Below are 83,642 nucleotides of genomic sequence, written 5' to 3'. Positions count from 1 at the left end.
GCAAGAAGCCAAGCCCTTTTTGCTGTCATGCATAGTGCTGAAATTATTATAACGGGCAAAGTAATTATCAACAAAAGCACTGCCCAACTACCCATATATAAAGCACGCATGCTTACGATTAGTGCTTGAACAATAATCATAGCGTGGATCAACGTATAAACTTTACCCGGTTGCGGGATAAAAGAAATTAGAGCTTTTAGTGAATCTATAAATACGTTATTTTGAGTGTTTTCTTTTGAGTCAGGCATAATTTTACTCCTAAATATTTTTATGAGATTTTTCAATCGTTAATTTGTTGTGTGTTTTTAGCTTGTTTCGTTATTTTTAGAATTAGATAAAAAATAAGCTTCTGCTTCTTTTGATGTTTTTATGTAATATATAAAAAGTGGCAACGGGGCTTGTTTTAGAACTATCTGCAACATTGTTGCGACTTGCGAAAAATACATGGGTAGTTCGTGAATGCCGAATAATAAAGGACTAACGATTAACAAGCCGAGCGGAACTAAAAAAGAGTAAGTAGTTAATATTAAAAGACAAATTAAAGCTCCCCTTTGTTTTTGTTTGAAAATAAAATAAATTATCAGTGTGTACAAACAAAGAAACAAAGAAGGTTCAGCCAAGAGTAAGGCGGGGTGTATAAAATCAAGATTGATATTTTTTATATAGAAAAATATTGTTCGTAGAAGTAATATATTTTGCCAAAGAAAATAGGAGGCTAAAACAATAACCCCAAAGGGGAAGTATCTGTTAAACAATTTTATAGTAAGAGAACGATATTGTCTTTGTCTGATATATTGATGCACAATTATAGATAACAAGCTGTATATATAGAATAATATTATTAAAACATCATTTGTACTAATTGAAAAAAAGTTAACTTTTTTCATTTGCAACAGGAGATTAATCTTTAAAATTATTAGAAAAACGCCCCCCAACAAAGCACCAAAGAGAGCTATTCTCCAAAATCTCGTAACAGCCGTCAAACACAATAATGAACATATTATTATTGCAAGATTAATATACAACCCCAAAAATGTTAAATAGTCCGAATATAAATCTTGTAATTGTTTAAAATCTAGGCTGCTTATATCAAAAATACTTGAGTCTAGGCTTTTAAAATATATGGTAGGCAGTAAAATAATTACCCCTTGTAAGATCAGTGCACTATGTAACCATATATAAATTTTTCCGGGTGGTGGAATAAATAACAATAAAGACTTGATAAACGGAAGCTGTAGTGCTTTTTTGTTTTCAGATTCGGTCATATTTAACTCAGGGTTTTTTATTGTATGAAAATATTATGACGTATTACACTAATTTTACAGTAATTTTAATGCCAAATTGAGAAGCTAAAGCTGATGTGTTCAAGTAAAGTGAGATTCAAAAAATCATAAAGTAAAAGTTTTTAGCTTATTCCACGATTTCTTTAAGCTCTTTTTGCAACTTTTTACTTAACCCATTAAAAATTAATAGATAAGACTCGTCAATCATTTCTTTTAAGAGCTTATCAGGTACGTTACCATCAAGAAATACAGAGTTCCAATGCATTTTATTCATATAATAACCCGCAATAATATCAGGATTTTCTTGGCGTAGGCTTAAGCCGTAATGCGGTTCTGTTTTTAAGGTGATAATTTCTCGCCCTTGATTATCTTTTCCGCATAAGGCAAACATTTTATTGCCCACAAGATATCTGGTTGCATTCCATTCCGCTTTAAAATCTTTGATACAAGCTTGTTTTGCCTGGCAATATTCATCTAACCAAGGATACTTCATAAATCTACTCCATTAAAGACAATTGCAAAACTCTGTTTCGCGTGCTTTTATCATCGTTCTATGCTCTGTATGCACATAGCATAAAACGTCTTAAGTCACAAAACCCACTCATTTTACAGGAAAATTAAATTTTCCTTATTCGTGGTTTTTGGAGTGTCTTTCTCGCGAAAGCCACTTTGAGCCTATTGTGCAATAGTCTCATTGTTTGATGCTCTGTATGAACATAGCATAGTTTTCATACACAAAAACCACCTTGAGGCTGTCGTGCAATAGTCTCAAATAAAATACCCACTGTATAAAAAAATAACAGTGGGTATTTTGTAACAATAACTTTAAAAATTAAACCTTAACGATATTCAATAAAAGGTTCTACAATAAGTTTTCCGTTTGAGAGACTGATTATTTTAACTTTCGAACCAACCGGCAAAGACAAGTTATTGTCTTGAGCGTAGACAGTCCAAATTCCATCAGCTATGCGAGCTTGGGCGACTCCGTCTTCCATTTTGTTTTCCAAAACAATCACTTCGCCCAAAAGATATTGTAGTCTGTTACTAACATCAACATTTAGCCTTTTGTCTTTTACTTTTAATTTTTTTAAAACCAAACGTCCGATAATAACGAACAAAAAGCCAAAGAGAGCAAACATAAATAATTGAGTATTTAGACTAAGCTCAAACAAATAAACCAAAAACCCCGTAATAATTGCGGCGATTCCGATAAATGCCAAAAAAGTTCCCGGAACGAAAAGCTCAAAAATAATTAAGGCAATACCAAGGCTTAACCAGATATGGTGTGATTGAAAAGCTTCGGGCATAATGAAAAATCCTTTATTATATAGCCGTCGTTATTTGTTGTTTTTTACAACGTCAGTAACGGTTTTTGAACTTTTGATCAATTCGCTGATTCCGGCAATAGAACCAAGTACATTGGTTAATTCAACAGGTAGAATTGTGGTTTTATTGCTCGGAGAGGCGGCTAACGTTTTTAGAGCGTCCATGTATTTTAGGGAAACGAAATAGTTTATCGATTGGGTATTCCCGTTATTTATTGCCGCAGACATTAAATTGGTGGCTTCGGCTTCGGCTTCGGCGTTAATCGTTCTTGCTTTAGCATCACCCATGGCGGCGGCTTCAACGGCTTTAGCGTGAAGCTCGGCGGCTTTTAATTCACCTTCGGCTTCTTGAATGCGGGCAAGCTTACTACCCTCAGCACGGCGTATAGCGGCATCTCTATCACCTTCGGCTAAAAGAACAGCCGCTCTTTTTTCACGCTCTGCCTTCATTTGTTGGTGCATGGCTTCTGATAAACCTTGAGGCAACTCAATATCTTTAATTTCAACACGGGTAACTTTAATTCCCCAAGGCTCGGTGGCTTTATCGATAACATCAAGCAATCTGACGTTAATTGAATCACGGCGAGATAAAGATTCGTCTAAGTCCATTCCCCCCATAACCGTTCTGATATTTGTCGTGGCTAAATTTACGATTGCCCATTCTAGGTGGGAAACTTGATAAGCCGCTCTAACCGGGTCGATTACCTGAAAAAACAAAACAGCATCAATCTTAACATTGGCGTTGTCTTTAGTAATAGCGTCTTGTCTTGGAATATCCAAAACTTGTTCCATCATATTAAGCTTACGCCCGATAGAATCGACAATAGGAATAATGATATTTAACCCGGGTTGTAAAACGCTTAAAAAGCGTCCAAAACGCTCAACCGTATAGTTATAACCTTGGGGAACGGAACGCACGCCAAGCATAACTAATAAAACTGCTAAAACTACCAAAATAATTAAGGTATACTGAAGATCCATTTAAACACCTCAAAGTGAATTTTATAAATTTTTATTTCATTATTAAACACAAATACTATTGTTAATATTGTTCAAAAGTCTGTAAAAAGCAAGTAAAAACCATAAATATGATTAATCGAAGACTTTTTAACGAATATTTATACAAATTATTGCTTAAACTTTTAAGGCAAAATTTTCTCTAAAATTATCTTGCCCCAAACTTTTAATTAGCAAAAAAATATTTTTTTACGCCAAAAAACAAAAGAGCTGAAAGGCTGGCAACGCCGACAACCGCCGCCCCCGGAGAAAGGTTAAGCATGTATGATAAGATTAATCCGATAATTGCAAAACAAACCGCAAAAATAGCCGATAAAAACATGCTGAGCCATAAAGAATGTGAAATAGTTAAGGCTAAGCGGCTGGGAATAGTCATTAATGCCATGACTAAAATCAAGCCGGTTAAGCGTATGAGCATAACAACAGTAACCGCAGCTAAGGCAATAAGCAATAAATATAAGCCGTCAACCGGCAAGCCTTTGGTTCTGGCAAAATCTTTATCTAATGAAACAGCCCATAAACCTTGATGGAAAACAAGTATAAGTAAAAAGATTATTAAAATCAAAATAGACATTGTAAACAATTCTGAAGTAGAAACGGTGATTATACTACCAAACAAAAAGCCCATAAAATCGCCGGAAATCGAACCGCTTAAGTCAATTAGGATAATGCCGAGAGCCATTCCCGCCGCCCAAAAAATACCTATAGCCGTATCTGAGCGTGTTTCTGTGAGGCTTCTTGGTTCGTTTTTTTTGCCAAGCGATAAAAAACCCATTAACAAAGCACTTACTAAAGTAAAGATCATTGTTACGGGAAAGACTGCTAAGTTTAAAAAAAACGCCAAGCCAATTCCGCCATAGGCAACGTGGGAAACCGCACCGGTTAAAAAAGAAAGGCGGTTAATTAACACCAAAGGACCAAGAAGCCCACAGGCGATTCCGGCTAAAATTGCCGCCAAACAAGCGTTTTGTAAAAACGAATAAGTGGCTAGATTTTGAAAAAATTCAATAAGCATTTTATGACTTTTATTTAAAATAAAAACTATTTACAAGAGTATTAAAGTATATTTTTGGGGAAAGGCATTTTAAAAATCACGTAAAACCGAGTTTGCCGATCGTCTTGAAGAGAAAATTTAACCTATTTAATTCTATATAAAAAAAGTCCTTTAGACAACAGTAAAAAACTGCCGTATAAAGGACTTTGAAAATGATAAATAAAGATTAACCTTGGCGTATAAAACCGTCAGAGTTCGAATGTTTTTTCAGGCTATAGTGATAGCCAGACATACGAGCACCTTCTTGTTTAACAACTTTAATATCACTGCGTAATTGTTCTACTGTGTTTGTTGCTGCTTCAATTAATAATTCTTGAATTTTACTCATAACAAGGAATTGTTCTTGTAATTTGTCTGCTTGGTTTTTCTTTTTATATTCCCAAGCTCGTTGAATCAATTCGTGGCGTTTTCTAGCCAAGAGTACAATATTCTCAGAATCATCGCCTGATTGAATCAGTTCCAATTCTTCGTAACCAAGCTTAATAGCTTCTTGCATCAACTCAACACTATCAAAACTCATTTCTAACCTCGTGCTTTTTCAATTTCTTTGGACAAATCTTCAAGAATTTGATTCCAACCCACACAAACAGGGTTAAATTCATATTCCAAGAGGTCTGACAATAAAATCCAGTCTTCATTTTCTATCGCTTCAATCAGTTCTTCCAATACGCTCGTAAATTTGTTTGTAAAGGTACTAAAGCTTTCAATATGAGCAGTTTGAAATTGTTCTCTTAAAACAGCAATCATGTTTAAGAAGTTACTGGTAACAGTAAAAAGATCTTGAATCATCAACAAGGCTTCGTCATTTTTCGCAGCTCTGAGGTCTTGGGCGATTTTAATGCTTCCACTTTGTAAAATGCTAATAATTTTAAATAATTCAGTTGTAACATCACCGGCAAAATCAAGTTGAGAAACTGTTTTAAGCTCAATACGTTTAATTTCATTTGTTTCAAAGTCTTCTGCCTGATGAGGGTAGATTTCTGAAAAAGCTTCGTCATTCACAATAACATCAGTTACGATTCTCTTGGACAAGGCTTCGTCTTCCATCACTTTAACAAGTATTTCTTCCAAGTTAGAAAAATTTTCTATACAAATATTGCTTTGACAACCATCAATAACTATCATGAACACAGCCTCCTTAAAGCTAGTATCTGGTAGGAACTTATTTCCATGTTCAAGTCTAGCAAGAATAGTGCCATATTTTTAAAAATAGCTTATTGGTCGTTTATTTGCTCAAGAGATTTTGTTATCCCTATAAAAATATTATAATAATTTTTAGCTAAGTTTAAAACGTACGTTAAGTCGTTTGCGTTTTGTTGGCTTTCTTCCAACCATAAATTTCCAAACGAAGAAAAATAGAGGCTATTTGTTAAAGAGCCTTGAAGACGTTGCCAAGTCGCCAAAAAACGGCTTTTTATAAGAGGTAATGGGTTAGTTAGCAACATTTTTCCCTGTTCATGAAGTAAAAGAAAAAGAGCGGAGTAGTTTTGACTCTCTTTTATAAGTTCTTGTTGTAACTCTTTATTTTCTTTTAAACTTATAAGAAAGTTTTTATCATTTAAAAGGCTAAGTTCTTCTTGTCCTCTTCCGTCAAGAAGTTGACGGTGGAAAAAGCTAAGTAGCAACCATAAAATGTTGCGTTTTTCCTTTTGGTGTTGTGAAAGAGAACTAAGCGTTAAAAAGCCATTGTTATCGGGGGTTGCCTTCCAAACTCTGGCTTCGCGGGAATAGTCGTTGCAAGATAAAGGCTGATTTTCGCCCTTAAGCTTATTTAACGCCAAAGAAACAACAAGTTCCGGTGAAATACTGTTGCGACATTTATATTCATGTTGGCAGCTTGTACCAAATTCACAAGGGTGGCATTCTAAATCAGGTTCCAGAGAATAGGCGTTTTCAATATAAGGGCCTGTGTCCCTCGCTTGGGCGGTTGCTAAAAAAATAGCAATAATTTCAACGCCGAGCCCGGCGGCAAGGTGCATGGTTCCCGTGTCATTAGTAATAAGTAACTTAGAATTTTTTAAGGTTAAAGCAAGCTCTTTAAGGTTGGTTTTTCCACATAAGTTAATAAAAGGAGTATTTTCGGAATATTTTGCGTATTCTTGGCTTAAAAATTCTTCTGCTTTGGTTCCCAAGATAATTGGACAAAGGTGTTCTTCTTCCCAGAGTCTTTTTCCTACTTGTGCAAAACGTTCAACCGCCCAACGTCTAAACTCGGTGCTTGCACCAAGCTGTAAACACACAAAACCTTGAGCTTGAGAGCGTATTTCAGCGGGCAGTTGTTCTGATAAAAAACCTTTATTAAGAGTTAGGTCGCTGTCTAAAGGGTCTTTTAAACGATTGTTGAGTATTGTTTTAGGCGTGTAAGTTTCTTTTTGAAGTGAGTCAATACTGCGAAAAAACACATCTACAATATTAAAAGAGCTTTGTCCTCTCGACTTAGAACTTGCCATTAAATATGATGCCCAAGCTGTATTTTTTCCAAAACCAAACTCATCTATAACAAAACCGTTTGTTTCGCTCTCTATACCTTTTTTTTCCAAATGTAATTTGATAAGATGTAATAAAAGGCGTGCGGATAAAGTTGGAGTTAGGTTAATTAACAATATTTTGTTTTCGGGCTTATTTTCAGGTTTAAGTAAAAGAGATTCGCTTAATTTATTAAGCCACGTTTCAATGGCGGCTAACGCCAACATCCAGCCACTTTCTTTTTCTGTGACATTAATTTTATCAAGACGAGCCAAAAGATGCGAACCATTAAAAGATACGATATTATCTATCGCTTGCATCAGTTCCGTGGTGTTGAGAAAGTTATCTAAACACACCAAAGTTGTTTGATATTTATTGTTTTTTTTTAAAGCGTTAAAGACGGCTTGAGTTTGTAAAAGGTCTCCAAAACGTCCAAAATTAATAATAACGGCATGTTGCATTGAATACTACTTTATCACAGGCGATGGGGTTGTGGCACGATTCAGCGTTATTTTTACACAAGAGCCGTGTCCAAGCGAATCTTTAAGGCTGTTACGTTCTTCTTCACTAAAGGCGTTAGTTGAGACCTCGCTTGTACAGACCAAAGAACCGCCAAAAGCCGTTATCATTTTTTCAATTAAATCTTGGGGTAAAATATCGCCTTGGTCAAAAGGCTCTATACTTTTTATTTGGTCTTCGTTTACCGGTGTAGATATAAAAATATTATCACAACTACACTCTAGCGTAATCGTTACCGTATCATTTAAAAGATTTGATCTGATGTTACAATTTAGTAAGGCTTTGGGGCGTTTTTCAATATCCATGTTTAATAAAACCGAAAGAAATATGCTTTTCCAGATTTGATTAAAGGTATATTCACTTCCCGAAACAATAACCATTTCTTCTAAAATATTAATATTAAATATTAAACCTTGTTTTTTTCTTAGTGTTTCAAGCGGTTGAGCGGCGGCGGAAATAGACTCTTGAATATTTATAGCCATCGGTACAACTACATTGTTTAATAATTTGCTTTCAAGTTCTGAGGCGTGGTTTAAAACCGTATTGAGCTCTGTTTTTAGCTGTTCTGGTTGTGTTTGGTTGTCGTCAACGCTTTGTAAAATATGGGTTAATGAGGCGTTGATTTGTGATAAAGCGTGTTGTCCGGTTAACAGGGCAAAGTTGTAAACATTGCTCAAGTTGTTAAAGCCAAAACATTCTTTTTCCGGACTTATATCGGTTAAAATTGTTAAAATATTGGTTAAGTCGCCTTTTTTGGTATAAATTGGCAAACGCTTTACTGAAAAGTTTATTTTTTTATCTTCATATTCATAGAGAGTTTCTTTAAAGATAGGCGGTGTGCCGTGTAAAATAGCGTCATTTTCAGTGCGTGTAATGACGCCAAGTTTAGAAATAACCACTTCATCAGGGTATTTATTAATAAATTTTTTGCGATCAACACCGAAAAAGTTTACACAGGCTTCATTCATATAAATGACCCTACCTGTTTTATCATATAAGATAATCATGTTTGTCAGGTGTTGGCCCAAAGTATTAATAATTGCTTCGTTTGAGTCGTTGGATTTAACGGCGTTGTCTAACATATAAAAATAGCGACGTGCTTTTTGTAGTGGTGTTAAAAAAGAACGATAAAAATCTAAAGGAGAAACGCAAGTCTTATCTTCCAATTGCCATTCGGCAGAGATTATATTTTGGTGAATCAGGGGCGGTAAGTCTTCCATTGCATCATTAAACATTTGCAAGCTAAAGCGTAATTCTTGACGCAGAGCCTTGGTTACAATAAACCCCGCACCCATCATTATGAATAAGATAACAAAAAAAATGGAATAATGCCAAAGATTAACTTGCAACAAAGTTTGCAAAAAAGTTTTGGGATAAAAAGCAACAACCGCCGTACCTATTCTGTCGTTAGCTATTAAAACAGAGGTGGCAAAGCTTAAAACTTCCTTCTGATTATCTTTCACAAAAGAGACAATGTTGACCATATTAGTATCTGTAAAGCTGTTGTGAACGCTCCAAAGGTCTATCGGAAACTCAGTTTGAAAGGTATGGGCAACAACTTGGGCGTTTTCGTCCAAAATAAAGGCATATGCCAAATCAGGTTCTGATTCAACTAAACTTTCCAACATATCTTCGATATAAAAATAATTGCTTCCCAATAAGTGTTCTGCGGAAGTATTGGCGATAAGACGCACAACGGAGGAACCTTTGGATTTTAATGAGTCATTAACCGCAGTGTTTTGAAATTTTATAAGGTATGAAAAAAGGGCAAGAATACAAGATAGGGTAATGAAAAAAAATATGAAATATAGTTTCTTTCCGATTTGAGGATAAGAAGCTTTTTTTAGCTCGCTTTTAAGTTTCATCGCTCGCCCTCATTATTCTTTTCATCATCCTGCCAGAGTGTTTCATAAAGTTTATTGATGTTTAAGATACCAAGTTTTTCCATTATCCTTTGTGTTGTTGCCAGATCAGAGCGAGTTGCCGGAACAATTTGTTCCGCCCCCATTTTATTTAAAAGTTTTCTGGTGCTTGGTTTATTAATATCTAAAGAGAACATTGCTTTTTTTATACGCTTAAGTTGGTCTTCGCTAAGGTTACGACCTGCGATGAAAACCCAGCTGTCTAAAGGCGGAAAACTTGCAATTACTTTAAAGTTATTTGGGTTTAAATGAGAGCTTGTTGTTTCTAAAGAGCCGTTTGGAATAGTGGCAAAGTCATATTCCCCGCTCAAAAGATTAAGCAAAACGGTTTCTTGGGCTGCTCCTAAACTTGGGGGACAATAAATTTTTTTAAAACCTTTAATGTCAATATTGTTTTCTTTAAAATAATCTAGAGGGAAGATATAACCGTTGCTAGATAAAGGGCTTATTCCGACCCAACGTTTTCCGGCACAATCTTGTATGTTTTGAATTAAAACATTGTCGCGACGCACCACAATATCTGTGCCTTTATCATGTCCCATTGTTCCAATAGCTTTGGCAAAAATTTTAGCACCTTTTTGTTCGGCATAAATCGCCACAACCGAATTAACAAACGAAATATCTATTTCGCCGTTTTCAATCATGCGTAGGTGTTCTTCAAAATTTGCGGGAAAGATTTGTTTTATTCTAAGGTGGGTGCTTTTGCGTAAATAGTCAACGAAAGCATCATATTTTTGATAGGTGATTGTGCGTGAATATTGAGGAAGAACGGCATAGGTGAGAGTTTTTACCGGTTGGGTAACATTAAAGTAGGCGTGTTGTTTAAAGTCTACGTTTAAAGTTTCTTTAAAATGCAACCAAGGCAAAAGAATAAGAAAAAGAACTGTTAACAGTGCGACAATAAAAGCTTTTTTTTGTTTCGGTTGCATAGTTTTAAGCATTGGGGTTATCTTGAAATAAAATTGGGAATAAAATTAGGTGGTACAACTCTTTTAAGTTGTTAACCTATCATATCAAGAAAAAGTATAAAAGCAAATACTGATTTTTGAGACTATTGCACAATAATCTCAAAGTGGCTTAAGACGTTTTATGTTAGTATATACAGAGCATAAAACGATAACAAAAGAACGCAAAATGTATTTTTGCAATGGTATTTTTTTAATATTTGCTTTTAAAGTAAAAAATAAAAATAACAGCCGCCCGCAAAAACAACGAGCGACTGTTAATATATGGTTTATTCAGGTTGAAGCGAGCGACGCATAACGACAGAACCCGTACGAGCCATGTCTTTAATACCAAATTTAGACAATAAAGTTAAAACAGCTTGAAACTTTTCATGGTTTCCGCTTATCTCTAAGGTTAAATCAGTAAGACCTACGTCAACAACTTTACAGTGGAAGATTTCGGCAATGCGTAAAACTTCACTACGTTTATTATCGTCGGCGTGTACACGCAAAAGCATTGTTTCACGTTCTACAAAAGAACAATTTTCATAAGTAACTACTTTAATTACTGTAACAAGTTTACGAAGTTGTTTTACAATTTGTTCATAAACAAAATCGTCGCCGCTAGTTACGATAGATACTTGAGAAACATTTTCTTCAAGTGCCGGAGCAACGTTTAAAGACTCAATATTAAAACCGCGTCCACAAAACAAGCCGGCAACACGCGCCAAAACTCCGGGTTCATTTTCAACTAATACGGAAAGTACATGTCTCATCGTTTTCTCCTATAATAACATTTCATTTAGTGAAGCGTTTGGAGGCACCATAGGATAGACATTTTCTTCCTTGTTAACAATAACATCTACGATAACCGTATTGGGTGATGCAAATGCCTTAGTGAGTGTTGAAACTAACTCCTCAGGCTTATTGACTCTATAGCCTTCTGCTCCGTAAGCTTCGGCAAGTTTAACAAAGTCAGGAGCCGCAGCTTCGAGGTTAACCGAACTGTAACGATTGTCATAAAACAGTTCTTGCCACTGTCTGACCATTCCCAAAAATCCGTTATTAAGAATAACTATTTTAACGGGTAACTTATTGAAAACCGCTGTGGCCAGTTCTTGGCTATTCATTTGAATAGAACCGTCGCCGGCTATATCGATTACAAGCTTATCGGGGAATGCCATTTGAGCACCCAAAGAAGCCGGAAACCCAAAGCCCATAGTTCCAAGACCGCCTGAAGTTACCAAGCTACGAGGTTGTTTAAAGGTAAAGAATTGGGCAGTCCACATTTGGTGTTGTCCAACTTCCGTACAAATAATAGCTTCGCCTTTAGTAAGCTCATAGATAGTCTCAATTACCTTTTGGGGGTTAAGAGTATTTTTGGTTTCATTATAAGTTACGGGGTGGTCTGCTTTCCATGAAAAGATTTGGGCGAGCCAATCTCCATGAGCTGACTTCCAATCTTTTTCGTTGATACGTGGTTCGACGATGCTTCTTAAGCTTAAAAGAGACTCACGACAATCACCAACAACAGGTACGTCAACCTGTACGTTTTTTTGAATTGAAGTCGGGTCAATATCGATATGTACGATAGTTGCCGCCTTGGCAAAGCCCGTGAGTTTGCCCGTTGCCCTATCGTCAAATCTTGCTCCGATAGCAACGATTAAATCAGCTTCCGAGGTTGCCCGGTTTGCTGAATAAGTTCCGTGCATACCGAGCATTCCGAGCCAAAGCGGGTCATCACCGGGATAACCACCAAGCCCCATTAAAGAAGCGGTAACAGGAATATGTAAGTTTTTTGCAAGCCAATCAAGACTTTCGCTTGCCCCTGATTGAATTACTCCGCCGCCAATAAAAAACAAAGGTTTTTTGGCGTTAAGTAATAAATCAACAGCCTTGCGCAGTTGGTTTAAGTTTGGCTTATAAGTCGGGTTATAACTGCGTAAACGAGCAATTTCTTCAGGATAATGAAACTCTGTTTTTGCGGTCATAACGTTTTTGGGAAAGTCGATTAAAACAGGCCCTGGGCGACCTGAGCGAGCGAGAAAAAACGCCTCTTTAATAACTTTCGGCAACTGTTTAATGTCTTTAACCAGATAATTATGTTTTGTACAAGGGCGAGTAATTCCTATAATATCAACTTCCTGAAAGGCATCATTGCCGATCAGGTGAGTTGGAACTTGCCCCGTCAAAATGACCAAAGGAATAGAGTCGGCGTAAGCCGTAGCTATTCCCGTAACGGTATTTGTAGCGCCTGGTCCTGAGGTTACCAGACAAACACCGACTTTACCAGAGGTTCTAGCGTAGCCGTCAGCGGCATGAACAGCGGCTTGTTCATGACGCACCAAAACGTGTTGAAGTTCAGGGTGGTTCAACAGTTCATCATAAAGGTCAATAACAGCTCCACCCGGGTAACCAAAGAAGACGTCTACGCCTTCTTTTTTAAGGCATTCCATGAGTATTTGAGCACCGGTTAATTCCATTAATTTAAACTCCAGTTTGTTTATGTTTATTTAAAAGAGCAACCAAGCGGGTTTTGCCATCCAGCTTTTGTTTTTTCAGACTTTTAAGGTCAAGCTCTTCTTGAGGGCTGAGAAAAGGTTTTGCTTCAAGCACTTGAAGCTTTTTTTCATAGATAACGTGGTCGTCCCACAGGCTTTTGACTTCCGGGTCTATTTTTGAAACTTTTTCGAGTAGTTCACGATCTTTTAAGTCCATAATAGGCTCCTTAGATGGTTGTTTTAAATGTTAAACAGGGTTAATTAGGATATACTTCCAACAATTTTCAAATTTCTTTTTCATTAATCATATGCAAACTTACTAAATTTTCCCAAAGTGGTGCAAGTTTTGCCTCAATGCGAATACGTTTTTGACGTGCGGTTTCACCGCTTTGAATTTCCAGTTGTTGAGCTTTTAGTTTTAATAGCTTGGCTAAATATACAAGTAATGCTTTATTTGCCTTGTTGTCAACTGCCTGAGCCGTTAATCTTATTTTTAAACGCCCTTCGTAACAACCGACTACAGCATTTTTTTTTGCATTTGGCTGAACCCAAACCAAGATATCAAAGCTGTTTTCGTTGTTTTCTTTTAACCATTCGGGTTGTTGTTTGTCTCCTGGCTTATTATTTTTTATTATTTGTTGATTTTTTTCAAGCTTGTTTTCGGTGTCAGTTTTCTTGGTTTGCACAAACTAACTCCTATAAATACTGTGTTTTTATTTTATTTTTAATTCAAAAGGTCCTTGCAATTTTTCTAAGATCAATAAGTCTTCTTGGTGTTCGGGGCTTAGATCTTTAAGTCTTTCATGTTCATGCGAGTTTGCGTTAAAGTTTAAGGTTGTATTGTCTTTTACAATATTATTATCAGGTATAACTTCGTTATTTTGAGGCTGTAGATTGTGTGGGGTCTGATTGTTGACGCTCTGGGTATTTATATTTTCCGTTATATTGTTTTGAGTTGTGTTGTTTTCAATATTGTCATCGCTATCGTCTATTGTTTGAGCTTGTAGATTTTCCGAGCTTTTATCGCTATTTTTATCGTTAATTTGATTTTGTTGAGACGAATAATTTGCCCGCTGATTGAGGGGGGTATAGCGTTGAGCAAGCCCAAGGCGAGCTACGCCGGCGTCAAGGCGAGCTTCGCTTTCTTTTTGCATATCGAGCATTCTTAAATGGCTTTCAATAATCGAACGCAAGCTGATTTCAAATTGTGATTTGAGTTTCTTGGCTTCGCTGATTTCATCAAAAATATGCCCGAGTCTTTGATGTGCTTGTTGCAACAAGTTATCGGCTCTGGCCCGAGCAGCATCAATAATAAGCTGTGCTTCTCTTTGGGCGCTTGTTTTTAGATCTTCGGTCATGCGTTGGGTAGCAATAAGGGTATTACGCAAAGCCGCTTCTTGTTGTTCAAACTCTGCCAACTTTGCTTCAATTTGTACCACTCGAGCAGATAAAACAACTTTTTCATCTGCCAAGCGTCCTAAGGTGTCTGCTACGTCATGCAGGAAATTATCTACTTCCTCAGGGTTATACCCGCGTAAACTGCGAGTAAATTCATGGTTTAAAATATCTATGCGACTGACAGCCATGAAAGTTCCTTATAGCTATAAAAGTAATGAAAAAAAATATTTCTTAAAAAGGTGTATTGTTAAGACGTGCTGCAAATTGATATAAGTTTTGTATTACAGCATAGTCTAAAAATTTAAGTGCTAAAATTACCACAATCGGTGAAAGATCTAACCCATAGCTATAAACAAAAGGCAAAGCACTGCGAATACGGTAATAAACCGGCTCGGTTAAAGAACGCAAAGTTCGCACTATAGGGTTATATGGATCAGGGTTAAGCCAAGAAATTAACGCAGAAATAATTACAATCCATAAATATAAAGTAGTTACCCAATCTAAAACAACGGCAATGCCTTTTACTATATTACCTATTGCGAACATAAAACCTCCGAATTAAGCAAGTATATCATTAAAATTATTTAAAATATTTTGTTCCGGGTTAAAGCGGAAATTAAAAGACAGTTTATATTAAATATTTTCAATCTTCTCTGATTGCCTGAAAATAATCAAGTATTTTTTAAAAATAAATAATAAAGAGTCATAACTACCCTTCAAACCTATTTACAGTTTTATGCTAGTCATGACTCATAACAATTATTCAACTTGCTTACTAAGCTTTTTTAGGATGATTGTTTTTTTATTATATACTTTTTGTTATGAACCAATTAAAGTATTGTCCGTTGGGAAAATACTTTTTTTGCTACAAACACGGCATTAAGTACTTTGGGAAACCCTGTATATGGAATACATTGTAAAAAGATTTCAATAATTTCTTGTGGCGTGATCTGAACATTTAACGCAGCATTTATATGTACTTCGAGCTGAGCTTCACACCCACCAACTGTTAATAAGCTACTTAAAGTTATGAACTCTCTTTCTTTAAGGCTTAATGTTTCTCTGGAATAAATATCACCAAATGCAAATTCAATAATGTATTTACCTAAATCTGGTGCAATGTTTTCTAAAGACGAAATTACTTTTTCCCCGCCTTCACCATCGATCTCTAACAGTTTTTTTAGCCCTCTTGTATAGCGTGTATCTGACATTGTTTCTACCTCCTAAATGTAGTAATGAGAAAGATAACACTTCGAGTTTACTCTAAGTCAAGTGATTTTAGGAGAAAAGATGAAATATTTTATTGGTGAGTTTGCTACCCTTGTAAGCTTAAGTGCACACACGTTGCGTTATTATGAAAAAGAACAACTGTTGATTGTTGAACGTGATACGGGTGGGCGGCGTTATTATACCGAAAAAGATGTTACATGGATTTTATTTATTAAAAAATTAAAAGAAACAGGTATGTCCATTAAAGAAATAAAAAAGGGTCAAGACTAGAACAGCATTAAAAAAAGTGCTATAAAGCCAGTCATGACAATGAAAAACAAGTATATTTTTCGTTCAAAAATTTCAGAGGCAAAATTACGCCAAATAGTAAAACTTTTTTGTATTGATTTAAATGCAACCCAAATATCGCAAGTTGTTGAATTAAATAGAAATACAATAAATCGTTTATTGTTAGGCATAAGAGAACGCATTGCTGAATTTTGTGAGGAACAATCTCCAGTTTCTGGAGAAGTAGAGGTTGATGAAAGCTACTTCGGAGCCCGTCGCATAAAAGGGCAACGAGGTAGAGGAGCTAGAGGGAAAACTATTGTTTTTGGGCTATTTAAGCGTAATGGCAGGGTTTATACAGAGATAGTCCCTGACTGTTCCAGAAGCACATTACAAGGTATTATTCGTGGAAAAATAAGCCTTGATAGCGTCATACACTCTGACGGCTGGAGAGGCTACAATGGCTTAGTTGATCTTGGTTATCTTAAACATTTTCGGGTTCAACATGGTGCTAACGAATTTGCTAATAAAGATAGTCATATCAATGGGATTGAAAGTTTTTGGGGTTATGCAAAAACTCGCCTTGTACGCTTTAGAGGGTTACAAAAACACACCTTTTACTTCCACTTGAAAGAATGTGAATTTAGGTTTAATTATAGACAAGAAGACACCTATAAATTAATTCTTAAATTTCTCAAAAATAAACCGCTGTTCTAGTCATGACCCATAAAAAAATATGCCTTATTAAGATACGAAGGTGATGAGACCATGGCTGAACGCTTGAACATGTTAGAAAAACACCGCCTTTTTGTCTTGAATGAAAAAGAAAAATGGGAAGCGAACCTAATCAATTTAGAAAATAAAATAGAAATATATAAAAATGGGCTAAAAAATGCTTAATTTCTTAAGTTTTGTCCAAGAGTATAAAAACATGATATTCATTGAGAATTGTTTTTTTTTACTTTGATACCAAACATAGGCATATTTTTTAAACAAGTTGGAACAACAATATAAATAGAGAGTATTTTTGTTATAGTTTCTATTTAATCAAATAATATAATAACCCAAAAATCATAAAAACAACAAGAACCCAGAGTAATTTATTTGTATTGCGTTGTTGATTATTAATTGGTTGTTGTGGAAATTGCGTAGGTAGTCCGTTGATACTTATTTGAAATCGATTGGTTTTATTTTTGGAAGTTTCTATTTCATTTGTTGAGTTGATATTGTTATCCGTGAATGGCTTATCTTCTTGTGTTTGAGGCGGAGTAACTTTATAATTAAATAGTCTTAATAGTGGTGCCACAATAAAAAATTCTGCAAAGCTTAATATCAAAACAACGGTTAACGTTACTAGCCATTTTGCCAAAAGCCTCTCTATCTCATGGTCATGTTTTTCAACTCCATCAATAAGCCATTGTAACATATTGAAAGCTAAAACAATAATAACAATTTTTCCTCGCCATGTAGTAGGTTTAAAATTGTTAGCCAGCTTGGGAAATAGATTTTTGATTACCCTAGAACTCATAATAAATACACCCCATGCAAGATCACCTCTAAGCTACAACTAATGGAATATTAAAACGATCAGTTCGACTTTTTTTATTGTGTAAAGTTATCTAAGCCCTAACAAAAAATATCTTTTATCACAAGAATGTTTTATTTTGGGAATGACTTTGGAACTATTGTGCAATAGCCTCATAAAGGTTTTTAGCTTTTGTGGACATTTTTTAGACAAAGGGCTAAGAAACAACAAGAGTATTTTTACTGTATTTTATTTGTTTTTAAGATATAAACCAAGCAACTTTGTAACCCTGTAACCCTGTAACCTTGTAATTTTGAACCAACACAACTTTTTTCGGATTTTTTCATTTTATGCAAACAGAAATTTCGCCTCTTCTTTATCGTCAACTGGGTTTTTGGGCTAAACTTTGGTATACTAAACCAGATCTTTTGGCGATTTTTATCCTTGGAACATTATTTGTTCTACGCCTGAGCTTTATCTTATTTGGCGGTTTGGGACTTTTTTCCGATGAATTTTTATATTGGAATTTATCTCGCCACAACAGCCTTTCTTATTATGACCAAGGTCCTTTGGTCGCTTGGTTAATTGCTTTTTGGCGTAATCTTTTTGGTGAAACCGAATTTTCCGTGCGTTTCGGAGCGGTTTTTATTTCTACTTTAACTCAATTTACGCTATATTTGGGTTTAAGCCGACAATTTAAAAATTATAATCTGGCTCTAAGCGTTCTTTTATTTTCCGGGTTGACCCCGCTATTTATTTTTTCGGGTATGATTGTTTCGCCAAACTCTCTTTTGTTTTTATCTTGGACAATGGCGTTATTTTCTCTTGATTTGGCGATAGAAAAAAAAGATGAGCTTGCCCCTTTGATTGTTTTGGCAACAGCCATGGCGTTTGGAATTTTAAGCCATTATTTTATGCTTGCTTTTTTTGTGGTGGCTTGGATTTATTCTTTGATTTTATATAAACTGCGTTTACTTCCCTTACATTATTTTTCTCGGGTCATGTCAGCCTTAATTTGTGGAACGGCTTTGGGGCTTTTGCCTATAATGATCTGGAACGCCGAAAATAATTGGATTACTTTAAAGCATCTTGAAACTTTAATCGGCGTTTATGAAAACAACTCGAACTTTATTAATTTTATCGACTTTTTTAATTTTTTAGTCGGACAAACACTTATTATTCTTCCTTGGTTTTTTGCACTTGTGTTTTTTGGTTTTTATTTGGCGTATCAACATTTAAAAGCTGCGTATATCAGGGTTTGCGGGCTGGAAGATTTAGGGTTGTCTACAGATTTTTCACAACCTTTTACAAACGACGAAGCCTTGAATTTAAGGCTTAAAGCCTTGTTTGCTTCTGCGTGGTTACCATTATTTTTCAGCTTTTTAATTTGGAGCTTTTTTAATATTGAAATAAATATTTTTAGTGCGGGTCTAAGCTATATTGGTGGATTGGTTTTAGCGGCTTTGGGCTTGATTGAAATTTTAAAACGTTTTCCGCTTAAAGCCTCGCTGAGTTATAAAATATACCTGCAAAACCAAAATAAAAATCCAAATATGCAAAAAACAAATTGCAACAAAAAAACAAAGTTGTTGAAAAATCTTGTTTTCCCTGTGTTTTATTTGAGTTTAACTATTCTTTTTGTCGGACATTTTCCCTCGTTGTTTAAACAGGTTTCGAGTTTATCGTTTTTTTCGGTTTCGCTTAAAACTTTGGGTATAGAGAAAAACTTAAATTTGCCAAATTCCGCTTCATTTAAAGCGTTATCTGCCCACCTCGAAGAGATTCGCAGTCAAATGCCCGACCCTGAAAAGGTATTCTTTTTTTCCGATTCAGCGGAACTGAGTTCGGGTTTAAGTTTTTATCTGTACGATAATCCAAGGGTTTATGTTTTAAAAACGGGCAAGGATAAAGAGCTTCTTACTCAATATGATTTTTGGGAAGATCCCAATAACGTCTTAAATAATTTCAGCACAGCAAAACCAAACTTTCTCAAAAAGAAAAAAGAGTTGAGCGAACAAGAAAAACTTGACGCTGAAAATATGGCTCAATACAGTCCTCGCTATGGTTGGAGTGCTATTTATCTTGGTTTTCAACAAAGTCCAGAGCGTGAAGCTGAAGTTGAAAACATATTGAGCGGAATGTTTAAGAACAGCCAAAAAGAATTTTTTGAGATTGAAACAAAAAATAACAGCAAAACTAAGTTGCTAATAATACAGTTGGACGATTTTAACGGAAAGTGGAACAAGCCAAGCTTTTAAGATAATTATTTTTCTCACTTCATAAAACAGATATAGAAATCAAATAATGCAAACACAAAATAAAGACCCTCATATTTGTGAACTTTGTTCAAATACGGCTCTAAGCTGTTGTCGCAGTTCGGGAAAGCAACTTGAGTTTCGTTTTCCGCTCTCTTTACCTGAGTTTGAACGCATTCAAAAATTTATAGAAAAAAATAAAACGAGAGTTCCCGAACTTGCGGAAGCGTTTTATGATGAAATTATCAATGATAAATCTTTCGTAACAGCCTTGGCTGATTTGTTTCCTAAGCAAAAACAAAGCGTTGCGAAACTTTATGAAACAAACAAAACACGCAAAGTTTTAAAAGTTGTGCCTGCGAATATTACTCAAGATAACAAAACCAAAAAAGTTTTTAAATGTGTGTTTTTAGGAGAAACAGGCTGTCTTTTAGAAAGAGAGGTGCGTCCGTTTCACTGTCTTTTATATCCTTTATGGACTTTTGAAACTCAAACGGAAGTGCTGAATGACCCTGATTGTTTGGTCTTTAAAAAAGCTAAGGCTTTATCAATGAACAAAGATGAGCAAGTGAATTTTGTTTTATCTACTCTTAATATCGATTTAAAGGTTCATTTAGCTTTATTTCAGGCTTTAAAAAAAGATTGGGGTTTATAAAAAATGTCCAAGCCTAAAAAGTGGTACAAAACTTTTTTTAATGCCATTTGTTATATTTTCATCTCTCTTGTCTCAGCAAGCATTTCAATTGCCACTTTCAGTTTTCTTGCCCTGTTTATCTGGTTTCAATCTTATCTCGGGGAGTTTAGGAATTTTACTATAAAAAAGGATTTTACTATAAAAGAGGTGCATTATTATCCTATAAGCTTAGAGCAAGCTCCAAACCATTTAAAAAATGCTTTTTTGGCTTCTAATGCGATATATAATTTTGATCCTTTACTGAAATATGTCGCTAACAAGCTGTTACGCAGAGACCCAAAACCCATTCGCGATAGAATGTTTAAAGAAGCTTTCTTAACCTTGGGGCTTAAACTATTTATGCCTAAAGATGATCTTTTCGCTTTTTATTTAGACTGCATTTATCTTGGTAACAACTCTTTTGGCGTTGAGGCGGGTGCTCGTATATATTTTGCCAAGCATGTAGAAGAACTTACTCTCGCCGAAGCGGCTGCATTAGCCGTTTTATCCGTAGGCCCTGCTGAATTTAACCCTTTTAAAAATCCTGAAATATTAAAACAAAAACAGCCTTATGTATTAAAGCAAATGCTTGTTTTAAGTTGGATTAGCGAAGCGGAATATAATCAAGCCGTCAGCCAACCTCTCGTTTATAAGTCAATGTTGAATCGTAATAAATAAATATAAATCAAAGAGTTAAATATTCATACAAAGCTTTAAAAAAAGATTGGGATTTATAAAACAATGCAAAATAAGATAAACAGCACTATTAAAAAGAGATTTTTCTTTTTTACAGCCTCATGTCTCTCAATCGGGATTTTCTCTTTAGTTGCTTTGTTTATTTTTTTACAGACTTTTACTAATCAGCCTATAAGTGATGATTTTCAAAACTACCCTATTAATCAGAAACAAATACCCGGTTATTTAAAAAATGCCTTTTTGGTGAGTGATGATGCTCATAATCTTGATTATCTTTATGTTTCCTATTTGAATTTACACCGTAATTATCCAAACAAGGTTTTAGATGAACAGCGAGCTTTTTTATATCTTGCCCTTAAACTCTTTATGTCTAAAGATGATATTTTAACTGCTTATTTGAATAATGCTTATTTTGGCGATAATGCTATTGGCGTTGAGGCGGCCGCTCGTATATATTTTGCCAAGCATGTAGAAGAACTTACTCTCGCCGAGGCTACATTTTTAGTCGGCTTGCCGTCTGAATATTTATTCAGTCATAAACCTAAGCGTCTTGTGAAAGTTGATCTGAAGTCTCCTATATATTCTGAACGCATAAAACAAAAACAGCTTGATATACTCAAGCGAATGCTTTTTTTAGATTGGATTAGCGAAGCGGAATATAATCAAGCCGTCAGCCAACCTCTCGTTTATAAGTCGATGTTGAATCGTAATAAAGAGAATTCAATCTAGCAATAAACATTAGAGATATATCAATTAGTTACGTGAAACGCTAAAAAGATTGGGGTTTATAGCCCTTAACTCTGGACATTGTCAAAAAAGTATATATTAATTACAACCTAAACTTTAAAATTAATCGGTATTGTTTTTTATTTTTATATAGCCATATTTTAACCTAATGAGTAATATTATTATATTATGAAAAGAATTTTTTATTATTTGACGATATTTTCCTTGTCTGCCGGTATTTTAGGCTTGGCAGCCGTTTTTATAATTTTTCAAATTTATTCCAAAGACCTCCCTAATTTTAGCAGTATTGCCGACTATCGCCCAAAACTCGTTACTACGGTATACGCCAGAGATAACAGCATTATCGGATACTTTTATGACGAAAAACGCTTTCTCGTTAACCTCGAACAAATTCCTGACCATTTGGAACGTGCGTTTTTAGCGGCCGAAGATGATAACTTTTATTCTCACCACGGCATTGACTTTCTCGCTATCTTAAAAGCTATGGTGAGTAATATTCAAGCCGGAGAAATCGTCAGGGGCGGAAGTACGATTACCCAACAGTTAGTAAAACAGCTCGCTTTAAGTGGAGAAAAAAAATACGAACGAAAAATTAAAGAAGCTATTTTAGCTTATCGTTTGTCATATTTAATGACCAAAGAAGAAGTTTTAAATATTTATTTAAACCATATTTATCTTGGCAACAACTCTTATGGGGTTGAAGCCGCGGCTCGCACATATTTTGCCAAGCATGTTGACCAACTCACTCTCGCCGAATCTGCTATTTTAGCCGGTCTGCCTAAGGCTCCTTCTGATTTTAACCCTTTTAAAAACCCAGAACGCATAAAACAAAGACAAATATATACTTTAGACAGAATGCTTTTGCTTAAGTGGATCACTCAAGCAGAACATGACGCAGCTATTAATGAGCCGCTTGTATATAAATCCATGCCTGAACCATCATGGCAACTTGGGGCTTGGTACTTAGAAGAAGTACGCCGTAGCATGATTGAGTTTTTTAGTGAAGAAAACGTAAAACGCCTTGGGCTAAAAATAGATAGATACGGAAAAGCGGCCGTGCAAGAAGCCGGTTTACATATTTACACCGCTATGGACCCGGTACACCAAAAAGCCGGAGAAATCGCCCTGCGTAAAGGGTTGCACGAAACCTCCAAAAGACACGGTTGGGTTGGACCAATCTTAAACTTAGCCGAAAAAGATTGGGAAGATTACCTCTCTAAAGAAAACTTCAACCCGACTCAACTGGAAAATGCGGGTTGGGTCAAGGCTTTGGTTACTAAAACTGCTCCAAAATTTGCCGAAGTACGCATGGGCAACTATAATGGCATTATCGAAATGGCACAAATGCAGTGGTGTAGAAACCGCAACCCTAAATATAACGACCCGACTAAGATTTTGACTGTTGGTGATGTCGTCTGGGTTTCTGTCGTTGGTGCAAGCGGAACTTCAAACCCCGTATCCGCACCTGCCGGTGGAAAAATTCCTGTTTTTGAAGCCAAAAATGTTGAGCCGACTACTGTTATTAAATTAGCTCTTGAACAATTTCCCGAAGTAGAGGGAGCTTTAAGCTCTATTGAAAGCAAAGAGGGCGATCTTGTCGCTTTGGTCGGTGGTTATTCTTTTTCTTACAATAGCCAATTTAACCGTGCCACACAAGCAATACGCCAGCCCGGTTCTTCTTTTAAACCTGTTGTATACTCTGCGGCTTTAGATAGTGGCTTTACTGCCGGAAGCCTTGTCAATGATGCCCCAATAGTTATTTCAGGTCCAAACCCTTGGCGTCCGGGTAATGCCGACGGAGCTTTTTTAGGGCGTATGTTGATGGCAACTGCTCTTGCTAAATCTCGAAATCTTTGTACCATTCAAATAGCACAAAAAATCGGCATGGATAAAGTCGTCGCCAGAGCGGCCGGTTTGGGGCTTGAAACAACGCCGATTCCGCAAGAATTGGCAATAGCCTTGGGTGCTTATGCGGTTTCCCCTTTAAGATTGACCGAGGCGTATACTGCGTTTGCCAATCAAGGGAAAAAGATTTCACATCGCTTGGTTACCAGAATTGATGACAGTTGGGGACAACCCATGATCGTTGTTCCGTCTGAAAGCACTCAAGTTATAAGCCCACAAAACGCTTATGTGATGTCTTTTATGTTAAGAGAAGTCGTTAATGCCGGAACAGGCGGAAGAGCCAAAGCCCTCGGAAGACCCGTAGGTGGAAAAACCGGAACGACAAATGATGAAAAAGATGCTTGGTTTATGGGCGTTTCGCCTTACCTTACTACGGGCGTTTATGTCGGATATGATAAAATAAAGCCCATGGGACGAGGTGAAGGCGGAAGCCGTGTTGCCCTTCCTATTTTTGTTGATTATCGTAAAAGTATAGATTCGCTTTATCCGCCCGAAGATTTCCCTGTTCCCGAGGGAATAACAACAGCCCGCATTGATGCCGATACCGGTCTTTTAGCCGGGCCCGGAACTCAACGTTCTTATTCTCTTCCGTTTATAAAAGGAACTGAACCAACGATTGCCTCCGGTGTAGAATTGCAAAAAGGGCAAGATGACAACATGGCGGTTGAAGGTCTTTATCAAAATATGGACCTTTTAGAAGATTAAATAAAAGATTGTGCCATTTATAAAATATAGTCTTTAACTTTTTTTTTAAATATGATACTGATTGTTATAGAGACTATTAAACAATAGTCTCAGTATAGTCTCAGTATAGTCTCAGTGTGGCTTTCGTCAGAAAGGGACTTCAAAAAACACGAATAAAAACTCGAGGCGGGCTTTGCCTGCCATGAAGATTGGGAAACTTTTGGCTTCGGGGGTGTCCCCGAGGTAAATTAAATTTTCCTGTGAAATGAGTGTTTTTTGTGATTGAAGACGTTTTCTGCTTGCATACAGGGCATAAAACGATGACAAAAGAACGCAAAACTGAGTTTTGCAATGGTCTTATATAAAACGTTAAGGGGCTAAATCTTATGAGTGATGATAAAAATTATGTCAAAATACGTACTAAATTAAACGGGCGTTTTCGTGTTTTAGAACACGAAGATGAAGCCCCGGTGTTATACAGCGGAACGGATAGCCATTCAAATAATCACGAAGACTTCAAACGTAACTCTTCGTTTACGGAACAAACCAATCAGTTTTTAATTAATCTTGATAATAAATTAAACACCATTTTGGCTGTTTTGAAAAAAGATGATGTGGATAAACGTTTTGCTTCGTCTGCGAATATCGTTGAAATAAGCGGTGGTGGCGTTACTATTGCCACTACTGAAAACTTGCGTGCCGGAACTTCGATTGAAATAATGATTTTTCTTGAAGATTTTCCACCTCGAACAGTCAGCGCAATCGGCAAAGTAAAAGCAAGTAAACAATTGGCACAAGGTTTTATTCATGCCGTAGAGTTTACTAATATTACTGATGTCGATCAAACCCAAATTATGCAGTATATCTTTCAGATAGAACGCAGGACTCTTCGCAGTAAAAACTTATAATTTTTTAGCGTGTTTTTTGTCTTTGCAATAAAAAATCCGCTTAAAGGACAGCATCATGGATCAAGAGCGTTTTGTCAAAGAGCTTACCGACAGCATAATGGCGGAAGTCGGCGAAAATATAAGCGGAATACTTTCGCAGTCTTTGAAACAGCATGTGGACCAAGCCATGCAAAAAATATTTACGGAAAAAGAATTTTATAGACGCGTAAGCGACAATATGCTGAATGGTTTGCAAAAAATCTATAAAGAAATAAACCAAGCCACCAAAAACGAAAAAAAAGTTTTTTTGCCCGATAAACAAAACGCAGGAAAATTGTTTTTGGAAGCCAATAAACAGCTTGATGACATTATGACCACAACCTTGGAAGCGACCGAAAACATAATGGAAAAAACCGAACTTTTGTTTGAACATCAAGAAGAAATAAAACAATTGCTTGTTGAGCTTGAGTCCGCGGAAGGCGTTAAGTCTCAATTGCAAAGAATAAATGAATTGAATGAAGAAAACAGCCAAGTTTATACGGCGATTTTAGAAGCTTTAAGTTTTCAAGATTTAACAGGGCAAAGGTTAAAAAAAGTTATTGATGCTTTGGGAAAAATCTCAACTATTGTGTTTGAGCTTTATATTTCAAGTGGTTTAATGTTAAAAAATGAAGTAAACCACCAAGAAAAAAACTTTGAGGTTTTGTCAAAAGAAAGTAAAAATACTGCCAACGCACTCTTGGAAGGCTCAAACTCAGAACTTAAAGGTCCAAGCAAAGATGGACAATCACAAAATAATGTCGATGATTTATTAGCCAGTCTCGGTCTTTAACCCAAAAGAGTTTATTATGATAATAGTTGTTTCAGGCTGTAACCGTTGTCCTTTTTTAAATGAAGGCGAAACCCCCGAGTGTAATGTTTCGACGCCGCCAAAACGTCCTCTTTTTGCCGAAACTTTGGCTGTTGAACGTCCGTCTTGGTGCCCTTTAAAAAAAGAAAAAATTATTGTACAAGAAAAATAAAAGAATTTTTTATTAAAATTATTCACAGGCAGACAAGCCGACAAACCAAATAGGTTTTAACAATGATACCAATACAACAATCTCGTCTTTTATTAATTCATAATGATATAGATATACGCAATCAAGTTCAAAGAATCTTGCAGGATTTTGACTATACCCTGCGTGATGCCGATAATTTGACCGATGGCTTGATGATTTGTCGAGATTCAAAGCCTGATGCCGTTTTGTTGTATATTAAAAGTGATAGCGACAGTTCTGTCGAGTTGTTAAGTCTTTTGACCGACGAGCTTCCTTATATTCCTTGTATTGTCTTAACTTATAATAATAATGTCGACTTTGTTTTAAAACTGGTTAAAGCCGGTGCAACAGATATTATTCAAATGGAAAATTTTCAGGGTGATGACCTTGTAAATTCTTTATATCAGCAAATAAAACGCTATAGCAGTATCTTAAAAAAGAATAATGAACTTAGCCAATCTTCAACTTTAACCGTTGCGGAAAATCAGGTTCAACTTGATCAAAAACATATAGAAGCTGTTGCAAACGCTGTAAGAGAAATGTTTTTGTCTAATGTTTGCCATGAACTAAGAACTCCTTTAAACGGTATACTCGGCTTGGTTGATTTAATGATAAGCGGGGTAAGACCTGAATCAACCGTAGAATATTGTTTGATAATACGCCATTCGGCTCTTGAATTATTAGGTTCAATCAATAAGCTGATTGATATTGCAAGCCTTGAAAGCAACCGTATGATTTTGCATGTAGGTACTTTTTCTTTAAGAAACAATTTAAGAGACTTTTTGATTGCTTATCTTGACCAAGCACAATGGAAAGGACTCAGCTTAACTTATAGGGTTGATGTTAAGGTGCCTGATCGTCTGGTTGGCGATATTGACAGGTTAAAACAAACTCTTGACCACCTTTTAAATAATGCGATTAAGTTTACTAAAGAGGGTAGAATAGAACTTACTATTTCTGTTGCTTCCGCTCCACATATCGAAGATACTCCGGAAATAAACTCTTATATTAATAGCTTACACAGCCCAAGTTTTAATAGAAAAGATCACGTTCGCTCAAAAGTTGTTTTACTTTTCAAAATTAAAGATACGGGAATCGGAATTCCGCAAGAACAACTCCACGATATATTTATTCCTTTCACTATGGGGGAAAGTTTTTTAACCAAAAGCTATCGTGGTTTGGGTCTTGGTTTGTCTATTGCAAACTCTATCAGTAAATTAATGGGCGGAATGCTCTTTGCCGACAGTACGGAAGGGCAGGGTTCTTGCTTTACTCTTGTTGTTAGTTTTTTTGAAGAAGATAACAACCAACAAGACCTTGAAAACGTGGTGTCTTATACCGGTTCTCAATCGCCCAATCCCCAAAATATGCCTAATCTGCCCAATCTGCCAAATCAGCAGGGACAAAGAAACACTGTTGTGCAAAAATCAATGAATCAAAACGTAAACCAAGGTTTTGAACAATATGCACAACAACCGCCAAACAATATTCAAAAAAGACCAAGTCCGGTTAAAATTGCAACAGAGAAAAATGTGCAAACACCGAATTTTCCTGCTTCTTCCAACCACTTTATTAATCTTAATAATAACTCTTTGACTTATGGAACGCTGCATTCCACTCAAGAAGAAATTCTTAGGTCTTTACCTCAGCGTACTATTTTATTGGTAGAAGACGACCTTGTTAATCGTATGCTAGGCACTGGCTTTTTAGAGTCAAGAGGCTATAAAGTCGTAACCGCCGAAAACGGACAAGAGGCTTTGGATGTTATCGCAAATCAATATATTGATCTGGTTTTGATGGATATTCAAATGCCGATTATGGACGGAATAACAGCCACAAAAATTATTCGCCAAAAAGGCGGGCGTTACGAGCAATTTCCGATTATTGCAATTACGGCAAACGTTTTGAACAACGACCAAGATTATTATAGTAACTGTGGATTTACTTCTTATGTTTCAAAGCCGGTAAACTTTCCTAACCTACTGGACGAATTAAAAAAAATGATTAGTTAAGACTCAGCTTATTTTTGTTACTTCCATTCAATCTTCAAATTATCAGGGAACTCAAATGACCTCAATAAACACAATTACCCCACAAGAGTTAAAAAATAAAGACTTGTATCAAGATGTAATTTTAGATGTGCGTACCTATCGTGAATATTCCGAACGTCGCCTTAAAACTGATCACTATTTTATGCCTTTAGATAGCTTAGACCCTTATGAACTTCTCTTAAAACGTGGTCTGTTAAAAGATACTGAAATTTATTGCCTTTGCGTAAGTGGAGCTCGAGCCAAAAAAGCGGCAACCAAACTTGCGGAAGCAGGGTTTAGAAACCTATATATTGTTGAAGGTGGAATAGGTGCTTGCGAACAAGCCGGTTTTGAAGTCGTTAATAATACCGGAAAAAGTCAGGTGGTTCAAGGCGGCATGTCTTTAGACCGCCAAGTTTATATTACCGTTGGAACTATCGTTACGATTAGCGTATTTTTAGGAAACCTATTTAATTGTCTGTTTAATTATTTCGCTTTTGCTATTGGAGCCGGGCTTATTTTTGCCGGGCTAACCAACCGTTGCGGGCTAGCTTTTTTACTTTCCAAAGCTCCTTGGAATAAGCAAACTGTAGAAACAGTTAGTGCCGGTGGTGCCTGTAGCGGTGGTGGTGCAAGTAGTAAATCGACAAACAATACTCCTCCGCCAAGTAAAAACAATAACCAAAGTTGCCAGTAAACGTTGGTATAAAGGCTTTTTATATTGAAAGACCTTGATTTATAAATTAATGGAAAAATATTCTCAAAATATACGTTTTATAACAAAGGCAATCTGCCTCGGAGTACAAAAATGAAAAATCCAAACGTACGCGCTTTTTTTGATACACCAACAGCGACTTGGACTTATGTTGTCTGGTCTGAATCCGATCCGCAAAAACGTTGTGCCGTTATTGATAGTGTTTTAAATTTTGACATTTATTCTTGCACAACTAAAACGAGTGCGTGTGATTCAATTATAGATTTTATTAAAAAACATAAGTTGACCGTAGAATGGATACTTGAAACTCATATTCATGCCGACCATATTACCGGAGCCGCTTATCTTAAAGAAAAACTAGGCGGAAAAACAGCAATCAGCAAGCATATTCTTCATGTTTTGCAAACTTGGCAACCTTATTTTAATAACGTGGCTGATACTCCTTTAGATGGTTCGCAATTTGACCATCTTTTTGAAGATGACGAACAATTTACGATTGGTGATTTAGAGGCAAAGATTATTCATACTCCGGGCCATACCCCCGCAGATACTACTTATATTGTTGGTGATGCTGTTTTTGTTGGTGATGCAATGTTTTTGCCTGATGTGGGTTCGGGGCGTTGCGATTTTCCGGGTGGAAGTGCCGTTGATTCTTATACTTCGTCTCGTAAACTTTTCAGCTTGCCTGAAGCTTCTCGTATGTATGTTGCTCACGATTATCCGCCCGCTGTCAGAGGTGCGGAATGTATGGCGACTATTCTTAGCCAAAAGGTTTCTAATGTGCGTTTAAAATTGGGAATTAGCCAAGAAGAGTTTGTGGCGAAACGCACTCAAGATGATACGGGAAAGCCCGTTCCGCAATTGCTCTTGCCTTCAATTCAAGTGAACTTGAGAGCCGGAAATTTTGGTAATAGCGATAATGGTGTGCAATATATTAAGTTGCCACTTAATAAACTTTAATTTTCATAAAAAATTAATAAATTAACGCTATTATGATTTCAAGGTTGCCTTGATTTAATAATAGCGTTTTTTTTGTAAAAAATATAAACTATTTTCCTGTCTTTCGTTTTAATCTTTGCATTAAAGAGGAATAAATATGTTCTTATCTTCTTCTCCCTCGTCAATTAAAAACTTAATATACAAAGTATTTTTCATTAGTCTTTTGTTTATTGCCAGCCAAATTAATATCATTGATTTTAGTTTTAAAACTAAAGCTGCCTTTGCAACAAGCTCTAACCCAAATTTTACCCTGAATTGGTCTTTAACTACTATTCCCCAAGATTTTTCTTTGCTTGCTCAAATAAAAGAGCCGATTGATCCAACTTTGCCTTTTGATAGCTCTAACAAAAAAACACATTTGCCGGCTATAATCGTAGAATTAAAATTAAAAGAGGGTTATTATTTTTACGCTAATAACGAACTAAACCAAGGCAAACCGACAAAGACAGGAATCATCGGGTTTAGCTTTCAACCTAAAATAAACAAGGCCGCGGTGTTTAGCTTTTATCCGCCTGCGAATAAAAAAAATGACCTGCTCAACCCCGGAACAAAGGTTTTAAGTTATGATCAAAACAGTAACTTTTTACTACTGATAAACCAAGAGTTTAGTTTTAAAATTAATGGTCAAGAAAGCAAAGCTGAGTTTTCGGGTTTACTTTGTTCCGCTAATAATTGTACACCGGTCAAAGAAATTTTTTCTTTCAACCACATTGATTTTAATGAATTACCGTTGTTAACAAATGCTGAAATCACTAAACTTCACCCTAACTTAGCCAAGCTTACACTAGGCTCAAGCTTAGTTCAAAAAAACAACTGGGTACCCGCATCTCAAACAAGCACCGCTCAAGATGCATCAAATGACCCGGCTCAAGCGAATGAGCTAAAAAAAGAAAAGGCTGAAATTCAAGAGCTTGTAAGTTCCGATGATAACAGTAGCGAAAAAAATACAATTGTTACAACAGAAGAATCACAAGCTATTACGCCAATTTATTTTAATCAGGCTTTAGAAGTACATTCTTTATTAAAAGCCATACTTTTGGGTATGCTCGCCGGTTTTATTTTAAACTTTATGCCCTGTGTTTTGCCCGTTCTTTCGCTTAAACTGAGTGGTTTAATGTTTTATTCCGAATATAAAAACAAAAAAGCTCGCTTAAAAGCCTTTAGAGAACATTGTATCTTTTTTTCCGTAGGAATTTTGACATGGTTTACTATTTTAGGCTTTGTTTTATTTAAAAGTAATCTTGTTTGGGGGCAAATTTTTCAGTTTCCAATCTTAATAATGATTTTAGCTGCTTTAATTTTTGCTTTAAGCCTTTCTTTGTTTAATGTATTTAATTTACCGCTTATTGATTTAAAATCACACGGTAACCACCCAAAATTACAAGCCTTTAGCACCGGGCTTTTAGCAACGGTTTTGGCAACGCCCTGTAGCGGACCTTTACTCGGCGGAGTTTTGGGTTGGGCTTTTCAACAAGGGCCGACGACAATTTTTATTGTTCTTATTAGCGTTGGTTTTGGCATGAGTTTAATTTATTTTATTTTTGCTGCTTTTCCAAATTTAGTATCTAAAATGCCCAAACCCGGAAATTGGATGTTGACTCTTGCCCAAGCGGTTGGTTTTCTTTTGATAGGAACAAGTCTTTGGTTGCTTTCTGCCTTACCCGATAAGCGTTTATTGAGTGCGATTGTTTTATTGCTTTTTATAGCCTTTTTGTGTTGGCTTTGGGGTTTACTGGTTCTTCCACACAAAAAGCGTATCGTTAGAGCTTTTTTTAGAGTGGCTATTATCAGCATGGTTGTCTTTAGCTTTTGGGTTTGGGAATATGTTGACAATATTCCAAAGGCAAATTGGGCTACGTTTAACCAGACGCAATTTGAACAACTCTTAGGTAACGAGGCGATGATGATTACCTTTACCGCTGATTGGTGCCCTAATTGTAAGGCTGTTGAAAAAACTGTTTTGACTAACACACGCTTAAATCGTATTCAAGCGAACTACGATATTAATATCATTAAAGTTGACTTAACCGGGCCTAACCCAGAGGGGCAAGCTTTATTAAAAGAATTGGGCAGTAGTAGTATTCCGCTTTTGGCTATTTTTCCGTCAGGTAAAAACGCACATAGCCCAATTGTAATTCGAGATATGTTTACTGCAAAAGACTTAAACAACGCTTTAGAACAAGCCTTAGGGCAAACACAGCCTTAAGAAAGACTTGAAAAAAAATTTATATTTGATTAAACAACTTAGCTGTTTTTTATATTACAAAAGGAACTAATGATTTTTATGGATTATTTTAATAAAATTGCTCTCGAACTAAAACTCAAAGCCAACCAAGTTAAAGCTGTTTCTGATTTACTTGACGATTCCGCAACTATTCCTTTTATTGCTCGTTATCGCAAAGAAGCCCACGGTTCTTTGGACGAAGTGCAAATTATCGCCATCAGAGACAGGCTAGAACAATTAAAAGAATTAGACTCACGCAAACAAGCAATTTTAAAGTCTTTGAGCGAAAGAGAACTCTTAACGCCTGAACTCTCAACAAAAATAGAAGCTTCAACTGTGTTAAGCGAATTGGAAGATATTTACCTGCCGTTTCGTCCTAAAAAACGCACAAAAGCAATGATTGCCAGAGAAAAAGGTTTAGAACCGCTCGCCTTGGAATTGTTAGCTCAAGAGCAAAAAACTAACCCTGATGAACTCGCCTTAAGCTATATAGATGCTGAAAAAGGCGTAGAGAACATTGTTGACGCTTTAAGCGGAGCCAGAGACATTATCGCTGAGCTTATTAACGAAAACGCAGAAGCCCGAACAAAAATGCGTCTTTTATTTGCTGAAAAAGCTCAAATCAGCTCAAAAGTCGGTAAAGGACAAGAAGAAGCAGGCGAAAAGTTTAAAGATTATTTCGCATGGGAAGAAAACGCCTCAAAAACAGCGGGTCATAGACTTTTAGCTATGCTCAGAGGCGAAAAAGAAGGCTTTTTATCCTTGCATATTTTACCCGAAGCCGAACAAGCCTTAACTCTTTTAACCACATTATTTATAAAAAATAATTCCTTATCAGCCAAACAAGTAGAAATAGCGATAGAAGACAGCTATAAACGCCTTTTAGCTCCGGCTATGGAAACAGAACTCTGTAACAGCCTGAGAGAAAAAGCTGAACTTGAAGCCATTAATGTTTTTGTACAAAATCTAAGAGAATTATTATTAGCCGCACCGCTCGGACAAAAACGAGTCTTAGCGGTTGACCCTGGTTTCAGAACGGGTTGTAAACTCGCTTGCCTTGATGCACAAGGGGCTTTGTTGGAACATGATGTTATTTATATTCTCTCAGAAAATCAGCTCAAAGAAGCCGCTTTAAAAATCAAAAAACTTTGTACAGTTCATAAAATTGAAGCGATTGCCATAGGAAACGGAACCGCCAGTCGTGAAAGCGAAACCTTGGCTCGCAGTTTAAAGCTAGACATACCAATTATCATGGTCAGCGAAAGCGGAGCAAGCGTTTATTCCGCTTCTGAACTCGCCAGAAAAGAATTTCCCGACCTCGACCTAACCGTAAGAGGGGCGATTTCAATCGGGCGACGCTTAATGGATCCGCTCGCCGAATTGGTTAAAATAGACCCAAAAGCGATTGGAGTCGGTCAATATCAACACGATGTTGACCAAACAGCTTTAAAGAAAAGCTTGACCGATCTTGTGGAAAGCTGTGTAAACGCTGTTGGTGTTGAGCTAAATACCGCAAGTTCTGAATTGCTTTCGCACGTTTCAGGGCTTGGGGCTTCTTTAGCGTCAAACATCATAAAATATCGTGAACAAAATGGCGTATTTAAACGTCGCAAAGACTTATTAAAAGTGCCACGCTTAGGACCAAAAGCCTTTGAACAAGCCGCCGGTTTTTTACGCATTCATAATGCCGATAATCCGCTTGACGCTTCGGCTGTTCACCCCGAGTCTTACTCTGTAGTTGAGAATATGGCAAAAGATCTTAGCTGCACCCTCCAAGACTTAATTCACAAAACTGAATTGCGTAAACAAATTAAAGCAGAAGCTTATGTGAATGAACAAGTGGGCTTGCCTACCATTAACGATATTTTAAAAGAGTTGGAAAAACCGGGTAGAGACCCCAGAAAAAGCTTTGAACTCTTCTCGTTTAACGACAACTTAAATTCAATGGAAGATTTGGAAATAGGCATGAAAGTTCCGGGTATTGTTACCAACGTAACTAATTTTGGAGCTTTCGTCGATATTGGCGTGCATCAAGATGGACTTGTGCATATTAGTCAGCTTTCCGATAATTTTGTCAAAGACCCACATAGCGTGGTTAAAGTTCAACAAAAAGTTATGGTTACTGTCGTTGAGTTGGATATTAAACGTAAGCGTATCGCCTTATCCATGAAAAGCGAGCCTTTTGCTGAACCCAGAGAAGCTAAAACATCAGGACAAAGCCAGCAAAAACCTGCACATACAAATAATGCACAGAATAAGAAAAACGCTCAACCACCTAAAAACCAAAACACTGGTTTTAATAACCCTTTTGCCAAATTATTATAGTTATTGTAGTGATTATAATAGTTTATTGAAATAAAGTTATGTAGGAATATTATGCTGAATATTTTGTGCCATAGATTATATTTGTACAAATTAAAGGCTATATATTTAATACTAAGCTTGACAAAAATCTAATTCTTTTGTTATCCATTTCCGAGGCAATTGCAAAGCTACGTTTTGCGTACTTTTTTCATCGTTTTATGCTCTATTTGCATTTCGCATAAAACGTCTTAAGCCACAAAAAGCACTCATTTTACAGGAAAATTAAATTTTCCTTATTCGTGTTTTTTGGAGTGCCTTCCTAACGGAAGCCACTTTGAGACTATTTGCAAGAGTCTCATTCCAGCAGTTATATTTAAGTTATATTTAAGCTGTATAAACAATAGCTTAATTTGTATACTGATAAGTTTCGGGCCATTAGCTCAATAGGTAGAGCAGTTGACTCTTAATCAATTGGTTCGGTGTTCGATTCACCGATGGCCCACCAATATAAAAAACAAAGACTTACATACTGTTTAGCGTGTAAGTCTTTTTTAGTTTTGCGAGCAGATTGCGACAGAAACAGTTTTAGTTAGTTATTGTTTTTTTGTGAGTTGTGTATATTTTGCTTCAGCTTTTTTTGCTTCGTCTAATAATGCTTTCTTTTTGGCCTTGCTTTCTTCTGTGGATTCGTCTTCAAGCTCGGCTAACTTAGATAAAGCAGTTTCTAAATTAGTAAAAATTTCAGCAAGGTTTGGATCAATTTCTATTGCTTTTTCAAGGTTTTGCTTTGCTTGCTCCAATAACTTTTTCTTTTGAGATTTGCCCGTTTCAAATTCAGCTAAGTCTATAAGACAAGAGCTTAAACTGTCTAAAGCGTAAGCATTATTTGCGTCAAGTTTTATTGCTTGTTCGCATTTCTTTTTCGCTTTGTGTAATAAGTCTTTTTTGTTTTCACCTGTTTCAAACTTTGATAACAGATAAATAGAAAAACCCAGGCCATTAAAGGTATCAGGATCTTTTGGATCAAGCTCTGTTGCTTTTTGATAGCCCTTTTTTGCGTCTTCTAATAGTGCTTTCTTTTTTGTGTTATCTGTTTCAAGTTCAGACAAATTAATCAAACAATGCCCTAAATTATGAAACGCACTAGTATAGTTTGAGTCAAGCTCTGTTGCTTTTTGATAGTTTTTTCTTGCTTCTTCTAATAGCTCTTTATTTTTGTTGTCGTCTGTTTCAAGTTTGGCTAACTCATCAAAACAAAGACCTAAATTATTAAAGGCATAAGTATAGTTTTCATCTATTTCTATTGCTTTTTGATATTTAGTTTTTGTATCTTGCAGTAATTCTTTCTTTTTATTGTTATCTTTTTCGAGTCTAGCGTAATCAAGCAAAGAATTTCCTAGATTATTCAACGCATTAGTATAATTTGGGTTAATGTTTATTGCTTTTTGATATTTGTCCCTTGCTTCTTTTAATAGTTCTTTCTTTTTGTTGTCGTCTGTTTCAAGCTCGGCTAACTCATCAAGACAAAGCCCGAGGTTATTCAACGCATTAGTATCCTTTTCGTCAAACTCTGTTGATGTTTGATAGTTTTTTCTTGCTTCTTCTAATAGCTCTTTCTTTTTGCTGTTATCTGTTTCAAGCTCGGCTAAATTATAAAAACAAAGCCCGAGATTATTAAAGGCATTAGCATTATTTTCGCAAAGTTCTATTGATTTTTGATTGTTTTTCTTTGCTTCTTCTAATAAGGTTTTCTTTTTTCTGTTGTTGCTTTCAAGGTTGGCTAAGTGATAAAAAGAAAGTCCAAGGTTGTAAAATGCGTTACTGCTTTCAGGATCAAGCTTTATTGTTTCTTGATAGCTTTTCTTTGATTTTTCTAAGAGCTCTTTCTTTTTGTTGTCGTCTGTTTCAAGTTCGGCTAAATATATAAAACAATTTCCTAAATTATGAAATGCACAAGTAATTTTTGGGTAAAGTTTTATTGATTGTTGATAGTTTGGTATTGCTTCTTCTAATAAGGCTTTCTTTTTGGTTGGGTCTGTTACATTTTTTGATGACTCATAAAGAGAATTACCTTTTTCATATAAGGCATGAGCATCATCTTTTTTTTGTAGTGTAGTGTTTGTATTTTGGGCGTTTCTTATAGGCTGGCACCCAACGAGTGCTCCAAGAAATAAGAAAGAAATTACTAAAAGAATGCGTAAAACCATAAAAGCTCCTCTAAAATTGAACCATTGGGGTTGGTTTAAAGTTTTTTATTTGTATAAAGCCGTATTGTTAAATCTTATTTTTATAAGCTTTTGTCAAATTTTTTGTGAAAATTTTCAAGGCTTTTTGCTTGTTTGATTTTTTTGTTTAATCTCAAATAGCTTACACCAAGCTTGTGCCTTTGGTTTGGTGTTTGATTTGCTGATGCCAGTTATATAAAAATCAAAGACTTACATACTATTTAGCGTGTAAGTCTTTTTTTAGTTTTGCGAGCAGATTGCGACAGAATTTTTTTTTATTTAGTTATTGTTTTTTTGTTTTTCTATCAGTTGGTTATATTTTGCTTCAGCTTTTTTTGCTTCGTCTAATAATGCTTTCTTTTTGAGGGGGTCGTCTTCAAGCTCGGCTAACTTAGATAAAGAAGTTTTTAAATTAGTAAAAATTTCAGTAATATTTGGATCAATTGAGCTTGCTTTTTCAAGGTTTTTCTTTGCTTCTTTTAATAATGATACTTTCTTTTGAGTTGTTTCTTCTTTAGTTTCGCCTGTTGCGATTTCGGCTAACTCAATAAGACAAGACCCTAAACTGTCCAAAGCATAGGCATTATTTTCATCAAGTTTTATTGCTTGTTCAATATTTTTCTTTGCTTCTTCTAATAAGGTCTTCTTTTCGTTTGTGCCTTCTTCAAGCTTGGATAATCCAATAAAGCAAAACCCTAAATTATTCAACGCAGAAGCATAATTGGGTTTAAGTTCTATTGCTTTTTGATATTTTTCCATTGCTTCTTTAAATAGTTCTTTCTTTTTGTTGTCGTCTGTTTCAAGTTCGGCTAACTCATCAAAACAAAACCCTAACTTATTAAAGACATTAGCATCACCTGGTTGAAGTTCTATTGATTTTTGATAGTTTTTCTTTGATTCTTCTAATAATTCTTTCTTTTTCGTGTTGTTGTCTTCAAGTTTAACCAAGTAATCACAAGCAAGTCCAATATTATAAAATGCGTTACTGCTTTGCGGCTCAAGCTTTATTGTTTCTTGATAGCTTTTCTTTGATTTTTCTAAGAGCTCTTTCTTTTTGTGTTTGTTTGTTTCAAGTTTAGATAAGTCCATAAAACAATTCCCTAAATTATGAAATGCACAAGGAATTTCTGGGTAAAGTTTTATTGATTGTTGATAGTTTGTTATTGCTTCTTCTAATAAGGCTTTCTTTTTGGTTTGGTCTGTTACACTTTTTGATGGCTCATAAAGAGAATTACCCTTTTGATATAAGGTACTGGCCTCAACTATTTTTTCTAGTTTAGCGTTTGTGTTGTGGCCGCTTCTTATAGGCTGACACCCAACGAGTGTTCCAAGAAATAAGAAAGAAATTACTAAAAGAATGCGTAAAAGCATAAAAGCTCCTCTAAAATTAAACAATGTGAGTTGGTTTAAAGTTTTTTATTTTTATAAAACTATATTGTTAAATCTTATTTTTATAAGCTTTTGTCAAATTTTTTGTGAAATTTTCAAGGCTTTTTGCTTGTTTGATTTTTTGTTGAATATAAATTATGCTTACATCAAGCTTATTTCTTTGACCTTCGAATATAATAAGGCGAATAAATTATGAAAATATTGATTGTCTTTATTCTGTTATTTACAGTATGCAGTGCCTCGGCAAATGATAAACCGCAACAACTAACCCCATTTCAAAAAGAACTTTGGGATAAAGTAAAACTAATTTTAGATAAACGTTATGCGGAAAATAAAATTACGCCTAATCCTATGTCTAAGGCTGAACTTGACGCCTTGCGTGTTCCGTATACTTTAGATAAAAAAGTTACTATGCCAATTCCATGGGATATGCGTCTTTTGCTTGGTTATGATCGTAACTTTCATCTATGGGGAAGTCATGCCGACCGGCCACTCTTTCAACCTTATATTGAAAACAGAGAAAATATATATCAACCGGAATCGTCAGAAACTCGTATTGGAATGGCTTTTGGTTTGCTTTCCATGGTAGACCCTGAGTCTTATAAGGTAATCATCAAGGATCGCACGCCCAAAGAAGTTTTAAAAGATGTCTTCGACGAAATAATCAGAGAGAGCGGAAATCTTCCAACGACAATGGAACTGTCTCAAATTGGCGGCTCTGAAATTCCTATGCTTTGGTTTGCGAAACAAAGTAACGGTTGCACTCCTGTTTTACATTCTAATTATTTACGCAATGTCTGCCTTTTAGACTATGTTGCCCAAGTCATGATGCAGGTTGAAGTGCCTCAATTCCACAGTGGACATGATATTCCTTATCTGGTCAACCCCGTTGAATATGAAAAGGGGCTAAAAGAATTAGAACCCCAGTTTAAACAACTGGAGAGTGCTTTAAACAAACAAACGCAAGATATACAAGCTAAAGTAGAAGCAGTCTTTCATAAAGAATTAGAGAAACAAAAAAAATAGTTTCAATTAGCTGTATTAATTGTACTAGTACAGATTATACAACAATATTTACTCCTTTGTCAGCTGGAACATACGATCTTTGGGCACCTGATTATCCTCATTCAAGCTCTTATACAACTTTTTATCGTAAAAATCCTAAAGGGCATTTTGATTTAGTATGGTTTCGTATTAATGAATCACGTTACTTACATATTGGACATGTGTCAGATGGGTGTGTAACTGTTATGGATATTGAGGAGTGGGAGTGTCAACACCCCATTTTTAGTACCGGTTATAAAGAGAGAGTTTTATAACAGAAGCAAAGCTAAAAGCTTTTTAGAACCCCCAGCCTAGCTGGGGGTATTCATTATACAATAATATGGTTAAAAAACTACACAATATAGTTTTTTAACCCACGTTAATATTAATTATATTTGGCTCTTGCCCAGTTAAGGTTAAAATTTTAGTACTTTTGTTTTTTTGATTTTCAAAATTCTTGTTTGATTTTAATTGCAGGACGTGATATACTTAAAATATATGTATATTAGTTTTGTTAGCTAATTCAAACATGATTTTTGTTGTACAGTTAGTAAATTTATATTAGTGGAGATAGCAAAAAGTTGAAAATTGTATATAAAATTCACAAGATTACAAATGAGATTTCTTTTATTGTAAACGACGCATTATGGGATAACGGAACTTATGTATTTTATGGTTATAAGTTTGAAGAAGATGCAAAAATTGAACTATGGGGGAAAATGGCGGATTTTTCACTCGAAATATGCCCCCACAATTGCGGGATAACGGATATTTTGAGTGTGGAGGAAGTACCGCAATTGGATCACTTTATATCAGAATTGAACGAACAAATAAAAGTTCTTGAAAACATTAAATTTAACAAAATTTCTGAAAGGTTAGCGTGTGAATTTATCGAGTGTGTAAACGATTATCGTGAAAATGATGAAGGCAGACATGATTTATCAGAAAAAGAATTTGCTAACAAAATGTATCTTTGCTCTATAAACGGAAATATTTACGAAAAAGAAACTGGTCTTGAATGTTATTTTGACCTATACATAAAAGATGATGATGATTCATTTGATGGACATGTTATGTATGTAAAGATTGAAAACGGTGAAATTGCTAACATAGAATTAATGGGCTGATTTATTTGTATTAATTCAGACTTGATTTAACAGCATGTTCCGTTTTGATGATTTGATTTGTCCGCCTAGTTGTACTAGTTGAGTTGTTTGACCTTTTCGATCTAGATGTTTTTTGTCTTTTTTAATAATGCTTGCTCGTTGAGGAGGTAATTTACGAAGATAAACCTTTAATTTTTTCCAAATCCCAGTCTTATTGCAGTGAGTCTTGTGGCTTCTTGATGTTTTGCCCTTGCTTTTTCTAATAATACTTTCTTTTCGAGAGGGTCTTTTTCACCGTCTGCTAATTCCATCAAACAATCACTCCAAGTATAAAACGCATCAGCATTATTTTCATCAAGTTTTATTGCTTGCTCACACTTTTTTTGAGCTTCGTATAATAACTGCTTTTTATTTTCGCCTGTTTCTAGCTTTGATAGTTCAAGCAAACAACGACCCAGATGATAAAACGCCTCTGAGTCTTTAGAATTAAGTTCTATTGCTTTTTCAGCGTTTTTTATTGCTTCTTCTAACAACGGTTGAATTTTTTTGCGGTCTGTCTCATTTTCTGCTAATGTTATTTCACTTGCTGCTAACTTGTACAAAGAAATGCTTTTTTCATAAAATTTAAGAGCATCATTTTGGTGTTGCGTTGTTGAGTTTGTGTTCTTGTCAAATTCAATAGCCTGACAAAAATCAACTTTTACTCCAAGTTGTAAGAAAAATAGTACTAATACAATACATAAAAACATAAAATTACCTCTTTTTTGTGAAATTTTTCAAAGTTTTTTGTTTATATAAATAGCTTATGCCAAGCTTATTCCTTTATCTCATGTACCAAGATGTATTCTATATCAGGGTTTTTTTGCGATTGCCAGATTTTTAAAGCTTCTAAGGTAGAGGCGTGTGGGTGGCCTATAGCGATTGCTTCACCTTGGTGAAGAGCTACTTTTTCCGCCAAAGCCAATTGTTTTAAAACGTAATTTACGCTTTCTTGGTTGTCGAGAAAAACTTGGCGTTGATAGGCTTTAACCCCTTGATTTTTCGCTTCTTTAAATAAATCTGAATTTTGGTGGGTTACGCTGTCCAAAACAAAAAAGTTTTTGTTTTTTGCAACGTTGACAACTGTTCTAACTCCTTCTTTCCATTGAGTAAAACGAGAACCCATATGATTGTTTAAACCGATCGCATAGGGAACGGAATTAAGCTGTGTTTCGGTGATGGCGTGAATTTTTTCAAGACTCATTCCGCTATAAAGAGCGTTTGGTCCGGGTTTAAACTCTGAAAGACGAACGGGTTCCATCGGCACATGAACCAAGATGTCCAAACCCTTTTGTTTAGCAAGCTTGGCACTTTCGTTTTTTTGCATACCGTGTGGCCAAATTGCTACGCTTACGGGGTAATTTAGGTCTGTAAGAGCCTGCATATCGTTAACGCTGTTTCCAAGGTCGTCAATAACTATGGCGAGGCGACCGCTTTTTCCTTTGTTTAAACTTGCCATTAACTCATCAAGCGTGAGCGTAATCGTTTCGGGCGTTTCTTCGCCTTCTTCAAACTCGTTAAAGCTGTAGTTGCGTTTAATATAAAGATTATGAGTAACAATATTATAAACGCTGATTTGCCAATGATTTTCGTTAACTTGTTTTAAACTGGCGTCGTCAGCAAAAAGTTGCAGATTGTTCTTTAAACTCATAATGAAATCAGCTGATTCAATATTGAGATTTAATTCTATGTTTTGACATAAGTAATTGAGATTAAAAATTTTTATTTTTGTCGGAGTAAGTTGTTTTATTTCACTTTGAGTAATATTTGAACTTTTTATGCTTGCACTTAACGCCGAATCTATACGCTTAAGCCAAGTTTCTATCTTGTCGTTTTCATTGAGATTATCTTGCGTTTGATTTCCTTGGCTTTTGGGAGCTTGCTTCGCCAATTCATTTAAACTTTTTTGAATTACGGCTTGGTTCTTTTGTTCTTGAATTACAGTAGTTGTAGCAAAAAAGTATTTTTGTACGCCAATAAAAATAAGGGCGATTAAACCAAGCAAAATGATACTAATAAATAAGTTATTGATAAATTGGTTGAAACTACTTTTTTTTTGTTTTTTTGTGCGGCGTGATTTTGGAGCTGGTTTTTTTTCACCGGCTTTTTGAGGGGAACTTTTTGTTTTTTTTGGAGTTTTTTGGGTATTTTTTTCTTTCATAATATTCAAAATATCTTTATAAATAAACGAAGTGGTGATATTTGCTTGTCTATTGTTTATAAGCTTGCATTCTTTGTTCGTTAGGCGTATTTTAATACAAATCTTGCTTTGTTTTCATTAAAATATAAACAAGCATTTTAAAGGGATAAAATATGTGGTCCGGAATAAAAAAAGTATTGTTGTTTTTAGCGGCCTTAGCCTTGGCTGTTTTAATTGTCGGGCTACCTTTATACTGGTTTTTATGGAAGGATAACCCGTCTTTAAACCCCTTTGTAGTGGGAAAACTAAGCAAGCAAGAGGAAAGACCCGTTAAACTTGGTTCAAGCCAAGAGCCTGTTTCGCCTGTTACTGTTACCAGAACCCCGGTTCCGCCAAATACTAGCGATAATTTTAACCAGATGGAACAAAACAAGCCCTTTGTAAATACTCAAACACCTGTTTTGCCAACAATCACAAATCAAACAACCGCAGTTAATGCAACGGAAAACAGCCAAAACACACAGGTAGATAATTCAAATATCCCTGTTGCAAACTCTGATTCTAATATCTTAAATGTTGCTGAAAATCCAGTTAATTTTCAAGCTAACAATACGACTTTATCGCCTATTCTCGGCGAAGCTTCCTTAAATCAAACCGCTAAAAAAGATAACGGAATATTAAGTAATGTTGCTACTTTAAAGCTTGACCAAAACTCAATGCAAGCAGAGGAACAAGAAAAATCTGCTAATCAAACAAGTATAAAAGATACAAAACGCCCGTTTCAAGATCATATAGTCCGCTTTGATTTTGTTGAAGATTTGGCAAAAACTTTGGTGCGTAATTATCGCCCGAGAACAAATGGTAAGAGCGGAACAGTGATTATTGACGTGCGTTATCTCAATACTCGTTACGCAGGCGGACAACATGGTTTAATTTGGCATGGAGACAGCGGAAACTTAAAGGCAATGCGTACGAATATTTTTAATTATGTATTGTCGCCATCGATGTTAACTGCCCTTACTGATTTATATTTGGAAAAATTTATTGGTCTAATCAACGCCGAAGCACCAGCTACTTCAAACAGTAAAGGCGAGGGATTGTCGCCCTCGGAATTGAGTGAGCTTTATACTTTATATGCCAACCAGTTTCGCATGACCGCAAGTGTTTTGAATGCCTTTGCCACAAACCCGTCTTTGGCGGAACAGCAAGAAGAGTTGCTCAAGGCTCAAGGCAAGGTGGCAAGTTTGCAGGCTCAATATATTACTCTTTCTCAAGAATTATCGACAAAAAAACCTCAAGCCTCTCAACATAACGAGTTGGATCAGCTTAACCGCTCTTATCAACAGGCAGTCGCCGAACAAAGGCGTATTAAACAAGAACTTTTGAAAACAGTCAAAACAGTGGTGAATGGTGCAAAGAACTTTAATGATGATAATATCTTATATATAATTTCTTGGGCAGCCAGACGTAATAATCAAGAAAGTATCAGGCAAAACAACGGCTTGAGCGTAGCGAGCGGAATTTTAAACCGAGTTGCAAAACGTTTTGAACAAGAAGCAAAACAGTAAAAAATTTGGCTAAGTTTTTATAAATTATAATTTTATAGCGAAGACAGCAGGTTGATATTGAATAACACTTTAAACGCTTTTGTTCCTAAAAAATATTTGGTGATCCAGTTGGCTCGCTTGGGTGATTTAATACAAACCAAACGCTTGTTATATTCTTTGTATTATGAACCTGTTCCAAATTTTGCAAACGGCAATCTAGCAAAGAATATTACCCATACATCAGAGATACATCTTTGTGTTGATGCCTCTTTGGAAAGTTTTGCCAAAAAACTTTTTCCCTTTGCCCAAGTTTATGGGATTATCGCACATAATCATATGACCGATAAGACTGACAAGAATCTTATCAGTTCTAACGCTTCAAAAATTTTAACTTTAAATCGTGAAATATTTCAGACTCTGAGCAATATTTCTTTTGATCAGGTTTATAACTTAAACTTTTCAGGTTTAAACTATAGTTTAGCCGCCTTGTTTGATTCTCGAATTGTTAGAGGTTATTATAGAGAACAGGGGAGTCAGGCCCTTAGTTTATGGACAAAATTTATTTGGCGTTGGACAAGTCAACGGCGTAGCTCTCCTTTAAACCTTGCGGATTTTTGGGCTTTGTTGGCTGATTTCCCTTACCCTGCTGAGTTAGTTAGCCCGATTGCCGGTCGTTTTCGCTCGATAAAAAAGACAGAGAGTGAGGGGCTTAGTCAATTTATTCAAACTCAAAGCTCTTTTAGCAAAGAGAATAAGATCGGCATTGTTTTGGCGGGGCGAGAGTCGCGTCGTTCACTGCCTCCGGCTTGTTTGGCAAAAGTGATTAAGGCAATCTTTGAAGGGCAAGGCGGACCAAAGCTTGTCTTGCTCGGCAGTAAGTCAGAACAGATTTTGGCACATCAATTGATGCGAGAATTTAGCCCGAGTATGCTTGAGAAAACAGAAAATTTGGCCGGAAAAACAGGTTTGCTTGATCTTTTTGAACTTGTTGAGAGCTGTAATCAGATTTTAACGCCTGATACAGGTTTAATGCACCTTGCCGCACACTTGGGCGTTGCTATCCAAGCGTTCTTTTTATCTTCGGCTTGGTCTTGGGAAACAGGTCCATATGGACAAGGGCATATGATTTGGCAGGCAACCCCCGCCTGTAGCCCTTGTGTTGAGTCTCAGCCTTGTTCTTGTAAAACTCAACTTTGCCTTGAACCTTTTTCTTCTAAGGCGTTTTTATCTCATCTTTCAGGGCGTTATGTTCCTGAGTTACCAGATGATTTTTGTGGATTGGTCAGTAGTTTTGACAGCCTTGGAGTGTGTTACGATGCGGTCGACGGTCAAAGCCCGATGCAGGAAGAGCGTATGATTTTACGTTCTTTGCTTGGAGAACAAAAAGGTTTGTTTTTTGCCGATTGGCTTGGTGATACGTCAAAAAGTTCGGAATTGGCGGAATATTTGTTTAAAGAGCTTGATTGGATTACGGAAAATAAATAAAGTATATATTTTGTAAATAAAGCCTGTTAATAAAGCCTGTTGAATAAAATATATTGTTAGATAAAAAGTAAAATTGGGAATATCTTATGCAAAATCAGTTAAAAAATCACCTGAAAATTTTGGTTGTCTTGCCTTTTTACGGGGGGTCTTTACCTATCGGGCGTTATTGTGTAGCGGCATTTCAAAACCTTGGTCATACTGTTGAAGTATTCGAAAGCCCCGATTTTAATGCAAGTTATAACGGAATTAATAAAATTCAACTGGGTTTGGCAGAAAAGCAATATTTTGAACAACAATATGTCAACTTGGTTTCACGCATGGTTTATGCAAAAGTCGAAGCTTCAAAGCCTGATTTGGTTTTCGCTTTGGCACAAGCCCCGATGAGTATTTCGATTTTAAAGCGTCTACGCCAAGATAAGATTGCGACTGCTATGTGGTTCGTTGAAGATTTTAGGCTGTTTACTTATTGGCGAGCTTTTGCTCCTTATTATGATTTTTTTGCTGTTATCCAAAAAGAACCGTTTTTGAGTGAATTAGAAAAGATTGGGGTGGAAAACGCTTTATATCTGCCTTTGGCGGCCCTGCCTTCCGTGCATGCAAAACTTAAATTGAATACGGAAGAACAAAACGAATATGGGTCAGACTTATCGTTTTTGGGTGCGGGTTATCCGAATAGGCGAGTAGCGTTTAAACGTTTGTTGCCGTTTAATTTTAAAATTTGGGGAACGGAATGGGGCGATGATGTTTTCCTTAAGCCTTTAATACAAAAAAACGGGGCAAGGATAAGCTCGGAAGAAGCCGTTAAAATATATAATGCCACAAAAATAAATTTAAACCTACATTCCAGCGTGCAAACTCAACAATTAGTTTCCGGCGGTGATTTTGTAAACCCGCGTACTTTTGAATTGGCGGCTTGTTCGGCATTTCAACTGGTGGATAAGCGCAGTTTGATGTCTGAGCTGTTTGCCGAAGACGAACTTGCAACTTTTAACAATATGGACGAACTTGTTGAAAAGATTAAATATTTCCTTGATAACCCGGTAGAGAGAAACGCGTATATCGAACGCAGTTTAAAAAGAGTTTTGGCTGATCATACTTATGAACAAAGATTAAACAGTTTTATAGACTTTGTGCTTGAACGTAATCAAACGTTAAAAGCCAAAATGGAACAAACACCTGTTTCGATTTTAGATCAGTTGGCGGAACTTGGCGGCGACAAGCTCTCTAAAGAGTTACAGGCTGAAGTTTTGGATATTTGTGAAAAGCTTGCCTTGCCTTTAGATGTTTCGTTTGAAGATTTGATTTTAAAAATACGTGCTCAAGCGGGAAAATTGAACTCTGTTGAGAGTGCTTTATTATTTTTGGACGAGTGGAAAAAGCAATATCAAAGCCGTTAGTTATTCCCGTTATCACAATAGTTTTTTTTTGTGTAATTTAAGCCTTTTATTTGAAACAGCTCTTGATAAATTTTACGATTTGTTATACTTGTGAATAATGCCCAAAATTTTTTGTCTTTGGGCATTATTTTTATTTTTAGGTGGTAATTTCTATGTCTGTGTCAGGCTTGAAAAACAGGGTGTGTGGCTCTTACTCTAGCGTAAGTATTTATTTTTTATTAATTTTAACTATATTGTTCCAATCGTCTTTTGCTTTTGCGGCGAAAGAAGAAAAGGAAAACGTCGCCGGTTATGTTTTTCAAAAAAATGTATCGTCGGCAAGAAACCCAAATGCGTTGACCTTGTCGATTTATGAAATGGAAAATAAAGCTTTGGCTTTTTCGTTTAATAAACCGGTTATAGAATTAACAGACCCCAACGCAGCATTCCCCTTTACCACCACAAAACCACCTTTTACTATCAGTCCTGAGATCAACGCTCAATATACTTGGCTTAATAGAAGCACGCTTTCGGTTTCTTCAAGCGATTTTCAAGAGGGTAAAAAATATCGTATTACTTTACCTCATGAATTAACAAACTTAGATGGAAAAGACTTTAGATTTTATGGAACCGCTATGGCTTATAGCAATGATGTAACTATAGGAAACTATTATTCAAAGCCTATCGGGCGTACAAGTTTAGGTGATCAATATGAATTTTATTATCGCCCGTTTTATTTGTCATCAGCAACACAAGTACAACTTAGTCATGATGGTTATTTCATTTTTCGCTTGGAATTTTCTGCACCAATAGAGAGTTCGACGTTAGAACAACACGCTAAAGTTGAAGTAATTCCTTTGGAAGAACTTAGCAAAGTTAAAGAAGACAGCCTTCAGAAAAATTTAGATAAAAAAAATAAAGAACTATATAAAAAGACCACAGTACCTTTAAAGGTAGTCAGAACGGTTAAAAACACTGTTTTTGTCAAGTTTAAATTGCCGGATTTTCAAAGTTTTCAACGCAATCAAATTAGATTTGCCTTTAGCCCCGATTTTTATTCTCAAGATAAAAAAATCTTTTTTGACAAGCAACCTCTCGGTATATTGAAAATCAGCAATATGATGGAGAGTATAGATGTATATGAATCAAAACAGTATGAGGCTCCTTGGGGCAGGTTCCTTGAGGTTTATATTCGCGACGCTGTACGTATGCAGGATATTGAGAAGTTTATTGATATAAAACCTAAACTGCCTTTTACCACCGAATCTACAAACAGTGGCTTTAAACTTTTTGCGGACTTTGAAAAAGGAATACCCTATACTATTACGCTTAAGCCGGGTTTGGCTTCGAGTCGAGGGCTTTTAACAGAGCCGTTTCAAAAGGTGGCTGTTTTTTCAGACTCACGCAAAGGCCTTGCTTTTAGCGGAAAAGGTACTCACTTATCTTTAGACCTTCCGGCTTTGATAAAAGTATCTAGCGTGGGTGTAGATAAAATTGATTTAACCGCTTCGCGTCTTTTTGAAAATAATATTCCGGTAATGGTAAATCTGGGCTATAATAAAGGATATGAGCTATACCGTTTTGATCAGCTTGCCCAAGTTACGTCTAAGGGCAGTGCAAAACTTGACCGCTCAAAATTGGAACAAGTACAAAATAACTTAATAGACTTTAAAAAACTGGTTAATGCCAAATCAGGCGTATACCTGCTTAATGCAACAGGTGTAAGAGATGACGATAATTATTATGGAGAATCTTCCGACAAACGCTTTGTTGTTTTAAGTGATTTGGGTTTAGCCGCCAAACAAAATGGTGATTCTTTAATTGTTTGGGTTAATTCTTTGGCAAAAGCTCAAGCGGTTGAAGGGGTTGAGATTAAAGTTTATACGAGCGAAAACCAGCTTATTTCCTCAGGAACAACCGATAAAAGCGGTTTATTAAAGGTTGACCTTAAAGGACAGTCCCCCTCTCTTTTTACAGCCCAAAAGGGAGAAGAATTAAGTTACTTAGCGTTAAATGAAGACTTGCTCGGAACAATGAAGGCCGACTTTGGCGGAAAAACCTTTATTAGTTCCGGTTACAGTGCTTTAACTTTCCTTCCAAGAGGCATATATAAGCCCGGTGAAACTATTGATTTTAAAGTAGTTCTGCGTGATGCCAAGTTTTTGCCGCCTGCAAAAGAGTTCCCTGTTTTATGGCAAATCAAAAACCCTGCTGATGAACTGTTAAATTCAGGAAGTGCTATGATTAACAGCGAGGGAACTTTTTCGGTTAAGCAAGAGATTCCTTTTAGCGGACGTGTTGGAACATATTCAATAAGAGTATTTTTACCCGGTGAAGAAAAAAGTCTTTTAAGTTTTGAGTCTTTTATTGTCGAAGATTTTATTCCACCACGTTTAAATATTGCCCTTAATTATGCTAAAGACAAATATGTTGTTGAAAACAATATTGAACTTGATGCAAAGGTTAAATATGTCTTTGGAGCTGTCGGTAAAAACTTACAATATGAAGCCGGTATAGCTTTATCTGAAAAACCTTATTCACATAAAGATTGGCGTGATTATTCGTTTTCAAGCGTACACGTTGATTTTAATGATATTATTGAAAAAAACTTTGCTTCGGGTGAATTAGACGAACAAGGTAAAACACAAATAAAATATACTTATAACAATACAGCACCCCTGCCACAATCTTTAGAGTTTAGTACAACTTTTAGGGCGATGGAAGACGGTGGGCGTTGGCTTGCCAATCGTGAAACCGTAGCGGTTTTCCCGAAACCTGTCTTACTGGGTATTAATTTAAGCAATAATGATATATACACGGGGCAAGATTTAGGACTGAACTTTGTTGCGATTAAACCTGATGCTTCCGTTGCCGAGACTGAACTTTTAAAATTTGAAGTGTTTAAAATTCAGCGATATTCGTTTTTGATGGAAAATGAAGATTATACTCGTACCGGTTCTGCTTATGAGTATCAGAGTCTTTCAAAGGCTGATATTAAATTAACCGGCGGAAAGGGTAAAACTTCGTTTACGCCTAAGAGTTCCGGTGATTATGTTGTTAAGGTTAGCGACCCTAAAACAGGGGCGGCGGGGTCTTTGCGTTTTTATGTTTACGGTTATGGTCGGGCTGAGACTCAAAGCTCGGCTACTATTGAAAGAGTTAAGTTGAGTTTTGATAAAGCAAGTTATAAAATTGGTGATACGGCGAAACTTACGATTAACTCACCGTTTAGCGGGCGTTTAATTTTGACTGTTGGTAACTCAAAAGAGTTTTATTCTTCTGATATGAATATGAAAGAGAATGAAATCACTGTTGATATACCAATTACCCAAGAGTTTTCGCCACAAGCGTTTTGTACGGCTTGGGTAAGTCGCCCTATAGAAGAAGGTAAAGAATGGTCGGCTCATAGAGTCTTTGGTGTAGAAAGAATCAATATTGACCATAGTGATAAAAAATTGAATATTGCCTTTGAAGTGCCTGAGCGTATTGAACCGGCACAGTCTATCAGCGTTAAACTTAAAATAACAGATTCTGAGGGTAAACCCGTTGAAGGCGAATTTAGCCTTGCTTTGGTTGATGAAGCGGTTTTAAAACTTACTAATCACCCATTAACAGACTTGTTTGCATATTTTTACGGCAATTATGCTCTGGCTTCATATTTATATGATATGTATGATTGGCTTATGCCGTTAGAGGCAGCCGTTCACCCGCTCTTAAAAGTTGGTGGAGATATGGCGGCAGCAGCCGGCGATAGCGATATGCCTCTTTATAAACGTAAGCAACAAGTGCTTTCAATCTTTATGCCTTTATTGAAAACCGATAAAAACGGCGAAGCTTCTGTTCCTATCAATATTCCCGAATATAGCGGAAAAGCTCGTCTTAGCATTATTGCCTTAGCGGGTAGTAAGTTTGGTTCTCGTGCCGAAGGAATAGAAATAAGACGTAACGTAACCGTTGAACCTACCGTGCCTTTGGTTTTGGCACCTGGCGATGAGTTTGTTATTCCCGTTAAGGCTTTTGTTGGAAAACAAGAAAAAGAAAAAGATATTAAGGTTGAAATTAACGTAATTGTCGAGGGACCGATTAAACTTGTTTCGGAAAATATCCACAAGCTTAAATTACAACCCGGCGAAAGCGAAACCTTATTTATTAAAGCCAAGGCTGTTCCTCAAGATGAAAAAGCCGAAGCCGTTGGCATCGCCAAGGTTCATGTTTTAACAAAAATTAACGAAAAAACAGATTTTAAATCAAGTATTGAAACAGTGGTGCGTCCGCCTTATCCTTTTATTACAAAAGTAGATATGGGAATTTTTTCAAAAGATAGCACATTGGATTTTCAATCTGTTAAGTTTTTAAAAGGAACAGAAAACAGGGCGTTAAGCGTTGCTCCGACTCCTGCGGTTAATCTTTTAAAATTGGTAAGATTTTTAGATGATTATCCTTACGGTTGTTTGGAACAAACTGTTTCAAGGTCTTGGAGCTTCTTGTTCTTGCCTGATATGTTGGCTACGCTAAACCCTGATATTGACCTTAAAGAGCAAGGGAAAACAGGGCTTAAAAAAGCGTTGTTTGATTTATTGGCAATGCGTTTAAGTTCCGGTTCTTTTAGTTATTGGCCGGGTTATTATAATTATGTGAATGACTGGGGCAGTGTATATGCCGCCCACTTCCTTACTGAAGTGAGCCAGTCTTCGACGATGCCGATTCCCGGAGATATGCTTCAAAACTCTTTAGCCTGGTTGCGTGAATATTTAAGTATGTCTCCTAATGCGGAAAGCAGCTCTTATGCCTTAAGCACAAAGGCTTATGCCTGTTATGTTTTAGCGTTAAACGGAGATTATCAACTTGGTTGGATGCAATATTTAAGTGATAATCAAGATAATATGTATGAATCAGGCCGTATCTTTTTAGCGGGTGCATACAGTGCATATAAAGGAAACGCTACTCCTTTAAGAGAGTTAAACCTTAAAAAGGTACAAAAGGTAAATGCAAACAGCTATCAACGCACTTTGGAAGGTTCGCTTAGAAACAGAGCCTTACAGCTTTTGATGTGGAGTCAGTTTGAACCTAATTCAAAAGAAGCTTCGGCTTTGGCTGTTGATATTGTTAAAGAAATTCAAAATGCCTCTTATTTTACGACTCAAGAAGCCGGAGTAAGTTTAATGGCTTTAGCTAAATATTTAAAATATACTAAAGCCGGTGAGCCTTATACCGTAACAATCACAGATTTGAATGATCAGCTTGTTTTAAAAGCTACCGAAAAAGCAATAGCAACGGTCGGAAACGCTTTGTTAAGCCAATCTGATAGCTTAAATGTTGCTTTTGAGGGTAAAGGTAGCGCCTATTACAGCCTAAACCGTAGCGGAGTACCTCTCGAAGCACCGACTCCGATGGCGAAAGGTATGGCTTTACAACGTTATTTTGTTTTAGCTGATGGAACAGAAATTAATATTGAAGACGCCATTGCAAAAAAACAAGTTATAAAATTAGCTCAGGGCTCTCGTGTTTTAGTAAGAATTTCATTGACCAACACCAATGAAGATTTATTGAAAGATGTTGTTATCGCTGATTTATTGGCAGGTGGTTTTGAACTTGAGGGAACAGCCTTATTAAGCGACGCCCCGTCAAATACTGCGAATAATTCCGAAGAAAGTGATGAAGAAGATTATGATCCTTCCTCTCGTTCTTCTTTCAATGCACCGCCGGTTCGTTTTGAAAAGCGTGAAGACCGAGTTGTTATCGTAGACCCTGTGGTTTCTGATTCTGCGACCTATACTTATGCGATGCGTGCCGTACACAAAGGAACCTTTGTCTTGCCTCCGTCGTCTGCGTCTTGTATGTATTCACCGGAGTATCAGGCAATACTTTCATCAGGTTCAGTGATTATTGAATAGAGACTATTTTGCAATAGTCTTGAATAAAATAAAAATGTATTGAGTTTTACTCTTGTAAACTTGCTTAATATCGATTAAAAAGAACAGCATGATATAATATTTTATCATGCTGTTCTTTTTAGAATGAGGTGTTTTATGAAAGTTATATTAAAATTTGAAGCAAACTTAAAAAAATATTTGCCTGAAAATTCTGAAAATTATGAAATTAAAGACGGAAGTACCGTTGCTGATTTGATGCGTGAATTTAACTTGGAAGAAAGTCAGGTGATGTTGGCTTTTGTGGGCGAAGAAACCGCAAATTTGACCACCCCTTTAAAAAATAAACAAAGCGTAACGTTATGTCCGTTTATTTGCGGTGGTTAGATGAATAGCTCTAATCTTTTAACTGAACGCTATTTAAGAAATCAAACAACTTTAAGTCTTATAGACCAAGAAAAACTTTTTAATTCAAAGGTTTTGATTGTTGGCTTGGGTGGTTTGGGTGGCTATGTTTTAGAACATCTTGCTCGTGTTGGTGTAGGAGGGATAAGGGCTTGCGATCCTGATGTTTTTGAAGCAAGTAACTTAAACCGTCAACTTTTATCAACGGAAGACGGAGCAATTAAACATTTTAATAAAACACAACTGGCAAAAGAAAGAGCTCAAGCCGTAAACAGCAGTATTAAAACAGAGTTTTTTTCTTGTGAGTTTAGTCCTGAAATGCTTTCGGGGGTTGATCTTGTGCTTGATTGTTTGGGCGGAGCAAAAGATAGGGCGTTTTTGCATAATAGTGCTTATGAGTGTGGCGTTCCTCTTATCTCTGCTGCTGTTGCCGGTTGGAGCTTTTTAGTTTCTACCATTTTGTCTGTAAAAAATGAAACAGGCGAAAAAATAGAGAAGCAAACTAAGCTTGGTGAGCTTATGACGCGTATTTATATTAACAACGAACAAAGTTTGGAAGAGAGTATCGGCACTATCGTTAGTTCGGTAAATCTGGCGGCTTGTATCCAAAGCTCTGAGGCAATACGTTTTTTAACCGGAGATGAACCTTGTCTTGCCAACAAAATTTTGTTGGGCGATTTATCTGTTATGAGTTTTAAAACTTTTAATTTATAGTTTTATCGATTACCGATTTGTATCGGTTTTGAGCTTGTTTTTTTACAATTTTGAAGAAATATAGTTTTTTAAGATGAACTTTGCTATTTTTTTGCTTTTTGGGCATTGCAAAAAACTGTCTGTAAGGTTAGAGTGGCTTGTAACAAAACATATTTTTATCACAACCTTTTTCTTAATCTTTTTCCGCTGAAGCATATGCATAAAAAAATATTTAATACAGCTAATCAAATTACAATGTTTCGCATGTTTGTCGTTCCGATCATTGTACTCTTTATGTATATTCCGGGTGTTTTTTCTGATTGGATTGCATTGTTTTTATTTACGATTGCGTCTCTTAGTGATTTAATCGATGGTCATATTGCCAGAAAAGAAAATATTGTTACCAGTTTTGGTAAATTTTTAGATCCGTTGGCAGATAAAATTTTAGTTACGTCCGTTTTGATTGTTTTGGTTGATTTGGGGCGTGTTCCGGCTTGGGTTGTTATTTTAATTTTATGCCGTGAACTTATGGTTACCGGTTTGCGAGCTGTTGCCGCCAGTGATGGAATAGTTGTTGCCGCCGATCGTTTTGGAAAATTAAAAACAATTCTTCAACTTATTGCCCTTGGTTTTTTAATAGTATATCGTGAAGTATGGGGCTTTAATATCGCTCTTATTGGTATGACTATTCTTTATTTGGCTTTAATTGTTACTATTTTTTCCGGTGTTAATTATTTTATCGGGTTTTATCGTCGTTGGAATTCGGAATATTCATCAGGGTTAAATAAATAGGTTTTTCTTATGTCTGCAAATATTTTATTACAACGTCGCTTAAAAAATTGTATCGAAACAATTTTAGAGCTTGAACCGGTCTTAGAACAATTCTCGATGGGAAAAGACTTTTTGACGGAATTTAATAGGCTAAAATCATTTATGACGCGTTTAGATAATATTTTTAGTCAGAGTCTGGAAAAAATTCGTGAAGACGATGTTATGAGAATAGAGCTTGCAACAGCTACTTTTTTACAAGAACTTAACCTGCCTGAGTCTAATGCTTGCGAGCGTTTGGGACAGCAGATTTATTTGCAATAATATTATGGTATTAAGACAAATTTTTTTAGCTATTTCTTTAATGATAAACCTTGTTTTGGTTTACAAGTTGGTTTGGAGCGACGACGGCATTATCGCCTATCAGGCAATGAAGCAAAAATATCTGGTATTACAACAAAAAGTTAAGGATTTAGACGAAAAAAATTTATTGTTGAGTCAAGAAATACGCTTTTTACAAACAGATGGCAAATATTTAGAAATGACTATTCGCAAGCGTTTAAATTTTGTAAAAGAAAACGAGCTGTTATATATTTTTTCAGATAATAGCACAGCTGCTGATAAAGCTCTAAACCCGGGAGCGGAACCGAATGAATCAAAAAATTGAATGGTATAGAGAAGTTCTTGAGATTGAGCCAAACTCCAAAGTGTTTTTCCCTTTAGCCCGTATTTTGGCGAGTGATCAACAAATTGATGAAGCTATTAATACTTTGCTGAGTGGTTTAAGTCGCCACCCATATTTTATTGAAGCACGCCTTTTATTGGTTGAGTTGTTGTTTGCTCAAAATCGACATGATTCTTTATGGAAAGAAGTCGATAAAGTTAGCGAATTGCTTGGTGGTTATCCGCTTTTTTGGAAAGCCTGGGCAGAACGGCTTAGCCTAAGCGAAAACTCAAAAGACGCCGCCTTGGCTGTTACTTTTGTTGCGGCTTTTTTACAAAAAATGCCTATTTCATGGTCAGATGTGATAGAAAACGGGCTTATGGCTTGTTTTTCCAAAAACGGACTGACTGCTCCCATTCGTGAAAACCTTCAAAGCACTCAAGAAAAAGTTGGCTTAGAAAAGATTGAAGTCGAGACTCCCAAGAAAACCAAGCCTCATAATCCGCCGGTAATTAGCGGTGTGCATGTAAGAATTGAGCCTGTAATAAAAAAAGAGCAAGTTTCCACTGTGGAAACACCGCCTGAACCTCGTAATTTTTCTTTAGACGATATTGAAGCAGAACTTGCAAACGAAGCACCGGAAGAGTCAGATGTTGAAAATCTACCGACTTTTGATGCAAGCAAGATAGAAAACGCTGAACCAACGGAAACTCCAGATTTTCAATCTGATGACGACGCTGAGTTTGAAACAAACGAGCTTGACCTTGATGATTCTTGTGATGCTTGTGCTGACGACGTTGAAATTGAGAGTTCAGAGTCGTCTTTAGAGCCGGGTTTAGCCGAAGACGATGAGTTAGAAGAAGTTTATTCTTTGCGAACTCGTTCTATGGCAAGTATTCTTGCGGAACAAGGAGACTTTTTAGGTGCAAGAGAAATTTATCTTGAACTTATGAGCGTTGCCGGTAACGAAGCAGAATTAGTGGAACTTAAAGGGCTTGTTGAAGAGATGCAAAAAGCTCATGAGGCTCAACTGCAAGGCTTGTCGGCCAAGGGTCTGCAAAACGTCAACCCAGAACAACAAGTTACAATGAATGAACATGTGTTTGATAAGTTGAAAAAATTAGTTGATCGCCTCGAAGTTAGAGCGAAAAATTAGCTTAATTGATGAATATAAAGAATATACGCTTTTAAGGAGTCCGAGAGTGTCTTGTAAAAAAAATATAGTTAGTTTTTTTCTGTTATTGTTAATGTTTGTAACTGGTTGTACTTCTAATCAAACATTAAAAGATTCTTGGAAGGGAACAAAAGGTTTATATCGTGAATATTTGAATAAATCAGCCAACATTGATTTGGAAGATAAAACAGAGCTTGATGATGTTGATGCTACTCTGGCTTTGGCGGCTGAAAAAATTGACTTTGAATTAAGAGAACTTGAGCGTTGGCTAGAAAATGCACCGCCTGAATATGATCAAGCTTGGGCGAGAAAACTAAAAACTCGTTTTGTTTGGTTATCCGGGTTGATGTGGACAGATGCGGAAGGTAACGTTCTTGCCAAAGATGCCGTTGGATTTTTAAAAGAAGTTGATTTAAGCAAGTTTCTTGAACCTGACCCTAAACAGAGCCTCGGTGATTTGCGTGCTTATTTAGAACCGGGACCTTTGGGATTTGAATTTTATATTGTAAACCCAATTTATAACGGCGACCAACTTTTAGGTTTAGTCGTTGCGTTTTTTGACCCAAGAAACTTAGTTGGAGTTAGCCCTGAACCTGATAAATTAGTTATGGCTGACGATCAACATATTTTCTGGCCTGGCGTTTATAAAGCTGAGAGTTTACCTTTAAACGGCGAAGATTGGGCAAAAAGCTTTATGCGTAATGCGAGCGGAACGGCGAAAAATAGCACGGGTTCTTTTAAATGGTACAGCAGATTTTTGGCAAACCACAAAATTGCTTATGCGGTACGTGAATCAGGCACTTTCCCCGAAGATCCGGAACAAATGGCGGGTGTAGACAGAAGCCTTGGCAGTAATTACGGCGTTGGCGATAACCCCTTGCCAAACTTGAATAATACCTTACAAGGTGTAACTCCTGCTGATCAATATAATGATGTGGGGAATGTCGGAGCGCCAAACGTAAGCCCTGATGCCCCTGCTCCAAACACACAAAATAATAAAGTAAAACAAGAACCTATTGCAGAATAAATTAAACTTGTTAATATTAAAAAGCCACAGCAACAGACTCGTTGTTGTGGCTTTTTGTTTTGTCTTTATTGTTAAGATAGAAATGTGGAAGACTATTTCAGCCATATTTGAGAATCATAGTCAATGTATTTGGCATTTATATTATCTAGAGCAAAACAACTTAGCAACTATTACAAAATATTCTTACAAAATATTCTTAAAATCGCTTTTGTAAGCTATTTCATGGCAAATAAACATGAAATAGCTGAACATAAGGTGGATTTTGTTTAATCTGTGGCTAGTTAACTTTTCATGATATTATAAATCCCTTAAAGGATATTAGTTTTTTTTGTAAAATGCTTTTAAGCTAGACTCTCTGATAGCATAATGGCATAACAAACGTTTGCTTATTTGTTTTATGCCAGATTTTAAGCAAGTATTAGGGAATTTATATATAACATAATAAATGAAGGTGATGTGATGAGTATCGCAATAAATAAAGAAAGGGTTTTTATTCTTAAAGTAGATAATAATGAAATACCTACTATTGAAGTATGGTTAAAGAAAGAGCATATAAAAAAATGGTATGGTGACCCACAAGAATGGCTAGAGGAAATTAAAGATATTAGTGGAGAATATGGCTGGTTAAATCACTACATTATACAATATGAAAATATACCTATTGGCTTTTGTCAATATTATGATTGTAGTAAAACTCCTAAGGGGTTTGAATGGGATAATGAACCGCCTGGCACTTTTGCAATAGACTATTTTATTGGTGAAGTACAATTTTTAAATAAAGGATTGGGTAGTGTCATAATTCAAAAATTAAATGATTTAATTATATCTAAAGAAAATCCAAAACAAATCATTGCTGACCCAGTCAAAGAAAATTTGATTTCAATAAAATTACTTGAGAAAAACGGCTTTACCTTAGACGAGTTAACAGGTCTTTATAAGATTACAGTATAGGCATTGAGTGGTGTTAGTATTTGAACAAAGATACATCTTTTTTACTCTAGAACTCACTTATCAATGTTAGAATTATTGTAATAACACCTTTTATAAAAGAGAATGAGTTTATACCTAATTTAACTACAAACCTTGCACAGCACCAGACAAATCAGTCAATATAACGCAAACACCATCAAGGCTTTTTATCTTGTAGTTAGAAATAGATTAGAAAAATGGTTTTTATAAGTCCAGATATCCCATCAGGGGTTGGGAATAAAAAATAGCTTACCAGATATAATCTGGTAAGCTATTGATTAAATTTTGGTGTGCTCGCCGCGAATCGAACGCGGGGCCTACAGCTTAGGAGTCCATGGGTATTGATTTTTACTGTTTTTCATGTATAGCTATTTATCTATAAATACCAATGCTATTTGTAAAATATACTTGCATTGATTATCATCAATTTTTATATTATTTTATCAAAAAGGTTGGAAATAGGGTTGGAAATTTTTTATAGCAAAAGGTAGCAATATGGCAGTTCAAAAGAGAGAAAAAACAAATTATCCAGGTGTATTTTTTCGCATGGGAAAGCGAAAGGGTAAGTCAGGCGAAGAACGTATCTACTATATTGTTTTTAAGCAGGACAACAAGACAATTGAAGAAAAAGTCGGTCGCCAATACTCTGATCATATGACTCCTGCCAAGGCATCTGGTATACGCTCAGAACGCATTGAAGGTAAACGTACCTCACGAAAAGAAAAGCGTGAACAAGAAAAAGTAATACAAAATGCAGAACTGAATAAGTATACTATTGATAGATTGTGGAATTTATACCATGAGCATGCTCTAGATAGGAAAAGTATCAAAACAGATGAGTATAATTTTGATTTACACTTAAAAAATGATTTTGGCAAATTACAGCCATCTGAAATTATAACTTTACAAGTTGATAAATTAAAACATAATTTGTTAAAATCTGGAAAAGCTTCTCAAACTGTAAAACATATAATGGGTCTATTACGAAGAATAATTAGGTTTGGTGTAAAAAAAGGGTTATGTGGTGCAATAGATCCATCAAAGTTATATTTTGAAATGCCAAAAGTTGATAATCAACGCACTGAGAGCTTAAATTCCATACAACTAAAAAACTATCTTGGAGCATTAGATAAAGAAGTAGATCAAAACTCAGCCGCTTTTTTAAGACTAGCCTTATTTACTGGCATGCGTAAAGGTGCACTTATGGCACTAAAGTGGGAAGATATAGATTTTGAAGCTGATTTCATTGTTTTACGAGGTGATGCGGCTAAGAAAGGTAAAACTGAACGCATTCCCATGTCAAAGTTAACAAAAGAAATTTTTAATAGCATTGAAAGAACACCAAGTTTATATGTATTCCCTGGAAAAAATGGTGAACAAAGAAAAGACTTTAAACGCATTGCACAAAGAGTCAGAGATAACGCAGGTTTACCAAAAGACTTTAGACCTCTTCACGGCTTACGCCATGCCTATGCATCTTTTTTGGCTTCAAGTGGGCAGGTTGACTTATATACATTGCAAAAGTTATTAACACATAGTAGCCCGCTAATGACACAGAGGTACGCACACTTGGCAGATGAAGCTTTGCAAAGAGCAGCTGGAGTAATTGATTTAACTTTTGGCAATACCAATAAAATAAACAAATAGGCAAAGTAATGAATGTGAAAAAAACAGATAATGAGCGTTCAGATGCTATAAATAGGAATCTCAAAGAACAAGAAAAAATCATTATTTTTTTTACTATTGAATATGGTTTAAGACATGTTTATATGAAACATGGAGACCAAATATTCAACAATATGAATATTATTAAGATGAATATCTTATCAAAAAAAGCATCAGTAGCTATAAATGAGCTATTAAAAAACAAACCAGAAGCTTTAGATGAGTTAAAAAAAGAGTTAGTAAAACACATAAACTATTTAATTTGTTTTTATGCCAAAGAACAAGGTAAAACTATACATACTGAAATTTTTGAAAAAAAAGAATTACTTAGTTTTTATAAAGAAATAATTGCAGATCGTGAAAGTTATGAGGCAGTGAAATATTTGTATGAGATCTCTTATACATATGGACTTTACATTTCTGGCATTTACTACTTAGGTAACGTCGATTACCGGATTTCAACTTTTGGGCCAAAGAAACTTGATTCCTATAATACGGAAAGATTTCCTCAGAAAACTTTGATACCAACGGAATTCATAGAAAAAGTAGTAGAATTGAATGAAAACTATGATTATGAAATTAAAATTTCTGGCAAACCAGTAAGCATCGATTTTGCACTATTATTTGATTTTAGCAAAGAAAATTTTAATATTCAAGACATTATCAATTTCTGTGTCCGTGACATAACTTTAAGTGCGATGTATAAAAAAATGGTTAATGGTTTTGAAATATCCCATGACGAATGGAAGCTTATGAACAAATACAACCCATCCTTTAATGGTGAAAAGAAGATAAGGTCTTCTTTTCATGCACGTATTGTTGGATTTACTATGTGGGATTTGTTAAATTTACCAGAAAAAAAAATTACTAGACGCGAAGCATTTGATCGTATGATAGAGCAAAGCTTCATTCTGGGTTACAGCAAACTATGCAAAGATGAATTAAAAAATAAAAAAAATGCAAGCTGCACAAACTGCATCAACGTAGAAGACTGCTTTACTGTATGTTGTAAAAAACTTGATAATGCAATAGATTGTATTAAAGAAAATAAGATATTACCATTAAAGTAAAGTCTATTTATTAGTATTTTGTATATAACTTTTTGGGCAATGTTGTATTTGTTATTAAATTGTTTTTTCCAAAAACTATTTGACCGATGATTACAATTTTTTGATTGTCAAGCTCTTCAGCATGACAGGGGAGAATATGCTTTTTTATTTCGTAATTTTTATCGTTATTGGGTTTGTTCTTGGAGCTATGCAAAAAAATGTTAAAATAGCTTCTGTTATAATTATCGCTATTTCATTGTGTTGGGCAGTAGTTTTTGGCCCTTGGGCATTGGCTGCGTTCGTAGAATTGATGATAGGGTATGCCCTTGCGAAATATCTTGCAAAAGAGAAGGAACATATTGAAGTTACTCAGAATGTAGAGCTGGTTGACAAAATAGGCGATGTCCTCATTCGTGATGAAGTCACCCGTGAACGCCAAAAATCGAATGGCTTTAATGCTATTTTAGATAAGGTTGGTTCACTCAGTGTAGATGATCTCAGGCGTGAACTCCAAATTGAAAAGATAAGTATGCAACAGAAGACGTAGAAAACAGATGCTTTCAATGGGGTAGTTATTTAGCTAAACTCAACACTAAAGATGCATCACTATATAGTACAAGAAGTGTGAGTAATTCAATAATACCCAACGAATTATACCAGCAAAGCCTACAGAATTATAATCAAAGTGTTCTAAGTTAGCTGTTTTTGGCTGTAATACCACAGAGTAAAGGTTATGACAGACGTAAATGCAACTGATGGGCTTTAAAACCATATTTTAGCAATTTGGATCTTCTATGTATTACGCTATCTTGATGCATTTTGTTGCATTCTTTATTTTCTTGAGGTAAACTATCTAAGAGAATAATTAAAATGAACAAAATATTCACAGGATGCAAATGTGGAGTGAGTACACAAAAACTTTAATTAGAGAGATTATCTCTAAAATCTATACACGAAGGTTCGACTATGAAGGCAGATCAAACTCCATCTCAAGATGATGACACAAAACATGTTCTTCAAGAGCGTGGAGCGGATGGAGCTGAGGCTGGAGTTGAGCAGGAGGGGGAAGAAGAGTTAACTTACCCTTTTGACCCTGAGCAAATTTCAATTTCATCACAAATAGTCCCATTGTCTTATCTTATAGAACGAATTAATGATAATTCAATTAGTTCTCCACCAATACAGCGTGGAAAAAACTTGTGGACGCCAACTCAACAAAGTAGATTGATCGAATCCTTAATGCTCAAAATTCCACTCCCTTTGTTCTATGTATCAATTGATAAAGAAGAGCATTGGTCTATTGTTGATGGATTGCAAAGAATTTCAGCAATACGAAATTATATTGTTAACAAAAGTTTTCAGCTAACAGGACTTGAATTCCTAAAAAATGAATGTGATAATTTAATTTACAGTTCTCTTCCAGCAAAATATCAAAAAAGAATAAAAGAAACTCAGCTGCAGTTTGCTACAATCAACGCCACAACCCCACTAGCAGTTCAAAGAACAATATTTAAAAGACTGAATACTGGGGGACTTCCTTTATCTGCACAAGAAATTCGTCATGCTTTGCATTTCGGAAATTCTGCCTTATTGCTTGAAAAACTTTCCAAAACCGATGAGTTTACACAAGCTACAACATTTTCAATTAATGACTCACGTATGGCAGCACGAGAATTAATTCTCAGATTTACAGCATTTCTTGTTCGTGGTGTAAAAGCGTACCCTCGTAATGATGATATGGATGAGTTTCTCTGTGAAACAATGCAATTCATGAATGCTATGCCTGATTGTTCAAAAGCAAGGTTGCAAAAAGAGTTTTACAAACTTCCTGATAACATTGACTGCAAATATACAAACCTAGAAATCATTGAGGAAAAATTTATTTTAGCGATGAAAAGAGCACGTGACTTATTGGGTGAAAACGCCTTTAGGAAGTCGACCTCATATCAAACATATAGAACACCAGTTAACAAGGCTCTCTTTGAAACTACTTCTGTCATTCTTGCTGAGATGTCCGAAAGTGACTTTAATATCGTTTTGTCAAAAAAATCGCAACTGTCAACAATGCTTAATTTATTGTTCAATGCAGACCCAAAATTTAGTTTGTTTATATCAAAAGATAGCTTAAAATTTCATAGCGTCAATCATCGATTTGACTTACTAAAAAAGGTATTCACAACATTACTACAGGCTGAATCATGATAAACAATATTCATATGCAAAACTTTAAGTGTTTTACTGATGTATCTCTATCTCTACGTCCAATTACAATCCTTGCTGGACTCAATAGTTCTGGAAAAAGTACAGTTCTTCAAGCAATAAGAATGTGGAGCAAGGGAGATTTACTCTCTGGACACGGTCCAGAAAAAGAACTCCGTTCTTCTTTGGGGGGAACATATAGTATTGGCGTGACTTGCGAGAACGGAGAGTGCTCTAATATTTTAGATTTTCAAAATCCAGTTGAAGAAGATACAGTATCCTTAAAAACGTTACAGATAAAACAACCTGTACACTTTATAAGTGCAAGTCGACTCGGACCACAAACCTATTTACCTCTTAGAGTTGACAGAACGGATGATCATGTTGGGGATAATGGAGAATATGTTGTTGAGATATTGAGAAGCTACTTAATAAAAAGTGGAGTTCCAGAAAAATTGCGAGCTAAAAACGTCAAAGTTGCTGGTTTGCGAGACAACATTGAAGGCTGGCTCCGTGAGCTATCTCCAGGAGTGCAGTTCCAATATCATTACACTGTTGAAGCAGACATTGGCAGGACAGAATTTTCCAACCATCGTCCAACAAATGTTGGATTTGGCTTATCATATGTGCTTCCAATAATCGTCAGTGTGTTGTCAATAGCGTCTGACGAAATGAAGCGAATGAAATCACAGGGAACATTTTTACCCATACTTCTAATAGAGAATCCAGAATCCCATCTCCACCCTAAAGGACAGACAATGATGGGGCGTTTCTTGGCCTACGCTGCCTCGTGTGGAGTTCAATGCATTATTGAAACTCACTCCGAGCATGTTTTTAATGGAATTCGCTTAGCTATTAAAGAAGGCTCACTTACCGCTGACTCAGCGATAGGGTATTTTTTTGAATATAACTTCTCTAAAGAAATGAGTACTGCTCAACCCATATTTTTTGATAAACATGGCATGTGCGACTGTTGGCCGAACAATTTTTTTGATGAAAGTGAAAAAACACTTTTGGAGCTTATTTCGCCATGCCAATGATCTATTTTAATACTGAAATAGGGCAAGCAGAAAACGCTGAGAATGCAAAGCTGGCTTTACTCCAAACTGCAAAGACCTATTCCAGAGTAAAACAACACTGTTCAGCCATTTATCAAGAGTGTCATGATGTACTCTCAATATGCCTTATCCATGATGAGCATGGATTTTACCATAGCCTTAAAGACTGCTTTCGTAGTATACCAAAAGAAAATTCAGAAGTTAAGCTTATGATTTACGGACTTAGTAAAGGCACTAGAATTGATGTCCAAGAATTTAACAATCTTGAGGGTTGGCTAGTAGATGAACTAGATGTACATAGCCCTTTGATGGAGTATGCTACAAAAAGGAAAGGAATGTTGTTGACTATTGCTGTTACTAACGATTGGAAGTGTGACTTCTTTACCTTTAGAGAACAATCCTGTCAACTTCCAAACATATGGGGGCAAGAAAATATTAACCGAATAGAACAGTGGATTGAATCTTGGTACATAATGTACAATTCCCATAGTGCAGAATTACTTAGGAACTGTAATGATATTATACTTTGTCCTGGAGCACTCCCTGAAGAAACATTTACGCACAAAGAATGGATAAACATTGGAGAACATTTTAGAAGAGTTCGAGAGAGGGATTATACAGTAGACAATAGTTTAATGAAACATTTATTACCAAATAAAACTAAACATGGGCCACTATATGAGTTGCGACTGGTTGGTGATGGAATACGCATTCTTTTTTCTCTTCGAGAGAGTAAGCCAATCATTGGTGGTTATTACCGATATGGAACTGGAGAATCACTTGTCAGAGACAACAACTCAAAAACTGCCATAACACGAATTAATGCCCATAATTAGAATTTGCTTTTAGCTTTTTATATGATCCACTTGACGAAAATTTTGGAAGACAAAAACTTTCACAAATTACTCTACTTTGATGTGAAGTACTGATATATGTGTACACCATGGCATATGTTTGATTATTTAGAATCAGCTATATTGTTTTAGCCTTTACCTATATACTTATGCAGTGCATAGGTCTTGATAAGAAAACAAATAACATGCATGGTGACTTATGGATATCCTAGAAAGCTACACAGTTAAAAACGTTGACTACTGTTACACTGATGATACTGTTATTTATTGTGCTCGAGTAAAAGTTTCTAATGTTAGTGCATACGCTAAAGAAATGATAGATGCAATCAGCAATACTAGTTGGTTAAATCCTTTAGAAATAGTTTCAAAACGAACGTTTGCAGCGACAGCACAGCCCACTATTAACAAGCTAGTCTCAGATATTCTCGGAAAGGTCGAAAATACCGTTACGGAAGAGTTTGGGGAATACATGGTCTCAAACTCTGCCCTTAAAGCTCTTGAGAAAAGCTGGGGGCATAAACCTCTGCCTTTAGCTGAACTTTTAAAGGAAAAAATATTGGGAAATCCTGGATTTGATTTTCACACTGAAAGTCATACCGGTTACATTTCTTTTGGAGAAGCAAAATACAGCTCAAGCGTTAACCCCTACTCTAACGCTCTTACACAAATTATAGAGTTCATAGATAATAAAAAAGACGAAATGGAATTTGGTATTGTTAAAAATTTCGTCAGTAGCAAAGCCATGAACAATGCACTCGACGGTGCAAAGGGTTATATTGCCGCTTTTTCAATTAATGCAGTTTCTCCAAACACAATTATGCAAAACGCTGTTTCCTCTAAGCACACAAAACAACTTACCTGCCATAAGGAAATTTATTTAATAGGAGTAGAAGTCTCATGATTGCTGATCTAATAGAAGGAACAAATGCAAGGGATGATATTGAGCAGATAATCACTAGCATTCACAAAAATGGACCAATTGCACCTGACCTTTTAGAACGATTAGCTTACTATAAAAAATTCCATCCCGTTATTCTTTCAGAATATGAAAACCAAATTGTTAGTGTTATGGGATTATTCTATAAAACATCAAATTCATCATCTAGTGTTCTTGAAGAAGTATACAGTATTTTCTCTTCAGCAATTGCAAGTGAGTTCGGGGCAAATTTCACACCTGTTCAGGCAAGTGCATACAAACAGATAAGCTCGAAACTCTATTTTTCTTTTTCTGCCCCAACAAGTGCGGGCAAGTCATTCTTATTTAGAAATATAATAAGAGACCTTAAAGGAGATATGGTCATAGTCGTCCCTTCCAGGGCTTTGATTGCAGAGTATTATCAAGAGGTTATTTCAGTTGTTGACAAGTCAACAATGGTTTTGCAGTTTATTGATAATGTCAATACAAGCAAATTGCGTAATAGAATTTTCATCATAACGCCTGAGCGCGGGATGGAATTATTTAGAAGAATACACGATTTTAATATAGAAATATTCTTATTCGACGAAGCCCAAATTTCTGAAGAGTATATACGTGGAATGAAATTCGATGCGTTTGTCAGGCGAGTTGATAGATACCTTCCAACTGCCAAGAAAGTATTTGCTCATCCATTTGTTGTTAATCCAGAAGCACAGCTAGAGAAACATGGCTTCAAAGTAATGGCTGCTGCCCAAAACTATAGACAGCAAAGCGTTGGTAAGCTTTTTATGGTGCATGAAGCAGGAATTTTTTCTTTTTTTTCCCCTCATACTAATACAAAAACTATTTCGTATCATAGGGATATTGTTGAAGAAGAATTGGGAAATGGGGGCACTCTTTTGGCGTATGTATCAAAAGCCTCGATATACAATAAGGAAATATTTGAACGATTTGGTAAATATATTGAAATGTGTCCTAAGGTGGTTGATACCCAAGCCCTTGCGATAATCAGCAAGCTAAAAGACTTTATTGGAGCTTCTGATTCAAATTCTGATAAATATTCTATGATGATTAATCTGATGGAAAAAGGGATAGTCATACATCATGGATCGATGCCTCTTAGAGCCAGAATATTGGTTGAAGAGTTTATACGTAGTGGTTTTGCTAAGATTTGTTTTTCCACATCGACATTAGTACAAGGAATTAATATGCCTTTTAGTGTAGTTTGGATAAACAATTTTTATAACCTCATGGGATTAACGCTTAAAAATCTAATTGGAAGATCTGGAAGGACCTCGAGTAAAACTCACTTCTTTGACTTTGGATATACAATTGTTGAGCAAGAAAATTTAAAAACATTCATAGAGAGATATAATGTAGATTTTTCACTCAAGAGCAAATCAATGCTTGATGAAGATTTTTCGCGAATTGAAGAAGATTTGAAGGATATAGCGGAGGCCATTGCTGAAAATTCATTTAATGACGAGCTAAATCTTCCTGAATCGCAAGTTGAACGAATAAAAAATTGTGATATTTTTAATTCTGTTTCATTCATACTTGATGTAATATTTAGAGATGGTGAGGTTATAGGAGGAAACGAGTATTACGCTCTCAATGAGACCATACGCAAAAAAGTGAAAAATGAATTTATAAACATATTTAGCTCTCATTTGCGAAAAAAACAACTGTTACCAACAGAGAAAGCCGTTCTAAGTGCGGCTGTTCCTATTATTCTTTGGCAAGTTCAAAGCACCTCTTTTAGTCAGATTGTTTCTTTAAGGCATGCATGGATTAGCAAAAAAAAAGAAAGAAATGAAATTCGTAAACAATTTGAATTAGGAAAAATTGTTCACGAGGAAATGAAGAAGCAATTAGAAGCATTGAATACAAGATACAGCCCCCGTGCATCAACAATTCCCAACAAGGACCTTACCAGAGCAGGTATATTCCCAGAAACAGCATCAGTATTAGATGTTAGCTATGATCTTATCGTGTATGATACATATGATTATTTGGATAAGGTTATTGCAATTTCAATGGCAGACCCTCTTTGTGCTGCATTTTCTCTGTATAATGAAAAGTATCAAGACAAACGTGCAGAAAAATTTATCAATTATGTTCGCTATGGGACAGACGATCCCATAGAAATTTGGCTTTTGAGGTACGGATTCTCCTTTGAAGATTTAAAATGGCTTCATGAAGTCGTTGATAATGTTGATAGCACACAAATATACTTTAATCAGGGGGTTAACTCAATTGCCCAAGAAAAGTATGCTTTAATTGAAAGATTTTTATAGTTCGAACGGTTATGCTCTTTAATTCGTTTAATATCCCCGCTATACTTAGATTTCCAACGGTAAAAAACAGCGTTGCTAACGTCATATTCACGGCAAACATCAACCACAGTTCGCCAAGCCTCTGCCTGTTTCAAAATTTTAACAATCTGAAATTCACTAAATTTTGCCTTTTTCATAAAAAAACTCCTGTCCGTATTTTGGACTAAAAGTCTCTCTTTTACAATGGGCCTATTTTAGGGGAAGTGAACAAATAGAAAACTCCGCACTTGACAAAGTCCCTGCACCGCTTGCACCTGTTCCTGTACCGGCAGTGAACAATGGAGCGGCGGCTATTATTAATATGTAGTCATAATTCTCTGAATCCTAAGCATTTATTTGCAATTATTCTCACCACCATTTGGGATAATTCTTAAATGCATTTAACACCCTATAAAAGCAATCAATATCTAGTAGTTGCACATATTCAACATTCAAAGTGCTTGAAGAAAATGTTTTTTCGCAAATAGAGCAAGTAAAGACAGTTTGCTGATCATTTTCCTTAACAGACATTCTGAATTCATTGCTCATATCAAAAAATACACCTTCTTCACGCCTTATTAAGCTTTCAGTAAATACATCAAAAGTGCTACAATCCACCCAAATTTGTTTTTTAAAAAGTGACAAGTTCATTGTTAATGTACAGAAAAATGAGATAGAAGGAATGACATCATCACACTCTATTTCATCAAATTTAAGTTTACAGTTTTTGCTTATCTCAATTTCCATTTACTAAATACTCCATGTAAAATAACTAGTCTGATCAGGGACAACATCAATATCTCTATCAATCTCCCATAAGATTGATAACGCGTTGTCGTTTTCATAGTAATTTATGCTAGAAGGTACAGGTAAAATATTTCCGTTTATACAATCATATATTCTGATCTCAGAGATGTTAAGTCCTGAATATCTTGCCCAGTTCAAAAACTGATTTTTCACATAAAGAGGTAAAGCCGCTTCGTTTGACTCTAAATTTTTGAAGGTTCTTCCAAATGCACTATATAAATTTAATAGGTCTGTTACATCGACTCCATTCACCTCAAGTACAAATGCAATATAGTAATCATCTACTTTATAACCCTCAAAGTAGCACATGGCAGTAGCAATACTTTCTTGTGAATCATGCCCGTCGTAATTCCATGAAGAAGACGTGAGGGAAAAGGTATCATTTTGCTTTATATAGACATCCCTCCCAAAATTAAAACATGTTCATTCTGGAATGAATGCATTATTGCCTTTATATCTTGTTTTTTGAACAAGGTGACAGTGTATCCCTCTGTATTATATATAATTCCATAGCTTGTGTAAGCCCAAAGAAGAGATTGCATATTAGTTTGTCAAAGAGGCTTTTAAGTATTTGTAATAATTATCTATAAAGTCAATGTCATAGAGTTCTCCCTGTCCTTTGTCTGTAAAAAATTGCATATCTCTATCATCTACGGGATCATACCCGCAATAATAATGAGAGACATTAAACTGTAACGAAATTTTTTCACACCATTTATGCAAATCCTTTATTGAAGGACAACAACTATTATCAATAAAATTCTGCACATCAACAAGCAGTCGAACATCAACTACTCCTCTTTCTTTAAATAACAAAAGCGCCTCTCCTTTTAGTTGACAATTTGCAAGGATTAATAATTTTGTATGGTACGCCATAGAAAAATCATCATTTGTAGCAAGAAAGGCAAAAAGTGAAGGCGAAAACAGTTTTGGAACATGACAGTTCGGTATTGTTGAATTTACCGCTACAAGATTATCTTCATTATTTCCTAAAAAACGAAGCAGAGCAATACTCATTTGTTCTGGAATATCCTGAAATAAAAATTCTAAAACATTCATAAATTAGCTCCTAATCAATAAACCCTTTAAAGGTTAGAGTGTTGGTATCTCAACATATTCAACTTGACATTGTCTAAGCTTTCCTTCACTCATACAAAAAATACGAAGGACATTGTACAATGGATACTACTGCAACAAGCAAGTTTTTAAGTTATGTCTTGCGCCATGATCCGGCTCACATTGACCTTCAGCTTGACTCAGAGGGATGGGCCGATGTTCAGGAGCTTATAGCCAATGCACAGTCTAATGGCGTTCAACTAGACCTTACAGCCATACATAACGTTCTTGCAACATCTTCAAAAAAACGATTTGTGTTTTCTGACGATGGAAAAAAATTGCGGGCACTTCAAGAACATTCTACTCCTCAGGTCAATAGACAGTTCCAAATTATGCCTCCACCACCAGTGCTTTATCATGGTACAGCCACACGTTTTTTACAGAACATTCTGCAACAAGGTCTTGTAAGTAAAGAACGGCAGTACGTCCACCTAACAACAGAAGAAAGCATTGCGATGGAAACGGGGAGGCGCTATGGCTCCCCCGTCATACTTAGCATTCAGGCAAAAAAAATGTCTGATGCTGGCTATACGTTTTATCTTGCCGAAAATGATGTTTGGCTAACAAAACATATTCCGCCTCAGTTTATCACTCAAACGGCTGCCCGTAACAATCCTTGAGAAATAAGTATTCAATACCATGCTGTTCAATAAGTGAATAATACTTATCCTTTTTGTCATTATGGTTTTCGCAGAGGACGCGAGGTTCAGAAAGCTTCCATCCTGTTGCAACTATCTGAAAAAGTACATTATCTGCCTCCAACGATAGTCCATAATGCTTGAATGTACTGTTCGCTCTTTGCCAATGTTCAGACCATTGTTTAGCCCAAGGTGAATTTTCTACTTCATAGAGGCAATTAAAAGTAAGTGTCCCCTCAGGCGCCCAAGAGTCCAATAGAGATGGGCCTGGAGATGCTTCTTCAAGGAAAAAACTGGGTAAAGGGAAACTAAAACGCCTAAGACGAATTTGCGATTTGTTTTTGTACGTTTGATCATATAGAATGCCAATATGCAACTCTAAATCTACATTCGCATAAATATATCCGCTGCTTCCGTGGCCTGGGAGCCAAGCGAAGTTATCTATACGCGTAATTTTGTTTTTCATCATATATAGCCTATTTTAGGGAAGTGAACACTTTTTCAACAATAGATTATAAATTTTTATCCCGGGATAGTCATTGAGACATGTATATCTTTCACGGTAATAACAGTTCCAATAGCTAACACATCGCTGATACATCAGTGGTAACCATGCAGGGTTTTCTTGAACAAAAACTGTAAGGAGCTGATCTGGCAATGAGTCAAATTCATTCAATACAATTTCGGCAAGCTCAACAACATACTCTTCAACAAGTTTTAAAATATAAGGAATAATGTATAGCTGTATATCCGCTAAATGAATCAAATAGCGAAGGCATTGTTCTCTCACATATCCGTTGTGATGCCTACTAAAAAAGGCTGCTGTGAACGTTCGATGCAAACCTTCTGGAATTTTTTCCAAATAGTCATTGTATTCATTATAAATACGGTAAGGAATAATGAGACGTTCACCATTGATAGTTGCACAAAATATTGTATCTGTTTTAACTATTTCTTTATATGGTAAGAAGCCTGTAACGCTGTTATCAAGAATTTCCTTTGGAAATAAATGATAGGCAATCATAACGCCTCCTTGTGATAATCGTCGTCTGGGTCAGTGGCAATGATTAATTCTTTTTTTGTTGCCAATCATCTATTCGTTTCTTCTCTTTAAAAAAAAGACAGAGTGCATCATTCTCTCTTTCTATAACCCCTGTGTAATGAACATATGAAGTTACTAACTCATGATAACCAATCAGTGCATTTATATGGAATAGATCAAATAAACAACGGTAATCAACGTCCGAGTATGTCGTGCACATTGACCAGTACGGAGGTAACAACGCATTTTGTACTTCAAAGAAATATGAAGGTATGAAAAACGGGTTTTGCTCTGGCTGGCAAATCAAATAGTCAACACGGCATGATAAAAATTGAAGTCCATACACATTATGCAGTAAACCCACATTCAAAAAACTGAAATCAGTTTTTTCCGTTTCATAGTTACATCTGGAAGCCACAGGTAGTACGTTTACAGAATTAGATATGCATCTTACTTGCATATTGGTCTCACTATTTTTATTTCTTTTTTCATGATAAAATCACTTGAACTTAAAGTCATCAACAGCCCCGGAGATTGTATTTCTAACATAATGAATCTCTACTCCATTTACATTTTTAGCCATTTTCACCCAGCCTTCGGTTGAAGGCCAGCGTCCAGTCAAATTTATGTTTAAAACAAGCCCGCTTAACGGATCAGACACAACCTCTTTCATGGCTAGTTGTTCTTTTAAATTAACAGGAACGTTTCTTCCAGTTCCTGTTTTCGTAATCTTTTTAATTGCCCCTCCGTTTTCTGCGATTTCAAAGATAGTTTGCTTTGCAGGTAAACCATTAACTACTCGAGCAATCGTAGGAAACTCCGCACTTGACAAAGTTCCTGCACCGCTTGCACCTGTTCCGGTGCCGGCAGTGAACAATGGAGCGGCGACTATTATTAAGTTGACAGTAGCTCGACCTCGTTCATACGCATTGGGTGCATTGTCAAATTGTTTAAACGCTTTATCAAAGGCTTTACGATACTCTTCAGGATATTGCAATAGAAGATTACCGAGCCTTTCGGGGTTAAGGAGTAGCTTACCCAATTCTGAGTTTACTTTATTAGCAAACTCATAATCTTCTTGATAAAGTAGTCCTCCTGTCAAATGGAAAACAGTAAACCCTTACGGCTCTAAAACAAATTCAAAAAATAAATTTTGAGCAGCAGGCTCTGAAAGTACTGTCCGAGCTGCCTTAAAACATCGGCTCAAAAATATTTCTCTTGGTTCATTTACCGAATGAGAACAGTCTAGAATGTAGTCCATTCTAGGCATAATATGATTTTCCGAAATTTCAAAGCCGTCAAATCCTAAGAGTCCGTAATTATTTTGCTCCAAATAGTCAATGAAAGCCAGTGCGTCTTGGCAACTGAATAGAGGCACACCATAGCCCAATATAATTGTTGCTCTATCGAGCAAAAAACGCGGTTCTACTCCCATGGTGCTTTCCAATCCTTATCAAATTTATCTGAAACTTGTACAATGTCTCTGGTTCTATCATTCCGTACAACATATGACCCGTCTTTTGAAAAAGAGAACTCACATATATTTATATCACAGATCACGTTATTATGAGTCATTAGGTTGCTCTGCGTTTGTTGGTACTTTGATTCCATATTTTTCAAAAATAGACCCTATTTTGCGAACCCTCTTAGCCGACACCTCCCAAGCGATTTCGCGCCCCCAGTCTTTTGTGAATTCTTTCAGTTTTTTTTCCGATAGACCAGGGATAATCTCTGATGTATTCCCTTTGCAATAGGCGTCTGGATGCAAAAACGGAGTACCTTGCATATACCAGCCATCAAGTATTTCTGCTACGGCTTCATCAAATGTCGTGGCATACACAATTTCTCCATCGTAGCAATCATAATATCCTGGTTTCCCGTCTGGAAAAAAAAGTTGCTTTCCGATTGTTCCCATGTCCGCATATGAACAAAGATCGCCATTGAGACATATGACTTTTATAGTTTTGTAATAACTATCTCGTGTTCTCTTCGCCCAAGAGAAAAGAGGGTTCTGTGAATCCAGGGACTCTCCGACAGTATACACGTGACCGAGTATGTGCCGATTTGTTTTTGGCAATAAAGTTGGTATATGTCCATTGAGCAAATCATTACCTTTCAGCTCTTGGGGATCAGTTCCATTATGGATTTGTATTAAGCTTGTGATGAGTAGTTCATTTTGCTGCTCATAACCAGTATGTGCAAAGATGATATTATTTAACTCATCCCAGATGTATAGCGAAATTTCACCTTCACAGCTTTCTAATACTTCATAAATACATTGTAGATTATTTTGTTTTTTCAATGAAATTACTCCCACTAAGTTGAAGAATTTCTTTTGTAACTCTATCAATGACAACAAATTTGCCAGTAGTTGGATTCACGTATCTTATGGCTTCATTTCCGGGGTTCACCATATTGGGAGCAGAATATTGTGTTCCTGTTTTTATCGTTTCCGATATCTGTGCTGGTGTCCAATCCCTTGAAGTCATTTGATTTGTCCATTTGATATCGCTTTTAAATGCACCAAGCTGCCATAAACCTTCAGGATCAACTCTCACCAGCCCTGATGTGTCAACCTTACTGGGTTTAACAGGTAGTTTCTCCCCAGCTTTACTCACTGTACTTCCAACTCTACCCAAACTACCGGTTGAAGCCCCGATACTTTTAGTGAGGTTGGATAGAGTCGGAAACTCCGCACTTGACAAAGTCCCTGCACCACTTGCACCTGTTCCGGTACCGGCAGTGAACAATGGGGCGGCGACTATTATTAAGTTGATAGCAGCTCGACCTCGTTCATACGCATTGGGTGCATGGTCAAATTGTTTAAACGCTTTATCAAAGGCTGTACGATACTCTTCAGGATATTGCAATAGAAGATTACCGAGTCTTTCGGGGTCAAGGAGTAGCTTCGTCAGTTCCACGTTTATGTTATTAGCAAATTCATAATCTTCTTGATAAAGTAGTCCTCCTGTCAAAGGATGCACTACCGTTCCATTAAAATAGCGTGCTATCGACTCTGCCGTGATAGCAAGGCTCTGTGCAGCATCTCCACTCGCACTTGTGGCTCCTAGAGAGAATTGAATGAGCGACTTAATCCCTTCTAAATTTTCAGACGAAAACGAACTCACTAAAGAGGGCGTAGTCAATTGCAACCATATTTCTAATACTTTTGGATCATAAGTACCATCTTCGTTTTTTGCATTTTCCAAAAGAAATACATATTCTTCACCTAGCAAGGTATTTAGAATCTCCAACTTTGCAATTGTTGGATCTACCCCCGCAGCAATAAGCTCATCGAGTTTCTCCACCAGTTTTTGATTAATAAGCACATAATTATCATCTGGCTTGGTTTCTAATATAGATCTAATTTGTTTGGTTGCTTCCTCTATTTGACTGGCAATCCCCTCACCATTATTGAAAATCTCCTCAAGTGCTTGTTTGCTTACATAAATATCCGTATACGCTTCTTTATCTTTCGTAATCTCTCTTGCGTTACCAAGGTCTCTATTTAGACCGTCAAGGCTACCGTCGGTTTCGGCATCAGAGTTACTGCGTACAATAATCTCGCCTTCGCTAACGGTAGGACGCAAGACGCCTTCTTTATCATGGCTGGCGTAGTTCCCTTCGAGACTATTTGGCTTGTATTCTGTGTTACCACCTTTACCGTTTTCCGTTTTAGTGGTGTAGTCATAAGGTTTTGTTCCCAAAATCTCTGTGTCTTGGTCAAGCCCACCATTGCCGTTGTTAACACTTCCGGAAACGTTAAATGACCAGTCGTAACCTTTATTTTTGTCTTTTATTTCCTCAAAGGTTAGGGTGTTGGTATTGAGGGTTAAATCGCCACCCGGTTCAGTGGCAATGATAGCCCCTTTGATGTGGGTGTTGTTTTCCACATAAATGTCTACCTCGCTACGCCCCACAATACTGGTCTGTTGCCCCACCCAGTCGGAATCTGTTTTGCCTTGACCAAAGCCAGCGTTGCCCGATGCCATAAAACCATAGCCAAAGGTAACATCTGCCCCGACATTCCATGAGTAATTCTTGCTGTCATATTGATCTTGTAAACTGGCAACGGTTAAATCGCGACCCACGTCCATCCATACCCGATCGCCTTCAAGGTGAGCTCCGGCAACCGTAGTATCACGCCCGGACGAGGTATACAAAGTATCCCCAGCCACAATCAGGGCGTTGATATGAGAATTATATTCGTCCTTAAAACCTGAACCACCGGCTTGAGCATTGACGTTAATGCCCGCCGCCGCACCACCGGAACCATAGCCTGCTTTCAGGCCAAAGCCGCCTCCGCCACTCTCACTTTTGGTGTTGGAACTGCCACTGTCTTTGGCACTGGTAATAAGCAAATCACGTTCTGCATCTAGAACCACATCGCGTCCACCGAATATCTGTCCACCTTCAATGGTAATGTCTCGACCTACATCCGCCACCACATCTCGCCCGGCGGTTATGCTGGACGGTCTGGCGGTGGAAGATTCAGCATTGTAACTGGTTTTGCTATAAGAACCACCAGCTGTAACAGAGGCGGAAGCATATTCGGAAAGTGCCCCTTTTACGGAGTCGACAGCCCGCAGACCTGCACTGGCGGCGGTCGCAGCGGTATAGCCTGCACCACCTTTTCCGGCGGTCATGTCTTCCGGCAAGTCAATAAAAGTTTTAGCAGCATCTGTCACATTTTGTCGCAAAGAACCTGTTATACCGCTATACACTTCCTTCACATACTGATGCAGAGTTTCTTGATCATAAGAAGCTAGCATATTCCAATCTTGCCCTGCGGAAAGAGCCACGTCGCGTCCGGCTTCAATGTGTGAACCAACCTGATTCACATCACGTTCTGCACTGATAATAACGTCATTCCCGGCACCAATGTAGGAACCTGCGGTATAGTCGCCCGTGCGTTCCACTCCTTGTTCCACAGATGTATAGCCTGCGAATGTACTAATGTTGCTTAGAGAAAACGTATTATGTATTCCGATAGTTTCTTTTTTCTTAGTGTATTGGGCGGAGTACTGGTCCCTGCCGGGAATGAGGTTTACATCTCGTCCTGCGAACAGACCAAGATCATTTTCCGCTTGTATGGCAGAACCGATAACAGACACATCACGCTCGGCTTCCAATTTTATGTTATTGCCCGCCGTAAGCACACTTCCCACGTTGCTAGTGTTGCTTGTTACACCTTTTTCGGTTGTTTTTGTTGCAAAATCAACATTGGTAAACGGCAAATTAGCCCCTCCGGTGAGAGATGTTATCAGGTCGAATGTGATAATACTGCCTAAATTTATATTGCTCTTTTTGGTCTCTTCCTTACTCCAATGGGTATCTTGTGCAGCAGCTACGACTATATCACCATTTTCGGCCTTCACGCCAAGGTCGTTTTCCGCATGCACCTTGCTACCGGCAATAAGCACGTGTTCCCCGGCATTGATGATTACGTTGTTTCCGGAAATAGTCGAAGCCACAGAGGTTGTGCCACCTTCTGCCTTCAAGGACGACTGAGAGGAAAGCAAACCTTTTTTACTGTTGCTCTCCATGGATGAGTAACTTTCCGTACCAGAAACCATAATAACATCGCCTGTGGCCTTCATGCCCACATCGCCCTGACCCTCTACGTTGCTGGCCTGCATAACAATGCTACCTAGGCCTTTGTCGGCATCTGTACCCGCCTGCATGGCAATGTTGCCCCCGGCGGTAATAGAAGAACCAATAAGGGAAGTGCTGTCTTGTTGCATTTCATGTGCACGAGTTTTACCGAATAGTCCACCCGAAGAAGATTTTTCCTTCAGAGCGTAATGTTGTTCCCCTTCCAAAGCCAGCATACTTATGTTGCCACCCGCAGTCAGAGAAGCATCTTGTTTTGCAGAAACAGAGCTTGCAGCGAGTGTTATATCGTTACCCGCACTCATTTGTAAATTTTCACCAGAAACACTGCTACCCATTTGACCCGTCATGGAAGCACTATATGACTTTACACTGCCACCACTACCACTGTTCTGCATATTCACAGCCTGAGCACCAAGCAGAATATCATTTTCCGCATGCAGTTGGGTAAGCCCGCCACCATCAATTTTTGCCCCTGTCAGAAGAATATCGTTTCCTGCTTCTAATTGTAGAGTGCCTGTACTGCTAACTTCTGCTTGTTGCCCGCTACGAATATCCAGCCCGCTGTTTTTCAGCATAACGGTTTCCAGACGAATGTCCTGTCCTGCACTCAGCAACACATCTCCCCCACCTATGGTACCACTTTGGTTGATGAGACTACCATCAGCACGGGCTATCAAACGGTTGGTTCCAATAATATCACCACCACGGTTTAACAGGTCTTCTGTAGCAACAAGTTGCACCGTATTGCCTTGTATGAGTCCGGAGTTGGTAATGTTGGTGCTTGTAGCGACAATTTCATTACCTGTAATCATTGCTCCACGCACTGCTATGGTTGCTTTGGTGGCATCTGCAAGGTACAGACGTGGCACCAGTACTGTTTGCCCCATGTATGTTTGTTCTTCCAGCCACACAATATCTTTTGTCAGGCTGGCTATCTGTTCGGAAGTTAAAGCTGTACCCACAGTCAGACCAAGGCTTTGTCCTTCTTCTGCTGCGTTATCCATAAGGCGATGCATTGTTTCCGCGTCATCGGCAATATCTTCAAAAAGGTAGCGGTTACCTGTTTGAGCAAGAATTTGTTCACGTATCATGCGTGTTTCATAAAAAGCATCACCCAGCAGCATAGCGTGCGAAGCTTCTAGGTTAAAACCCATACGGGACAAGAAATATTCTGACCCATAAAAATATCCCAGATTGGTTAGGCGTGGGTCAGTTTCAATTAAATACGGGTGTGAAGGATTTTGAGAGAGTACAAACATGCCACCTACACCCGGTCCTATGCTCGCGAAACCACCAGCTTCACGACCTGTTTCTGTACTTATAATGCCTCCAACCGCAAGATCGGAAAATGCTGGAGTGCCACTTGTTTTTCCCAGATACTCTTCTCCTCCCATAAGGGTAGAGTTGTTGATTTGATCAGTAACGTCTAATATAAGTAAACCTGCGGCTGTAATAACGGAAGGCACCGCACCAACTACTTCGGCAATACTAAAATACACACTATCTTTTTGAGCTAATTCAAATGTCCCAGATGATCCTGTACCTACAAAATAACGTTCACCTTCCATGTATGCACGCAAATCCACTCCCTGATTCACAAGAGTGTCTGCCGTAATAGACATATCACCACCTGCAGAAATGGTGCTGAGGGTATTTTCCAGTCGTCCCACATTTAACACTATATTAGTTCCAGCCATGAGTGAGGCACTTTTTGCTGGCGTAATAATTTTATCGCTAGTGTAGTATAACCATTCCTGCATACCTTCGCCCTTATTAGGTATATATGCAGGAATTCCATACTGTCCTTGCATCGCATAAACGTAATTTGCAACATCGCCTTGACGTTTTTTAAGCTGCACCCTACTGGTTAGATAGTTTTTACTACCGTCTGGACCAAAAGGTAGATCAGGAGAACGACTTCGATCAAACCCATATCTACTCCAAAATCCATCATCAAAACTGACAGCGTTAGAGTCGTTTCCATTAGGATCGCCCACCCAGCCGATGATGGTATAATCAAAATCATCCACGGTTTTTTGAATTTGCACTCCGGTTCCCTCATTATGGAGCACATCTGCATCCACAGCAATGCCACCAGTCAGACTTTCAATAGTGGAAGCCCGGTTGTGCAGTTTTGCCATGCGGGTTCCTGCATCTCGACCAGTCAGTATCATGTTCCCTTGGCTTAGCAGGTCTGCACCGTCCATGTTAGCAAACAAATTACGAACATGGGCAAAAAGTATATCACCAGAAAAAATCAGACCTTTATTGGTAAGGTTGTTGGCAAACAGCTCTAACCCACCAAAACCAAGTAATGCACTGGAGGCACCAACAGTAATATCTTCTACCGCATCAAGCTCCAGCGTTCCCGCCGTGCTTACAGAGCTTTGAGCAAGGGAAACAGCATTCGCAGAAACCTGTGCATTGCCATCAAATACAAAATTCGTATCTATGAAGTTCAAGTCGTTGCTGAACGTGAATAAAGCACTCCCTCCTGCATAAAGGGCTACTTGTTGGGTCGTTCCCATACTTTGACCACTCACGTCCAGTATATTGCCTGCTCCATAGAAGCCTCCTGAAAATAGAGCAGAAGACAACACAGAAATGTTCAAATCTCGTCCAGCATATATGCTGCCATTGGTTGAACCTACATCAAGTCCTGCGACAGAAGTAATTGCTTCTCCTGTACTGTGCAATGTTGTGCTACTCAGGGCAATATCTCTTCCTGCCATAATAGTGGAGTCAGAAAGGGAAGAAACATCTGATGCTAACTTCACATCATGTTCAGCCAATATCTTGGAATTACTCAGGTTTAAATTCTCTGTTTGAACGGCAACATTTTGACCTTGCAAGGTTGTGTTATTGGTCAAAGAAGTTTCCATTGCTGCCAGTTCCGCCTTCAATCTAGCAGAAAGCAATGAACCATCACCAAATACGGTGGCAGAATCAGACCACATAAACAGGTTGTCACCCGCATGTATGGTAACTCTTTGTCCTTCAAGGTTAGCACCTTCCATGTGCAGGTCTTTTCCTGCAACCAACGCTTCATTTACTTTAACAGTATTCTCATTGGCTTTTACAACAAGATTATTCCCTGCCTTGGCAGCACGAACCGTCAGTTTACCTTCACTGGTAATATCAAGATCGTTTTCTGCTTGCACAAGCCCTTGCAAGTTAACCCCCACCCCTTTTTCAGTAGAAACCAAGGTTATTTTTCCAGCATACATACCACCAAGAGCGGAGGAGTCAATGGCTACAACGGGAGGTTGTGAGCCATCTGGTTGCAAGGCTGTAACTTTGCCTGTTTTAACTTCATACGTGTTTGCTCCAGCAACCACATTCAGGTCTTTGGCATATACCTCTGCATTAATTTGAGCCGCACGGCTGATGATATCAAAGCCGGTAACGTTGGAAGCGTTAATCCCCATTCCTTCAACGTTCACCGAGCCTTGACGTACATCAAGTTGTTGAAGGGAACCATCTGCACCCAAAACTGTCTTGCCGGTAGTTACCGTAGCTCGGTTTGTGTTCAGAAAACCACCACCATTAATGGTTACCCCATTGGGGTTGGCAAGAATAACGTCTGCCTTTTCTCCAAAAACCTCAATATATCCTTCAATATGAGAACGGTTGCTGCTAGTAACTTCATTGAGTATGGCAGAGGCAGAGCGACTGCCGGCTACGTTGGGGTTGCCAGCTACAATACCACCAAGCTGGGAAACACCAGCCTTGGCAGAGTTGTTAAGAATGGCTCCCTGGTTCTGCACATTAAAGTCTGAATACTTGTTGTGCGAAAGACCGGACTGATTGGGAGCTACAATGTTCACCACAGGGACGCCATTTTGGGCGGCATCTACACTTGGGCGGTTATTTGCATTTGCAGATGGGTCTGCCACAATACCCCCGGCAAAGGCAACAGGTGGCATAGCAAGCATAAAAATAAGAATACTGATAACAGTATGTTGCACAACGAGGGAAAAACACCGCATTAATTTCTTTGATAAGGAGGACAAAGACAGAATAAGAAACCGGTTTCGTTTCATCACTGAAAAACATGGTTTAGTTGAAGTATGGCAGGGGTAGGCTTGTTTGGTTGTCTTCATTGTTGATTCCTCGCTCGCTTATCTTTTGTTCTTTTTCAATTTATTTGGCATCTAAAATGTGTAACGCAAAGAAAAATAGATTTCTGTGTCGTTTTTATCAATATAAGAAGGGGCGTTTAATGGTTTGGAAGCCGTAAGGTCAAAGGCAAGGTCTCCTTGAGTACGCAGACCAAGGCTTACGCCATCTAGACTGCCACGTTCAAAGGGGTCATTTTTGTCTTTGATAATGTGTCCCAAATCGTATGCAGTGTACACCTGCATGTTGTTGAAAGGCATATATTTCAGAGTGTTTTCCCCAAAAGGAATATTCCATCCTGCTTCGTTGCGTACATAGCCACCCTGATCGCCTGTGGCACTTTCTTCATGAAAGCCACGCACAGAATTACGACTGCCAATGGAAATACGCTCTGCTCCATAAAGTGTGTGCTTGGTAAGCTGACCATATGCGGAAAGGTGGTAGTAAAAAGACTGCCCTTCAACTTCTATTGGACGATACCAGTAGACACTGCTGGAAAACTTGTGAAAATCCCCTCTGGGTATAGAGTGTCCATGATCTTCTTCCTCTTTAGTACCCAATATTGGCAAACCCTGTGTATGATCCAAAGATCCACCCAAAGAACCACCCAAGAAACGACGGTTATGACTCAATGAAGTGGTAAGAGTTGTTAAAACATAACTACTTGCTATGAGTTTCTCTTCTTCAATGTAATTTTTCACATCTCGGTTGGTTAAAGCAACGCTCAGGGAAGTTTTACTATCTGCATTACGGTACAACAAACGTTCCGCTTGTACGGAATGGGTATCCGTGGTTCCTGTTGAGGAATAGTCCGCATTCATGCCGTGAATGTTACTTTCATAAGAAAAACGGCTCATATTGGCAGAAAATGTCCACTTGCCCCAGGGAATTGAGGCGAAGGAGGAAAAACTCTGGTTGTGTCCCTCATTAGATCGGTTTTCCATAGACTGCTCTACAAGCGGTGAATCTGCGTTCCAATAAACGGCAAACTGGTCGCCAACACCCAAAAGATTGTCTTTTTCAAGGAACAGGTTATACTGCCACTCTCCGGAACTACGCTGACCAAGATTATCGACTCCACCGCCAAAACGCCATGAACGTTTTGGAGGGATTTTCACATTAACCACTGTGCCGCCTAATTTTTCCCCCGGTGCAAGTTCCATGGTCGCCTGTTGCGAAGGTAGACGATTCAGTTGGTCCAACCCTTGTTCAATGTCTCGCAAGTTCAGAGGCTTGCCTTCAAGCCCGGGGAAGGCCATATACCCTCGGTAGTAGTAATTTTTATCCCCCTCATTGATCAGAACTTTCTCTAGGGTTCCTTCCAAAATCAAAATGTCAAGAACCCCCGGCTCGTTGCTACTTGGCTTGACAAATGCACGGGCAGTTACATAGCCACGCTCAATATAAGCATTCGTAATATCTCGTAAAATATTATTCACCTGTGCCAAAGAAAGGCATTGGTTTTCGTATTTTTTCGTGATAACTGCAAGCGTACTGGGCGATATAAGAGTTGCCCCTTCAAGACGAATAGAATGAACCTCTACACACGGAGCATTTGCCTGTTCAGGTTCTTTTTCAAACTGCTTGGGTTGCAAACCAGGGCGTTCTGGGGCATTACGTTGAATAAATATCCCCCGGCGTAGCCGGGGGTTTTTCATATGCGCCTGTAAGGCTCTGTTGCTAGCTGCACCCTAACAGGTGCATAACCGTCTGGCAT

Annotated in this window: 73 protein-coding genes and 1 tRNA gene; 40 read left to right on the top strand and 34 right to left on the bottom strand. The window is 37.0% G+C overall.

Translation table 11 applies throughout. From position 1 onward, the window contains the following. The 17 genes from BT999_RS10395 to BT999_RS10310 all read right to left on the bottom strand — a co-directional run. The coding region (locus BT999_RS10395) for a hypothetical protein (protein ID WP_143145548.1) at window positions 1-248 on the bottom strand (248 nt) is incomplete at its 3' end. 1,162 nt (window positions 249-1,410) lie between these two features. After that, complete coding sequence (locus tag BT999_RS10385; RefSeq protein ID WP_072697725.1) at window positions 1,411-1,776, bottom strand: MmcQ/YjbR family DNA-binding protein; 366 nt, start codon at window positions 1,774-1,776, stop codon at window positions 1,411-1,413. A gap of 346 nt (window positions 1,777-2,122) precedes the next feature. Continuing rightward, complete coding sequence (locus BT999_RS10380) at window positions 2,123-2,590, bottom strand: NfeD family protein (protein WP_072697724.1); 468 nt, start codon at window positions 2,588-2,590, stop codon at window positions 2,123-2,125. Between the two features lie 30 nt (window positions 2,591-2,620). Further along, a complete protein-coding gene (locus BT999_RS10375) occupies window positions 2,621-3,589 on the bottom strand; it encodes an SPFH domain-containing protein (protein ID WP_072697723.1) in 969 nt (322 codons plus the stop codon). A gap of 202 nt (window positions 3,590-3,791) precedes the next feature. Continuing rightward, window positions 3,792-4,640 carry a metal ABC transporter permease gene (locus tag BT999_RS10370; RefSeq protein ID WP_072697722.1) on the bottom strand — a complete coding sequence of 283 codons (849 nt, stop codon included), beginning with the start codon at window positions 4,638-4,640 and terminating at the stop codon, window positions 3,792-3,794. A 205-nt stretch (window positions 4,641-4,845) separates the two neighbouring features. After that, a complete protein-coding gene (locus BT999_RS10365; RefSeq protein ID WP_072697721.1) occupies window positions 4,846-5,199 on the bottom strand; it encodes a hypothetical protein in 354 nt (117 codons plus the stop codon). Between the two features lie 2 nt (window positions 5,200-5,201). After that, window positions 5,202-5,804, bottom strand: a complete 603-nt coding sequence (locus BT999_RS10360; RefSeq protein ID WP_072697720.1) for a DUF8043 domain-containing protein — start codon at window positions 5,802-5,804, stop codon at window positions 5,202-5,204. 89 nt (window positions 5,805-5,893) lie between these two features. After that, a complete protein-coding gene (locus BT999_RS10355) occupies window positions 5,894-7,606 on the bottom strand; it encodes a glycosyltransferase family 9 protein (protein ID WP_072697719.1) in 1,713 nt (570 codons plus the stop codon). A 6-nt stretch (window positions 7,607-7,612) separates the two neighbouring features. Next, window positions 7,613-9,529, bottom strand: a complete 1,917-nt coding sequence (locus tag BT999_RS10350; RefSeq protein ID WP_072697718.1) for a PAS domain-containing protein — start codon at window positions 9,527-9,529, stop codon at window positions 7,613-7,615. Beyond that, window positions 9,526-10,527 carry a phosphate/phosphite/phosphonate ABC transporter substrate-binding protein gene (locus BT999_RS10345; protein ID WP_072697717.1) on the bottom strand — a complete coding sequence of 334 codons (1,002 nt, stop codon included), beginning with the start codon at window positions 10,525-10,527 and terminating at the stop codon, window positions 9,526-9,528. Before BT999_RS10345 ends, BT999_RS10350 begins: the two co-directional genes overlap by 4 nt. A gap of 293 nt (window positions 10,528-10,820) precedes the next feature. Continuing rightward, complete coding sequence (gene ilvN, locus BT999_RS10340; protein WP_072697716.1) at window positions 10,821-11,306, bottom strand: acetolactate synthase small subunit; 486 nt, start codon at window positions 11,304-11,306, stop codon at window positions 10,821-10,823. Between the two features lie 9 nt (window positions 11,307-11,315). Further along, the gene (gene ilvB / locus BT999_RS10335) at window positions 11,316-13,013 is read right to left on the bottom strand and encodes a biosynthetic-type acetolactate synthase large subunit (protein ID WP_072697715.1); all 1,698 of its coding nucleotides are present in this window, start codon (window positions 13,011-13,013) and stop codon (window positions 11,316-11,318) included. 4 nt (window positions 13,014-13,017) lie between these two features. Next, the gene (locus tag BT999_RS10330; RefSeq protein ID WP_072697714.1) at window positions 13,018-13,248 is read right to left on the bottom strand and encodes a DUF465 domain-containing protein; all 231 of its coding nucleotides are present in this window, start codon (window positions 13,246-13,248) and stop codon (window positions 13,018-13,020) included. Window positions 13,249-13,315: 67 nt separating this feature from the next. Further along, window positions 13,316-13,717 (bottom strand): DUF167 domain-containing protein, encoded by a 402-nt coding sequence (locus BT999_RS10325; RefSeq protein WP_245791010.1) that lies wholly within the window; start codon window positions 13,715-13,717, stop codon window positions 13,316-13,318. A 27-nt stretch (window positions 13,718-13,744) separates the two neighbouring features. Next, on the bottom strand, window positions 13,745-14,617 hold the full coding sequence (locus tag BT999_RS10320) for a DivIVA domain-containing protein (RefSeq protein WP_072697713.1): 873 nt from the start codon (window positions 14,615-14,617) through the stop codon (window positions 13,745-13,747). A gap of 43 nt (window positions 14,618-14,660) precedes the next feature. Further along, window positions 14,661-14,975 carry a YggT family protein gene (locus BT999_RS10315; protein ID WP_072697712.1) on the bottom strand — a complete coding sequence of 105 codons (315 nt, stop codon included), beginning with the start codon at window positions 14,973-14,975 and terminating at the stop codon, window positions 14,661-14,663. A 284-nt stretch (window positions 14,976-15,259) separates the two neighbouring features. Further along, window positions 15,260-15,640, bottom strand: coding sequence for a carboxymuconolactone decarboxylase family protein (locus tag BT999_RS10310; protein WP_072697711.1), 381 nt, complete (start codon window positions 15,638-15,640; stop codon window positions 15,260-15,262). A 79-nt stretch (window positions 15,641-15,719) separates the two neighbouring features. Here BT999_RS10310 and BT999_RS10305 point away from each other — a divergent pair, with 79 nt between their 5' ends. From BT999_RS10305 to BT999_RS12715, 3 genes are read left to right on the top strand one after another with little or no spacing between them, the layout of a single operon-like run. After that, window positions 15,720-15,929: a MerR family transcriptional regulator gene (locus BT999_RS10305; RefSeq protein WP_072697710.1), complete on the top strand. Its 210-nt coding sequence runs from the start codon at window positions 15,720-15,722 to the stop codon at window positions 15,927-15,929. Between the two features lie 33 nt (window positions 15,930-15,962). After that, window positions 15,963-16,643, top strand: coding sequence for an IS1595-like element ISDli1 family transposase (locus BT999_RS10300; protein ID WP_072697709.1), 681 nt, complete (start codon window positions 15,963-15,965; stop codon window positions 16,641-16,643). A gap of 51 nt (window positions 16,644-16,694) precedes the next feature. Next, window positions 16,695-16,826, top strand: a complete 132-nt coding sequence (locus tag BT999_RS12715; RefSeq protein WP_281246539.1) for a MerR family transcriptional regulator — start codon at window positions 16,695-16,697, stop codon at window positions 16,824-16,826. A 139-nt stretch (window positions 16,827-16,965) separates the two neighbouring features. On the opposite strand, the gene BT999_RS10295 is transcribed toward BT999_RS12715, so the two are convergent. Then, complete coding sequence (locus BT999_RS10295; RefSeq protein ID WP_072697708.1) at window positions 16,966-17,454, bottom strand: hypothetical protein; 489 nt, start codon at window positions 17,452-17,454, stop codon at window positions 16,966-16,968. Between the two features lie 347 nt (window positions 17,455-17,801). Between BT999_RS10295 and BT999_RS10290 the strand changes: the two genes are divergently transcribed. The 14 genes from BT999_RS10290 (at window position 17,802) to BT999_RS10230 (ending at window position 35,115) form a co-directional block, all read left to right on the top strand. Continuing rightward, window positions 17,802-19,709 carry an ArnT family glycosyltransferase gene (locus BT999_RS10290; protein WP_072697707.1) on the top strand — a complete coding sequence of 636 codons (1,908 nt, stop codon included), beginning with the start codon at window positions 17,802-17,804 and terminating at the stop codon, window positions 19,707-19,709. Between the two features lie 46 nt (window positions 19,710-19,755). Next, window positions 19,756-20,361 carry a hypothetical protein gene (locus BT999_RS10285; protein WP_072697706.1) on the top strand — a complete coding sequence of 202 codons (606 nt, stop codon included), beginning with the start codon at window positions 19,756-19,758 and terminating at the stop codon, window positions 20,359-20,361. 186 nt (window positions 20,362-20,547) lie between these two features. Then, entirely contained in the window at window positions 20,548-21,057 is a 510-nt protein-coding gene (locus BT999_RS10280; protein ID WP_178139346.1) for a transglycosylase domain-containing protein, read from the top strand. A gap of 63 nt (window positions 21,058-21,120) precedes the next feature. Beyond that, entirely contained in the window at window positions 21,121-21,804 is a 684-nt protein-coding gene (locus tag BT999_RS10275) for a transglycosylase domain-containing protein (protein ID WP_072697704.1), read from the top strand. A gap of 186 nt (window positions 21,805-21,990) precedes the next feature. Continuing rightward, entirely contained in the window at window positions 21,991-24,432 is a 2,442-nt protein-coding gene (locus tag BT999_RS10270) for a penicillin-binding protein 1A (protein ID WP_072697703.1), read from the top strand. A gap of 365 nt (window positions 24,433-24,797) precedes the next feature. After that, on the top strand, window positions 24,798-25,319 hold the full coding sequence (locus BT999_RS10265) for a PilZ domain-containing protein (RefSeq protein ID WP_072697702.1): 522 nt from the start codon (window positions 24,798-24,800) through the stop codon (window positions 25,317-25,319). Window positions 25,320-25,374: 55 nt separating this feature from the next. After that, window positions 25,375-26,130: a protein phosphatase CheZ gene (locus BT999_RS10260; protein ID WP_072697701.1), complete on the top strand. Its 756-nt coding sequence runs from the start codon at window positions 25,375-25,377 to the stop codon at window positions 26,128-26,130. A gap of 16 nt (window positions 26,131-26,146) precedes the next feature. Then, the gene (locus BT999_RS12565; RefSeq protein ID WP_178139345.1) at window positions 26,147-26,320 is read left to right on the top strand and encodes a hypothetical protein; all 174 of its coding nucleotides are present in this window, start codon (window positions 26,147-26,149) and stop codon (window positions 26,318-26,320) included. Between the two features lie 62 nt (window positions 26,321-26,382). Further along, complete coding sequence (locus BT999_RS10255; protein ID WP_072697700.1) at window positions 26,383-28,350, top strand: response regulator; 1,968 nt, start codon at window positions 26,383-26,385, stop codon at window positions 28,348-28,350. A 55-nt stretch (window positions 28,351-28,405) separates the two neighbouring features. Next, window positions 28,406-29,065, top strand: a complete 660-nt coding sequence (locus tag BT999_RS10250; RefSeq protein ID WP_072697699.1) for a rhodanese-like domain-containing protein — start codon at window positions 28,406-28,408, stop codon at window positions 29,063-29,065. 111 nt (window positions 29,066-29,176) lie between these two features. Further along, window positions 29,177-30,043, top strand: coding sequence for an MBL fold metallo-hydrolase (locus tag BT999_RS10245; RefSeq protein WP_072697698.1), 867 nt, complete (start codon window positions 29,177-29,179; stop codon window positions 30,041-30,043). Between the two features lie 136 nt (window positions 30,044-30,179). Further along, window positions 30,180-32,288: a protein-disulfide reductase DsbD family protein gene (locus tag BT999_RS10240; protein WP_072697697.1), complete on the top strand. Its 2,109-nt coding sequence runs from the start codon at window positions 30,180-30,182 to the stop codon at window positions 32,286-32,288. Between the two features lie 78 nt (window positions 32,289-32,366). Beyond that, window positions 32,367-34,631: a Tex family protein gene (locus tag BT999_RS10235; protein ID WP_072697731.1), complete on the top strand. Its 2,265-nt coding sequence runs from the start codon at window positions 32,367-32,369 to the stop codon at window positions 34,629-34,631. A gap of 408 nt (window positions 34,632-35,039) precedes the next feature. Then, window positions 35,040-35,115 (top strand) — tRNA-Lys (locus BT999_RS10230). Between the two features lie 88 nt (window positions 35,116-35,203). Here BT999_RS10230 and BT999_RS10225 read toward each other — a convergent pair. After that, window positions 35,204-36,817 carry a hypothetical protein gene (locus BT999_RS10225; RefSeq protein WP_072697696.1) on the bottom strand — a complete coding sequence of 538 codons (1,614 nt, stop codon included), beginning with the start codon at window positions 36,815-36,817 and terminating at the stop codon, window positions 35,204-35,206. Between the two features lie 297 nt (window positions 36,818-37,114). After that, entirely contained in the window at window positions 37,115-38,206 is a 1,092-nt protein-coding gene (locus tag BT999_RS10220; protein ID WP_072697695.1) for a tetratricopeptide repeat protein, read from the bottom strand. Between the two features lie 210 nt (window positions 38,207-38,416). On the opposite strand from BT999_RS10220, the gene BT999_RS10210 reads away from it, so the two are divergent. Both BT999_RS10210 and BT999_RS10205 read left to right on the top strand, forming a co-directional pair. Beyond that, window positions 38,417-39,250: a hypothetical protein gene (locus BT999_RS10210; protein ID WP_072697693.1), complete on the top strand. Its 834-nt coding sequence runs from the start codon at window positions 38,417-38,419 to the stop codon at window positions 39,248-39,250. A 599-nt stretch (window positions 39,251-39,849) separates the two neighbouring features. Continuing rightward, entirely contained in the window at window positions 39,850-40,395 is a 546-nt protein-coding gene (locus BT999_RS10205; protein ID WP_072697692.1) for a DUF2262 domain-containing protein, read from the top strand. Window positions 40,396-40,562: 167 nt separating this feature from the next. Here the strand turns inward: BT999_RS10205 and BT999_RS10200 are convergent, their stop codons facing one another. Continuing rightward, the gene (locus BT999_RS10200) at window positions 40,563-41,123 is read right to left on the bottom strand and encodes a tetratricopeptide repeat protein (protein ID WP_072697691.1); all 561 of its coding nucleotides are present in this window, start codon (window positions 41,121-41,123) and stop codon (window positions 40,563-40,565) included. Between the two features lie 65 nt (window positions 41,124-41,188). Then, window positions 41,189-42,574, bottom strand: coding sequence for a divergent polysaccharide deacetylase family protein (locus BT999_RS10195; protein ID WP_072697690.1), 1,386 nt, complete (start codon window positions 42,572-42,574; stop codon window positions 41,189-41,191). A gap of 152 nt (window positions 42,575-42,726) precedes the next feature. Here BT999_RS10195 and BT999_RS10190 point away from each other — a divergent pair, with 152 nt between their 5' ends. The 20 genes from BT999_RS10190 (at window position 42,727) to BT999_RS10095 (ending at window position 68,569) form a co-directional block, all read left to right on the top strand. Then, window positions 42,727-44,121 (top strand): hypothetical protein, encoded by a 1,395-nt coding sequence (locus tag BT999_RS10190; RefSeq protein ID WP_072697689.1) that lies wholly within the window; start codon window positions 42,727-42,729, stop codon window positions 44,119-44,121. Between the two features lie 57 nt (window positions 44,122-44,178). Further along, the gene (locus BT999_RS10185) at window positions 44,179-45,585 is read left to right on the top strand and encodes a glycosyltransferase family 9 protein (protein WP_072697688.1); all 1,407 of its coding nucleotides are present in this window, start codon (window positions 44,179-44,181) and stop codon (window positions 45,583-45,585) included. Between the two features lie 86 nt (window positions 45,586-45,671). Beyond that, the gene (locus BT999_RS10180; RefSeq protein ID WP_072697687.1) at window positions 45,672-46,982 is read left to right on the top strand and encodes a CgeB family protein; all 1,311 of its coding nucleotides are present in this window, start codon (window positions 45,672-45,674) and stop codon (window positions 46,980-46,982) included. Between the two features lie 152 nt (window positions 46,983-47,134). Beyond that, a complete protein-coding gene (locus tag BT999_RS10175; protein WP_072697686.1) occupies window positions 47,135-52,855 on the top strand; it encodes an alpha-2-macroglobulin family protein in 5,721 nt (1,906 codons plus the stop codon). Between the two features lie 135 nt (window positions 52,856-52,990). Continuing rightward, the gene (locus BT999_RS10170; RefSeq protein WP_072697685.1) at window positions 52,991-53,218 is read left to right on the top strand and encodes a MoaD/ThiS family protein; all 228 of its coding nucleotides are present in this window, start codon (window positions 52,991-52,993) and stop codon (window positions 53,216-53,218) included. Then, window positions 53,219-53,950, top strand: a complete 732-nt coding sequence (locus BT999_RS10165; RefSeq protein WP_072697684.1) for a ThiF family adenylyltransferase — start codon at window positions 53,219-53,221, stop codon at window positions 53,948-53,950. Window positions 53,951-54,157: 207 nt separating this feature from the next. Further along, a complete protein-coding gene (gene pgsA / locus BT999_RS10160; protein WP_072697730.1) occupies window positions 54,158-54,721 on the top strand; it encodes a CDP-diacylglycerol--glycerol-3-phosphate 3-phosphatidyltransferase in 564 nt (187 codons plus the stop codon). Window positions 54,722-54,730: 9 nt separating this feature from the next. After that, window positions 54,731-55,021 (top strand): hypothetical protein, encoded by a 291-nt coding sequence (locus BT999_RS10155; protein WP_072697683.1) that lies wholly within the window; start codon window positions 54,731-54,733, stop codon window positions 55,019-55,021. A gap of 4 nt (window positions 55,022-55,025) precedes the next feature. After that, window positions 55,026-55,364 carry an FtsB family cell division protein gene (locus BT999_RS10150; protein WP_072697682.1) on the top strand — a complete coding sequence of 113 codons (339 nt, stop codon included), beginning with the start codon at window positions 55,026-55,028 and terminating at the stop codon, window positions 55,362-55,364. Beyond that, window positions 55,348-56,517, top strand: coding sequence for a tetratricopeptide repeat protein (locus tag BT999_RS10145; protein ID WP_072697681.1), 1,170 nt, complete (start codon window positions 55,348-55,350; stop codon window positions 56,515-56,517). The genes BT999_RS10150 and BT999_RS10145 overlap by 17 nt, the downstream gene beginning before the upstream one ends. 46 nt (window positions 56,518-56,563) lie before the next feature. Continuing rightward, entirely contained in the window at window positions 56,564-57,562 is a 999-nt protein-coding gene (locus tag BT999_RS10140; RefSeq protein ID WP_072697680.1) for a PDC sensor domain-containing protein, read from the top strand. Between the two features lie 459 nt (window positions 57,563-58,021). Beyond that, window positions 58,022-58,513, top strand: a complete 492-nt coding sequence (locus BT999_RS10135) for a GNAT family N-acetyltransferase (RefSeq protein WP_072697679.1) — start codon at window positions 58,022-58,024, stop codon at window positions 58,511-58,513. A 513-nt stretch (window positions 58,514-59,026) separates the two neighbouring features. After that, on the top strand, window positions 59,027-60,178 hold the full coding sequence (locus BT999_RS10130; protein ID WP_072697678.1) for a tyrosine-type recombinase/integrase: 1,152 nt from the start codon (window positions 59,027-59,029) through the stop codon (window positions 60,176-60,178). Window positions 60,179-60,186: 8 nt separating this feature from the next. Then, window positions 60,187-61,266, top strand: a complete 1,080-nt coding sequence (locus BT999_RS10125; protein ID WP_072697677.1) for a hypothetical protein — start codon at window positions 60,187-60,189, stop codon at window positions 61,264-61,266. 136 nt (window positions 61,267-61,402) lie between these two features. Next, on the top strand, window positions 61,403-61,792 hold the full coding sequence (locus BT999_RS10120; protein ID WP_072697676.1) for a hypothetical protein: 390 nt from the start codon (window positions 61,403-61,405) through the stop codon (window positions 61,790-61,792). 419 nt (window positions 61,793-62,211) lie between these two features. Further along, complete coding sequence (locus BT999_RS10115) at window positions 62,212-63,447, top strand: DUF262 domain-containing protein (RefSeq protein WP_072697675.1); 1,236 nt, start codon at window positions 62,212-62,214, stop codon at window positions 63,445-63,447. Then, complete coding sequence (locus tag BT999_RS10110) at window positions 63,444-64,484, top strand: AAA family ATPase (RefSeq protein ID WP_072697674.1); 1,041 nt, start codon at window positions 63,444-63,446, stop codon at window positions 64,482-64,484. The genes BT999_RS10115 and BT999_RS10110 overlap by 4 nt, the downstream gene beginning before the upstream one ends. Continuing rightward, complete coding sequence (locus BT999_RS10105; protein WP_072697673.1) at window positions 64,475-65,338, top strand: hypothetical protein; 864 nt, start codon at window positions 64,475-64,477, stop codon at window positions 65,336-65,338. The genes BT999_RS10110 and BT999_RS10105 overlap by 10 nt, the downstream gene beginning before the upstream one ends. Before the next feature lie 217 nt (window positions 65,339-65,555). Beyond that, window positions 65,556-66,257: a hypothetical protein gene (locus tag BT999_RS10100; RefSeq protein ID WP_143145545.1), complete on the top strand. Its 702-nt coding sequence runs from the start codon at window positions 65,556-65,558 to the stop codon at window positions 66,255-66,257. After that, complete coding sequence (locus BT999_RS10095) at window positions 66,254-68,569, top strand: DEAD/DEAH box helicase (RefSeq protein ID WP_072697672.1); 2,316 nt, start codon at window positions 66,254-66,256, stop codon at window positions 68,567-68,569. Before BT999_RS10100 ends, BT999_RS10095 begins: the two co-directional genes overlap by 4 nt. Here the strand turns inward: BT999_RS10095 and BT999_RS10090 are convergent. The 4 genes from BT999_RS10090 to BT999_RS10075 form a co-directional block, all read right to left on the bottom strand. Continuing rightward, window positions 68,512-68,745, bottom strand: a complete 234-nt coding sequence (locus tag BT999_RS10090; RefSeq protein WP_072697671.1) for a transposase — start codon at window positions 68,743-68,745, stop codon at window positions 68,512-68,514. The genes BT999_RS10095 and BT999_RS10090 overlap by 58 nt on opposite strands. A gap of 211 nt (window positions 68,746-68,956) precedes the next feature. Continuing rightward, complete coding sequence (locus BT999_RS10085; RefSeq protein ID WP_072697670.1) at window positions 68,957-69,334, bottom strand: hypothetical protein; 378 nt, start codon at window positions 69,332-69,334, stop codon at window positions 68,957-68,959. Window positions 69,335-69,337: 3 nt separating this feature from the next. Next, on the bottom strand, window positions 69,338-69,703 hold the full coding sequence (locus BT999_RS10080) for a hypothetical protein (RefSeq protein WP_072697669.1): 366 nt from the start codon (window positions 69,701-69,703) through the stop codon (window positions 69,338-69,340). Window positions 69,704-69,937: 234 nt separating this feature from the next. Continuing rightward, a complete protein-coding gene (locus BT999_RS10075) occupies window positions 69,938-70,453 on the bottom strand; it encodes a hypothetical protein (protein WP_072697668.1) in 516 nt (171 codons plus the stop codon). Between the two features lie 119 nt (window positions 70,454-70,572). Here BT999_RS10075 and BT999_RS10070 point away from each other — a divergent pair, with 119 nt between their 5' ends. Then, complete coding sequence (locus tag BT999_RS10070) at window positions 70,573-71,130, top strand: RNA 2'-phosphotransferase (protein WP_072697667.1); 558 nt, start codon at window positions 70,573-70,575, stop codon at window positions 71,128-71,130. Here the strand turns inward: BT999_RS10070 and BT999_RS10065 are convergent. The 8 genes from BT999_RS10065 to BT999_RS10030 form a co-directional block, all read right to left on the bottom strand. Beyond that, window positions 71,099-71,617 (bottom strand): hypothetical protein, encoded by a 519-nt coding sequence (locus BT999_RS10065; protein WP_143145544.1) that lies wholly within the window; start codon window positions 71,615-71,617, stop codon window positions 71,099-71,101. The genes BT999_RS10070 and BT999_RS10065 overlap by 32 nt on opposite strands. A gap of 12 nt (window positions 71,618-71,629) precedes the next feature. Next, window positions 71,630-72,172, bottom strand: coding sequence for a hypothetical protein (locus BT999_RS10060; RefSeq protein ID WP_072697665.1), 543 nt, complete (start codon window positions 72,170-72,172; stop codon window positions 71,630-71,632). 517 nt (window positions 72,173-72,689) lie between these two features. After that, on the bottom strand, window positions 72,690-73,292 hold the full coding sequence (locus tag BT999_RS12625; protein WP_218587515.1) for a hypothetical protein: 603 nt from the start codon (window positions 73,290-73,292) through the stop codon (window positions 72,690-72,692). A gap of 18 nt (window positions 73,293-73,310) precedes the next feature. Then, on the bottom strand, window positions 73,311-73,625 hold the full coding sequence (locus tag BT999_RS10045; protein WP_072697663.1) for a hypothetical protein: 315 nt from the start codon (window positions 73,623-73,625) through the stop codon (window positions 73,311-73,313). Further along, window positions 73,616-73,765, bottom strand: coding sequence for a colicin E5-related ribonuclease (locus BT999_RS12755; RefSeq protein WP_178139344.1), 150 nt, complete (start codon window positions 73,763-73,765; stop codon window positions 73,616-73,618). The genes BT999_RS10045 and BT999_RS12755 overlap by 10 nt, the downstream gene beginning before the upstream one ends. Then, a complete protein-coding gene (locus BT999_RS10040) occupies window positions 73,755-74,492 on the bottom strand; it encodes a hypothetical protein (protein WP_072697662.1) in 738 nt (245 codons plus the stop codon). The genes BT999_RS12755 and BT999_RS10040 overlap by 11 nt, the downstream gene beginning before the upstream one ends. After that, window positions 74,476-81,909 carry a hemagglutinin repeat-containing protein gene (locus BT999_RS10035; protein ID WP_084650683.1) on the bottom strand — a complete coding sequence of 2,478 codons (7,434 nt, stop codon included), beginning with the start codon at window positions 81,907-81,909 and terminating at the stop codon, window positions 74,476-74,478. The genes BT999_RS10040 and BT999_RS10035 overlap by 17 nt, the downstream gene beginning before the upstream one ends. Window positions 81,910-81,960: 51 nt before the next feature. After that, window positions 81,961-83,583, bottom strand: a complete 1,623-nt coding sequence (locus BT999_RS10030; protein ID WP_084650682.1) for a ShlB/FhaC/HecB family hemolysin secretion/activation protein — start codon at window positions 83,581-83,583, stop codon at window positions 81,961-81,963. Window positions 83,584-83,642: the final 59 nt, after the last annotated feature.

It is taken from the genome of Desulfovibrio litoralis DSM 11393, from assembly GCF_900143255.1.
Classification (GTDB): domain Bacteria; phylum Desulfobacterota; class Desulfovibrionia; order Desulfovibrionales; family Desulfovibrionaceae; genus Frigididesulfovibrio_A; species Frigididesulfovibrio_A litoralis.
This window is presented reverse-complemented; position numbering and strand designations above follow the sequence as displayed.

What these genes read in the sequence shown, in the direction of transcription:
- BT999_RS10385 (WP_072697725.1), bottom strand. Translation starts at nt 1,776, where the DNA reads ATGAAGTATCCTTGGTTAGATGAATATTGCCAGGCAAAACAAGCTTGT.
- BT999_RS10380 (WP_072697724.1), bottom strand. Translation starts at nt 2,590, where the DNA reads ATGCCCGAAGCTTTTCAATCACACCATATCTGGTTAAGCCTTGGTATT.
- BT999_RS10375 (WP_072697723.1), bottom strand. Translation starts at nt 3,589, where the DNA reads ATGGATCTTCAGTATACCTTAATTATTTTGGTAGTTTTAGCAGTTTTA.
- BT999_RS10370 (WP_072697722.1), bottom strand. Translation starts at nt 4,640, where the DNA reads ATGCTTATTGAATTTTTTCAAAATCTAGCCACTTATTCGTTTTTACAA.
- BT999_RS10365 (WP_072697721.1), bottom strand. Translation starts at nt 5,199, where the DNA reads ATGAGTTTTGATAGTGTTGAGTTGATGCAAGAAGCTATTAAGCTTGGT.
- BT999_RS10360 (WP_072697720.1), bottom strand. Translation starts at nt 5,804, where the DNA reads ATGATAGTTATTGATGGTTGTCAAAGCAATATTTGTATAGAAAATTTT.
- BT999_RS10355 (WP_072697719.1), bottom strand. Translation starts at nt 7,606, where the DNA reads ATGCAACATGCCGTTATTATTAATTTTGGACGTTTTGGAGACCTTTTA.
- BT999_RS10350 (WP_072697718.1), bottom strand. Translation starts at nt 9,529, where the DNA reads ATGAAACTTAAAAGCGAGCTAAAAAAAGCTTCTTATCCTCAAATCGGA.
- BT999_RS10345 (WP_072697717.1), bottom strand. Translation starts at nt 10,527, where the DNA reads ATGCTTAAAACTATGCAACCGAAACAAAAAAAAGCTTTTATTGTCGCA.
- ilvN (WP_072697716.1), bottom strand. Translation starts at nt 11,306, where the DNA reads ATGAGACATGTACTTTCCGTATTAGTTGAAAATGAACCCGGAGTTTTG.
- ilvB (WP_072697715.1), bottom strand. Translation starts at nt 13,013, where the DNA reads ATGGAATTAACCGGTGCTCAAATACTCATGGAATGCCTTAAAAAAGAA.
- BT999_RS10330 (WP_072697714.1), bottom strand. Translation starts at nt 13,248, where the DNA reads ATGGACTTAAAAGATCGTGAACTACTCGAAAAAGTTTCAAAAATAGAC.
- BT999_RS10320 (WP_072697713.1), bottom strand. Translation starts at nt 14,617, where the DNA reads ATGGCTGTCAGTCGCATAGATATTTTAAACCATGAATTTACTCGCAGT.
- BT999_RS10315 (WP_072697712.1), bottom strand. Translation starts at nt 14,975, where the DNA reads ATGTTCGCAATAGGTAATATAGTAAAAGGCATTGCCGTTGTTTTAGAT.
- BT999_RS10310 (WP_072697711.1), bottom strand. Translation starts at nt 15,640, where the DNA reads ATGTCAGATACACGCTATACAAGAGGGCTAAAAAAACTGTTAGAGATC.
- BT999_RS10305 (WP_072697710.1), top strand. Translation starts at nt 15,720, where the DNA reads ATGAAATATTTTATTGGTGAGTTTGCTACCCTTGTAAGCTTAAGTGCA.
- BT999_RS10300 (WP_072697709.1), top strand. Translation starts at nt 15,963, where the DNA reads ATGACAATGAAAAACAAGTATATTTTTCGTTCAAAAATTTCAGAGGCA.
- BT999_RS12715 (WP_281246539.1), top strand. Translation starts at nt 16,695, where the DNA reads ATGGCTGAACGCTTGAACATGTTAGAAAAACACCGCCTTTTTGTCTTG.
- BT999_RS10295 (WP_072697708.1), bottom strand. Translation starts at nt 17,454, where the DNA reads ATGAGTTCTAGGGTAATCAAAAATCTATTTCCCAAGCTGGCTAACAAT.
- BT999_RS10290 (WP_072697707.1), top strand. Translation starts at nt 17,802, where the DNA reads ATGCAAACAGAAATTTCGCCTCTTCTTTATCGTCAACTGGGTTTTTGG.
- BT999_RS10285 (WP_072697706.1), top strand. Translation starts at nt 19,756, where the DNA reads ATGCAAACACAAAATAAAGACCCTCATATTTGTGAACTTTGTTCAAAT.
- BT999_RS10275 (WP_072697704.1), top strand. Translation starts at nt 21,121, where the DNA reads ATGCAAAATAAGATAAACAGCACTATTAAAAAGAGATTTTTCTTTTTT.
- BT999_RS10270 (WP_072697703.1), top strand. Translation starts at nt 21,991, where the DNA reads ATGAAAAGAATTTTTTATTATTTGACGATATTTTCCTTGTCTGCCGGT.
- BT999_RS10265 (WP_072697702.1), top strand. Translation starts at nt 24,798, where the DNA reads ATGAGTGATGATAAAAATTATGTCAAAATACGTACTAAATTAAACGGG.
- BT999_RS10260 (WP_072697701.1), top strand. Translation starts at nt 25,375, where the DNA reads ATGGATCAAGAGCGTTTTGTCAAAGAGCTTACCGACAGCATAATGGCG.
- BT999_RS12565 (WP_178139345.1), top strand. Translation starts at nt 26,147, where the DNA reads ATGATAATAGTTGTTTCAGGCTGTAACCGTTGTCCTTTTTTAAATGAA.
- BT999_RS10255 (WP_072697700.1), top strand. Translation starts at nt 26,383, where the DNA reads ATGATACCAATACAACAATCTCGTCTTTTATTAATTCATAATGATATA.
- BT999_RS10250 (WP_072697699.1), top strand. Translation starts at nt 28,406, where the DNA reads ATGACCTCAATAAACACAATTACCCCACAAGAGTTAAAAAATAAAGAC.
- BT999_RS10245 (WP_072697698.1), top strand. Translation starts at nt 29,177, where the DNA reads ATGAAAAATCCAAACGTACGCGCTTTTTTTGATACACCAACAGCGACT.
- BT999_RS10240 (WP_072697697.1), top strand. Translation starts at nt 30,180, where the DNA reads ATGTTCTTATCTTCTTCTCCCTCGTCAATTAAAAACTTAATATACAAA.
- BT999_RS10235 (WP_072697731.1), top strand. Translation starts at nt 32,367, where the DNA reads ATGGATTATTTTAATAAAATTGCTCTCGAACTAAAACTCAAAGCCAAC.
- BT999_RS10225 (WP_072697696.1), bottom strand. Translation starts at nt 36,817, where the DNA reads ATGGTTTTACGCATTCTTTTAGTAATTTCTTTCTTATTTCTTGGAGCA.
- BT999_RS10220 (WP_072697695.1), bottom strand. Translation starts at nt 38,206, where the DNA reads ATGCTTTTACGCATTCTTTTAGTAATTTCTTTCTTATTTCTTGGAACA.
- BT999_RS10210 (WP_072697693.1), top strand. Translation starts at nt 38,417, where the DNA reads ATGAAAATATTGATTGTCTTTATTCTGTTATTTACAGTATGCAGTGCC.
- BT999_RS10200 (WP_072697691.1), bottom strand. Translation starts at nt 41,123, where the DNA reads ATGTTTTTATGTATTGTATTAGTACTATTTTTCTTACAACTTGGAGTA.
- BT999_RS10195 (WP_072697690.1), bottom strand. Translation starts at nt 42,574, where the DNA reads ATGAAAGAAAAAAATACCCAAAAAACTCCAAAAAAAACAAAAAGTTCC.
- BT999_RS10190 (WP_072697689.1), top strand. Translation starts at nt 42,727, where the DNA reads ATGTGGTCCGGAATAAAAAAAGTATTGTTGTTTTTAGCGGCCTTAGCC.
- BT999_RS10180 (WP_072697687.1), top strand. Translation starts at nt 45,672, where the DNA reads ATGCAAAATCAGTTAAAAAATCACCTGAAAATTTTGGTTGTCTTGCCT.
- BT999_RS10175 (WP_072697686.1), top strand. Translation starts at nt 47,135, where the DNA reads ATGTCTGTGTCAGGCTTGAAAAACAGGGTGTGTGGCTCTTACTCTAGC.
- BT999_RS10170 (WP_072697685.1), top strand. Translation starts at nt 52,991, where the DNA reads ATGAAAGTTATATTAAAATTTGAAGCAAACTTAAAAAAATATTTGCCT.
- BT999_RS10165 (WP_072697684.1), top strand. Translation starts at nt 53,219, where the DNA reads ATGAATAGCTCTAATCTTTTAACTGAACGCTATTTAAGAAATCAAACA.
- BT999_RS10155 (WP_072697683.1), top strand. Translation starts at nt 54,731, where the DNA reads ATGTCTGCAAATATTTTATTACAACGTCGCTTAAAAAATTGTATCGAA.
- BT999_RS10150 (WP_072697682.1), top strand. Translation starts at nt 55,026, where the DNA reads ATGGTATTAAGACAAATTTTTTTAGCTATTTCTTTAATGATAAACCTT.
- BT999_RS10145 (WP_072697681.1), top strand. Translation starts at nt 55,348, where the DNA reads ATGAATCAAAAAATTGAATGGTATAGAGAAGTTCTTGAGATTGAGCCA.
- BT999_RS10135 (WP_072697679.1), top strand. Translation starts at nt 58,022, where the DNA reads ATGAGTATCGCAATAAATAAAGAAAGGGTTTTTATTCTTAAAGTAGAT.
- BT999_RS10130 (WP_072697678.1), top strand. Translation starts at nt 59,027, where the DNA reads ATGGCAGTTCAAAAGAGAGAAAAAACAAATTATCCAGGTGTATTTTTT.
- BT999_RS10125 (WP_072697677.1), top strand. Translation starts at nt 60,187, where the DNA reads ATGAATGTGAAAAAAACAGATAATGAGCGTTCAGATGCTATAAATAGG.
- BT999_RS10120 (WP_072697676.1), top strand. Translation starts at nt 61,403, where the DNA reads ATGCTTTTTTATTTCGTAATTTTTATCGTTATTGGGTTTGTTCTTGGA.
- BT999_RS10115 (WP_072697675.1), top strand. Translation starts at nt 62,212, where the DNA reads ATGAAGGCAGATCAAACTCCATCTCAAGATGATGACACAAAACATGTT.
- BT999_RS10110 (WP_072697674.1), top strand. Translation starts at nt 63,444, where the DNA reads ATGATAAACAATATTCATATGCAAAACTTTAAGTGTTTTACTGATGTA.
- BT999_RS10105 (WP_072697673.1), top strand. Translation starts at nt 64,475, where the DNA reads ATGCCAATGATCTATTTTAATACTGAAATAGGGCAAGCAGAAAACGCT.
- BT999_RS10100 (WP_143145545.1), top strand. Translation starts at nt 65,556, where the DNA reads ATGGATATCCTAGAAAGCTACACAGTTAAAAACGTTGACTACTGTTAC.
- BT999_RS10095 (WP_072697672.1), top strand. Translation starts at nt 66,254, where the DNA reads ATGATTGCTGATCTAATAGAAGGAACAAATGCAAGGGATGATATTGAG.
- BT999_RS10090 (WP_072697671.1), bottom strand. Translation starts at nt 68,745, where the DNA reads ATGAAAAAGGCAAAATTTAGTGAATTTCAGATTGTTAAAATTTTGAAA.
- BT999_RS10085 (WP_072697670.1), bottom strand. Translation starts at nt 69,334, where the DNA reads ATGGAAATTGAGATAAGCAAAAACTGTAAACTTAAATTTGATGAAATA.
- BT999_RS10080 (WP_072697669.1), bottom strand. Translation starts at nt 69,703, where the DNA reads ATGTGCTACTTTGAGGGTTATAAAGTAGATGATTACTATATTGCATTT.
- BT999_RS10075 (WP_072697668.1), bottom strand. Translation starts at nt 70,453, where the DNA reads ATGAATGTTTTAGAATTTTTATTTCAGGATATTCCAGAACAAATGAGT.
- BT999_RS10070 (WP_072697667.1), top strand. Translation starts at nt 70,573, where the DNA reads ATGGATACTACTGCAACAAGCAAGTTTTTAAGTTATGTCTTGCGCCAT.
- BT999_RS10065 (WP_143145544.1), bottom strand. Translation starts at nt 71,617, where the DNA reads ATGATGAAAAACAAAATTACGCGTATAGATAACTTCGCTTGGCTCCCA.
- BT999_RS10060 (WP_072697665.1), bottom strand. Translation starts at nt 72,172, where the DNA reads ATGATTGCCTATCATTTATTTCCAAAGGAAATTCTTGATAACAGCGTT.
- BT999_RS10045 (WP_072697663.1), bottom strand. Translation starts at nt 73,625, where the DNA reads ATGGGAGTAGAACCGCGTTTTTTGCTCGATAGAGCAACAATTATATTG.
- BT999_RS12755 (WP_178139344.1), bottom strand. Translation starts at nt 73,765, where the DNA reads ATGACTCATAATAACGTGATCTGTGATATAAATATATGTGAGTTCTCT.
- BT999_RS10035 (WP_084650683.1), bottom strand. Translation starts at nt 81,909, where the DNA reads ATGAAGACAACCAAACAAGCCTACCCCTGCCATACTTCAACTAAACCA.
- BT999_RS10030 (WP_084650682.1), bottom strand. Translation starts at nt 83,583, where the DNA reads ATGAAAAACCCCCGGCTACGCCGGGGGATATTTATTCAACGTAATGCC.